Below are 114,006 nucleotides of genomic sequence, written 5' to 3' on the forward strand. Positions count from 1 at the left end.
GCCAAGGCACGCTCCTGATCGGCCTGGTACAGCGCCTCGGGGCTGCCCGGCACCATGACGGGCTCGTTCTCGGGCCAGCCATCGAGGCTGAAGCGAACGTGTCCGTACTTGTCGCGCTGATCAAGTTCCGAGTCGAGCAGCCATGAGGTGCCCTTGCGGTTGACCGACGCACGCAGCACGGGCTCGGTGAGCACGATGCTCTGACCGCGCTTCAGGTTCGCGGTCTTCGGGTAGGCGTACGTGTCGTCATCGAGTGCTTCGACAACGACGACAAGTCCGCCCGGCGCCAGCACCGTGAGCGTCTCGCCTTCGAGGGCGAGCAGTTCGGGATCGAGTTCTGCGGTCATGCTGCGTGCTCCTTGACGGTCGTGGGCGTGATCAACAGGTCGTGCGCAGCGCGCATCTCCTTCGCCATGCGGGCATCGGTGTCCTGGACGGCATCGGCCAGCAGCAGCGCCACATCGGGCTTCTGCCGCATCACTCGACGCATGCCCTGCCACGCCGTTTCGAGGTCGCGGAGCCAAAGCGCCGTGCCCGTGGAGTCGAGACCGAGGTCGGAGAACAAAATTTTCGAGATGGCGCGGGCCTCGGTCGTGGCCTTCACCGCCACCGACGAGCGCCCGTGCTGAAGGGCATCGTTCGTCACCCGGTCCAGGTCCATCAGCCGGTCGGCCATGCCGATCAACACGTCCGCGGCGGACCGATCCTCGTCAATGCGCTCGGGGGCGCGAACGGACCGGTCGAGATGGTTCAGCCGGTGCCTGGTCAACGAAGCCGTCGGCAGCCCACCGAACTTGGCGGATACCGCTTGGATCGTGTCTCCGGCCAGCAGAGCGCGATCAACACGTCGCTGCTCGGCATAACCAAGCGAGCAAATTTTGCACCGTGACGGCATCGGGGCCTCCGGTGCCTACCATCGGCACGACCGCACGCGATAAACGCTCGTCAATTCAGGCGAAGAACGCGATTGAGCGCATGTTGGAACTCGAGTTCGGCCTCTCAGGCGATGCCCATCTGTCAGTGCCGGAGAGTCGAGCATCGGCATCGGACGGCGCTCGTTACCGTCGAGTCATGGCAGTGTCGATCAGCCTCACCCCTGTGCCCGAGGAACCCGGTGAGCCCGCGGACGACCGGAGCCCGGCCCGCGGGAAGGCTGCATTCAACTGCCCCGTCTGCGGCGCCTTCGCTCACCAGGTCTGGCATGAACTCATGCTCGACACCGGGACGCCGACGGATGACGGCATCGAGCCCCCTGTCCCCGGCATGCCCTTCCCCACGGTGTCCAGATGGCGCCAGGCGCAGTGCACCTCGTGCGGCAAGTTCAGCACCTGGCGTCGCGACCGGCTGGTGTACCCGGTGTCCAACACACTGCCTCTGGCGCACACAGACATGCCTGCGCCCGTCGTTCTGCTCTACAACGAGGCACGTGATGTGGCGCCGGTATCCAAACGGGCGGGTGCTGCTCTGGCTCGGGCGACCATGGAGGCGCTGCTTCGGCACCTGCTCGAGAACGACACCGACCAGTTGATCGACCTCATCGACCAGGTGGAGCCGCTGGTGAGCCGGAGCCTGGCGGACCTGCTGATGTTCGTGCGGCACGTCGGGAACTCGGCACTCCACGTGAAGGGTGAGCCGAACGACTCGATGGTGCTGGTGCTGGACGAGGAGACGACCGAAGCATTCAACGCGTTGTTCGTGATCGTGAACCGGCTTGTGGAGGAACTGATCACCGAACCCGCTCGGACCGCGCGGCTCGTCGGGACTGTGCCAGAGACCGTGAAGGCCAAGGTCGAGCAGTTGCGGGCGAAGCGGCAGGAGGCAGGCGGCTAGTTCTCGTTCTGAATGCGAGCAGCCAGGTTCCAGTCTTCCCCGAGCCTCTACGGTGCGGGAATGACCAGCGGCGGCCCCAGCCCTTCCACCGCCCGGGTGGTGCAGGGCATCGCGCTCATCGTGGTGGGGGTGGCCGCGGTGATCCTCGAGGTGTGGGGGTGGTCCGCGAACCGGCACCTCGGTGCATTCGACACGTCGAAGGAGCCCGTCATCGTGGGTCTCGGGATCCTCGCCATCATTGGCGGCGTCGGGCGGATGCTCGGCAAGATCGGACACTGACCTCGGGCGGTCAGTGTCACCTCACGCCGGGTCCCATCTCGGCGGCAATGGCTCCTACCAGTTCCGCAATGTCGATGCGGGAATGGTTCTCGCAGTTGAGGTTGGAGCAGAAGATCGCCGGTTCGGTGACAACGAGGTCATCCACGGTAACGGTGACGTTGATGGTGGTCCTAGCGCACCCGCAACAGGGACAAATGTTATTCATGCGCCGATTCTCTGGACTCAATCCCTGACCGTTCGGCAGTAGCCGCATTGGCTGCTAACGAGCAAGTGCGCACGCACCCGTACGAGTTCACCGAGCCCCGCCGTGTCTTGGCTTCCGCGGATCGTTCGCGTCCACGACGCCCTCCGTGATCAGTTCCCGCCACCACCGGCGCATCTGATCCCGGCTTACGGCAACGTTCTTGTTCTCCGCCAACCACGTGACCGCGTTCATGTAGTTCATGCCCGTCGGCGGCAACTCCAGCAGCACGAGCCGCCGCTGCTCCTTCGCCGCCTTCGACTTCTCGGCGCTGCGCGCACCGCGCCACTGGTTGTACTTCCGCAGATGCTCCGGGTCATGCAGCGGCGCGTACAAGCCCGTCTGCGGGCTTGGCACCATGTCCTGGGTCGCTGGCTTGCCCAGTGCATCAACGGCCTCCAGCGCGGCGCTCAGAGCCTTGGAGGGCTTCTTGACGAACTCCGGGTTCACCCGTCGCACCCGCGCCTCCGCCGCATCGTGCATCGCCTGGAGCCGAGCCGCCTTCTTGTAGACCAACGCATCCGACCGGCGTAGGAACTGCTGCGGCGCCGACGCCCCGACGCACAGGTTCCGGGCGATCTTCTCCGCCCGCTGCTCCAAGAACTCGAACTCGATCTGCACGTACTCGTGCTCCCGGTGCGTGCCCCCGCCGTCGGAGTCACCCCCACCCCGCTCCCCCAGGTCGTGCGAGCACCACAGGGCTGCTCTCGCCCCGTACGACGCCTGAACCACCAAGTAGTTGGTCAACGCCTCCACGTCAGCGTCCGAGGTGAACCACAGGCGCCCCGTCGCAGCCGTCTGCTCGTTCAGGTACCCGTGCCCCTTGGCCGTCAGGTACGAGGTCAGCCGACTCCGGCACTCATCCCGCCACACCACTTGCAGGGCAGGCGTGAAGGGGTATGAAGGCCAGCCGAGGCCGGGTGCACGATGCCTGCGCTGCGGATGCTTGCGGTGACGTACACGAACTCCACCAGCCTGCTCGGCACCCTGGCCCTCCGGGCCTACATGCCCAAGATCGTGATGGTCGTGCTCATGCGCAGGAGTGCTCGACAGGGATGCACGAGGGAATCCCCGTACAGGTGCTTGCGCACTTGCTCCGACTGAACCCCGTGGAGTCTCATGCTCGTGCGCACTTGTTCCTGCCTGCGCACTTGCTCCCACGACCATGTTCGAGGTGGTGGTCAGCACCTCGATGTCGGGGACCACCACGGCATGCTGAGGAAGCCCAGCAGCATCCATCGCATCAGCCCAGACCGCACGCTCACACAGCGCGATACCGTCGAACAGCAGCCCGTTCTCCAACTCCCACTGACAGTTGGGGCAGATGGGTGGCTCGATGTCCGGGCGAACGTCCGCACCGGGAAACTTCGGGCTGGAGTTCGACGGGCGGAAGTACTTGGCGGACTGATCGCGAGCCGCGTAGAACGCATCAACTTGTGCGCGTGTCGCAATCTGCTGTGGGTGGCTGTTGTCTGCGAGTACAGGTACGCTGACCACGGATCATCTCCCGGTGGGCGCTGCTTGTCGTAGGGACAGCGCCCACCATTACTCTTGCAGGCGAATTTGGTATTCAGCGTCTATTGCCGCGCGAATACACCGAATGCCTGATCGCAGCGGCGATTCGCTCCGACGCATTCTTTTGACGCTTGTCTCAACCGGCCCCGCGGAGGCTAGTTCTCGTTCTGAGAATCGCTGACAATCGTCAAGTCGTGTTCTTCGAGCCGGTCGGACTACGTGTAGACCTTCGGGATCACCGCGATGAGGTCATCCAGGATTCGCTCCGGGTCACTGCCCTCGCGCTCGAAGATCAAGCCCATGATCTGTCGAGCCGTGTCGGGACCAAAGGCCGCGGACTCCTTGATGAACCACTGCACGCTCGGCGGTTGCGGCGGGATGCCCGCCTCCGCCAGGTACCAGATCGCTACGTCCTCGACCTTCTGCCGGTCCTCGGCGGTGAACGGTCGGCTCTGCCAGTGCTGAGCACCATCGGGCTGTTCGTCATAGAACTCGACAACACGACCGGTGTCGTCAACGGGTCTGTACCCGAGGCAACCAGTCGGCACCGCCCACGCGATTGCTGAGTCGAACCCGGTCTCCTCCATCGGCACCCAGCCACGCACGTCATCGAGCAGCACCGCCTCCGACCACGACGTGCGCTGAATCTCGTACATGCCGCGAGGTTATGGCCCTGAAACTCGTCAAATCGTGTTCTTCGAGTCGGTCAATGCGTCACAGCCAGGAAGATCGCGAGCCCGATGCAGAACAGCATCATCACGGTCAGCGCAATGGGGTCCAGGATGCGGTGCAGCGGCGACGGCGTGTAACGAGGGTCTTGCCTGGCGACGATGTACAGCAGCACGACGAGCGCGGGCAGCACCACGATCACCGCGATGGCGAACGGGTGGTGCACGCGATCACCTTGCCAGCCGTGCGCCACAGACCTCGGGGACGTGCCGGTCGAGCGGGACTCCTTGCGCGCCATCTTCGAGCGTCAGCGTGGGCGCTGAGGGCCGACAACGACCAATTCGTACCGGGCGGTTCAGTCGTTCACCCTGTGCCGCAGTGAGGGTCCGCCACTTGCGCGGGTGCCCCACCGCATCGGCGCAAGCTACCCGGAACCCAGGGCACGGCGGCACCACTTATCCACAGATCCGCGGGATCGCTGGACGGGGCGTCAGACCATTTGCTTGGGTATGGCCACCCGCCTCCCCCGGGCGGATCGCGAAGCCACCCCATTCGCATCGGAGTTCCCATGAGCGCCGTTCCACCGACCCCGCCCGCGCGCCGGCACCTGTCCGCGGTGCGGACGGACGAGTACTTCGACCGCCAGGCCACGCACCGGTCGCAGCTGCCGGACCCGACCGTGCTCGTCGAGAACCTCGCGACCGGCGTCATCGAGGTGCTGGGTGGTGTGCGCGACCTCGAGCAGCTCGGCCGCTGGCTGTCGGAGGGCGTCTACCGGCACCTTCTGCGCCGGTCCGTGCTCGCGGCACGCGGCCGCTCGCTCCGCGGCCAGACGCCGGCCAGGCCGATCGCGACGATCGCCGCGACCCGAATCACGTACCCCGCGGGGAACGTCGTCGAGGCGACGGTCCTGCTGCACGGCGTCGCCCGCACCCGCGCGGTGGCGATCCGGCTCGAGGGCATGGACTCCCGCTGGCGCGCGACGGCCCTCGCCGTCCTCTAGGACTCGGTCAGCGTTCACGGATACGGAGATCCGGCCCGCCGGATCTCCGTATCCGTGAACGACGACGGGGCTACTGGCCGCGCTCGGCGGCGCGGCGCTGCTGACGGTTCTGGGCCTGCGCCTGGCCGGCGCCCTGCTGCTGGCCGAACGCGCCGCGCTGGCCCGGTGCGACGGGACGCTGCGGCGCACGGCCCGGGCCGCCGCGCTGCGGGCCGCCCTGGCCGCGGCCGGACTGGACGTCGTCCAGCTCCGGCAGCTCGCCGCCGAACGCCGTCGCCTGCTGCGCGGCAGCGAGCTGCGCCTTCGCGGTCGCCGCGCGCTCGAGGAGCCCGCGCTGGTTGCGCACCTCGACGGAGCCGTCGTCCGACGGGGCGGTGAAGCGGAGCGTCTCGTTCGGCTGCCCGGCCTCGAGCCCGCGCGCGTTGACGCCGCCCGGCTGCACCTCGACCTCGAGGTTGTAGAGGAACCCGACGGACTCCTCGCGGATCGCGCCCATCATCGTCTGGAACATCGAGTAGCCCTCGCGCTGGTACTCGACCAGCGGGTCGCGCTGCGCCATGGCGCGGAGGCCGATGCCGTCCTTCAGGTAGTCCATCTCGTAGAGGTGGTCGCGCCACCGGCGGTCGATCACCGAGAGCACGACGCGGCGCTCGAGCTCGCGCATCGCCTCCTCGCCGAGCTGCGCCTCGCGGTTCGCGTACGCGATCTTCGCGTCCGACAGCACCTCGCGCTTCACGAAGTCCCGGTTCACCCGCCCGCGGCTGCCCGCCTCGGCGAGCACCTCCTCGATCGTGATCGAGATCGGGTACAGGGTCTTCAGCTCCGCCCAGAGCGCGTCGAAGTCCCAGTCGTCGCCGCTGCCGCCGTCGCCCGTGTGGGAGTCGATGACGTCGGAGATCACGGCCTCCAGGAAGCCCTGGACCCGGACGTGGATGTCGTCGCCCTCGAGGATGTGCCGGCGGTCGCCGTAGATCGCCTCGCGCTGCCGGTTGAGGACGTCGTCGTACTTGAGGACGTTCTTGCGGATCTCCGCGTTCCGCGCCTCGACCTGGGACTGCGCGCTGCGGATGGCGCGGGACACGACCTTCGACTCGATCGCGAGGTCGTCCGGCACGCCGGAGCGGCCCATCAGCGCCTCGGCGGCGCCGGCGTTGAACAGCCGCATCAGGTCGTCGGTGAGCGAGAGGTAGAAGCGGGACTCCCCCGGGTCGCCCTGGCGCCCCGACCGACCGCGCAGCTGGTTGTCGATGCGGCGCGACTCGTGGCGCTCGGTGCCGAGCACGTACAGGCCGCCGGCGGCGACGACGCGCTCCGCCTCCTGATCGACCTCCGCCTTGACCGCGGAGAACACCGCGTCCCACTGCGCCTCGTACTCGTCGGGCGTCTCGGAGGGCGACAGGCCCCGGGCCGTCATCGCGGACACCGCGAGGAACTCCGCGTTGCCGCCGAGCATGATGTCAGTGCCGCGGCCGGCCATGTTCGTGGCGACGGTCACGGAGCCGTATCGGCCCGCCTGCGCGACGATCGCGGCCTCGCGCGCGTGGTTCTTCGCGTTCAGCACCTCGTGCTTCACGCCCTTGCGGGCGAGGAGCTTCGACAGGTACTCGCTCTTCTCGACGCTCGTCGTGCCGACGAGGACCGGCTGGCCCTTCCGGCTGCGCTCGGCGATGTCCTCGACGACCTGCGCGAACTTCGACTGCTCGTTCTTGTAGATCAGGTCGGACTGGTCGATGCGCTGCATCGGCCGGTTCGTCGGGATCGGGACGACGCCGAGCTTGTACGTCGACATGAACTCGGCGGCCTCGGTCTCGGCCGTGCCGGTCATGCCGGACAGCTTCTTGTAGAGGCGGAAGTAGTTCTGCAGCGTGACGGTCGCGTAGGTCTGGTTCTCCGCCTTGACCTGCACGTTCTCCTTGGCCTCGATGGCCTGGTGGATGCCCTCGTTGTAGCGGCGGCCCACGAGGATGCGGCCCGTGTGCTCATCGACGATGAGCACCTCGCCGTTCATGACGACGTAATCCTTGTCGCGCTTGAACAGCGCCTTCGCCTTGATCGCGTTGTTGAGGAACGAGATCAGCGGGGTGTTCGCGGACTCGTAGAGGTTGTCGATGCCGAGGTAGTCCTCGACCTTCTCGATGCCGGGCTCGAGCACGCCGACGGTGCGCTTCTTCTCGTCGACCTCGAAGTCCGTGCCGGGCTTCAGCTGCTTCGCGAGCTGCGCGAACTCGGCGAACCAGCGGTTGGCCTCGCCGCTCGCGGCGCCGGAGATGATGAGCGGCGTGCGGGCCTCGTCGATGAGGATGGAGTCGACCTCGTCGACGATCGCGAAGTAGTGGCCGCGCTGGACGAGCTCGCCCGGCTCCCAGGCCATGTTGTCGCGGAGGTAGTCGAAGCCGAACTCGTTGTTCGTGCCGTAGGTGATGTCGGCCTGGTACTGGACGCGGCGCTCCTCCGGCGTCTGGCCGGAGAGGATCACGCCGGTCGTCATGCCGAGCGCGCGGAACACGCGGCCCATGAGCTCCGACTGGTACGAGGCGAGGAAGTCGTTGACCGTGACGACGTGCACGCCGCGCGACGCGATCGCGTTCAGGTAGGCGGGCATCGTCGCGACGAGGGTCTTGCCCTCGCCGGTCTTCATCTCGGCGATGTTGCCGAGGTGCAGCGCGGCGCCGCCCATGACCTGGACGTCGAACGGCCGCAGGCCGATGGTCCGGGAGGCGGCTTCGCGGACGGCGGCGAACGCCTCCGGCAGCAGGTCGTCGAGCGATTCGCCGGCCGCGTACCGCTCGCGCAGCTCGACGGTCTCCGCCCGCAGCTCGTCGTCGGAGAGGTGCCGGAAGTCCTCCTCCAGGTGGTTCACCTGGCCGACGATGCGCGACAGCTTCCGGAGCACGCGCCCCTCGCCCATGCGCAGGGCCTTCTCGAGCACATTCGCCACGTGGGCTCTCCCTCCGCCCGGCGCGAGAAGCCGGAACGATCAGCGTGCGAATCTACCGCAGCCCCCTCGTCCGGGGGCGCGAGGCGCGAGGTCCTGCCGCATCTCGGAACCGACTCCGGGCCCGCTCGGAGGCGTCGCGACCGCACCCCCGCTCGCTGCGCGTCCGCCCCCGCCGCATCCGAGACCGCTGGACGCGACTCCTTCTCCCGGTCCCCGCCGCTTGGATGAGCGGCTGCACCGAACGAAGGAACCGCATGTCAGTCACCCGCCGCACCCTGCTCGCCGGCGCGGGCGCCGCCTCGCTCACCACCCTGCTCGCGTCCTGCGCGGGCTTCACCGGCCAGCCGTCCGGCGGCTCGTCGAAGGGCTCGCGCACCCTCACCTTCACGACCTGGGCCTCCGACACCGAGAAGGCCGCCTACACGAAGCTCATCGCCGGCTTCGAGAAGGCGAACACGGGCGTGACGGTGAAGCCGAACTTCGTGCCGTACGCCCAGATGTTCACGAACATCGACGCCCAGCTCTCCGCCGGCAACGCGCCCGACGTCTTCCGCGCCGGCTACGGCCAGATCGGCGGCTACGCGAAGCAGGGCCAGCTGCTCGACCTCTCCTCGTCGCTGGGCGGCGAGAAGAGCCGGTTCATCCCGGCGTTCTGGGAGGCCGTCAGCTACGACGGCAGGGCCTACGGCGTCCCGCAGCAGACGGACACGTCCGCGATCGTCTACAACACATCGCTGATGCGGTCCGCGGGCATCTCCTCGTTCCCCGACTCGCTCGACAGCGCGTGGTCGTTCGACGAGTTCGCCGCCGCGATGCGGAAGCTGCGCTCGAGCCTCCCCGCCTCGAAGTTCCCGTTCGCCGACAACTGGCAGCTCGCCGGGTCGCCCCGGTGGCTGACCTGGCTGTTCGCCGCCGGCGGCCGCCTGCTGGACGAGGACCTGACGAAGTCGGCGATCGTCTCCTCCGCCGGCACGAAGGCGCTCGACTACACGAAGGCGTTCTTCGACGAGCAGTGGGTGCCGCAGAACTCGAGCACGAAGTCGAACACCTACGCCGACACGACGTGGCTGGCCGGCACGACGGCGATGGTCTCGGCGGGCAACTTCCTGCTGCCGGAGTTCACGGGCGCGAAGTTCGACTGGGGCGTCACCTATCTGCCGAAGGACGTGCGCGGCGCGGACGACCTCGGCGGCAACGCCCTCGTCGCGACGAAGGGCGGCGACGAGGAGCTCGCGACCGAGTTCCTGAAGTACATGGTGACGGACGACGCGATGAGCACGTTCTGCGGCGAGGCGCTCGAGCTGCCGACGCTGACGAGCCTCGTCGGGAAGGACCTCGGCTGGGACGCGCCGAAGGGCGTCATGCCGGTCTTCGTCGACCAGGCCACGACGATCACCGCGGCGGACGTCGCGCAGCTGACCGTGCCGGCGTCCGCGCAGATCACCACGGTGCTCACGGACGAGCTGGAGGCCGCGTTCCGGCAGGGCCAGTCGACCGCCACCACCCTGCGGAACATCGCCGCCGGCGTCGAGAAGGCCGTCGCGTGATTCGACCGGAGGCCATGCTGTGACGGGCGTCACCGCCGGCGCGGTCGCCGCGGCCACCGCACGTCCTCCGGGATCGCGGCGGACGTCGCGCCGCCGCGCGCGCCTCAGCGAGACCCTGGTCGGGTACTCCTTCGCCGCACCGAACCTGGTGCTGCTCGGCGTCTTCCTCCTCTACCCGCTCGGGCTGGCCGCCGTGCTGTCGTTCTCCCGCTACAGCGGCTTCGGCACGCCGGAGTGGATCGGGATCGGCAACTACGCGGACCTGCTGTCGGACGCGGTGTTCTGGCGCGCGCTCGCGAACACCACGGTGTTCACGATCGCGACGCTCGTGCTGTCGCTCGGGCTCGGCCTCGCGCTCGCGGTGCTGCTCGACAAGCCCCTGCCGGGCCGGCCGGTCTTCCGCACGATCGTCTACGCGCCGATCGTCGTGTCCGGCGTCGCGTCCGGCCTGATCGGCGTCCTGATCTTCGACGAGAACACCGGCGTCGTCGACAAGGCCCTGATCGCGGCGGGCCTGCCCGCGGTGCCGTGGCAGTCGAACGGCACGGCGGCGATGGTCGCCGTGATCCTCATGACGGTCTGGGGCCGCACCGGCTTCAACATGGTGATCTACCTCGCGGGCCTGCAGGGCATCGGGCCCGAGCTGTACGAGGCGGCGGAGCTCGAGGGCGCGGGCGCCTGGCAGCGCTTCCGCTCGATCACGTTCCCGCTGCTCGGGCCGTCGACGTTCTTCCTCCTGATCATGAACGTCATCTACTCGTTCCAGGTGTTCGACCTGGTCTTCGTGCTCACGGGCGGCGGCCCGGGGAACGCCACGACGATGCTCACGACGTTCGCGTACTCGGAGGCGTTCACCACGCGCATGCAGGGCTACGCCGCCGCGATCGGCATGGTGCTGCTCGTGCTCATGCTCGCCTTCGCCGGCGTCCAGTGGCGGCTCAACCGCGGCCGGGACGTGACCGAATGACCGCGGCGACCGAGCAGCGCGTCCGCACCCGGGCCGCCGCGCCCGCGCGGGCGGGGCACGTCCACTCGCGCCGTCGTCGGCAGCGGGCGACGACGATCGTCCGCTTCGTGATCGCCGTCGTGGTCTGCGTCGTGATGGCGTTCCCGTTCTACTGGATGGTCGTCGTCGCGCTCTCGCCGAAGGACGACCTGTTCAGCACCGTCTTCAAGTTGTGGCCGTCGCGGCTCACGCTGGACAACTTCACCGGCCTCTTCGCCTCGTACGACATCGGCACGTGGTTCGGGAACTCGATCGTCGTCACCGTGTTCGTCACGGTGCTCGGCGTCGTCGTGAACCTGCTCGCCGGGTACGCGTTCGCCAAGCTGCGGTTCCTCGGGCGCAGCGCGCTGTTCTTCGCCGCGCTGGCGACGCTCGTGCTGCCGGTGCAGGTCACGATGGTCGCGCAGTTCCGCCTGGTCACCGACCTCGGCATCTACGGCACCTATTGGGCGGTCATCCTGCCGACCGCGGCGACGGCGACGGGCGTCTTCCTCGCGCGGCAGTTCATCCTCGGCATCCCCGACGAGCTGCTGGAGGCCGCCAAGCTCGACGGCGCCGGCTCGTTCCGCCTCTTCCGGTCGATCGTCCTGCCGCTCTGCCGACCCCTGATCGCGGTGCTCGTCGTCCTGATCGCGATGGCGACGTGGAACGACTTCGCGTGGCCGCTCATCGCGCTGAAGCAGGACTTCCTCTTCACGCTGCCGATCGGGCTGCTCTACCTGCAGGGGCAGACGACGCCGGACTTCACGCAGATCATGGCGCTGGCGCTCATCGCGCTGCTGCCGATGATCGTGCTGTTCCTCGTCCTGCAGCGCTACTTCGTGCAGGGCATCGCGCGCAGCGGCATCCGCTGACCTTGCTCACGCTTCTTGCCGCCGGAACCGCGATCCGGCGGCAAGAAGCGTGAGCAAAGTTTGGTCAGGCGGTGGCGCCGGACGTCGCGAGGATCCGCTCGGCGACCGCCTCACGGCCCTCGAGGGCGATCACGCCGTAGTTCCACCCGACGCGACGGTAGACGACGGAGGGCTCTCCCGTCGCCACGTCGATGAAGAGGAAGAAGTCGTGGCCGACGAGCTCCATCCGGTCCACGGCCTCCTCGACCGTCAGCGCCTCCGCCGGGAACTGCTTCCGGCGGATGACGACGGGGCTCGGGTGCTCCTCCTCCGGTGCCAGGCTCGCCTCCTGCGCGCCGCCCTCCGCGACGGGCCGGAGCAGCTCCGCGGGCGCCGGCACGACGCCGTGGGTCGCGAACTCCTTCGCGCTCGCGTCGCGCAGGCTCTCCACGCGGCCGCCGTGGCCGCGATGGACCTTCTTCCTGTCCTTCGCGCGTCTCACGCGTTCCATCAGCTTGTTCAGGGCGACGTCGAACGCCGCGAACTTGTCGATCCCGGAGGCCTCGGCCCGGATCACCGGCCCCGGCCCGATGAGGGTCATCTCCACCCGATCGTCGCCCGCCGTGCCGTTCGTCTCGTGGTGCCGGCAGAGCCGGACCTCGAGCGCGAGCGCACGGTCCGCGAGGTGCTCCACCCGCTCCGCCTTCTCCTCCACATAGGAGCGGAAGCGATCGGTGATGCCCACGTTGCGACCGATGAGCGTGATGTCCATCGGGACCTCCCTCGTGTCGCGGCGCGCCGCCCCGGTCGGACCTCCTGGTCGCCTGGCGGCGGCCCCGTGGAGGGCCGGGCGGTCTTCTTCGACGCCGTTACCGAACGCTAGACCGCTCCCCTGGGCGGCGTCACTACCCCTTCACCGGGTTCTTGGGATCCGTTGCGCGCCTTCACCGGAGCGGCGTGGACGCGAGGGTCGCCGCACCCACCACGAACCCGCCCGCCGCGGCCACGCAGCGGGCCGCCTCGGTCAGGGTCGCCCCGGTCGTCACGACGTCGTCGACCAGGAGGACGCGCCGTCCGGCCAGCGGCACGCGGGCGCTCATGCCGCCCCGGAGGTTCGCGAACCGCTCCTCGCGGCCGAGCCGCAGCTGGTCCTGCGGGCGTCGGACGAGCCGCAGCGCATCCGTCCTCGGCAGCCCGGCCCGCCGCAGCAGGAGGCGGACCGGGTCGTACCCGCGCTCGACGGCGGAGCGCCGCGTCCGCGCCATCGGCACGAGCAGGAGGCCGTCACCGTCCACCCCCGCGACGGCGGCGGAGACGGCGGCTCGCAGCGCCGACGCGAGCGGCGGCGCCAGCCCCGTCCTCCCCTCGTTCTTGAACGCGACGACGACGGGCTGCACCGCGCCGGCGTACGGCAGCGCGCTCACGACGGCCAGTGCGCCGACCTCCCGGACCGACGGCTCGGGGCGCAGCCGCAGCCGGCACGCCGGGCAGAGCGCCGGACCGGCCGTGCCGCACCCCGCGCAGTCGATCGGCAGCACGAGTTCCTGGAGGAACCCGGCGACCCGGGCAGCGGCTGGCTGCACCGGACCAGCGTGGCGCGGGTCGAGGGGCGCCGCCCTGTGGAGGGAGGGAGCGCCGGCCGACGGATCGAGCCGCGGCTCAGCGCTGGACGGCGAGCACCGAGATCTCGGACGTGGGATCGGACTGCTGCTGCCAGTTCGAGCCGTTCCAGAAGTAGACGGCACCGGACTGGACGAGGATCCGCAGATCCGCCGTGCTCGTCGTCCCCACGATGTCGGTGACGTTCGCGAACTGGCCGAGCGTGCCGCCGATGCCGCCGAGCTGCTGCGTGGTCACCTGATCGCTGTCGTTCCCGCTCGCGAGGAAGGCCACGTCGGCGTCGTCGATCCAAGTCGCCCCGTTGATGCTCGACGAGGCGCCGCCGAGCTCGATGCGGTTCTGCGCGCCGACGGGCGTGAGCCCGGTCGGCGCACCGGACGCGTTCCGGAGGATGCCTGCCACGACCGCCTGCGGGCCGGTCGGCGTGTCGAGCAGGACGAGGAGGCGCGTCCCGTCCGGCGACGCCTGGATCGCGCTCACCGTGGCGTCGCCGAAGTCGGCGGTGAGGCGCCGCGTGTCCTTCCCGTTCATCGCGAGGAGATCACCGGACGGCGGGGTCGAGTAGACCCAGCCGCGCTGATCGAGCGTCGGGGCCAGCAGGCCCGAGCGCGAGTCGACGGTCCTCGGCGCCCCCGTCGAGGTCACGATGGCGACGTCGCCCGCCGCGTTCAGCACGGCAGCGAGCCGCTGCCGCAGCGACACCGTGATGCTCGTCGGCTTCGCCGCGGCGATCCTCGCGCCGAGGGTCCGGTCCTCGGTGAACGCACCCGTCGGCGAGAGCGAGCCGAAACGGGATCCGATGAGGACGTACGCCTCCGTGCTCAGCTGGTCCGTCAGCGGCTGCGCCTGAGGGATCACGAGGTCGTCGACGACGAGACGGATCGGCGGCGCCGTCGGCCCCAACGACTGCACGAGCTGCTGCTGCATCCGCCCGGTGACGGTCGCGTCGGCCCGTCTGCCCGGGGTGGTGAGCGTCACCGTCGTGACGCCGGCCGTGGTCGGCGAGATCCCCACGAGCTTCGCGCCCTGCAGCGCGTTCGCCGCGACGCCGTTCGACAGCGGCCCCTCGGGGCCGCCGATGAGGGCGTTCACGATCGGGCGCACGCCGGCGCTCGGGTCGTCGGCCGTCCTCGGCACCGGGAACCACCGCCGGTCCGAGACCAGGCGGGTCCACGAGCCGTCGTAGAACTGGAGCAGGCGCGGCTGGTACGTGGTCTGGAACACCGGGACCGTGAGCACGATGCCGTTCGGTGCCGAGTCGATCCGCCACTGTCCGCGCTGCTGCACCAGGTGGAACGACAGCGGCACGGTGCGCGACTCCGGCGTGTACAGGCCGTTCGCGTCGACGCTGGCACTGACCGGGATCTCCGCACGGACCTCGTCGCCGTCCGTGCTCAGCTTCGCGAGCGACTCCTGCACCAGCACCCGGGTCGTCGGTCGCCACTGCTTCGCGAAGCCGTCGGTGAGGTACTTCTTCGCGACGGTGAACGGCGCGCGACCGCTCGCGGCGGTGAGGAATCCGCTGACGATCTCGGCCTGGCCCGCACCCGCCACCGGGTCGTTCGGGATGTAGACGAGCTGCGTGCCGTTCGGGGCCTCCGTGGTCCCCGGCTTCACCGTGCCGGAGGTCGGGATGACGGAGCAGCCGGCGAGGAGCAGCACCGCGGCGGCGACGAGGACGATCGCGGGGCGTCTCACGAGCCGATCCTCAGCGGTCGGCGGTGAGGGCGCTGCGGGCGCGCCTCCTCGGGCGCCGCGTCCCACGGCACGAGCGGCACGGGGGCGTCGACCGCGACGTCCTCCTGCCCCCAGGGCAGCGTGAGCACGAAGTTCGTGCCCTCGCCGCGCCGGCTCCACACCTCGAGCCGGCCACCGTGCAGAGTCGCGTCCTCGAGGCTGATCGCGAGTCCGAGCCCGGTGCCGCCGATCCGGCGCTGCCGCGACGGGTCCGCGCGCCAGAACCGGTCGAACACCCGCTCGGCGTCCTGCGCCGACATGCCGATGCCGTGGTCCCGGACGCCGACCGCGACCGCGGTCTCCGAGCTGTCCACGGTCACGTCGATCGGCCGGCCCTCACCGTGCTCGAGCGCGTTCGCGAGCAGGTTCCGGATGATCCGCGCGATGCGACGCGCGTCCACGTCGACCGGCGCGTGGCCGCCGGGCGTGTGGAGGCGGATCTCGGTCCGCGTCTCCTCGGCGAGGCCCCCGAGCGCGTCGATGCCCTCCCGGACCAGGTCGACGAGGTTCGTCGGTTCGCCGCTGACGTCGGCGGCGTGCGCGTCCATGCGGCTGATCTCGAGCAGGTCGGCGAGCAGCACCTCGAAGCGCTCGACCTGCGTCTTGAGCAGCTCCGCGGAGCGCGCCGACGGGGCGTCGAACCGGTCGCGCGCGTCGTAGATGACGTCGGAGGCGAGCCGGATCGTCGTGAGGGGTGTGCGCAGCTCGTGGGAGACGTCCGACACGAACCGCTGCTGGACGCGGGACAGGTTCGCCAGCTGCGTGATCTGGCGCTGCAGGTTCTCGGCCATCCGGTTGAAGGAGCGCGCGAGCGTCGCGACGACGTCCTCACCGTGCTCCGGGATGCGCCGCTCGAGGTGCCCGTCCGCGAGGAGCTCGCTGGTCGCCGCCGCCTGCTTCAGCGGCGCGACGACGAGGTTCGACACGACGGTCGCGACCCCGCCGATGAGCACGAGGAGGGCGAGGAAGCCGATGAGCAGCGAGCGCTGCACGACGATGAGCGTCTCCTGCACGTCGTGGATGTCGTAGATCAGGTACAGCTCGGTGGTACCGCCGTTGAAGCGCAGGGTGTCGCCGACCACGATCGCCGGGTGCGTCTGCCGGTCGTCGGTCTGCACCGCGACGGACTGCCAGTGCTGGCCGGATCCGTTCTTCAACGACGCCTGCAGCTGCGAGCTGACCACGTTCTGGATGCCCGCGGGGCTCTCCGCCGTGAGCACGGTCGGGCGCCCCGGCACCGTGTCGTTCAGCCAGTAGTACCCGGTCGGGTTCGCCACCTGCTTGACGGTGTTGATGGCCTGCAGCTGCACCGCGTCGGGCAGGTCGGCCGAGCCGCCGCTCGTGACCGCCTGGGCGGCGTCGTGCGCCTGCAGCGACAGCGACTCCACCTGCTGCAGGCGGTCCTGGAACAGCCCCTGCGCGATCGTGTACGAGACGACGGTGCCGACCGCGAGCAGGGCGACGGAGGACAGCAGCAGCGTGATCGCGACCGTGCGGACGCGCAGCGAGCGGCGCCACAGCCGGACCGGGGCGACGAGGGCGCGGCGCGCGCGGTCCGCGGCGACGGCGGCGCGGAGCGACGCCGGCGGTCGCGGCTGCTCCGCGCTCATGGGCTCAGACGGCCGCGCCGGCGCGGTAGCCGACGCCGCGGACCGTCGTGACGATCCGCGGGTTCTCCGGGTCCAGCTCGACCTTGGCGCGCAGCCGCTGGACGTGGACGTTCACGAGGCGGGTGTCCGCCTTGTAGTGGTAGCCCCACACCTGCTCGAGGAGCATCTCGCGGGTGAAGACCTGGTGCGGCTTCGAGGCGAGGGTGTGCAGCAGGTCGAACTCGAGGGGCGTCAGCGGGATCGGCGCGCCGGCGCGCATCACCTCGTGGCCCGCCGCGTCGACGGTGAGGTCGCCGATGCGGAGCCGGTTCCCCGGCACCGCGGCCGCCGGCCGCAGGCGGGTGCGGATCCGGGCGACGAGCTCCTTCGGGTCGAACGGCTTGACGATGTAGTCGTCGGCGCCCGACTCGAGGCCGTCGACGACGTCCGAGGTGTCCGACTTCGCCGTGAGCATGATGATCGGGACGCCGCTCTCGCCGCGGATCGAGCGGCAGACCTCGATGCCGTCCATGCCGGGCAGCATCAGGTCGAGCAGCACGAGATCCGGGTCGGACGAGCGGAACCGGGCGAGCGCCTCCGCGCCGTCCGCGCAGAAGACCGGCTCCCACCCCTCGCTGGAGAGCACGATGCCGATCATCTCCGCCAGCGCGATGTCGTCGTCGACGACCAGGATGCGACCGCTCATGCCACCTTCCACGTGCGTGCAGCGCTCGGCGCCATCGCCGGGCAGATCGGGTGGAGGCCAGCGTAATCGAAGCACGCCCGGGCGCGGCGTCCCGACGGCGACGCTGTGCGGCCCCGGACCGCGGACCTCCGCCCGCAAGAAACGAGGCGGCCCACCAGCGGGGCACAGACCGCAGCGACCGTTGCGTGAAAGCATGCACGCATGGCTGATCAGGGCGGCGACTGGACCTCGCCGGGCGGAGGGCCGGGCCGCGACGCCGACCCGCCCCGGTACGGCGAGCGCATCCCCGGGTACACCCCGCCGCCCGCACCCGCGCCGGTGGTGCCGCGGGCCTACACGCCGCCGCCCAAGCCGGGCCTCATCCCGCTCCACCCGCTGTCCTTCGGGCAGATCCTCGGCGGCGCGTTCCAGGTGATCCGCTACAACCCGCGCGCCACCGTCGGACCGGCGCTGATCATCAGCCTCGTCCAGAACGCGCTGACCGTCGCGGTCACCTACGGCATCGGCATCGCGACCGTCGACCGCATCCAGCGCGCGGCGACGGACGCGGACCGGCAGACGATCGCGATCGGCGCGGCCGGCATCGGCGGCGCGAGCCTCCTCGCGGTCCTCGTCGTCAGCGTCGTGGCGACCGCGCTGCTGCAGGGCCTGATCACCCGGGTCGTGGCGGAGGGCGCCCTCGGGAAGCGGCCGACCATGGGCGAGGCGCTGCGCGGCGCGGGCCGCCGCTTCTGGCCCCTCGTCGGCTTCGCCGTCGTGATCGGCGTCATCCAGCTCGTCCTGGTGCTGGCGCTGGCCGCGTCCGTCACCGCGCTGATCGTCGCCTTCTCGGGCGTCGCGAACAACATCGGCATCGTGTACGCGATCCTGCTCGCGCTGCCGATCGGCGTCGCCCTGCTCGTCGTGTACTTCTTCTTCTACATCAAGTTCGCGCTGACGCCCTCGATCATCGTGCTCGAAGGCCGCCCGGTCTTCGCCGCGATCGGCCGCTCCTGGGGCATCACGCGGAAGGCGTTCTGGCGCACCTTCGGCGTCGTCGCGCTCGTCTCGCTGCTCGTCGGCGCCGCGGCCCAGATCGTGTCCATCCCGTTCAGCGTCATCGGCGGCGCCCTCGCCGGCGTGCTCGCGCCGAACGCGGGCAGCGACATCCAGGGCCAGCTCGTCACGAGCCTCGTCGCGAGCGCCCCGGCGCTCGTCGTCACCGTGATCGTCGCCGGCGTCGGGCAGATCGCGCAGGTGTCCGCGCTGGTGCTCGTCTACCTCGACCGTCGGATGCGCACGGAGGGCCTCGACCTCGAGCTGCGCCGCCAGGTCGAGCAGGGCGGCTTCGACGGCCGCGACCCGTTCGAGCGCGTCGGATGATCGCGTCACCGGCCGCCGTGCCGGTGCAGCCCGACGCGGGCACCGCTCGGAACTGGCTGCTGGACGAGCTGGCGAAGCCGTCCTACGCCGCCGCGCAGCCGAGCCCCTTCGACCGGGCCGTGCAGGCGTTCCTCCAGTGGTTCTCGAGCCTGTTCGACCCGAAGCACTCCGATACCCCGCCGATCGCGCTCGTGATCGCCCTCCTCGTCGTGCTCGCGGTGGTGGTCGTCGCCCTGCTGCTGTTCGGGCTGCCTCGGCGGAACCGGCGGAGCGCCGCCGGCACCCTGTTCGGCGCCGACGACCGGCGCTCCGCCGCGGAGATGCGCCGTGCCGCCGACGCGGCGATGGCGGCCGGCGACTGGTCGCTCGCCGTGCTCGAGCGGTTCCGCGCGCTGGCGCGCGGGCTCGACGAGCGGACCCTCGTCGCCGTCTTCCCGGGCACCACCGCGACCGGCTTCGCCGTCGCCGCGGCGCGCGCCTTCCCGGCCGAGCTCGGCGAGCTGCAGGACGCGGCGGAGCTCTTCGACGGCGTCCGCTACGCGGACGAGGCGGCGACGCGGGAGGACGCGCTGTCGGTGGTCGCCCTCGACGACCGGCTCGCCGCGGCCCGGCCGCAGGCGCTGGAGACCGCGTGACCGCGGCCCCGGCGCAGGAGGCGGTCACCCCGACCCTCGGCGCGACGTTCCGCCGCGCGCGCTTCTGGATCGTCGCGGCGATCGTCGCCGTCGTCATCGCGCTCGGGAGCGCGATCGTGCAGTCGACGACGCATGCGAGCGGCACCTTCGCGCCGGACAACCCGGGACCGGCGGGCGCGAAGGCACTCGTCGCGGTCCTCCAGCAGCAGGGCGTGCAGGTGACGACCTCCGGGACCGTCGCCGACGCGGCCTCCCACCCCGGCACGCTGTTCGTCGACGCGACCGACGCCACCATCCCGGCGGCGTCGTGGACGCAGCTGCTCGCCGGCCGCACGCGCGTCGTCGTGGTCGGACCGAACCGGACGGACCTCGAGGCGCTGCTGCCCGACGTGCGGGCCGGGGGCAGCCCCAAGGGCCCGACGGCGGCCGCCTCGTGCGACCTGCCGCTCGCCCGCCGGGCGGGCGCGATGGACCTCCGTGGCGTGGGGACGAGCCTCCGCAGCACCGACTCCACCGCCTGCTTCGTGAGCGCATCGGGTGACGCTCAGCTCGTCTCCGGCACCCGCGACGGCGTCCGCGTGCTGCTGCTCGCCGACCGCCTGGCGTTCACGAACGAGCACATCACCGGTTCCGGCAACGCAGCGGTCGCGCTCGGCGCCCTCGGGCAGACGCGCGACCTCGTGTGGTTCCAGCAGACGGCCCTCGACCCGGCCGCGACGGGCGGCGCGAAGACGCTGCAGGACCTGACGCCGCCCTGGGTCACGCCGCTCGCCGTCCTCCTGCTGCTCACCGGCCTGGCCGCCGCGCTCTGGAAGGGCCGCCGGCTCGGGCCGATCGTCGTCGAGGCGCTGCCCGTCGTCGTCCGCTCCCGCGAGACCGTCGAGGGCCGGGCGCGCCTCTACAACCGCGGCGCCGCGCGCCTGCACGCCGCCGACGCGCTCCGCCTCGGGGCGATCCGGCGGATGGTGCCGAACCTCGGTCTCGCCCGCACCGCCTCCGTCGACGAGGTCGTGTCCGCCGCGGCACGGCTCCTCGACCGGCCGAAGGAGCGGATCGCCGCGATCCTGCTCACCGACGAGCCCCGCGGCGACGCGGACCTCGTGCGCATCTCCGACGACCTCGCCCGGCTGGAGGCGGCCGTCCGGGCCGCCGTCGTGCCCGGCACCCCCTCCACCCCTTCCACCACCCGATCGACGGAGACCTCATGACCGACGACCTTCGTGAACGCCTCGCCGCCGTCCGTTCGGAGGTGGGCAAGGCCGTGGTCGGGCAGGAGGCGGCGGTCAGCGGACTGATCGTCGCGCTGCTCGCCCGCGGCCACGTGCTGCTCGAGGGCGTGCCCGGCGTCGCGAAGACTCTGCTCGTGCGGTCGCTGTCCGCCTCGCTCGCCCTCGAGACGAAGCGCGTGCAGTTCACGCCCGACCTCATGCCCGGCGACGTGAGCGGCTCGACCGTGTTCGACGCGGGTACCGGGAAGTTCGACTTCCGGCCCGGCCCGGTGTTCACGAACCTCCTGCTCGCCGACGAGATCAACCGCACGCCGCCGAAGACGCAGAGCGCCCTGCTCGAGGCGATGGAGGAGCGGCAGGTGACCGTCGACGGCGTCTCCCGCCCGCTGCCCGACCCGTTCCTCGTCGCCGCGACGCAGAACCCCGTCGAGTACGAGGGCACCTACACGCTGCCGGAGGCGCAGCTCGACCGGTTCCTGATGAAGATCGTGCTCGACCTGCCCGCCCGGGAGCAGGAGGTCGAGGTCCTCGTCCGGCACGCCGGCGGCTTCGACCCGCGCGACCTCTCCGCGCTGCGGCCGCAGCTGACGCCCGAGCAGCTGCGCGCTGCGCGCGCGTCGGTACGGGAGGTCCGCGCCTCCGACGACGTGCTCGGCTACGTCGTCGACCTCGTGCGCGGCACGCGTTCCGCGCCCTCGGTGCAGCTCGGGGTGTCCCCGCGCGGCGCGGCCGCGCTGCTCGCGGCGTCGCGCGCGTGGGCGTGGCTGCGGGGCGCGACGGCGCTGACCCCGGACCACGTGCAGGACATGGCCCTCCCCGTCCTCCGGCACCGCATCCGGCTGCGCCCCGAGGCCGAGCTCGAGGGCGTGTCGGTCGACGCGGTCCTCCGAAGCATCATCGCGACGGTCCAGGTCCCCCTGTGACCCGTCTCCTCGTCGCCCCCGCGCACCGCCCGCGCCCCGGAGGCCTGAGGTTGCCACTTCGGACACGTTCCGGGGCCGAAAACGTGTCCGATCCGGCAACCCCCTCCATCGCTCGCACGGGGTTGCCACTTCGGACACGTTCCGGGGCCCAAAACGTGTCCGAACCGGCAACCCCGTCCGGAACGCGCGGGGCGTCGGCGTGGTGATCACCGGCCGGGTGCCGCTCCTCCTGCTCATCGGCGGCGTGCCGCTCGTGCTGCTCGGCTCGTCCGGCGCCGGCTGGGCGATCGGTGTGCTGCTCGCGTGGCTCGGCCTCGTGGTCCTCCTGGTCGTGATCGACGTCGCCGCCGCGGCCAGCCCGCGGCAGGTGCGCCTGCAGCGGGAGCTGCCGAACGCGGTGCGACTCGGCGAGCCGACGGAGGCGACCCTCCTCGTCACCAACCCGGGCACCCGGCGCATCCGCGGCCTGCTGCGCGACGCGTGGCAGCCGTCCGCCGGTGCGACGCCGACCCGCTGGCCGCTCGACCTGCCCGGCGGCGAGCGGCGGGCGTTCCGCGCCGCGCTCGTCCCGGTCCGCCGCGGCGAGCGCCGCGCGGAGCAGGTGACGGTCCGGTCCCTCGGGCCGCTCGGCGTCGCCGGGCGCCAGGCCACGCTCCGCGCGCCGGGCGCGATCCGGGTGCTGCCGCCGTTCCGCTCGCGCCGGCACCTCCCGAGCCGCCTGGCACGCCTCCGCGAGCTCGACGGCCGCACCCTGCTGCAGGTACGCGGGCAGGGGACGGAGTTCGACTCCCTCCGCGAGTACGTGCGCGGCGACGACGTGCGCTCGATCGATTGGCGCGCGACCGCCCGGAACCCCGCCCTGCCCGGCGCCGGCCAGCGGCTCATGGTCCGCACCTGGCGGCCGGAGCGCGACCGACGGGTCGTGGTCGTCGTCGATTCCGGCCGCACCGCCGCCGCCCGCATCGCGGACGAGCCGCGCCTCGACACCGCCTTCGAGTCGACGCTGCTGCTCACCGCGCTCGCGACGCGCGGCGGCGACCGCGTCGACCTGCTGATCTGGGACCGGAGGGTCCGCGCCCGCGTCCACGCCGCTGCCCCCGCCGACGTCCTGCACCGGATGGTCGACGCGATGGCGCCCATCGATCCCGAGCTGCTCGAGACCGACTGGTCCGGCGTCCCGGCGCAGGTCCGCGCGCTCACCTCGCAGCGGGCGCTCGTCGTCATCGTCACGTCGCTGGAGGGCGCCGGCTCGGCCCGCGGCCTGCTGACGATGCTGCCGCAGCTCACGAGCCGGCACCTGGTGGTGATCGCCTCGGTCACGGATCCCGCCGTCGCGGCCATGACGACGGAGCGGCACGACCTCGACGAGACCTACCTCGCCGCCGCGGCGGAGCGCACCCTGCTCGACACCGACCGGATCGGCGCCGCGGCCGCCCGCCTCGGGGCGCAGGTCGTGACCGCTCCCCCGGCCGATCTGCCGCCCGCGCTCGCGGACCGGTACCTGGCGCTCAAGGCGGCGGGGCGGCTCTAGCGCGCCCACGCTCTTCCGGGAACCCTTTGACCGGAGTCCCAGGTCGTGGTACCCGCCTCCTCAGATTCATCCCCCACCGTGGAAGCACTTGATCCGAGGGGGACCATGATCACCACCGATGTCATCGACAGCATGATCGGCGCCGACGCGCTCGACCGCCAGGACGACCGCATCGGCGAGGTCGGCCAGGTGTACGTCGACGAGGCGACCGAGCGGCCGACCTGGGTCAGCGTGCGCCTCGCGCTGCTGAGCGGCGACGAGGTGCTCGTGCCGCTCGAGGACGCGGAGTGGGACGAGCGCTCCCTCCACGTCGTCGTCGACCGGCAGGCCGTGCGCGAGGCGCCGAGGAAGGCGATGGACGAGCCCCTCACCGTCGGTGAGGAGGAGCGCCTCTACACGTACTACGGCATCCCGACGGAGCGGCACCCGCGCGAGGAGAACGAGCTGCTGGCGGACGACGTCGACGACGTCTGCTACGCCGTCCACGATGCGGCGATCGAGGACGCGGCGACGTCGCACTCCGAGCGGTCGGAGCTCAGCCGGGCCTCGTGAGCGCCGTCCGCTCGGCGACGACGAGGACGCGCTGCGGCGGTGTGCTCGCGCTCACCGCACCGGCCACGCCGATCCAGGGCCCGCCCGCGAACCGGTACTGCGCCGAGTAGACCACCGACGCGGTCGCCCGGACGTCACCGCGGCTCCGGTAGACGTGCCCGGCCGCCGTGTCGGTGAGCTCCATTTGGCCGAGCGCGGCCCACGAGGCGCCGGGCGTGCCGCTCGACCTCGCGCTCCCGTCCCCGTAGGCGAAGCGGTACGCCTGCGGGGTGAAGCGCACCTCGGCGGCGTCGCCGAGCAGCGCCGCGCGCACCGTGATCGCCCGGACGTCGACCCAGAAGTTCGCGGGGACGCCGATCACGGCCCAGCCGTCCGGCTCAGCATGCAGCGAACCGGACGCCGGCAGGAACCGCGCGAGGTCCGAGATCGTGATCGCCGTCGCGGGTTGGGCCCCTCCGCCGGCCGCCGGGTCGCCCTGCACCAGCAACGGATTCAGTGCGGAGGCGGCGCGGAGGTCGCAGTGGCTGTCGCCGACGCAGATCGCGTCGAGGAGCTCGAGCAGCTCGGCGTCCGTCAGCGCGCGTCCAGGTCCCTTCGAACCTGGCGCTGCATCGTCACGGCCGGGCCGACCTTCATGGACGGTCCCGACCACATCGACGCCCGTCCCGTCTGAGGAACCGGAGGTGCAAGTACCGAGACGCAGTTCGCTGATGCTGCAACCCGAGTCGGCGTAAGCGTTGCTCGCAGGGATGAAAGCGAGAAACGCAATCACAGCGGTCGGCACTAACAGATGGAGGACCCGGACCAAGTGCCGTTCTCCTCAAGCAATAGATGACCACCGCTCCAAACGAAGGTCGGTTTAAGAGTTTGAAGACTCGGACGACTCGCAGGCGTGACGTCTTTGCCGTCCTCGTCCTCTACTTTCACGTCCGACAGATCGATGCACGCATATGCCTCCACGCGGCCGCTCTTCAGATCCGCCCGCTGCAGTTGGAACTTGCGCAGTTCCGTCATACCGAAGGTTCGTACCTTGCTCCTGCGAAGCTCCTCCGCCCCCTTCCGCTCGGCATCCAAGGCCGATTTCGTCAAGAACGGAGCGAACCGGTCAACGTCGTTCCCTCCACTTTCCGATACCACCTCCCCGATGCGCAGGTACTTCTCATAGACCGCCTTTGCGGCCGCGGCGGCTTGCTTGGAACTTGAGAACACCGCGGAAGATTGTGGGCTGGACGCAGGCCCAGGCCCTTCAACAACCGGCGTGCAACCTGCCAGGACGGAACCCAAGGTGATGGCGATAGCACCGTAGGCGCCGAGCACCGCCCTCCGAATCACACGGTCACCGTAGGCCAACCGCGTGCTGCAGCGGGAGGGTTCTCCACAGGCCTCAGTCGGCGATGATCCTGCGCGCGCCGGCGGCGAAGGGGTCGAGGTCGCCGGTCTCCCCCGCGCGGACCGCTCGGCCGCCGACGAAGAGCATGTAGAAGAGGAACGTCGCGAGCGCGAGGGCGCCGAGGCCGAGCTTCACCGGCCAGGGCAGCGGCGAGGGGGTGACGAAGCCCTCGAGGATGCCGGACACGAAGAGCGACATCGTCAGCCCGACGGCGATGATGAAGAGCGCGCGACCGTCCTCCGCGAGCGCCTGGCCGCGTGTCCGGGCCCCGGGCGCGATCCAGGCCCAGAACACGCGCATCCCGGCGGCTCCGGCGATGAACACGCTCGTGAGCTCGAGCATCCCGTGCGGGGCGATGTAGAGGAAGAACGTGTCCGCGTGGCCGTACGCGACGAGGATCCCGCCGGTCAGCCCCACGTTCATCGCGTTCTGCAGCAGCACGTAGGGCACGTAGACGCCGACGATGCCGAACGCGATGCACTGCGCGGCGATGAAGGCGTTGTTCGTCCAGACCTGGCTGGTGAACGACGCCGCCGGGTTGTCGCTGTAGTACGCGGTGAAGTCGTGGTCGACGAGGCGCTGCAGGTCCGTGTTCCGGCCGAGCGCCTGCAGCACGGCCGGGTCGTTCGCGGCCCACGTCCCGTACGCGAGGGCGACGACGGCGCTCGCGACCGTCACCCTCAGCGTCCACCACCGCACCCGGTACAGCGCGGCGGGCAGCTGCAGCGCGAAGAACGCGGGCAGCTGGCTCAGGACGTTCCGACCCGTCCCGGTGAAGCGCATCCGCGCACGGGACAGGGACACGGAGAGCCGGTCGCCGAGCGGCACCGATCCGGCGGTCGTCGTGATCTCCGACAGGTCCGACGCGGCGTCCTGGTAGCGGAGGATCAGCTCGTCGCTCCCCTTGCCGTCGAGCCGGCGGTCGCGCGCGAGCTCGTCCAGGCGCGTCCACTCGGCCGTTCGAGCCGAGCGGAGCGCGTCCAGATCCACGTCGCGAGCCTACGGGCTGCCTCCTGCGCCCTGGAGGCCGCGGCCGCCCCAGAATCGGGGCCCTCCCCGCGCAGGCGGCGCCGGTAGGTTCGAGAGGTGCCCGACCTCGCGCCCGACGATCTCGGCATCGTCACGGGCGAGGCGGTCGCGCTCGAGGTGCGGTCGACGAGCTTCCCGCTCCGCGCCCTGGGCGCCCTGATCGACTTCATCTGCGAGCTCGCCCTGTTCCTCGGGCTGATGTTCGGCGTGATCGCGCTCGGCCTGCTGACCGGAGACCAGGCGCTGTCGCGCGCGCTGCTCATCATCGACCTGGTGCTGTCGTTCGTCATCGCCCCGACGGTGCTCGAGACGGCGACCCGCGGGAGGTCGGTCGGCCGCTTCGCGGTCGGTGCGCGGATCGTCCGGGACGACGGCGGCGGCATCGCCATGCGGCACGCCTTCATCCGTGCGCTCAGCGGCGTCGTCGAGATCGTCTTCACCCTCGGCGGCCTGGCGGCGCTCGTCGGCCTGCTGAACCGCCGCTCGAAGCGGATCGGCGACCTGCTCGCCGGCACGGTCAGCCAGCACGAGCGGGTGCCGAAGCCGGTCTCCAACGCCGTCGGGGTGCCGGAGGCGCTGGCCGAGTGGGCGGAGATCGCGGACGTCGCCCGTCTCCCCGACCCCCTCGCGCGCCGCATCGCCTCGTTCCTCGCGCAGGCGCCCCGCATGGCGCCGGCGAGCCGGGAGCGGCTCGCCACGTCGCTGGCCGCGGAGGCCGCACCCTACGTGGCGCCGGCCGTCGACACGAGCCCGGAGCTGCTGCTCGCCGCCGTCGCCGCGATCCGCCGCGACCGCGAGTTCACCGCACTGATGCTCGAGCGGCAGCGGTTCGAGGACCTCGCCGCCACGCTCGGCGCGACCCCGCACGGGTTCCCCGACCGCTGATCACGGCACGGGCAGCTCGGCCTGCTCCTCGTCGCCGTTCAGCATCCAGGTGATGCGCACGGAGACGTCGCGGCCCTCGACCCGCAGCACGGAGAAGGCGAGCGAGCCGCCGGCGACGACCGGCTTCGGCCGCGCCTCGACCGGGCGGACGAGGTGGTTGTCGTCGCCCGCGCCCTCGAGGGACGCCTGCTCGGCGGTCGCGCCGCCGACGTTGACGGCCTCGTACCGCTGGCGGCCGACAGCGCGGATCTCGAACCGGGCCGGCCCGACCGGCTGCCCCTTCGCCTTCGACGGCGCCGAGTAGGTGCCCCGGGACCGGGCGGGCAGCGGGATCGCGCCCGTGCGGAGGGCCTCCGCCCAATCGAGCGGAGGAGGCGCTTGACCGCCTGCGGTGACCTGGCCGGTGGAGGACCGCTGGGGCGACTCCACCTCGACCACCTCTGACTCCGCGGCCGGAGGCGTGGAGCGCGCCGGACCGTCATCCGGGCCGGCGGACGCGTCCGGGGTGGCGGTCGAGACCGCCTCGGCCGTGTCCGGTGCGACCGCGGGCTCCGCGGGCTCCGCTGCAGGCGTCGGCTCGGCGACCGCAGTCGCCTCGAGCGGCTCGGCGGCGCGGGCGGCCGGTGTCAGGCTGGCGAACGGCACCGGCCCCGTCGAACCGGGCGTCGCCGAGGAGCCCGGACCCGTCGGCGGCGGCTCCGGCGTGCCGTCGGTCGGCTCGGGACGCACCGCGGACCCGTCGGTCGGCTCGCCGGTCTCGTCGCTGCCGGCATCGACGGGCTCGGGCGCCGCCGCCGCTGCCGGGATCTCAGCGACAGCGGTCGTCGGACCGAGGCGATGAGGCAGCACGAGCGGACCGGTCGGCAGATCGGCGACGTCGCCGGGTCCACGGAGCCCGCTCAGCCGATCGAGGACGCTCTGCGCCGTTCGCGCCGCCTGCTCGGCCTGGTCCTTCGCCTGCAGCGCCGCCTCCTCGGCCGCGGCCGCGCGCTGGCGGATGAGCGTCGCGCGCCGCAGCGCCGCGCTGCCCTGCACGTATCCGGTCACGCCGCCGATCAGTCCGAGCGCGCCGAGGACCACGGCGATGACCGCCGCGATCAGCGCCCCCTGCGCCGTCGAGTCCACCCTGCAACGCTACCCACCGCTCCGCGGGGGTGGTGTCCCCCGTCGGGTCAGGAGGCCGACAACCTCCGCCGTGCGAACGTCCGGAGGTCGGACACGATCGCGAGGGGGCCGGTCACGAGCTGCGCGGTACCGGAGGACGGGACGTCCTGGCCGGTGGGACGGGCCGGCGGCGTCGGCGGCTGGCTCGGCTTGAGGAGCGCCCGACGGAACTTGGGGCAGGTCTCCGCACCGCAGATGGCGCAGTCGGTCCCGCGCCGGTAGTGCTCGTGGGCGTCATGCGCATGACCGCAGACGCACAGGTGATTCGCCACGCGAGGGATGCTGCCACAGCCGCTCCGCCGCGCGGCGTCCCACGCGACGCAGGAGCAGAACCCGTACGTACTGCTCAGCCCTTTCCGACTCCCGCGGACTCCAGCGCGGTGCCGACCGAGGCGGCGACCGCTCGCAGTGTCGCCGTCGCGCTCGCATCCGCGGGCGGCTCGATGTACTGCGCGCCGGCGATGGACGCGGCGGAGCGCAGCTCCACCTGCAGCTCCTCGACCTCGTCGGGGTCCGCGGACGGACCGGCGACCGGCCCGACGACGACGAGTCGCGCTCGGGGGGCGCGGGCGGCGGCCGCCGACAGTGCCGCGGTGGCCGCTCGCAGCACCTCGAGCCGGGATGCGCGCCCTTCCGCCGTCCCGGAGACGAACACCGCGGCAGCGCTGTCCGCGGGGATCCGCGACGCCCTGCCGGCCAGCGAGGTCGCGCGGGACGGCCGGAGGTAGCCGGTGCCCGTGGCGAGGTCGACCCGGGCACCGATCGACGACCCGATGCGCCACGGCCAGGACTCGGCTTCGGTCGCGCCGCCGAGGAGCCGGTCGGCGGCGATGACGGCCACGGTCGGCGCCGATCCCTGCCGCGTGCTCGCACCCGCGAGCGTCGCGACGGCGGTCGCGAGGTCGCAGGCGGCCGTGCCCTTCTCGCCGGGACGCTGCGCGGTGACGGCCGTCAGCACCCCGTCCACGGCGGGGAACCAGGCGGTGCAGTCCCGCTCCGACGCCGCCGTGAAGGCGTCGAAGCCCAGGGAGCGCAGATCGGCCGTCGTGTCGCCCCGCTCGATCGCGGCGACCCGCGCCGTCGCCGCGGTCGCCGCGGTCGTGGCGGGGTGCCGCACCTCGATCCTCGCCGCCGCCGTGCCCTCGTCCGCAGCGGTCGTGTACTCGCAGCCGTCCGCGCCGGCGTGCTCGGACGTGAACGGCGTCGCGGTGAGCGCTGCGACCTCCTCCGCGCTCGGGCAGGTGAACCGGATGGAGGCGGCGGGCTCGGCGTTCGGACCGGTGACGGGAGCGGCCCCGGGCCGAGCGGTGCAGCCGGTCAGCACCGCAGCGACGGCGAGCAGGACGGCCGCGGTCGTGAGCGGCCGGACGGAGCGGGTCATCGGATCTCCTCGGCGACCGCGTGCAGCTGCGCGATCAGCGGATCGTTCGTGGTGGTGAGCACGTCGTACCCGTCGGTGTTCCCGGTGGTGACGCTCCAGATGAGGTAGCCCGCCGCGCCGGCGTCGAAGGCGGAGTCCATCTTGGCGCGGAGGAGGCGGGCGCGGCGGTCGCGCTCGGCCGCGGTCGTCCCCTGCATCCCGGCCTCGCCGACGACGAGCGGCTTGTCCAGCGTCTCGGCCGCCGCGAACGAGCAGCCGATCGGCGCGTTCGCCACGGCGCACGCGAGCGAGGAGGCGCTCGGCGGCGTCCCGCCGCTGCCGCCGGGCATCGGCGCGGTGTCGGATCCCCAGGAGGCCCAGTCGTGCACCTCGGCGAAGTCGATCGACGGGAGGCTGTAGACGGCGCGGAAGTCGGGCCCGCTCGCGCCCGGCGCACCGTTGCTCTGCGTGCCGAGCGTGACGAGGTGGTTGGGGTCCGCGGCGTGGATCACTCCGGCGACGTCGGCGGCGAAGTCGACCAGCTGGGACCTGCCGGCGGCGTCGCGCTCGTTCGTCTCGGCCTCGTTCATCATCATCCAGCCGAGGATCACGGGGTCGTCGGCGTAGTGCGCCGCGACGCGGGCGACGTAGTCGCGGTACGAGAGCGTCGCGTTGCCGTACGGGACGCGGTACCCCTGCGAGAACCAGGTGTCGCCGCGGTAGTCGTCCTTCGCGACCGGGTCCGCCGTCGTCGTGCAGTTGCCGGGGCCGTCCTCGAGGACGGGGATGACGCGGAGGCCGGTCTGCCGTGCGGCGGCGAGCACACGATCGACGCCGTCCCAGTAGGTCGCCCCCTGCGTGTAGGTCTGGTACGCCCAGAAGCGGACGACGGTGGCGCCTGCCTCGTCGTGCAGGTACCGGAAGGTCGCGATGAGCTGCTCGTCGGACATCCGGCTCCCGGCGCGGCAGCTGTACCGATCGGAGGCGGCGGCGTCGTAGACGTTCGCACCCACGAACCGGAACGGTGCCCCGTCCACCTCGAACGAACGACCGGCCGTCGTCACGAACCCGGCGGCCGCCGCACTGCTCGCCGGCGCAGGGGAGCTCGGCAGCGTCGAGGTGCCGCCGCCGGCCGGGGCGGTCGCGGGCACCGGCGACGCCGAGCAGGCGTCCACCCCGGCGAGTGTCGCCGCCGTGAGGGCGGCGGCGAGGATCGTCCTCATCAGCCGCTTCACCGGCCTCGACCCGACAGCGCGTCGAGCGCGGGCGTCATGCGATCGGCGACGTGCGCCCACGTGAAGCGCTCCTCGACATCGCGGCGGGCGGCCGCGGCACGCTGCTCCGCCGCAACGGGGTCCCCCAGCGACTCGAGCAGTGCCCGGGCGAGCCGCTGCGGGTCGCCGGACGGCACCAGCAGGCCCGTCTCCCCCGGCGTGATCATCTCGGGCACACCGCACTGGTCGGTCGCGACCACGGGGACGCCGAACGCCATCGCCTCGAGCAGCACGAGGGGGTAGGGGTCGAAGAACGACGGCGTGCAGAACACGGTCGCGTCGCGGTAGAGCTCCGCGATGCGGGCGCGGTCGCGCACGCGGCCGAGGACCTCGACGCCGGGCTGCGACGCGATCGTCGGCCGGGTCCCGACGAGCACCAGTCGCGCGTCGGGGACGGCGCTCCGAACGGTCCGGAACGCGTCGAGCAGCACCTCGCCGCCCTTGCGGACGAAGTCGTTCCCGATGAACAGGACGGTCGGCGCGCCGGACGGACGCTTCCGCCGATGCGCCGGCAGCGACGGGAGGTTCGCGCCCGCCCCCGTCACGGTGACCTTCTCCGGTCGCTGGCCGTAGTTCTCGACGAGGCTGCGGCGGGTCGGCTCGGAGAACGCGAAGAGGTGGTCGGCCGCGTCGTAGGTCGCCTGCTCCCTGCGGTACCACTCCTCGAGCGCGCGCCCGCGCAGCGGGTTCCAGGCCGGCCAGTGCTCCGCCGACTGGTGGTGGGTGCAGTCGATGTACAGCACGGACGGGGCGAGCGTCTGCTCGAACAGGGCGTGGACCTGCACGACGACGTCGGGCTGCTCGGGGAGCCTCCGGAGCTGCTCGGCCGCATTGGCGGAGCGGAGGCGCGCGGCGATGCCGCTCTTGTAGAACCGTTCCGCCCACGCGCTGCGACCCGGGCGGACGGTCAGGGCGGCGACGCCGTACCGCTGGAGGGTCGTGAGCTCCGGCTCGACGCGGCCGACCACGGCGAAGCGGCGCGCGAGGGCGTCGAACAGGTACGGGGTGAGCGCATCGCCGCGCGACGCGAGCGCGATCCGAGCGGTGGTGGCGGTGGCGACGCCGCTCGTCCCCTCCATCAGGTCGGTCATCGCCTGCCCCGTCCGCGTCGGGCGCCGTCGTCGACGAGCCGGTCCAGCCGCGCGGTCGTCCGCACGATGTCGTACGCCTCGAGCACCTCCGCCGGGACGGGGAGGCGGCCGGGGACGGCCAGCGCGCGCTCGACCGCGGCGAGGACGGCGGTGGGCTCGTCCCGGTCGTCCGACGTCCCGATCGGGAATGCGCCGGGGACCGGCGCCGGCAGCGCGTCGAGCGCCGGGCACTGGGCGTGCACCACGGGCAGGCCGGCCCCGATGCCCTCGAGCACCGCCATCCCGAACGTCTCGTCCCGCGAGGCGCTGACGAGCACGTCCATCGCGGACAGCAGCGCGGGCACGTCCTGGCGGGGCCCGGTGAGGTGGACCGCGTCGGCGACCCCGAGCGACGCCGCCTCCGCGGCGAGCGCTGCGCGGAGCGGGCCGTCGCCGACGATCAGCAGCTCGCGGCGTCCGCGCTCCAGCGTCGGCGCGACGGCCGAGAGCAGCTGCCGCATCCGCTTGACGGGCTCGAGCCGGCCGACGGCGCCGACCACCTCGACGTCCGGCCGGATGTCCAGCGCCCGCCTCGTCTCGGCGCGCACCGCCTCGTCGAAGGCGAGCCGCGCGAAGTCGATGCCGTTGTCGATGACCGTGATCGACTCCGGTCGGACGCCCCAGCGGACGAGCCGATCGGCGGTGGCGGCGGAGACCGCGACGGTGCGGGTCGCGAGGCGGTTCAGCGCGAGATAGAGCCGGCGAAGCCACTCGGACAGCGGACGGTTCTCGATCGAGTCGTCCATCAGCGAGTGCTCCGTCGACAGCACGACCGGGACCCGCGCGAGGCGAGCGGCGGGGAGACCCCACAGCTGCCCGCTGAGGAGGTGCACCTGCACCGTGTCGGGTCGCAGCGCCTGAAGACGGCGGACGAGGACGGGGAGCGCGAGCAGCCGCCGCGGGCCGACGAGGTCGAGCACCTCGACCGAGTGGCCGGCCGCCTCCAGCGAGCGGGCGACCGTGCCGCCGCCGTAGAGCGCGATCACGTGCTGGCGGTGCCGGCTGTGATCGACGATCGACTCGACCTGCCGCTCCGCGCCACCGGTCGTGAGCGTGGTGATGATCTGCACGACGGAGGACCGCGGCGCGGCGCTGCCGAGCACCGAGCGGTAGACGTCGGCGATCGCCGCCGCGGCGCCCTCCCAGGTCGGGAGCTCGACGTCGGGCCCGCGGTGCGGCGTCCCGTCGTCCTGCCGCAGCCGCCGCAGCAGGGCCTCCGCGACGGTCGCGTCGTCGGCGTCGAGCGGCACGCCGGTGACGAGCCCCTCCTCGACCAGGTCACCGATGCCCGCGGTGTCGAACCCGACGACGGGCAGGCCGAGCGCGACCGCCTCCATCACCGCGACGGGGTGCGCCTCGTAGCTCGAGAGCGCGGCCATGACCGACGACCGGGACAGGACCGCGGCCATCTCGGCGCGCTCGGCGGGCAGGAGGTGCCGGAAGGTGACGGCCTCGGCGACGCCGCGCTCCTCGACGAGTCGGCGGAGCTCCGGCTCGTACGGGCCGCTGCCGAGCACCGTCACGGTCGCCTCCGGCATCACCGCGCGGATCAGCGGCAACGCGGCGATGACCCGGTGGTGCCCCTTGTACCGCTCGAGCCGTCCGCTCGTCACGATGCTGCCCCGCACGGGCGCGGCGCCGGTCGGGACGGGAGGCAGGGCGCCGCCGTTGCGGATCACCGTGAACCGCGACTCCGGCAGCCCCAGGATGCGGGCGAAGCGCGCGCGCTCGAAGCGGCTGACGGCGACGAGACGCGCGGCACGTCGCAGCAGCGGACGGTTGATCGCGTTCTGGACGCGGGTGATGGGGGCGTGCGCCGCCGAGGAGTGCCCGCCGCTGTGGAAGGTGAGCACGTACGGGATGCCGGCGCTGCGCGCGGCCAGCATCGCGAGGGTCGGGACGGTGGTCTGGCTCCCCTGCACGTGCACGAGGTCCCACCCGCCCCGGCGGATGACGCGGACGATGCCCGGTGCGAAGTACTCCTCGCCGCTGCGCCGGTAGGAGCGACGACGGATGACGCGGACCCCGCCGATGCGGTCCTCCCGGGGGAGCCGACCGGTGCGGTCGGTCGTCAGCACGGTGATCTCGACGTCCTCGGTGCCGGCGAGGCGACGGGTGACCTCGGCCACGTGCGTCTCCAGCCCGCCGAGCTCCGGCGCGAACCGCTGCACGACCTGCAGCACGCGGATGGGACGTCCGTTCACCGGTCCGACCCCTCGTCGAGGATGAGCTGCCGCAGCGGTGCGGTCGAGCCCTCCCGGACGACCTGCACCACGGCCCGGGAGCCCGGGTCGCTGATCCGCTCGGTCCAGGTCTCGCCCGCGTGCAGCCGGACGCCCCGCGCGATCGCGGTCCTGCCGTCGGCGGTGACGAGCTCGACGTCGAGCGGACCGACCGCGGCGCCCGACATGATCGACAGCGTCACGCCCTCGCCGCTCGGCTGCGCGGCGACCGCGAGCGGACGCACGTGAGTCCCGTCGAAGGACGCGGTGGAGTAGACGATCGCGCCGACCAGCACGAGGCCCGCGGCGGTCCCCCACGCGATCCCGGCGATCGGGAGGCGGCGCCGGACGGTCGAGCGCTCCGCGGGCGCGCGAACAACTGCGAGGAGCGCGAGGACCACCAGCTCGAGCACGCCGACCGCGACCGCCCAGCTGACCGGGTCGAGACCGGTCGGGAGCAGGTTCAGCAGCAGGCCGAGCACCACGAGGGCGACGAGACCGCCGCCCGCGAGCACGAGGACGCCCTCCAGCAGCCCGCGGCGGCCGACGCGACGGAGGAAGAAGGTGCCGACCCCGACCGCGGCGGCGGCGCTGAGCGGAAGCCGCGCCCAGGCCGGCGCCTCGAGCGCGACGACGGCGGCGGCGATCAGCACGAGCGCGGCGCGCCAACCGGCGGCGACGAGCACCGCACGCCCTGGACGGGCGCCGGTGGCCGGCCCGCTCATCGCAGCCCACGCAGGTCGTAGATCACGAGACTCCCGTTGTCGTAGACGCGTGTGACGCCGGGCACCGCCGCGAACTTCGCCAGCGCGGCCGCGCTCACGGGCACGCGTCGATCGTCGCCGCCGTACTCGCCGCTCTCGATGTAGAACTGCTGGTGCGGCAGGCCCGTGGAGAGGCGCTCGTCGACGATGAGGTACTCCAGGTCCGCCTTCTTGATCAGGGCGATGTCCTCCGTCGTGAAGGTGGGGGCGAGCAGCAGCCGTGACACGTCCAGGCCGGTCGAGACGTGCAGCACCGTCCGCTGGCCGCCGTCCGCAGCGGCCAGGAGGCCGGAGACGCGGTCGCCGTAGACGACGCTGTCGGCGGGCAGTCCGACGGCCTCCCACTCGGCGGCGGCGATGTTGGCCGAGTCGACGCTGCGAGCGTCGGCGGAGACCTGGTAGGGCCCGGGCAGCTGTCCGGAGGCCGGACCGGAGCCGAGCACGACGCTGCCGAGGAACGTGACCGTGATCGCGGCGCCGAAGGCGACGGTCGTCCGCCGACGCCGTTCCCGCAGCCACCACCAGGTGCCGAGGGCCGCGGCGAGGCCGACGAAGACGAAGCCGGAGGCGCGATCGCCGACCTCGGCGGTCGCGCTGGTGAGGTGTCCGCCGGGGACGACGGGGTAGAGCAGGCCGACGATTCCGAGCGCGAGTGCCAGCGGCCGCGCGCCGCGCCACTGCAGGCGGATGAACCCGAGCACCACGAGCAGCGAGACGAGGGTGAGGAGGACGGAGGCGATCAGCAGCACCTGCTCGCCCGGCAGCGGACCGGTGCCGGCGCTGTCCGAGAACAGCGCCTTCGGCCGCTGCCCCTCGGAGAGCCCGATGAGCTGGGAGGAGGAGCTGCCGAAGATCGCCTCGAGGTACGACGCGAGCGGATTGCCGGGGTTCAGCACGCTGATCCCGAGCGCGACGACGCCCCACGCCGTGAGCAGGGCGAGCGCACCACGATCCCGGTCGAGCGACACCAGCCGGCCGGCCGCGCCGTCCGGATCCGCGGCCCTGCGTACGCGCCCGCGGGCGGCGAGCACCGCGACCAGCCACAGCGCGTACGCCGCGACGAGCAGCACCGCCGTGAGGTGATGCGTCAGCACCACCGCCGCGGTGGCCGCGATCGGGAGCACCAGGGCCCCGCGGCCTCCCCGGCGCCGCGTCGCGACGAGGTACAGGCAGAGGACCGCCAGCGGCAGCGCGAGCGTCTGGTACGAGTACTGCGAGTTGAAGAAGAGCAGCTGCGGGTTCGCGAGGTAGACGAGCGCGCCCACTGCTCCGGCTCGCCGCGAGCCCCCGATGGCGCCGATCAGCCCGATGATCGCGAGCATCATGACGAGCCGCGCGACGAGGAGCGTCACGACCGCTGCCGCGTACACGGGGAGCCCGGTCAGCGATCGCACGGCGTCGGTGGCGATCTCGAGCCCCGGGTAGTACGCGGAGACCGGCAGCAGCGTGTTGAACGAGAAGAGGTGGCCCGAGGTCTCGATCTGCCGCAGCGTGTCCGCGTGGATGAACTCGTCGTGGAAGACGAACATCGTCGGGTTCAGCACGAGCCGGCTGACCTGCAGCACCAGTCCCAGTGCGACGACGGCGACGATCCGCTCGACGTGCGGCGTCGCCCTGGCGACGATCCGGAGGGAGGCGGGCAGGAACACCACGACGAGCCCCGCGTACCAGAGCAGCTGCGCGCCGACGCCGGTGTTCCCGAGCCGCCCGAGGTCCGCCGCGACCGCCATGACGAACACGCCCGCGGCCATGACCACGAGCAGCGGTCCGAGGAGGTTCCGGGAGATCCGGCTCCGCTGCCGGGTCGCGCGAACGGCGCGCGCGGGCTCGTCCGGCGCCGCGACGGCCGGCTCGGACGCCGGAGCCGGGGCGGGCTCGACGACCGTCGCCGGAACAGCGACGGCCCCGGCAGCGTCGAGCGCGCCGTTCCGGTCGTGCCGGTAGGCGCGGACCAGCGGCACCGCGAGGACCAGCGCCTCCACCACGAGCACGGCCAACCAGCCGACGACCAGCCCTTCTGCCCCGCCGCTCAGGGCACCGGTCGTCGCCGCGGCGAGCTCCGCGGCCAGGAACACGACCGTGACGACGAGCGCCTGCGTCGTTCGGCCCTGGACGCGCCGGAGGGAGATGAAGTGGTCCTTGATCACGAACGGGATGCCGGCCAGGACGATGAGCCGCAGCAGGACGGTCCCGTCCTCCGCGTACTGCGGCCCGAAGACGTGCAGCAGCGGGCCCGCGAGCGGGAACAGGACGATGCTCGCGGCAGCGCTGACGGCGAGTCCGAAGGGGATGGTCAGGCGCATGCGGCGCACGACCTCGGTCGGCTCGCCGCGCGCTGCGGCGAACAGCCCGACGCTGACGGCGTACGGCAGCGCGAAGACGAAGCCCGAGAGCATGATCGCCGAGTTGAAGGCCGCATTCGCCCTCGCGGAGACCAGCACGGTGACGAGCACCGGCAGCAGCTGGAGGGCGGCCTGGATGCTGACGTTCAGCGCGTGGTGCGACACCGCGAGCCGACCGATGCCGCGGACGAGCGACGGCTCGACGATGCGGCGATGCGCGCCCGCAGCGCGACCGCCCCGCGTCCGCCAGGAGACGAGCGGCAGCGACAGCAGGTTGCCGATCGTCCAGGCCAGGAGGATGGTCATGCCGCCGTGCACGCCGGCGAGGCCGAGCGCGAGCAGCGCGACGACCTTCACGCCGCTGGCGGTCACGTTCCGCTCCAGCTGGAGCGTGCCCAGACCGATCGTGAGGACGGCCTGATCGAGCACGATGACCACGGCGGTCAGACCGGTCGCGGCGGCGAGACCGAGCAGCGGCCACACCGAGCCCGCGATCGGGGCGAGGTTCTCGGCCCCGAACCCGTGGACGAGCACGACCGGCACGACGAGACCGAGCAGGACGCCGCCCGCTGCGGCCGCCGCCAGGCACGTCCGGACGAGCACGCGCCGTTCCCCCGGATCGACCTTCGGCAGCCGCGCGATGAGGACGGTGCCGAGCCCGAGCGAACCGAGGGTGCCGAGCAGCATCATCATCGCGACCGCCGCCCCCGCGACGCCGACGTCCGTGGCCGCGAACTGCCGGGCGGCGATCGCCCAGAAGAGCAGGCCCAGCACGCTCGTGAGGGCCTGGGTGCCGACGAGCGACGCGCTGATGCCGGCGATGCGGCCGAAGCCCGAGGCGACGAGGCGGGCGATCGGGCCGCCGCGCGCGGAGGTCGCCGGCGTCGGCGAGGCGTCACCGCCTCCCCGCGCGCCGCTCAGCAGGTGCGTCATCCGGACCTCAGGCGCCGCGGCGCTCGGGGGCGGGCGTGGTGGTCTCGCCCGACAGCCCGGGCACGCCGATCCGCTCGAGCAGCTCGCCGTACGCCTCGACGGTGTGGGACCAGCTGTGCGGGTCGTCGAAGCGCTCGCCGCGGGAGGCCGGCAGCAGGGCCATCGCGGCGGCGAGGGCGTCGGGGTCCTGCGACGGCACGAACCGGGCGCCCGCGTAGTCACCGGCGGCCTCGACGAGTCCTCCGACGTGCGCGACGACGACGGGGAGCCCGGAGCTCATCGCGATGTGCAGCGGTCCCGAGGAGGACGAGCGCCGGTACGGCAGGACGACGGCGTCGGCGTCGGCGAAGTGCGCAGCCACCTCCGCGTCGTCCACGTACCGGTCGACGACCGTGATGCGGTCCTTCACCGGGCTCGCCGCGACCGCTTCGAGGGGGGCCGTCCAGCCCTCCCAGGTCTCGCCGACGATCACGAGCCGGGACGAGTCCCGCACGGCGCGCGGCAGCCGCTCGAACGCGGCGACGAGGTCCTCCACGCCCTTGTAGGGCCGGATGACGCCGAAGTAGAGGAACACGAAGTCGCCCGAGCGGTCCGCCGTCGCTGCGTCGGTGCGCTCGTAGTGGTTGTAGGGCCCGTGCGGCGCGAGGACCACCCGCTCGTCGGGGAGCGCGTAGGTGCCGCGGAGCAGATCGAGGTCGTACCGCGAGTGGACGACGTGCCCGTCCACCCGCTTGAGCAGCTGCCGCATCGCGGCGGTCACGTACCGGGTGACGCCCGGGATGCGGGCCTCCCCCGTGTCCTGCACCTCGTGCCACTCGATGACGACTCGGCCGCCGTAGCGGTGCACCGTGTGCGCGAGCCGGAGGTAGGAGTGCAGCACCGCTCCGGTCCACCACTGCAGCACGAGCACGTCCGGCCGCTCCGCCGTGACGAAGCGGACCGCGTCCCGCATGCTGCGGCCCCACGACCAGTCGACGCCGTCGTACACGTGCACGGTCGGGTCGTACTCGAGCGCGTGGACCTGCTGGCCGACCCGGGCACGGCCGGGGTAGAGCCGCGTGGGGACCAGCTGCCGCATGAGCAGCGCGCTCGTGTTCGTCGCAGCGGCGAACGCGTTGGTGAGCCGGCAGGTGTAGTAGCTGATGCCGGACGTGAAGCGCCATCCCGCGCCCACCACCATCACGCGGGGTCGTCGGGCGTCGGTCGGGCGCATCGGGGAGACGATGGCGTTCATGGGTGAGCCGATCGGGTGGTCGGTGGAGCGGGGCGGGCGTCGAGCGGGCTCGCGCCGGCTCACGCCGCCTTCCGCGCCGCGCGGTGGTCGATCCGGGCGCCGGCCGGCGTCTCCTCGATCACGGCGCGCCGGGCGGTGGACCGAGCGTGGGCGCGCTCGGCGAGGATCGTGCGGAGCACGCGCAGCCCGTCGCGGATCGCGTTGAGGTTGCTCTCGCCGAAGATGCGGCTCTTCTCGACGCTCGGGACCTCGACGATGCGGTGACCGCCGAGGAAGAACCGGCAGTTGAGGACGGTCTCGATCTCGAACCCGTCGCCCCAGATCATCGCGTCGCTCGCCTTGACGGTGTGGTCCGGCAGGTGCAGGCCGGGGACGAGCCGACGCCAGAAGGCGTTGTAGCCGTAGCAGAGGTCCGTGTAGCGGCTGCCGAGCAGCAGGTTGGTCGCCGTGTTGAGGAACAGGTTGCCGAGCGACCGGAAGCGCGTGATGTCCTCGCTGCCGCCGCCGCGGGTGTACCGCGACCCCTTCGCGACGTCGGCGCCTTCCACGAGGGTGCGCACGAACGCGGGGATCTCGTCCGCGTCGGCCGAGCCGTCCGCGTCGAACATCACGATGATGTCGCCCGTCGCCGCGGCGAAACCGCAGGCGAGCGCGTTCCCCTTGCCCTTGCGCGTCTGCTGGACCACGTCGATCTCCGGCAGGATCCGCCGAGCCGTCTCGATCGTGCCGTCGACGGAGTGGCCGTCGACGAGCAGGACCTGGTGGACGGCCGGGAGCTTCGGGAGCACGACCTCGAGGTTCCGGGCCTCGTTCCGAGCCGGGATCACGATGCTGACGGTGGGGGCGCTGGAGGGCACAGATGTCCTTCGGGTGTCACGCACGGGGATGCGCTGGGGGGAAGAGACTCAACCCTCGGCCTCGGGGGCAGCGATGGGGAGAATCGCCGACGAAATTCGGGGTTTCGCCGTTGACTCGGCAACCGTAACCGATGGACTGCGCGAATCGAAGTTCTCGGATGAATTCATCATGTCCATCCGGCGTGTCGCGAGAAACAGGGCTCTGACCAGGAATCCTATCGGCCTGGCGGAATCCCCGCGGAATGCGGCCGATGTTCGTTATTCGACCCGCGGCACGTTATCCGGCCCGCAGCGTGCCGATTCCCATCCGATCGACCGACCGCTTCGAATGCTTCGTCTTGTTCTGCATCGAACACGCGAGATCGACATTCCGACAATCACCTGTGAATGAGCGATCGATCGCATCAGAGCGTGGTCGCCCCTCGCATGGGGAACGGCGACCGTCTTCGCCGCGGCCGCGACGACCCGTCCGCGCGTCGGAGTTGCGCCCAGAACCTGCGCGCGCGACCGCCCGATCGAGGAGATCGGGCGGTCGCGCGCGCTCGGGGGATCAGTAGCGGTAGGCGTCCGGCTTGAACGGGCCGTCGCGGTCCACGCCGAGGTACTTCGCCTGCTTCTTCGACAGGCGCGTCAGCCGCACGCCGAGGGCGTCGAGGTGGAGGCGCGCCACCTCCTCGTCGAGGACGCGGGGCAGCGTCGCGACGGCGACCGGGTAGGCCTCCGGCGTCACCCACAGCTCGAGCTGCGCGAGCACCTGGTTCGTGAAGCTCATCGACATGACGAACGAGGGGTGCCCCGTCGCGTTGCCGAGGTTCAGCAGCCGGCCCTCGGAGAGGACGATGATGCTGCGGCCGTTCGGCAGCTGCCACTCGTCGACCTGCGGCTTGATGCGGACGCGCTCCGCGCCGTCGAGCTGCTCGAGCCCCGCGATGTCGATCTCGGTGTCGAAGTGCCCGATGTTGCCGACGATCGCCAGGTGCTTCAGCGACAGGAGGTCGTCGACCGTCACGACCTTCTCGTTGCCGGTCGTGGTGATGAGGATGTCGACCTGCGAGGCGACCTCCTCCAGCGGGACGACCTGGTGCCCGTCCATCGCGGCCTGGAGCGCCGTGATGGGGTCGATCTCGCCGACGATGACGCGGGCGCCCTGGCCCTTCAGCGCGTCGACCGCGCCCTTGCCGACGTCCCCGTAGCCGACGACGTAGGCGGTCTTGCCGCCGATGAGCACGTCGGTCGCCCGGTTGATGCCGTCCACGAGCGAGTGGCGGATGCCGTAGCGGTTGTCGAACTTGCTCTTCGTGACCGAGTCGTTGACCGAGATCGCGGGGAACAGCAGCTCGCCGTCGCGGTCCCACTCGTGCAGGCGGTGGACGCCGGTCGTCGTCTCCTCGGAGACGCCGCGGATGTCCTGCGCGATGCGCGTCCAGCGCTGCGGATCGCGGTCGAGGGAGCGGCGGAGGACGTTGAGGAGCGCGCGCATCTCGGCGCCGTCCTCGTCCTTCGTCTCCGGCACGCGGCCGGCGCGCTCGAACTGCACGCCCTTGTGGACGAGCAGGGAGGCGTCGCCGCCGTCGTCGAGGATCATCGTCGGGCCGATGTAGTCGCCGCCCTCGGCGACCGCCTCGCCGGACCAGTCGAAGATGCGGTCGGCGAGGTCCCAGTACTCCTCGACCGTCTCGCCCTTCCAGGCGAAGACCGGCACGCCGCGCGGGTCGTCGGGCGTGCCCTCCGGCCCCACGACGACGGCCGCAGCGGCCTCGTCTTGGGTGGAGAAGATGTTGCAGCTCGCCCACCGCACCTGCGCGCCGAGCGCGACCAGGGTCTCGATCAGCACCGCCGTCTGCACGGTCATGTGCAGCGAGCCGGCGACTCGGGCGCCGGTGAGCGGCTTGGTCTCGGCGTACCGCTCCCGGAGCGCCATCAGCCCGGGCATCTCCTGCTCGGCGAGGCGGATCTGGTGCCGGCCGGCCGACGCGAGGTCGAGATCGGCGACCTGGTACTCGAGGGTCGGACTGGGGGGCTCCGTATCGCGGGACGTGTCCAGAAGACTCATCCGAGCATCATCCCAGACCATGGGCGGACCGTGGTCCGGCTGCGGGATCTCGCGGATTGCAACCGGCCCTGCTCATGTCGGTCTCGGCGTCGAAGCATCCGAAAGGGCGAAGTAGGAGGTCAAGGTCCCGAGCGCCGGCCTCGCATCCAGCGATGCGACCGCCGCTGCACCGACGGCGCAGGCGACGGCGCAGGCGACGGCGAGCGCCGATGAGACCGACGAGCCGCTCGCGATGGCCAGGACGACCGCTGCGCAGAACGCGTCGCCCGCCCCGACCGAGGAGACGACCTCCGCGGGACGGCCGGATGCGCGGGCGATCTCGACGCCCCGCTCGAACGCGGCAGCCCCGTCCGCACCGAGGGTGACGACGACGAGGCGTGCATCGCGCAGCTCGGGCATCGCCGCGTACTCGGCCTCGTTCACGACGACGAGGTCGCAGTCGTCGATCAGCTCACGCGGGAGGGTCGTAGCGGGGGCCGCGTTCAGAGCGAAGAATCCGTCGGTGGCTCGTGCCGCCTCGATCGCTGCTCGCACGGGCACCTCGAGCTGGCAGAGCACCGGTCCGCGGAGAGTCGGCGGCACGACGACCGAGGCATTGGCGCCTGGCGCAACGACGATCGAGTTCTCTCCTGACGGATCGACGGAGATGTATGCCCGCCCGGTATCAATGCTGACCCTGCGCACGAGCGACACGTCGACGTGCGCAGAACGCAGCGCGTCGAGCATGCGGTCCCCGAACGCGTCCCGACCGACGGCTCCGATTAATCGCGAACGTCCGACGAGCGCTGCGGCAGCTGCCGCCTGATTGGCGCCCTTCCCGCCAGCGCTGCGACGCACTGATGTCGCCAGGACCGTCCCCCCCGGCGCGGGGAGCGCCGTCGAGAACATCGTCACGTCCTCGTTGACGCTCCCCACGACGGTGAGCAGGGCATTCGTCACGAGCCGCCGAGTCCGGACGCGGCGATGCCGTCGATGAACCGTCGCTGCAGGAGCAGGAACAGCACCAGCATCGGCAGGATCATGATCACGCCGGCTGCGCTGATGAGGTTGTAGTTCTGCGTGAACCCCTGCTGGAAGGTGAAGAAGGCGAGCGAGACGGGCTGCCGCTGCGGGTTCTGGATGAAGGTCACCGCGAACAGGAACTCGTTGTAGGCGGACAGTCCCGTCGTCAGCGCGATCGTCAGGAACCCGGGCCACGCGTTCGGCAGAACGATGCGGAACAGCAGCTGGAGCTCGTTCGCGCCGTCGACCCGGGCCGCCTCCTCGAACTCCTTGGGGATGCCGATCATGAACGATCTCAGGAGCAGCGTCGCGAAGGGCGAGAAGAGTCCGCAGTAGATGATGATCAGCCCGAGCTGCGTGTCGTAGAGCCCGAGCTTCGTCCACGTCGCGAACAGCGGGACGAGGAACATCTGCCCCGGCAGGGAACTGACGATCAGGACGTAGCTGATGAAGCCGTTCGCTCCATGGATCTCGAGCCGGGCGAGGGCGTAGGCAGCGCACCCCGCTACGAAGCAGGTCAGCACGACGGTGCCCACCACGATGATCAGGGAGTTCGCCAGCCCAGCGCCCATGTTCGCGGTCTGCCAGGCCTCGAGGAAGTTCCCCCATTGCCACGTGGTCGGCAGGCTCAGCGCACTGGTCGCGTACTCGTTCGTCGTCTTCAGCGCATTGAACAGGAAGAGCACGATGGGCCCGAGCGCGAAGATCGCGAGCATGGTGAGGACGACGTAGGTGAACGGGCCCGCGCTCCGCCGAGCGCCTCGTCCGGTCTGAGCACGGCTGCGGGTCTTGGCGACGGCCCGCGGGCGCGGCTCGGCTGAGACGGTCATATCTCCCACTTCCTCACCCGACGCAGCACGAGGTAACCGACAACGACGATCGCGCTGATCAACGCCATCACGACGCCGATCGCCGATGCGTAGCCGCCCTGAAGGTTGCTGAAGGCGTCGCGGTAGAGCACCGTCGACAGGAGGTCGGTCGAACCGGCCGGCCCGCCCTGCGTCAGCACGTAGACGTAGTCGAAGGCGAGGAACGACCAGATGATCGTCATCAGCCCGAGGAACGCGAAGGTCGGGCGGATCCCCGGCAATGTGATCGAGAAGAACTGCCGCACCGGGCCGGCGCCGTCCATCTCGGCGGCCTCGTAGAGCGACGGACTGATCCCGCTCATCGCCGCGAGGAAGACCACGACGAGGAAGCCCCACCACGCCCAGTTGTTCACGAACTCGACGGACCACAGCGCGAGCGACGGGTTGCCGAGCGGGTTGATGTGCAGCAGCGCGCCGATGCCCGACTGCGGGTCGAGGATGCTCCGCCAGATCGAGGCGTTGACGACGCTCGCGACGATGTACGGGATGAAGTAGAGCACCCGGAAGAGCAGCTGGAATCGCCGGATCCGCGTGAGTGCGTATGCGCCGAACAGACCCATCGCCATCGGGACGATCAGGAAGAAGATCGTCCAGAGGATGTTGTGCCACAGCCCGTTCAGGAACTCGCCGTCCTTCAGCAGCTGCGCGTAGTTCTGCAGCCCGATGAAGTTCGCACCGCCGATGCCGGACCAGTCGGTGAACGAGTAGTAGACCGACGACGCAGCAGGAACGAGCACGACGACGACGTTCACAGCGATCAACGGCAGCATGAACAGCCAGCCGGCGACCCTGCGATCGCGAACTCGGACGCCGAACGAGCGGCGGCGATGCATCTCCGCCGGCCTCCGGCCGATCGCGACGGTCACGAGGAGGCCACGCCGGTCGGCGCCGGAGCCGTCGGCACCTTGCCCGCCTTCAGCTCAGGGTCGAACTTCTGCTGGATCCCGGCGAGGTAGTCCTGGACCGACAGCTTGTCGGTGATGACGTTCTCGAAGTAGTTGATCATGTAGGTCTCGGTCTGCTGGGGGAAGAACGTCCAGGTCGTGTACCCGATCGACTTCGCCGCGGACAGCTGCGTGTAGAGCCGCACCGTTCGGGGATCCGCCTTCGAGCCGAAGTCCGCGGCGGACACCTGGATCGGGGGCAGCTGGAAGTCCTTCTCCACGACCGCATCGACGAGCACCTTCTTGTCGGTGGTCATGAAGTTCAGGAAGGACGCCGCGTCCTTCACGCTCTTCGAGTGGGCGTTGACGCCGGCCGACTGCCCGATCGCGAGGTCGAACACGTCGTTCTTCGTCGTGCTGCCGAGCGACGGGATGGTGGTCCAATCCCAGTCGGCGGAGTTGCCCGCGGCCTTGCCGAAGTAGGGACCGAGGTTCGAGAACTCCCAGGTGCCCGAGATCATGCTCGCCGCCTGCCCGGACGCGAGCTGCTTGTACACGGTCGGGAAGTTGTTGGTGAAGTAGTTCTGGACGCCGCCGCCGTACCAGCCCTTCTTGAACCAGCCCGCGAGCTTGCTGATCGCGTCCACAAAGACCGGATCTGTCCACTTTGTCTCACCCTTTAGGGCGGAGTAGACGGCCTCAGGTCCTGCAGCGTGGTTGAGAGCGATGACGAGATGCCACTCGTTGGCCCCCTTCCAGTCAGCGTTGCCGGCCGCGATCGGGATCACGCCCTTCGCCTTCGCCTCGGCGTTGAAGGCCTCGAACTCCTCGAGCGTCGTCGGTGCGGTAAGGCCGAGCTTGGACAGCGTCGCCGGGTTGACGTAGTAGACCATCGACTCGTAGGACGTCGGCAGGGTCATGAGCTTGCCGCCGATGCGAGAGGCGTCGAGCGCCCACTTCGCGAACACGGTGTCCCACCCGTACTTCTTCGCGTACGGCTCGAGGTCCAGGAGGTAACCCGCCTTGGTGTACTCGGTCACGCCCGTCGACGGTCCCGGTGTGACGATCACGTCGGGCCCGGACCCCGCGGCAAGGGCCGTCTGGATGAGCCGGTCGATGGTGTTGGACGACTTGTTGCTGACCGTGACCGTCCCGGGCCCCGGGTAGGCCTGCGCGATGTGATCCGTGAAGTACTTGACCTGCGTCGCGTCGGAGAAGTTGTTCCAGAACTGGATCTGTCCGGCCTCTCCGCCCGAGCCGCCGGAGCAGGCGGACAGCAGAGCGGTCAGTCCGGCGGCGCCGGACCCCGCAAGCAGGGTCCGGCGGGTGAGCGTGGCACTCATTGGTGATCTCCTTCGATCGGTGCTGTGCGGTGCGAGGGTTGCGGCTCAGCCGCGGGAGGACTCGGCCAGCCGGACGGTGCGGTCGGCGAGGTCGGAGATGACGGAGTCGTCGAAGCCGAAGAGCGCGGAGCGCGTCCGGTTCCGGAGCGGGTCGATCAGGTGCGCGGGAAGTCCGGACATCCCGGCGAGCACACCGGCGACGGAGCCGACCGTGGCGCCGTTCGAGTCCGTGTCCCATCCCGACATGACGACTCGGCCGACGGCCGTCGTGAAGTCGCCCTCGGCCCAGATGAGCGCCGCGACGACGGCCGCTGCGTTGTTGATCGTGTGCACCCAGGAGTAGTGGCCGTAGGCCGCCCGGATGTCCGCGAGCGCCTCCTCCCACGACGCGCCGCTGTCATGCAGCGCGAGGACCCGATTGATCGCCTCGGCGAGGCGTGACCGCGGCGGAACCACGACGAGGGAGCGACGCACCGCCTCCTCCGCGTTCGCCGACACGAACGCAGCCGCGTTCAGCGCGGCCGACCACATCTCCCCGTAAACGCCGTTCGCGACATGCGAGAGCGCGGCGTCCTGGTAGGCGATCCGGGCCGCTGCCCACGGGTCGCCCGCGTGCACCCAGCCGAAGACGTCGGCCCGGATCTGCGCGCCGATCCACTCGCGGTAGGGGTTCCGCCGCGTCGCCGTGCGCGGCGATCGAAAGCCCTCCACGAGGTTGATGTAGGCGGCGCGCTCAGCGGTGTAGGTCTGCTCGATCGGGAGGAGCAGCTTCCATGCGCGCCCGACGTCATCGGGGCCGAGCGCTTCGCCATGCTGCTCCAGGAGGTGGAGGGAGAGGATCGCGTAATCGATGTCGTCGTCGCGCGCGGAACCGTTCACGTTGCCCCGAGTGGTCTGGGGCCAGTTGTCGCGCAGCTCGAAGTCGGCCGGCTGCGGGTCGAGCTTCACGAAGTAGTCCGTCAGCGGGTAGGAGTCGGTGAGACGGAGGTAGTCCGCGATGCGCTCCACCGTCCAGTAGTCGCCCCACTCGACCGGCTTGCCGAGATTGCAGCCGGCGATGCGACCCAGCCATGCGGCGTGGATCCGATCGGAGAGCTGTGCGGGGTCGACGGACTCCGCTGCGGGAGCAGGAGGGAGGACCGACCGGATGTCATCGAGCGGGGTCGGCTCCTCGAAGTCCCACGGCGCGGTCCGCTCGGCGTCCTCCATCGCGTCCACGAGATCGAGCACAGCCCGCCGATCCTTTGGATCGGTCTCGTTCGCCCTGACGACGATCGCGTCGACGTCGTAGCCCGTCTCCCGCCGCTGCAGCACCTCGTCGTGCAGCAGGTTCACCGGCTCGAGCGGGTCGTAGCCGTGCGCACTGAGGGCCGGGGCGAGCTCGACGGGGCGGGCGATCGTGTCGTCGGACATGAGGTCTCCGTTCGGTGGTGGTCGGTCGATCAGGCGGACGCGCGCAGCACGAGACGGGTGTGCAGCGTCGTCCGCTCGTACGGGGCATCCGGTCCGAGCTCGATGCGGCGCAGCAGCGCGCGGGCGCATGCGGCGCCGAGGTCCGCCGCAGGGTTCATCACGGTGGTGAGGCGAGGGCTCACCAGATCGGCGGTCTCGATGTCGTCGAATCCGACGACGGCCAGGTCCTCGGGCACCCGCAGCCGTGCGGCTCGCGCCGCATCAAGAACACCGATGGCGATGAGGTCGTTCGCGCAGAGCAGTGCTCGTGGGCGCTCGTCGAGCGCGAGCAGGGCGGCGCCCGCCGAGAACCCTCCGTCTCGCGTGAAGGTCGTGTGGACGATCCAGTCGTCCCGCACCGGGAGTCCGAGCGCGCTCGATGCGGCTTGAAACGCTGCCAGCCGGACCGGACCCGGTCCCGGCGCCTGCAGCTCCGGGCCGCTGATGAACCCGACGTCGCGGATCCCGGCTTCGGCGAGGTGTCGAACGGCCGCGCCGATCCCGACGGCGTCATCCGTCCCGACCGCGTCGGCGTACATCGTCTGATCGACTTCCGACACGACGACGAGCGGGAAGGACGGACCGACGATCGAGCGCAGCTCCGCCGGCTTGGACGACATCGGCTGAATGATCAACCCGTCGACGCCTCGAGCGAGCATCTCGCGGGCGAGCGACCGTTCCGCGTCGCCGTCTCCGTCAGTGTTGCCGATGAGGATCACGTATCCATCGGCGTTGACGACGTCGTGGACCCCACGCGCAACCGCCGGGTAGTAGGGGTTGGCGATGTCGGCGACGAGGAGCGCGATCGTGTGCGTGCGTTGCTTGCGGAGCCCGCTGGCGACGAGGTTGGGGCGGTAGTCGAGCTCCTCGATCGCCCGCATGATGCGCTCGCGGGTCGCCTCCGACACCGCGCGCTTGCCGCTGAGTGCGTGCGAGACGGTCGTCGGGCTGACGCCGGCCACGGCGGCCACGTCGGCGATCCGGCGTGCTCGAATCACGATCGCTCCCTTGCAAATCGATTTGCAGTAACCGCACGTCGATACTGCGGGCGATCCAGGTCGCAGGTCAATCGATCAGGGCGAGCAAACTCAATTTGGGTTTTGCATCACGATTTGCACTCACTCGCGCACAGCTCTTTGCGCTGGAGATCGCTGATCACCGCAGCGTGCGGATCCGGCGCCGGGGTCAGGCGCCGAAGAGGGGCGCCTCGTCCGCGGGCGCGCTGATCCGCAGCACGGACCAGCCCTGCGGCGCGGAGAGCCGATCGGCGTGCACCTCGCACAGGTCGTAGCTGTGCGGCTCCGGCGCCCCCGAGAGCGGGCCGAGCACCGCCATCGAGTCCGCGTAGACGTAGGTCAGCGTCGCCACCGCCGGTCGACGGCACGTCTGCCGCGAGCACGGGCGGAGTGTCGACACGCGCGCATGGTAAGCACACGGAACGGTCACGATCCCGCGCTGCGTCGGCGCGGCGCGTACCATCCCCGTCATGGCCCGCTCCCGTCGCGTGTCCCACGCGCCGTCGCCCAGGGGCGGCTTCCGGAACCGGCACGGCCGCGGACTGCGGTCGTCCGTCACCGGGCCGCACCTCCCGGTGCTGCGCACCCGCGCGGAGACGTTCGAGGGCACGGTCGCCGAGACCGCCGACTACCTGCGGGGGCTCTGGCCGGAGGACCTCGCGGACGTCTCCTTCGAGATCGCGGGCATCCCGCGCGCCGTCGGCCAGGCCGGCCTCGACCGCTGGTGGGTCGATCAGCACGCGAAGCGGATCGTGCTCTACCGCCTCCCGATCGAGCGCCTCTCGCACCTCCACGTCGACGACGAGTCGCACCAGCGCATGTACGTCGAGAGCTGCGTGTTCCGCGCGGTCGCCGAGCTGCTCGGCCGCGATCCGTGGGACCTCGCGCCGGACCGGTTCCGCCACTTCTGATCATCCGCTGAGCAGCGCCCGCTCCGGCCGATCCGATCGGCCGAGGCCTCCGAACGACCGCGATACGGCCGACCCTGACCCGGGGCCGTCCGCCGCCCCGATCGGAACGGCCGCAGCCATGATCAGATCCCGAATCCGCTCCCTGCTCGCCGCGACGGCGGTCGCCGCCGCCCTCGTCGCCGTGCCGTCCGCCGCGCACGCGGCACCGTCCACGGGGTGGGTCCGCGTCGCCCACCTCTCCCCCGACACGAAGGCCATGGACGTCCGGCTCGCGCAGCTGAGCGGGGACAGCAGCGTCTTCTCGATCGCCGACCTCTCGTACGGCTCGGTCTCGAAGTACCTGACGCTCGCCGCCGGCCGGTACGCGGTCGCGATGCGTCCCGCCGGCAGCGCCGCGTCCAGCACGCCCGTGGTGTCGAGCTTCGTCGACGTCCGAGCGGGGAGCGCGACCACCGTCGCCGTGTTCGGCAGGAACGCCGACCTCATGACGAGAGCGATCAGCGACTCGCTCGAGCTGCCGAAGACGGGTGATGCCCGCGTCCGCGTCGTCCAGGCGTCGACGTCCTCGACCCCCGTCACCGTGACCGCGTCGCCGTCGAGGACGATCGTGTCCGACGCCGCATCCACCACCGTCTCCCCCTACGCGGACGTCCGCGCGGGGTCGTGGACGCTGACGGCGACCTCCGGCTCCAGGACCGCGACCACGGCGATCGACCTGCGCGCCGGACAGATCGCGAGCGTCTTCGTGCTCGATGACGCGAACGGCGGGATCGCGCTGCGACGCGTCCTCGATTCGGCGAGCGTCGGCGGGGTGCCGAGCGGCTACCTCGCGACCGGTGGCGGCTACCTCGCCCACGAGGCCGAGCAGCAGCGGACCCTCGGCGCACTGACGGCGGGCGGACTCGCCCTGCTCGCCGCAGCGGGGCTCGCGGGGGCCGCCGTGCGTCGACGGCGCGCTCGTGCGTGAGCGCCGGGCGCTCCTCGCAGGGCTCGCGGTGGTCGCCGCGCTCGCGCTGACGGGCTGCTCGACGACCGCCCCGGTCCGCGCGGCCGCTCCGACCCCGACGGCGTCCCCCACCGTCCGCCCCGCGGCGGCGAAGGCCGCCGGGTTCCAGGACCCCGCCGCCGACGCCACGACGACGTCCGGCGCGACGCGCCCCGTGCGCATCGAGATCCCGGCGATCGGCGTGGACGCGGGCCTGATCGACCTCGCCCGGGGCGCGGACGGCGTGCTCGCTGCGCCGCCGTCGACGGTGCTCGACGAGGCCGGCTGGTACGCGAAGGGCACGGTCCCCGGACGGATCGGTCCGGCCGTCATCGCCGGGCACGTCGACTGGGTCGACCGGATCGCGGTCTTCCACCGCCTCGCGGAGCTCCGCGCGGGCGATGCGATCACCGTGGTCATGAACGACGGCTCGAAGGTCCGGTTCACGGTCGACGGCGTGCGGGAGGTGTCGAAGTTCCACTTCCCCACCGCGGCCGTGTACGGCCCCACGCCCGATCCGCAGCTCCGCGTCATCACCTGCGGCGGACCGTGGGACGACGCCCGCGACATCTACAGCGAGAACGTGATCGTCTCCGCCTCCGAGACCGACTGATCCGACTCCCGCACCGCTTCATGAACGGGTGACCTCGGCCTGCCGCGTCGGCCGCCTCCGGCGTGGGACGATGCCCACCGCACCCCGCGGCGTGCCGCTCACTCGACGGGGAGGAAGGGGTCCGGAGGATGACGTCCGCACTGGTGGTGATCCCCACCTATGACGAACGCGAGAACATCCCGATCGTCGTCGCGCGGGCCCTCGCCGCGACGCCGCCCGAGGTCCACCTCCTGGTCGTCGACGACGCCTCCCCCGACGGCACCGGCGAGATCGCCGACCGCCTGGCGGCCGAGCACGACCGCGTGCACGTCCTGCACCGTGCCGGCAAGGAGGGCCTCGGTCGCGCCTACCTCGCCGGCTTCGCCTGGGGGCTCGAGAACGGGTTCGACGCCCTCGTCGAGATGGACGCCGACGGCTCCCACCACCCGGAGGACGTGCCCCGGCTGCTCGCCCAGCTGGCGGACCACGACCTCGCCCTCGGATCTCGCTGGGTCCCCGGCGGGACCGTCGAGAACTGGCCGCGGCGCCGGCTGCTGCTGAGCCGCGGCGGGAACTGGTACGCGCGGGTCGCGCTCGGCATCGACGTCCGGGACGTGACCGGCGGCTTCCGCGCCTTCCGTGCCGAGGCGCTGGAGCGGATCCGCCTCGCGGACGTCGCGTCGCACGGGTACTGCTTCCAGGTCGACCTCGCGTGGCGCGCCCTGCAGGCCGGCCTGCGGGTCGTCGAGATCCCGATCGTGTTCACCGAGCGCGTCCACGGCGTCTCGAAGATGAACCAGTCGATCGTGGTCGAGTCGCTGCGCAAGGTCACCTGGTGGGGCCTCCGCCGCCGGGTGCACGCCGCGTTCGAGCTGCTCGTCCACCACCGTCGGCTCGGCTCGGTCCGCTCGAACAGCTCGCGCGCCGCCTGACCTCCGGCCGGCGAGGCGGTCAGACCGTGCGGTCGGATCGCACGTAGCGCTCGACCGCGCGCGAGGCGCCGCGCTTCGCCGAGCGCGCGACCTTGTGCAGCGGCTTCTCGACGACGCGGAAGAAGCCCCAGCCGGTCAGCACCGCGAGCGGGATGCCGACGGCTGCGGCGATCGGCCAGTTCCAGTCGCCGACGATCCAGGTGATCGTCGCGAGCACCGGCAGGTGCACGAGGTAGAGGCTGAAGGAGATCCGCCCGAGGAACTGCGGCACGCGGCCCTCCAGGAACCGGCGGAACCCCGTCGCCGCTCCCGCGACGACCACGACGCCGGCGCCGCCGAGCGCCTCCAGGCCGATCAGCGCGTGGCTGCCGTCGCTGCCCTCCGGCACGACGGGCGCGAGGAGGAACTCGATGACGAGCAGGAGCAGGCTCGCGGGGAGGATCACGGCGAGCAGCCGCTTCGCGCGGCGCGACTCGCTCCAGCCCTCGATCGCCCGAAGCCGGACCGCGATCAGCGTGCCGAGGAAGAAGACGGGCAGGTACTCGAGCGCCTCGATGCCGCCGACCGTGCCCGCGACGCCGAGCCCCACGGCGAGCAGCCCGGTCGGGAGCCACCAGCGGTGCAGCAGCACCGCGACGACCAGGAACCCGGGCAGCAGGAGGGAGAAGAGGAACTCCCACTTCAGCGTCCAAAGCACGTTGTTGTACGGGACGCTGTTGCCCATCAGCGAGAACTCGACGACGAGGCGCTGCCAGCTCCAGTCCGACTGCACCTGCCCCGCGAGCCAGCTGCCGCCCGTCACCTGCTGCGGCACGCGCGGCACCAGGAGCAGCAGCGCGGTCGCGAACACGATCGCCGCCCATGCGGGCAGCATCAGCCGCACGACGCGGCTCACGACGAGACCGGGCCAGGAGAAGTCGACGCGGCGGAGCGCCGGCAGCACGACCACGACGCCGGAGAGCACGAAGAACACGATGACGGCCTCGTGCCCGGCCGTGAGGAGCTTGAGCGGCGTGCGCTCGAGCCACCACCAGCCGCTCAGCACCGCGGGCTCCCCCGGCGGCTGCGACACCGGCTGGGCGATGAGCAGCACGTGGTGCAGCACGACGAGGAAGGCGGCGACGCCGCGCAGCCCGTCGAGCGCGTGGAGGCGCTCCCGGTTCCGCCGACGGGTGACGACGGGCGAGGCGGCGACCGCGTCCGGATCGCGCACGGCGACGGCCCGTTCGACCTCGACCGTCATCCGGCTGCGCCCGGCCGCGGAGTCGTCACGTGCGGCGGCATGCCGGAACCGTACCGGCTGCCGCCCCCTCGGGAGCGGTCCTGCGGGGCTCAGGACCTGAGCGTCCGCTGACGATCCGGTCAGCGGCTGATGCGGACCGGATGCGCCTGCTGATCGGCCGCGGCCGCCGGGTAGCCCGCGAGCGCGTCGTCCCCGGCGTAGCTCACCGCCGCGCGGAGGCCCGCCGCTCCGGACAGCACGACGACGCCGCGCGTCACCGGGACGGCGACCGAGCCCTTCGCCGGGACCCGCACGGTGCGGCTGACCGGCCCGGACAGCCGGACGGTCCTCGCCGCACCCGGGTTCGCGATCGACAGGATCGGCGACGGCGCGTCGACCACCGCGATCGCCGCGCTGCCCGACAGCTCGGGGGCGGCCGCGAACCAGGCGAAGTCGATGCCGCGGGCGGTCGACGTGGCGGACGTGTCCGCGGTCGAGGAGGTCTGGGCTCCGGAGGCGTCGACCGGGCCGTCGCCGCCGACCAGACCGGCGTCGGAGCCGACGGCCGCGCCGCCCGAGGTCGAGTCGGAGGCGGGCGGCTGGTCCGTCGGCGTGACGGAGCCGCTCGCGTCGCCGACGACGGCGGTGCGCACCCCGGCGACGAGCGCACGCTTGCCGGTGACGCGGACCGTGTAGGTGCCGTCGGGGAGGCCGGTGACCGGGAAGTCGGTGACGACGCCGCCCGCGACCCGCCGCCCGAGCGTGACCGGCTGCCCGCCACCGTCAGGCGTGGCGGTGATGGAGACGTCGGTCGCCGCGGACCCGGGCACGAGCACCCGGACGACCGTCTGCAGATCGGCGTAGTCGTCCGCGCGCTGCGCGGACGCGACCGCGGCGGCGTCCAGCACCCGGACGCCGGGTACGACCTGCTCGAGCGCCGGCGCCGTGGTCGGCCCCGTCATGTCGAGACCGCCGGACTCGAGCCCGCGCACGGTCCGCTGCTCGAGCGCCGCGCCGACCCGGCCGCCGGTGGAGGTGACGCGCACCACGGTGCCGCCCGCCGACGGCGCGACGCCCGCGAGGGAGACCGCCGTGCGGCCCTTCGCCGGCACGACCAGCTCGCTGAACGAGGCGGCGTCGACGGGGCCGTTCTCCGTCCACACCCGCACGCCCACCTGGGCGGCGACCGGGGACGGGTTCGCGAGGGTCAGCACGGTGGTGCGGCCGGTCGTGGTCGCGCCGGCGGCGAACCACACGTCGCTCGCCGGGGCGGTGCAGGACGCCGCGGCGAGCCCGGCTGCGTCGCCGAGGGTCACCTGCTCGACCTGCGCGCCCGCGAGCACGCCGGTCCGGTCGGAGGCGGCGGCGCTGAGCGCTCGCGGGGCCGCGCCGCCGCTGACCTCGCCGCGCCCGAGCACGACCGTCTTCGGCTTCGCGCCCTTCGCGGTCCCGGCGACGCGGGCGGGCTTGCCGGTGGCGCTCAGCGCGTTCGCGTCGGCGGGATCGGCGCCCACCGCGATGGCCGGCCCGGGGCAGAGCAGCGACTGCGGCGCGGACGACGGCGTGACCGTCATGGTCTGGTCGGCGCTCCCGAACGCCGGCAGCTGGCCGACGATCGCCGCCGCTGCGACGCCGGCTGCGACCAGCGCGCTCGCCCCGATGGCCCGTCCGTTCAGCGCCATGAGCCGACCTCCTCGGGCTCGCGGGCGGCGGAGGCCGTCTGCAGCTCGCGGGCCATCGCCTGCTCCGGGGTGCGCACGACGGTCTGGACCGCGGGCGCGCCGATGGTGCGGACGTCCGCCTTCGGCGCGCGGAGCGCCGGGACGGGTCGGAAGCGCTGCGTGATCTTCGACGTCGGCAGCGCGAGGAGCGCGAAGACGCCGAAGAGGATCGCCTGGATCAGGAGGACGGCGACGCCGATCGGGCTGCCCGTGTTCGACGGGCCGCGCAGGAGGGTGATCGGCCCGGTCGTCCGCAGGTCGTCGTAGCGGTACAGGGTGCCGGCCGACGTCGTGGAGACCTCGGACAGCAGCGGGTTCGCGCCGAGGGCGCCGCGCGCGGCGGAGAGCCCGTCGCTCGATGCGCCGTGCTGCAGGAGCACGTAGCCGATCCGGTAGTCGTTCAGGCTCGTCGCCAGGTCGTCACCGGTCGGCTGGACGAGCCCCGCGGCGAGCCGGGCGAGCCCGGGCGAGTCGCCGAAGCCGGCCGTCGACTGCAGCGTGCTGAGCGACTCGAGCGTGCGCCCCTCCCCGCGCGTGAGCAGGCTGCGGTAGCTGCCGTTCCGCTCCGGCGTGAGGGTGAGCATGCCGAGGTCGGGCGTGCTCCTGCCCTCGGCGGCGACAAGCGCGGGCACGGTCGCGGCGGAGCCCGCCCGGACCTGCGCGGAGCCGAGCAGGACACCGACGAGCACCGGTGAGACCGCGGCGAGCATCGCGAGGACGGCGGTGCAGCCCACGACCGCCGCGCTGGCGGCACGGATCTTCGCCGCGCCGAGCCCGTGGGCGCGGAGGGGCAGCTGCAGGGCGGCGGCCAGCCGGTCGAGCCCGCAGACCGCGGCCTCGAGCACCGCGAGCCAGGCGAGGCTGAGGCCGGCGCCGGGCCACGCCGCGATCGGGGTGCCGCCGTTGGACACGACCTCGAGGCGCGTTGCGAGGACGGCCATGACGAGACCGCCGACGCCGAACATGCCGATGCGGATCGGCACGCTGTGCTTCGGCCAGAACAGCCCGATCAGGGCGAGCAGCAGCAGCGGGACGCCGAGCGCCCACACGAAGGCCGCGGCGAGCCCCGACCCGAGGCCGAGCGGCGCGGTGAGGCCCTCCCAGGCGTCGATCGCCCAGGTCGGCCAGCCGGCGGCGAGCTGCAGCACGGTCGAGAGCTGGGCGGGCAGCCCGAGCAGGTGCGCCTCGGCGCCGGGCGACGCGACGGGTCCCGGATCGGCGAGCACGCCGATGAGCCGGCCGTGCAGCGCCTGCTCGGCGACCAGGGGCAGGAAGAGCACCGCGGTCGGGAGGGGCAGCGGCAGGATCCGGACGATGCGGCTCCGCTCGCCCTGTCGGACGGCGACGCCGAGCGCGACCGCGGCGGCCCACGCGATGAAGAGGAGGGGCAGCAGGCTGGGCGAGCTCGCGGCGATCAGCGCGCCGAGGAGACCGAGCCAGGCCGAGGCGGTCCAGGACGACCGCACCTTGAATGCCGCGAGGAGCATGAACGGCGCCGCGAGGTGCACGAGCACCCCGCCGATCCGCCCGGTGTCGAGCGCGACGACCAGCGTCGGCGCCGCAGCCCAGAGCAGGCCGCCGATGACGCGCAGCGGTCGCCGCCGGGTGAAGCGGGCCGTGGCGAGCCAGCCGCCCGCCGCGGCGATCGGCAGGGCGAGGATCCAGAGCGCGACGATCGCGCTCGACGGATGCCAGAACGTGATCGTGCCGAGCACCGCGAGCACGGCCGCGAACGGGTCGGCCGGCCCGACGAAGCCGCTGCCGAGCGGGTGCACGCCCCAGCCGACGCTGCGCCACAGGGAGTCGAACGTGCCGAGGGGCAGCAGCTGCCCGCCGACGAGCGCCTCCGCCCCGACCAGCGGTTGGAACAGCACGACGGAGACGACGAGCATCGTGAGCACGGTCGCGAGGCCGCCGCTCGAGAAGAAGTGGAGCGACTCCTCCCGGTTCGGCTGCCTGCCGTTGTCCCGGGCGAGTGCTCGGCGGTGCCGCACCTCCCGCCACGGCTGCCGCAACGGCGCGATCGACGCCCAGCCGGCCGACCGCTCCTTCGCGATCCGGGACCGCGAGCGGGCGATCGCGGCGAAGCGGGTGCCGAAGACGACGAGGCCGGCGAGCAGCTCGGCCGGCGCGGAGCCGGGCGCCTTGCGGAGGATCTGCCCGATCGCGCGGAACACGGCGACCGGCAGGATCGAGAGCCAGTGCAGCGGAACGAGCGGCAGGGGCGCGTAGACGAGGCGCCGGTGCAGCTGGGCCTCCCGCCGCAGCCGCACGCGGCGGGGCTCCGAGGTGGAGGCGCCGAGCAGCCGCGTCCCCGGCGCGTCGACGCCGCCGGAGCGGACGCGGGCCGTGGGCTCGAGCTGCACGCGGTACCCGGCGAGCCGGGCGCGCACGCAGAAGTCGAGCGCGTCGTCCACGGCGGGCAGCGCCCGATCGAAGCCGCCGAGCTGCTTCCAGACGGACGCGCGGACGAGCATGCCGCCGGCGGCGACCGCGAGGACGTCGCTGTGCCGGTCGTACTGGGCCTGGTCGAGCTCGGGCTCGGCCATCTCCACGGCCGTGCCCCACGGCGTCAGCGTCTCGCCGAAGGAGTGGATGTACGCGGGCGCGTCCCACTGCATCTGCTTGGGCCCTGCGACCGCGACGGAGGGCTGCCCCTCCACGGAGTTGAGGAGGCGCTCGAGCGCCACGGGCTCGGGGGCGTTGTCGGTCGCGAGCAGCCACAGCCACTCGCTGTCGAGCGCTTCGATGCCGGCGGCCCGGAAGCCGTTCTCCACCGCGAGCCCGAAGCCGGCCCGCGCGCCGGCCCGGGCGTGCACGGTCGGCTCGACCCCGTCGATGATCGTGCTGGTGACCGGGCTGTTCCCCAGTTGCACGACGACGAGGCGGTCGGGCAACCGCGTCTGCATCGTGATCGCATCGAGGGTGTCACGCAGATAGTCGGCCCCGTCCGCCGCGATGAGGATCGCGGTGACAGATCTCGGCACCCGAGCACGGTAGGCGAGCCGTCGGCGCGCCCCCGCGCCGCCGCGCCGTCGACCACGGTTTCCTCCGGGCGACGTCCCGCTCCGCCGTGTCCCGCCGCCGAGCGGCAGATCCGCCCGCCCGCGCAGGCGGATCTGCCGCTCGGCGGCGGATCAGCGGAGGAGACAGCGGAGGGGCCGCGGACCCCAGTGGTCCGCGGCCCCTCCGCGACGTGTGTCCGCCGTGCTCAGGCGGTCTTGCGCAGCTTGCGGCGCTCGCGCTCGGAGAGGCCGCCCCAGATGCCGAAGCGCTCGTCGTTCTGCAGCGCGTACTCGAGGCACTGCGACTTGACCTCGCACGACGAGCAGATCCGCTTCGCCTCGCGCGTCGATCCGCCCTTCTCCGGGAAGAACGCCTCAGGATCGGTCTGCGCGCACAGCGAGTCCGCCTGCCAGCTCAGCTGGTCGGTCTCGTCCTCGGCGACGCGGCGGACCTTCGGCACACCCAGAGCAACAGGGTCGACGAACCAGTCGGTCGGAACGGACGCCTGATAGGGGGAAACGGTCATTGTTGATCGTCCTCTCGATGCTTTCAGAGCCCCGCGCTCTGAAAGCGTGGACGTAATTACACACAGGTGATTCCGGAGCCGCAAGGCCGAATGTGTGCACTCCCGTCGAGGTGCTGCACGGGTTGTCGCGCGGGGACACGCCCGATCCGCGCGCCGATTTGACGAGCCGCCGGACCTTGAAGCGGGCTGGGACCCGCCGTTCTGACCAGGGGTTTCATGCGGATGCCCCGTCCGGAACACTCAGGCCGCTATCAACCCTCAACAGGGGGTCGAATGCTTGCGACACGCCGATAACGACAGTCGCTTCGTAACATGACCGTTACAAACGGCATCCGGCGCGGCGCAGCCGCTTCGAACTCATCTTCGAGTCATTCCGAATTCGGCACGATTTCCGCCCCCCGTTCAGGGGGCCCTCCTCCGAATTCGGCCGTTATCACAGCCGAATAACGGCTGTCGAATCCGACACGCCGGTCAGGCTCCGCGCCGCGCGCTCCACGCCGACTCGACCATCTCGGTCAGCGAGTGCCGCATCGACCAGTCCAGGTCGCGGGCGGCGAGCTCGCCCGAGGCGACGATGCGCGCCGGGTCCCCGGGACGCCGGGGGGCGATCTCCGGCGTGAACGCGATCCCGGTCACCGCCGCCATGGTCGACATGATCTGCCCGACGCTGACCCCGTCGCCGGAACCCAGGTTGTAGACGGGCTCGATCGTGTCGCCGGCCATCAGCCGGCGGGCCGCCGCGACGTGCGAGACGGCGAGGTCGGCGACGTGGATGTAGTCCCGCACGCACGTGCCGTCGGGCGTCGGGTAGTCGTTCCCGTTGATGCGGGGCGTCCGCCCGTCGAGCAGCGCCTCGAACACGAGCGGGAAGAGGTTGTGCGGGCTGGTGTCGTGGACCTCCGGCGTCCCGGATCCGACGACGTTGAAGTAGCGGAGCGACGTGTGCGCGAGGCCGGCCGCTCGCCCCTGGTCCGCGAGGAGCCACTCGCCGATGAGCTTCGACTCCCCGTAGGGCGACTCGGGGTGCTTCGGGGTGGCCTCCGTCACCAGGTCGGTGTCGGGCGTCCCGTACACGGCCGCCGAGGACGAGAAGACGATGCGCGAGACGCCCGAGTCCGCCATCGTCGCGAGGAGCGTCTGCGTGCCCGTCACGTTCTGCGTGTAGGTGTGCAGCGGCTGCTGCACCGAGACCCCCGCGTACTTGAACCCGGCCACGTGGATGACGCCGTCGACGTCGTGCTCCTGGAACGTCCGCTCGAGCAGCTCGCCGTCGAGGATCGACCCGCGCACGAAGGTGACGCCCTCCGGCACGAAGTCGCGGTGCCCGCTCGACAGGTCGTCCACCACGAGCGGCTCGATGCCCGCGGCGCGCAGCGCTCGGACGACGTGCGCCCCGATGTACCCGGCCCCACCGGTGACCAACCACGTCATGCCCGGGACCCTATCCACGACCCCGGACGCGATCCGGTCGGCCATGCCGTGGTGTCGCGCACGATTTCCGTCGTCCGGAATCAGGCGAGCAGGGAGGTGAGCGCCCAGCCCGATGCGGATGCGACCGCGGCGAGCCCGAGTGCCGCCAGCGCGACGATCGGTGTCGCCGCGTCTGCTCCGGTCGGGACCGGCCGGGCCTGCGGGTCGGCGACCGCCGCCTGCGCCTCGCGGAGGCTGCGGAACGCGCCGATCGGCTCGCCGTCCGGACCGGCCGCGGTCCAGCGCCGCCCGCGCTCCACCGAGCCGAGGTGCCGGCCGGAGCGGCGCGCGACCCAGAGACCGCTCTCGAGCGCCCGCCAGGAGACGGCGGGGTCCGCGGGCGGGCCGGGTGGCGTCATCGCGATGGTCATCACCGCTCCTTCCTCCTCCCGGACCGTATCCACGGGCACCGACGTGCATGTGAACAGGGGATGAAGGGAGGATCGGGGGATGTGCGGGCGCTACGTCGTGACGAAGGCCGTGACCGATCTGCTGCCGGACCTGCTCGGAGGCCTCGGCGGACTGCCGGACGACTACAACGTCGCCCCGACCGCGATGGTGCCGGTGGTGCGGGACCGCCACGGCGAGCGGGTGCTCCCCGAGGTGAAGTGGGGCTTCCTCCCCTCCTACGCGAAGGACCCGAAGCAGCGGCCGCAGCCGATCAACGCGCGGATCGAGACCGTCGCGACCTCCGGCATGTTCAAGCGGTCGTTCGCCCGGTCCCGCTGCATCGTGCCGGCGCTCGGCTACTACGAGTGGGTCGTGACGCCGACCGGGAAGCAGCCGCACTACATCCACGCCCCGGAGGCGGGCCTCGCGATGGCGGGCGTGCTGTCGGCGTGGGCGGACCCGTCGAAGGACCGCGACGACCCGGAGCGGTGGCTGATCTCGATGGCGATCATCACGCGGGACGCGCACGTGGCGCCGGGCGAGGTGCACGACCGGATGCCGGCCTGCCTCTCCCCCGAGGGCTACGACCGGTGGCTGCAGGAGGACGCCTCCTCGGCCGACCTCCTGGACCTCCTCGAGGACGAATCGCTTGCGGTCGCCCGGACGCTGGAGCACTACGAGGTGAGCCGCGACGCGAACAGCGTCCGCAACAACGGCCCGGGCCTGATCCGGCCCCTCCCGCCGGCCTCCTGACCCCGCCCCTCCTCCTCCCGTCCGCCCCCAGCGCAGACTTGCCTCCAGACGCCCTGCCAGCGGCCCCGGGAGGGCGTCAAGCGGCAAGTCCACGCTGGACCAGGGCACGCCGCACGCGCTCGACGGTCTGCGTCGAACGCATCCGCATGTCGTCCTTGGTGACCCTGATCACGCGCCAGCCGAGATCCTGCAGCCGCTCGTACTTCTCGATGTCGTCGAGCGTCGCCTGCTCGTCGAAGTGCTGGCTTCCCTCGTACTCGACGACGACCTTCTGCACCGGGTAGACGAGGTCGCACTCACCGACCCGACGCCCGGCGGCGTCGAAGATCTCCTGATTGATGAGCGGCTCCGGCAGCCCGGCCGCGACGAGCAGACGACGGAGTCGCGTCTCCATCGCCGAACGGACGCCCTCCCGCAGCAACGGCAGCGCGGCGTTGAGGAGCGCCTGACGCGGACGATCGCCGGCGCGCACGGCGGCCTCGAGCTCCCACACGCGCCGCGGGCGTCGGCGGTTCTTCGCGAGCAACGACTCACCGGCGACGACGAGGTCCTCGAGTCCGAGGATCTGCGCGAGCTGGCACCACGTCTCGATCTCGTCAGCCACTCGCAGACCGAGATGCAGCGTCACCTGACCCGCGCGCGGCACCAGGTGATGCCCCTTCACGAGCCGGTCGCGAGGCGCGCGGACGGTCGGTGGGACGGACACGTGCAGGAGCTCGCTGCGCTCGAGCACGAGCGGCAGCCAGATGCCCCGGAGCACGGCCGCGGTGACGTGGGAGAAGAAGGCCTCCGGGCGCATCTTCTGCGCGTAGGCACGAGCCCGGTCGAGCACCGTGGCCAGCGGGCCGGAGGTCCGGACCCCGCGGTAGGGCTGCGCGAACCTCCGCGACCGCATCTGCTTCTCGGTGAGCCCTCGTCGAGCTCCGTCTCGCACATGGAACGGGGAGTCATCGGTCATCCGGCGAGGCTGACGCCGAGAGGCCGCCGCTGACCGGCGGACCTCCGCCCGAACGCCGATCAGGGGGCTGTGGAGGGAGGAAACGCCTGCCGACGCGTCGATTCTGCGCGGCCTTGCCACTCGACGCCCTCGGGAGCTGCAGTGAAGGGCGGCAAGTGGCAAGTCCGCGCCCCGAAGCGCGGCGGAGGCGCCCCGGGAGGAAGGGGGCGGGTCAGCGGGCCGTGATCGCGTCGATCACGTCGACCGTGTCCTCCCAGCCCTCGACCGCGACGGTCGGGACGCCGAGCGCCTTCACCGGGTAGTCGTTGCCGTCGGGGTCGAGGCGGTCGCCGACGAAGAGGGTGTCCTCGAACGGGACGCCGGTCAGCTCGGCGAGCCGCGTCATCCCGTAGGCCTTGTCGATCCCCTGCCGGGTGATGTCGACGGAGGTCGAGCCGCCGCTGCGGACCTCCAGGTCCGGCACCCGCTCCTGCACCGCCGCCCGCAGCCGGTTCTTCTTCTCCCCGGTCGGGTCCCACGCCTTCTTCGCGTCGAGGGGCGCCTGCTGCCCGAGCGCGGAGAACGTGATCTGCGACCCGCGGTCCTCGAGCGCCGGCCCCCACGTCTCGTCCGCCCAGAGGCCGAGGCGCTTCGCCTCCTCCTCCACGGCGCGCATCGCGCGCGACTTCTCGTCCTCGGTCAGGTCCTCCGCGTACACGCAGGTGAGGCCGTCGGCGGTCAGCCGCCAGTACTGCGTGCCGCAGGTCGGCATGAGGTGGAGCCGGGTCGCGAGCGCGTCCGGGAGGGACCCGAGCCGCGCGACCACCTGCGTGCGGAACTGCTCGACCTGGCCGCCGGAGATGACGCACACCTCCGACACCTCGAGCAGGCGCAGCAGCGCGTCGCGGACGGGGTCCGGCAACGGCGCCTTCGACGGCGCGAGCGTGTCGTCGAGGTCGAAGGCGGTCATGCGGGGACGGAAGGGAACGGGGTGCGCCACACCTTCACGCTAGGGCACGACACGCCGAGCGGAACTGGGGTCTGGTCCCCCTCGAAGCCCCGTGTTACGGGGAACGACACGAATGTAACGAACTGATAACGGCGCGCCCGTGCGCACCTCTGCGTGGTTGCGCCGCCCCCCGTTCGGGGGAAACCATGGAGGCGTCCTGAGCCCACGGTAACGATGCCCGAGCTCACCGCCTTCGCCACGCCGCCCTCCCAAGCGGCCCCATGTGACAGAGGATTCATGGAATCAGGAGCACTTGGCGACGCCTTGCCCGACGGCAGGTTGAGCTCGCGCACGAGCGCCTTCGGAGCGTCCGCGTTCGCGACGCCCGACCTCGTCGCGCCGGTGCAGCGCATCGGCTGGCGCACCGGGTACCGCCTCGCGCTCGCGGTCACGGACCTCGCCGCCATCGCCGTGGCGATCCTCTTCGCGCAGTCGGTCCGCTTCGACCAGGCCCCCTGGCACATCCTCCGCACCCTCGACGGCTACACGGCGATCGGCGTCGCGCTCGGTCTCGTCTGGATGGCGATGCTCGCCGCGAACCGGTCCCGCGAGATCCGCATCCTCGGCGCCGGCACCAGCGAGTACCAGCGCGTCGCGAAGGCCACCGGCTACGCGTTCGGGATCTTCGCCGTGATCATCGTGCTGCTCAAGCCGGACGTGGCCCGCGGCTACCTGCTCATCGCCCTGCCCGTGGGCCTGCTCCTCCTGCTCGCGGAACGGTTCTTCTGGCGCTCCTGGCTCATCGCGCGCCGCCGGGAGGGCCTCTGCCTCGTCGGCGCGGTGGTGGTGGGCAACCACCAGGATGCGACGCGCGTCACGAACGACCTCATCAAGCACCACCACGCGGGCTACAAGCCGCTCGGCGTCGCCTACACGGACGGCACCGGGGGCGCGCAGTTCGCGGCCGCGGACGGCCGCAACGTGCCGCTCGTCCCCTTCGCCTCCCTGGCGGACACGGTCCGCGCGACGCACACCCGCGCGGTCATCGTGGCGGGCGAGCTGCCCGGCGGTCGCGAGGCGATCCAGGACCTCGGCTGGCAGCTGGAGAACTCGAAGACCGAGCTGATCCTCACGTCCCGCCTGACGGACGTCGCCGGGCCCCGCATCCACATGCGCCCGGTCGACGGCCTGCCGATGCTGCACGTCGACCTGCCGCAGTACGCCGGCTTGAACCACACGATCAAGCGCGGGATCGACCTCGTCCTCGCCGGAACGGCCGTGCTGCTGCTCTCGCCGGTCCTCGCGGCGGTGGCGCTCGCGGTGTGGTTCGAGGACCGCGGCCCGGTGCTCTTCCGGCAGGAGCGCGTCGGCGTCGCCGGCGGCTCGTTCACCATGTTCAAGTTCCGCAGCATGGTCGTGGACGCGGAGGCGCGCCTCGCGCAGCTCGCGAGGCAGAACGAGGGCGCCGGGCTCCTCTTCAAGATGAAGGACGACCCGCGCATCACGCGGGTCGGCGCGTTCATCCGCCGCTACTCGCTCGACGAGCTGCCGCAGCTCTTCAACGTGCTGAACGGCTCCATGAGCCTCATCGGGCCGCGACCGCCGCTCCCCCGCGAGGTGGCCGCCTACGAGGGCCGTGTGAACCGCCGCCTGCTCATCAAGCCGGGCATCACCGGGCTCTGGCAGGTCAGCGGCCGCTCGAACCTGTCGTGGGAGGAGAGCGTGAAGCTCGACCTCTACTACGTCGAGAACTGGTCGGTCACGACCGACTTCATGATCCTGCTGAAGACGGTCAAGGCGGTCGTCGCGCGCGACGGCGCGTACTGACGCCGCAAGGCCGCGCTGCTGACGGCGCGGACTTGCCACCAAGCGCCCTCCCGGCGCCCCCAGGAGGGCGTCACGTGGCAAGGCCGCGCTCTCGCGGGCCGCTACCGGTCCGCGTGCTCCGCGGAGTCGCCCTCCGCCGAGCGCCACGCCTCCGGGTGGTCGAGGTCGATGCGCGGCTTCTCGATCCGGTAGGCGATCCCCGCGACCGCGAGCGCGAGCAGCCCGACGACGAGGGCCGCCCACGGGTGGACGAAGTGCCACGCGAGCAGGCTCAGCACCGAGCCGCTGCCCAGCGCCCACAGCACCACGCGGTCCCGAAGTGCCACCGCATCCCCCTGCAGCGCATCGACGCGACGGGAGAGCGTTCCGCGCATCGACGCGACAACCCCGTGCGTCGATGGTCCACCTTCCGCCGGGCGGATGGAAGCGTTACTCCGGGGTCGATCGCGCGGACGGCGTGTCGGCGGCGCGTTCGGGATGGGCGAACCATTGATCGGCGCACCGCCGACTTCCGCTCGTTCCGCAACGATCCGGCATCGAACGCTCGTTCGTTGCGCCCGGTGAGGAGGAAGCGGCGACCTTCCGTCCGGAGGCCCCGCTACCCTGGCGATCGGCGCGCCCCAGGGGTGCGAGACCGACAGGAGGCGAACCGAACCATGCCCTCGCCCGCCATCGCACCGCTCCGGGTCGGCCTCGTCGACGATCACGAGGTCATCGCCGCCGCCGTGCACGCCGCCCTCCGGCAGACCAGAGAGCTCGAGCTCGTCGCGTCGGCGGCGACCGTCGACGGCCTCTTCGCCCGCGCCGCGGGTCGGCTGCACCTCGTCGTGCTCGACCTGCGCCTCGCCGACGGCTCCTCCCCCGCGAACAACGTCGAGCGCCTCGTCGCGGCGGGCTGCAACGTCATCGCCTTCACGAGCGGCGAGAGCCCCTACCTGCTCCGCGCGGTCGCCCGCACGCCCGTGCTCGGCATCGTGCGCAAGAGCGAGCCGCTCCACGCGCTGACGAACGCGCTCCTCCGCGCGGCGTACGGGCAGCCGGTCGTCACGGCGGAGTGGGCCTCCACATTGGAGAACGACCCGATCATCACGGACGCCCGGCTCTCGCGGCAGGAGCAGCGGATGCTCGCGCTCTTCGCGGACGGCAACACGGCGCAGACGGTCGCGGACGAGGCCGGGATCGCGGTCTCGACGATCGAGGACTACGTGCGCCGCATCCGCGCCAAGTACGCGCGCGCCGGCCGACCGGCCGTGACGAAGGTGGACCTGTACAAGCGCGCCGTCGAGGACGGCTTCCTCCCCGCTCCGAACGAGCAGTGACCGGCTCCGGCGTCGACCCGCGCATCCCGCGGTCGATGCCGGAGGCCGTGACCGCCCCGATGACCTCGCCCCTGCTCCGACGCGTCGCCGGCGCGCGCGCGGAGGAGCGCGTCTACCGGGTCCTCGCGTTCGCGTTCCTGCCCGCGGCGATCCTCTTCGGCCTGCTCGGCTTCCCCGGCGCGATCGCGCAGCAACCGCTCTGGCCCGAGTGGTGGACGATCTGCGCCTTCGTCATCGGCATCGGCCCGTCGATCGCGATGGGGGTGAGCGCCTTCTTCGCGCCCCTCGCCGTGATCCGGACATTCGCCCGCATCAATATCCTGGGCACGCTCGTCGTCCTCGCGTCCATCCCCCTCGTCGTCATGCCGACGCCCGGGCTGACGATGCCGATCTGGTTCTCGGAGATCTGCGGCCTCGGGCTCGTCGCGGTCGCGCTCGCGGCCGGGCCGTGGGGCGCGATCGCCGGCGCGGTCGCGGGAGCGGTGCTCACCTTCATCGACCGGATCGCCTTCGCCGGCGGATCCGCCCTCGTCGACGGCGTGCAGAGCGCGCTGTACATCCTGCTGTTCTCGCTCACCTTCATCGCGCTCGGCGTCTCCAGCCTGGCCGCCGCGAGGGCGGCGGACATCGAGGAGCAGGCCGCGGAGGCCGCCACCATCGGCGCGGCCGCGGACGCCGCCCGCGAGCGCGAGCGCGCCCGGATCAACGAGCTCGTGCACGACCGGGTGCTGGCCACCCTCCTCACCGCCGCGCGGCAGCTCCCCGACAGCGGCGGGCTCGAGCGCCGCGACGCCCAGCGCGCGCTCGACGGTCTCCAGGCACTCCTGCGCGACGACCTCGTCGCCGCCGACCTCCCGGGCGAGGACCTGGTGTGGAAGGTGCAGGCGATCACCACCGGCGTGCTGCCGGAGGCGCTCTTCAACTACGAGCTGGAGGAGGGTGACGACGTCCCCGGCGAGGTCGTGGAGGCGCTCACCGACGCGGCCGAGGAGGCGATGCGCAACGTCCGCCGGCACGCGGGCCCGGCGAACAGCACCGTGCACGTCCGCGTCGGCGCCGGCGTCGTGGCCGTCGACGTGCTCGACGACGGCGTCGGCTTCGACCGGGCAGCGGTCCCCGCGGGTCGGCTCGGCCTCACGGACAGCATCGAGGGGCGGATGCGGGCGCTCCCCGGCGGATCGGCGAGCATCGTCTCGCAGCCGGGTGTCGGCACGCGCGTGACCCTCGGCTGGAGCGCGGCGTGACGACCGAGCCCGTGCCGATCGCGCAGCGGCTCCTCCGCTCCGTCCTCGGCGGCGGATTCGTCTACCTCGGGCTCTGGATCGTCGTCCACGGGACGCTCGCGCTCACGTCGCGGGGCGCGAACGGCTGGGACCTGCTCTCCCTCGCGCTCGTCGTCGCGCCGCAGTACGTCCTCGTCCGGCAGAGCCGGCTCGACGTGCCGCTCCGCACCGCGGTCGCGCTCGCCGTCCTCACGGTGGCCGGCGGGCTCGCCGGGCTCATGTCCATCGCCGGCATCGCGCAGCCGGACGGCTACGACGCCTGGTTCCTCGGCGCCGTCGCGTTCGACCTGCTCGCCCTCACCGTCGTCGGGCGCTTCGGCACGGCGTGGATCACCATGGTGCTCGTCGTCGCGGCGTGCCTCGGCTGGGCTGCGCTCGGCGATCGCCCGATCGGGATCGGCGCGGGGATCATCGTCCGCCATGTCGCGACGCTCGCGGTCGGCACGGCGCTCGCCGCCAGCCTGCGCCGCTCGAACGCGGCGTCGGCGGCGTTCCGTGAGGTGCAGCGGCGCCGCCGGACGGAGGAGGACGTCGCCCGCGCCCGCGCCAGCGCCCGCCGCAGCGCCGTGGAGCAGGTGCTCGAGCAGGCGGGCCCCATGCTCCGCGCCATCGCGGAGGGCCGCCGCATGACGGCGGAGGACCGCCGCCAGATGATCGTCATCGAGGGGGCGCTGCGCGACCAGATCCGCACGCCGCGTCTGAACGAGTCCGACCTGCGCGGCGTGATCGACGCCGCCCGGCGCCGCGGGGTGAACGTGCTCCTGCTCGACGAGGCGGAGGAGGCCGGGACCGATGCCCGCCGGAAGGCCGCGCGCTGGCTCGCGGAACGGCTCGAGCAGACGGCGGAGGGCGGGTTCATCGGTCGCCTGCGAGACCTCGAGGGCGGGGGCGTGCGCGCCTCCGCCGTCCGCGGCGACCAGAGCGAGGCGGAGGTCTTCCAGTAGCGCCGTGGTTTCGGCACGGGCGCAGGGCGCCCGGCTCGACCACCGCGGGGTCAGCGGGGAGTGCGGAGCACCGGGAGCGGGGTGATCGGGCGGGGGCCCGAGAAACCGCCGTAGGGAGCGTCCCGGTGGTCGCGGGCGTGGATCACGCCGCCGGCCAGGAACGCGAACAGGACGGCCAGCAGCGCCCACGCGCTGGCGACCGCCAGGACGATGAGCACGACGGTGAGCATGCGGCCAGTCAGACAGCCTCACCTGGGCGATCCCTCAAAAAGCCGTGTCATTACCGACCGAATCGTCCTCGACTCGTCAGTGGGTCTTCACGTGCAGGACGATCGGGCCCACGTCGGTCGTCGCGTTGTCGCTGAGGCTGAAGGTGCCCGTGGGCGGCTGGTAGTACCACGGGCCGTCGACCGTGGGGGCGCTGCCGCGGAACGAGTCGGGGTCGTACGTGTAGGTCCCGGGCGTGAGCTCGCCGATCGTGACGTGGCCGCCGTCCGTGTCCGGGCCGAAGACGACCTGGTCGCCGTACTCGTCGGTCGCGGTCCCGGTGATGGTGGGGACGCCGGCGCCGCTGTTGATGAACCAGCCCTTGAAGGTCGCGGGCTGCGGGCCCGGCTGCAGATCGACCACCTGCTGCGTGCCGCTGACCACGACCCCGATCGCCCTCGACGGCACCCGACCCGCGGTCGTGATGACGACCGGGAACGCGCCGGGCACGAGGCCCTGCAGGACGTAGGCGCCGGACTCGTCGATGGTCGCGGTGCGCTGCAGAAGCGATGCGTCGCCGATGGTCACCCGGCCGCTCGCCGCGTTCGCGACGGTTCCGCTCAGCGAGAGCGCCGGCCGGTCGACCACGACGTCGGCCGTTCCCGCGGACGTCCCGGCGGTCGCGGTCGTGGACCCCATCTCGCTGAGGGTGGCGTCCTCCGGCTCCGTCACCGCGAAGACGCGGTACCGGGTCCCCGGCTGGAGGCCACCGAGGCTGTACCGCCCGTCCGAGCCCACCGACGCGGTGCGCACGACGCGCTCGGTCCTCTCCTCCTCCACGACGACCCGCGCGGTCGCGGCTGCGGTGCCGGCCGGTGGCGCGGGCACCGTCACGGTGCCGCTCAGCCGCCCGGCCGCCTGCACGGCCGTGTTCACGCTGACCTCCCCCAGCACCTCGGGGACGTTCACGGTGAACTGCTGCGGCAGCACCGCGTCGCTCGTGCGCTGGACGGACTCGACGGCCGCGGCCTGCGGCGTCGTCGCGATCGGGGTGTCGGTCGGCGTCGCCGTGGGGGCGGTCACCGTCGGCGACGGACTCGCGCCGGGGATCTGGACGTCGACGGAGGACGCGGAGGCGGACACGGCGTCCGGCTCGTCGTAGCGGCCGACCTCGACCGTGTAGTCCCCGCCGGCGACCCCCGCGAAGGACCAGTCGCCGGTCGAGGAGGTCGTCGTGCTCGCCAGCACCGCGTCGTCCTGCTCGAGGAGGACGGGCACGCCCGAGCCGACGGCCTTGCCGCCCGCGCGGACGGTGCCGAGCACGGTCGCACCCGTCACCGGCTCGTCGAGGGCGACGGTCGTCGTCGCGCCGCTGCGCACGATCGCGTCGCCCACGACGGGCAGCCCGGGCGACTTGGGCACGAGCACGACGCCGTACTGCCCCGGCGTCAGCAGCATCGACTGGAACCGTCCACGGCCGTCGAGCCGCATCGTCTGGATCACCGAGTTGTCGGCCCGCCGCACCTGGATCGCCCGCACCCGGCTCGCGGGGATCGGGCTGGTGCCGCTGATCCTCCCCGCCTCCTGCAGCGCGAAGCGGACCTCCTTCGCCCCGCCGAACAGCGCCTTCGCGGTCGAGGTGGGGCGCCCCTGGTAGATCGGCGAGACGGTCCTCGCCGTGTTCATGACGCCCCGCACGACCTGCTTGCCGTCGATCGACATGATCGCCCGGGTCGAGTCCGGGACGGTGCCGGCGTACGCGTAGCCGTCGACGGTGTCGGAGACGTCGAAGGTGAAGCCGCCGTTCGCGTCCGTCGTCGTCGGACTGACGGGGCCGTCGGCGGTGGTCCAGAACCCGACGGGGAAGAAGGGCAGCGGCTGCCCGTCCAGGGTGACCGTGCCGCGGACCGTCACGGTGCCGCCGGAGTTCGCCGTCACGGCCGGCAGCAGGCCCGCGGCGACGATGACGAGGCCGATCGCGAGCATCGCGAGCAGGTCGTACCCCCTGCCGCGGCGCGGACGCACCGGCGGGCCCGCGACCTCGCTCATCGTGCCCCCGTCCGACGCGCGTCCCCCGCTGCGCACCGTCCAGCAGTCAACCAGTCGGGACCGACGGCCGGGACCTCCGCCCTGGACGCACCCAGGGGGCGCCACGAGAGGATGGGAGGGATGACGGTCTGGGAGGGGACGATCGCGACCCGCAGGACGACGGCACGGCTCTGCACGATCCTCGGCGCGGTGATGCTCGCCGCGGCGCTCGTGCTCGCGCTCGTCCCCGGCAGCCCGGCCGTCTGCGGCTCGCTCCTCGCGCCGATGTACCCGCCGGACCGGGGCGTGCTGTGCGCGTCGGCACAGGTCGGCTGGCTGCCGGCGGTGCTCGGCGCCGTCGTGGTGGGGCTGCTCCTGCTCGGGGCCGGGGCCGCCCTCGCACCAGCCCGCCGCTCGCGCCGACGGCGCTGAGACGCGGCCGTGTCGCACCCCCGTCCGGGGGACGCGATCCGATAGAAAGTCCGCATGTGGATCGCGGTCGTCGTGGGGATCGTCGCCGGGTGGGTCGTCCTGGCCGCCCTCGTCGCGCTGGCGATCGGCCGCGCGGTCCACGTGGCCGAGCGGCGCCGGCCGCGGGTGCGGCGCCCGGCGCGGACCGCGTTCGGCCGCGCCGTGCAGACGATGACCGGCCAGATCCCGGTGATCGGCGTCCGCACGCTGAAGGCCGTGACGGGCGCGATCCCGATCATCCGGCCGCGGAACGGCTGAGCCGTCACGTCGGCTCCACGCTGACCCGGACGCGCACCCCGCGACCGAGCTCGAGCACCGCCGTGCCGCGGATCGGTGCCGGCCCGTCGAGCACCGCGCCGTCGAGCTTCGTGCCGCCCTGCGTCGCGCCGGGCACCGCCCACCAGCCGTCGTCGCGCACCTCGAGCACGAGGTGGTCGCGGACGATGCCCGGCCGCTCGAGCACGAGGTCGTTGTGCGCGCCGCGCCCGATGCGCAGCACCCCGTCGGCCGGCGTCACCGTCCGCACGTCGGTGCCGTGCACGACGACGAGGTCGCCCAGCAGCAGGCCCGCGGGGTAGACCGCGGTCGTCGTGGCGTCCGGGTCCCCGCCGCGCGGGAGGACGTCGGTGGGCGCGTCGTCGCTCGGCCGCGGCGCCTGCCGCGAGGCGGCCGGCGCACGCGCGGCGGCGGGCGCGGCGGCCGCCGCGGTCCCGGCGGGCGCCGCGCGGGTCGTGGTCCGGACGAACACCTGGCGCGGGCGGAGGCTGATGTCGCGCACGATGCGGACCTGCGGCTCCGCGCCGACGAGCCACTTCCCCCGCGCGGCGTGCCCGCGGTAGAACTCGGCGAGGTCGGTCTCGGCGGTCTCGATCCCGAGCGCCGACGTGATCGTCTCGTGGTCCTCCGGGCTCACGTGCACGAGCAGCTCCTCGGCGGCGACACGACGGCCCGAGGCGGTCCGCTCCCCCGCCCGCTTCAAGCGGCGCGCGAGCGCCCGCTGCGCGGCGACGCCCTCCCGTCGGCGTCCGGGCGTGAGCCCGTCGACGACGAGCCGCCAGATGCTCCGCCGGTCCGTGCCGGTCAGCCGCCCGACGGCGCGCAGGACGAGCGCGACGGCCGCTGCGCCGACGAGCAGCCCGATCAGCAGACCGAGCCAGAGCCATCCCATGGGCGGACAGTATGCGGGGCGTCGATAAGCAGGCGGCAGGGGTTCCGCAGGCGGACCACCGGCTGCGTCGTCGCTGCGCGCCGATGGTCCGCGGTGCCGGGCTGGGCGACCCGCGGCACGAAGCGGATCATGGCCCTCCCCGGGCGGCGGGGGAAGGGTGCTGCCCGGTACTCTGGGGGCAACGGGCGTGCTGCCGCGCATCGCGTCCGGAGTCGGCCGTCGCCCGTGCCGGGAGGGCCGTGACGACCGAGACGACGACGCGTCCGACTGCGCTGCGGAGGCTGCGCATCGGCGGCTTCGCCGCGCTCGGCGGGCTGCTCGTCTGGATCCTGCTCGGCCTCCCCTTCTTCGTCTTCCCCGCGACGGATCCGGCGCCGCGGCACGCCGACGTCGTGCTCGTCCTCGGACCGCCGGTGCCGGACCGGGTCGCGGTCGCCGAGCGGCTCCTCGCGGAGCGCCGCGTCGACACCGCCCTGGTCTCCGTGCCGGGCCCGCAGTCGCAGTGGGACGTCACCGGACTCTGCGCGCGGTCGGACGTCGTCTGCTTCCGGCCGGACCCGAGCACCACGCGCGGCGAGGCGCGCGAGCTCCGCGCTGAGGCCGCCGCGCACGGGTGGACGAGCGCCGTCGTGACGACGATGCCGGCGCACATCCCGCGCGCCCGGACGATCGTCGGGCGCTGCTTCGGCGGGAGGCTGTCGATGGTCGCGGACGCCGAGGGACCGTACGGCGGCATCGCGTACCAGTACCTGTACCAGACCGCGGCGACCGTGAAGAGCTGGCTCCTCCAGGGCTGCTGACCGGCATCGCGGCGGTTCCCCGCGCATCTTCCTGAATCGGATCGCAGCGGACCGCCCCATCGACCGACCGGTCGCCTCCCCGGGGTGCACCATCGGCGACGCTCGGACGAGCGACGGCTCCGATCACGGACGCGTCGTCCGCGATCCGGGAGGCGCGCTGATGAAGGTGTCCGTGGTCGTCCCCGTCTTCAACACCGGCCCCGGGATCGCGGCGCTCATCGACTCGCTGCGGGCGCAGACCCTGCCCGCGTCGCAGTGGGAGGCCGTCTTCGTGGACGACGGCTCGACCGACGACACCGCCGACCGCGTCGAGCGCCTCATCGCCGACGTCCCGAACATGCGGCTGCTCCGGGAGGCGCCGTCGGGCTGGCCGGGCCGCCCGCGCAACGTCGGCATGGACGCCGCGCACGGCGAGTACGTCTTCTTCAGCGACGACGACGACACCCTCGGCTCGGAGGCGCTCGAGCGGCTGGCGGCGTTCGCCGACGCGCACGGATCGGACGTCGTGGTCCCGAAGACCGTCGGGCGGAACCGGGGCGTCCCCTCCATCCCCCGCACCGTGGTCGACGCGCAGGCGGACCCGGCGCTCCTCATGGGCACCCTCGCCCCGCAGAAGCTGTTCCGCCTCGCGTTCCTCCGGGACCGCGGGATCCGGTTCCAGGAGGGGCACTTCCGTCTCGAGGACCACCTCTTCGTCGTGACGGCGTACCTCCGGGCGCGGCGGGTGAGCGTCTACGCGGACTACCCCTGCTACTACCTGGCGTACGAGACGGGGCGTGCGCACATCTCGCAGCAGCAGCCCGAGTGGCACGGGTACTTCGGGAGCATCCGCGCCTGCCTCGACCGCGTCGACGAGGAGGCCGTGGATACGGAGCAGCGCCGGATCATGCGCAGCCGCTGGCTGCGGGTGGAGGTGATCGCGCGGCTCCGCGGCGACGGCTGGGCGAAGCTCGGCTCGCCGGAGCTGCTGCACGAGGCGCACCGCCTGCTCGTCGAGCGCTACGACGACGCCGACTTCCACCGGCTGCGGACGCTCGACCGCCTGACGGCCGAGCTGGTGCTCGCGGGCCGCGACGACGACATCGCGGCCGTGGCGCGGTGGGAGACCGGCCTGCAGGTGAGCACGGTCGCGACCGACGTGCGGGTCGAGGCCGACGGCGGGGTGCGGATCGAGCTCCGCTCCGAACTGGTGACGACGGCGCCGCTGCCGGACCTCGCCGATCCCGCGGGGCGGCTGCCGTCGGCCGAGGCCGTGCTGCAGCAGGTCGCGGCGTTCACCCGCATCGGCGTCGAGCTGCAGCACACCGGCACGCTCGTGCGTCGAACGCTGCGGGTCGAGCAGCGCGGCGACGGCGTGGCGGTCGCGACGCCCAAGCCGGGCGATCCGCCGGTCGAGGACGGCACCTGGGCCGTGATCGCCCTCGCCGGCGAGCACCGCTCCCGGCGCCGCCGGCCGGTCGCCGCCGCGCGGGGCCTCCGGGTCGCCGACGCCCGCCGCACCGTCGGCACGAGGACGGTGCAGTTCATCAAGCGGCCGCAGGTCGCCCTGCAGGCGCGCCCCGTCGGCACACCGAACCCGATGGGCCTCGTCCCGCGCGTCGCGCGACGGCTGCGCCGCACCGTCGCCCGGGTCCTCCGGTCCCGGCGCCGGGCTTCCGCCGGCTGACGCGACAGGCCTACTCGAGGAGGCGGCGCTTCGCGCCCTCGAACTCCGCGGGGCTCAGGGCGCCCGAGTCGCGGAGGCGCACCAGCCGCTCGAGCTCGTCTGCGACCGACGCGTCCGTCGCGGCGGTGGTCGGCAGCAGCGCGGCGAACCGCTCCAGGTCCTTCGGCTTCCCGATGAACGCCTCCGGCGCCCCGAGCACCTGCAGCTCGAGCCCCGCCGGCGTCACGCGCACGCCGGACACGATCGTCAGCGGCCACGCCTCCTGCGACTGGGACACGAACCCGAGCCCGCTGAACAGCAGCCGTCGGTCGGTCAGCAGGAGCGCGCCGGCGTGGCTGCGCTCCGACCGCTCGGCGCGGATCCAGAGCCGCTCCGTCTCCCCCGGCTGCAGGGCGGAGCGGAGCACGGCGAGGTGCCGCTGGACCGAAACCATAGGTCCAGCATGGCGGCACGTCGGTGGTGCTTCCTACGCTGGCGGCTTCCCGGCAGCGAGGAGCGCCCACCCATGCACTGCACCCTGGTCCCGCCGTACATCCTCCAGGCGCTCGCGCGCCACCAGGATCCCGTCGTCCGTGACGCCGCCATCGCGACCCTCGGCTACGACAAGACGTTCGCCGTCAGCCGGCTCATCGGCGATCGGGACATCCGCGCCGCCGTCGTGACGGGACGGGCACCGCGCCTCCACCGCCTGATCCACGATGCGCAGCACGAGGAGGACCTCCCCGGCGCGCTCGTGCGCAGCGAGGGCGAGGCCCCGAGCACCGACGTCGCCGTGAACGAGGCGTACGACGGGCTCGGCGACACATGGAAGCTGTACGAGGACGTGTTCCAGCGGAACTCGATCGACGACGCCGGGATGGACCTGTCCGGCACCGTCCACTTCTCCCAGCAGTACGACAACGCGTACTGGGACGGGCAGCAGATGGTGTTCGGCGACGGGGACGGCGTCCTCTTCAACCGCTTCACGATCTCGGTCGACGTCATCGGCCACGAGCTCACGCACGGCGTGACCGGCGCGACCGCCGACCTCGCCTACAAGAACCAGTCGGGGGCGCTGAACGAGTCGATCTCCGACGTGTTCGGCTCGCTCGTGAAGCAGTACGCGCTCGGTCAGAGCGCGGAGGAGGCGGATTGGTTGATCGGCGCCGGCCTGCTCGCCGAGGACGTGCACGGCGTCGCGCTCCGCTCGATGAAGGCACCCGGCACGGCGTACGACGACGACCGGCTCGGCGGCAAGGACCCGCAGCCGGCGCACATCCGCGACTACCTCCGCACCACGAGTGACAACGGGGGCGTCCACACGAACTCGGGCATCCCGAACCACGCCTTCTACCTGGCGGCCGTCGGCCTGGGCGGCAACGCGTGGGAGCAGGCGGGCCACGTCTGGTACGACGCCCTCACCGGCGGCGAGCTGCAGCCGACGGCCACGTTCCCGCAGTTCGCGCAGCTCACCGTCGCGACCGCCGACCGCCTCTACGGCGCCGCGGCGAAGAAGGCGGTGGCGGAGGCCTGGACGGGCGTGGGTATCGTGACGTCGTGAGCGTCCTTCGCGTCGTCGTCACCCGCAGCGGCGGCTTCGCGGGACTCACCGCCACGACCGAGGTCGACGATCCGGACGAGGCGGAGCGGATCACGGAGGCGGTCCACCGTGCGGCCGGCAGCCCCGCGGGGAACCGCCGCGACGACTTCGTCTACGAGTTCACGATCGTGACGACGACCGAGACCGAGCACGTCGAGTTGACGGGCGCGCAGGTGCCTGCGGAGGTGCGCGCGCGGCTGCGGTAGCGCCGCGCCACCGGACGCGAGGGCCGTCGACCCACGCGGCCGGGCGCAGCCCGCCCCCGGCTCACCTGCTGAGGATCCACGCCGCCGCGTAGGCCTTCGAGTTCGCCGAGTCGATCTGCGCCGCCGGGAGAGCGGCGAGCCGGCGGAGCGCCGCCGACTTCGACCCGCCCGCGAGGACCTCGTCCATCAGGAGGTAGTCGGCGAACAGGCCGGTGCGGGCGGATCGCGCCTCGGCGAGATCGGCACGCATCGCCGACGGCGAGGTGCGGAGGTACCCCGCGACCGGACTCATCGGGATCAGCTGGATGCCGAGCTTCGCGGCGGGATCCGCGCTGAACCACGTCGCGCTGTCCCGCTTCCCGCCCCAGACCAGCGAGACGAAGGAGTGGCGGAACGCCGGGAACGCGCTGAGGTCCGGGTCGAGCCAGAACGCCTTCGCCGCGGCCGCCTCGTTCGCCAGCAGCCACGTCGCGGTCGACCGGAGGTCGGACCGGCCCCGCACCCCGGCCCAGAGCGCGAGCCCGTTCCACGCGTTGACCGCTTCGGACGTGGACTCCTGGTTGTTGCCGTCCGCGAACGGCGCGTAGCCGCTCGCCCAGGAGTGGCCGGCCCACGGGTCGTACATCCGCAGGGCGGGGATGCCCGCGGCGGAGGTCGGCGACGCGACGTCGGCGGCGAGGAGGTCGATGACCGGACCGATCCGCTTCGCGAGCGCGGGCCGATCGGCCACGGCGACCGCCGCGGCGTAGAGGAAGTACCCGTAGTGGAAGTCGTGGTCGTTGAACTCGTCGCTGCCGTAGGAGGCCTGCAGGCCCACGACGCCGCCGATGCGGGCGTCGTGGACGAAGCAGTGGGTGGTCCTCGTCCGGCAGCCGCCGGGCTCCGTCCACTCGACCAGCGCGGCGTCGAGGCGCTTCCGCGCGTCCGCCGCGGCCGCGGTCGCACCGGCGGCCTTCGCGACCGTCACAAGGTTCGCGAGGCGGTAGAGCCATTTGCCGCCGCCGTAGGTGTCGGCGGGCTCCGCCGGCGTCGCGCGGAGGTCCCGGGTCAGCTGGGCCCGGATCGCCGCGAGCCGGGCGTCCGAGACGCCCTGCAGGCTGATCGACGCGGTCGGGCGAACGACTGCGACCCGCGAGGTGAGCGCGCGCCCGGTGCAGAGCGACAGCGTCCCGAGCGAGGAGAGCACCGAGCCGGCACGGCAGCCGGCGCCGCCGGCCTGCTGCACGGCGTTCGCGGCGAGGACGGTCGACCGGTTCCCCGCCGTGCGGTACTGCAGGCGGGTCGTCGCCCAGTTCCCGGACACGCCGTGCGTGACCGCGGACCCGGTGACGACGCCGTCCGCGCCGGTCGCGAGCGTGCTCGCGGGGACCCCGTCGGGGACCGCCCAGAGCACGGCCCGCTGCCCGGCGGCGAGGCGCAGGGTCGTGCCGGACACCGCACCGTCCGGCGCCTTCACCGCGTAGACGGTGCCGCCGACCTCCGCCCGCAGCGTGCCGTCCGAGCCGGCCCGCACCGGGGCGGTGAAGGAGGCGGTCAGCGCCCGCCGAGCCGTCACGGCGACGTAGGGCCACCCCTCGGCGGAGAGCACGTCCGCGTCGCCGAAGCGGCTCGTGACGGTCAGCGCGTCGTACCGCACGACCCGCATCGGCGCGCCGCCGAACCGCAGCCCGAGGCCGGCGACCGCGGAACCGAAGATCGTGTCCGCGGTCGCGACCGGCTTCGGGAGCCCGATCGAGAAGCCGTGCGCCGCGGCGCTCAGCGAGAGCGGCATGGGGAAGACGGGCTGCGGGGCCGCGCCGAACACGAGCCCCGAGAACCAGCGATTGGTCGGCACCGGGAGGCCGGCGGTCAGCCGGGCCGGCCGCCGCTGCGCGCTGCGGTCCGGCAGCGAGTCGAGCGCGCCGGTGAGCGCGGCCGCCGGCGCGGCGGTCGCCGCAGCGGTCGGCGCCGCGTGGTGGACCTCCGTGGTGCAGCCCGCGAGCAGGGAGCCCACGACGACGAGCGCCGCAGCGGCCGCCCACCGGCGGCCGGACCTCACAGCCCGACCTTGCGCAGCAGGGCGGTGCCCGCGTCGACGACCCCGGCGAGCGGGCCGTCGTCCCGCAGGTGCACGATCGCCGTGACCGGGGTACCCGCCTGGATGAGCCCGCCGTCGGCGTCGTCCCGCAGCCGGAAGCTGACGACGTCGATCTGGGCGACCGCCCGGCTGTTCGCGGTGGAGACCGAGACCTCGTCCACCCGCCCCGGGATCGTGGTCTGATCCGGGAGGACGAGGTCGACGCTCGCCCCCTTCGCCAGACGCCCGTAGTCCGTCGGGGTGAGGGAGAGCCGCGCCGAGACCGAGAGCGATCCCGTCTTCGCCACGGTCAGGAGCGTGCTGCCGGCCGGCACGAACATGCCGGTCTGGACGTCCAGCCCGTGCACGGTGCCGTCCACGGCGGACTCGAACCGGATGATCCCCGTCGACGACACGCTGTACCCGACCGACTGCGCGGTGACGACGCCCTGCCGGAGGTCGTGGAGGAGGCTCGCGCTGCGGACCGAGATGAGCGGATCGCCCTTCCGGACCTGCTCCCCCTCGGTGACGAGGACGTCCGTGACCGTGCCGGAGTAGGTCGACCCGACGGGGTAGTCCACCGCGGTGATGGTCGCCGTCTCGCTCGTCGCGCTGTGCTGGCGCTGGTTGAAGACGATCGTGAGCGCCGCGACGAGCACCAGGACGCCGATCGAGCCGAAGAACAGGCGCGCGCGGTTGCCCCAGGTCATGCGACACCCGCCATCCGGTCGTCCTGCTGCAGGGCGAGCGCCGGGACCGGCGACACGTGGTCGACCGGCGCGGTCGGCACGCGGGTGAGGCGCCGGGCGACCCGCGCCTCCCGCTTCATCTGCGCGTGCTCACGCGCCGCGAAACCGATGAAGAGCGCGATGATCAGCGAGTTCGTGATGTTCCACGCCGACGCCAGCGTGAAGACCCCGTTGTCCATGTCCCGCCAGACGCCGACGACGCTCGTGAGCGCGAGGAACAGGAACGTGAGCATCTGGGGAACGATGTAGTTGAACGGCGACGAGGACTTCCCCTTCGCCCCGGTGACGCTCCACGTGGTCTTCCGGCCCGTGATGACGTTCGAGATCGCCTTGAGGTAGATCGGGAACGAGCAGGCGGAGAGCAGCAGCGTCTCGATGCGGAACGAGCCGACCGCGTAGAACGCGAGCCCGATCTGCAAGCCGTAGAACCCCGCGTAGTAGAGCGCCCAGGTCAGCGGCGTGATGCCGAGGGTCATCGGCCGCAGGTCGAGGAAGATCTCGAGCGGCGGCACGAGCAGCAGGAGCGCCGTGGCGATCCCGGTCAGGTAGTGCGTCGCCGTCGCGAAGTACTGGAGCCGCTGGTCGAGCGTGAGGCGCCGGCGGAAGCCGAAGGGGTTGTGCGTCAGCAGGATCTCGAACCCGCCGGTCGCCCAGCGCAGCTGCTGCTTCGCGTACGCCGCGATCGTCTCCGGCGCGTCGCCGATCGCGAGGATCTCCGGCAGGAACACGCTCCGCCAGCCGCGCTCATGCAGCTCCAGCGAGGTCCACACGTCCTCCGACGCGGACTTCGTGTACATGCCGCCGATGTCCTCGATCGCCGATCGACGGAACATCACGTTCGTCCCCACGCAGAACGCCGCGTTGAAGCGGTTCCGGCCGGGCTGGATCAGCTTGTAGAACACCGTCTGCATGTAGGCGGCTCCACGGCTGATGAAGTTCGTGAGGTTGCCGTACGCCTGCGGGGTCTGCACGAAGGCGACGGTCCGGCGCGAGAAGAAGGGCAGGGTCTCGACCAGGAACCGCTCCGAGGCGACGAAGTCCGCGTCGAGGATCACGAAGAACTGGCCGGTCGTCCTCGCGAGTGCGGCGTTCACGTTGCCCGCCTTCGCGTGATCGCGCGAGGGTCGGCGGAAGTAGTGCGCGCCGCTCGCGCGCGCGATGCGCCGCACGTCGTCGGACAGACCGTCGTCGAGCACGTAGGTGCGGTGCCTGCCGTGCATCCCGACCGCGGCCTGGACGGTGCGGCGGATGACGGCGAGGTCCTCGCCGTAGGTGGTGATGAAGACGTCGACGTCGACCGGCTCCCCCGCGACGCGCAGCGGCCAGCGGGTCGGGTCCTGCTCGAGGGCGGCCTGCCGGATGAAGCGGCCGTCGAAGAGCAGCTCCTTGGCGCGGTGGTACGCGTAGTCCCGCGGGTCCTGGGCCCCGGCGAGGATCGTCCACATCGAGAGGAGGGCGGTCAGGACCAGCACCGACTCGGCGCCGATCACGAGCAGCCACGGCAGCAGGTCGCCGCGGTTCGCCGGGTTCAGCAGGAACGATCCGTACGCGACGATCCCGAGGACGCCGAGCAGGACGAACAGCACCATCGTCGGCGACTGCGCCGTGGCCGACTCGTTGGTGCGGCCGAGCACTCCGGCCGCATGTCGGTTGCTGGCGCGTCTGGCCATGTCGCGTCGTCTCCCTGGTGCATGGCGGAGGCGCACGACGAAAGCCGGTCCCCGCCGGCTCTGGCGATGCTCGCCCACCCCGAGGTGGACGCCCCCAGTGTGGGGGACAGCACGCGATTCACCACTGCGACACACGGATCGACGGCGTGTCGTTACCGCCGATCAGACCCGAGTCATGCGAGCAGGTTCCTGCCAGGTTCGTCGTGTAAGCCCGCCTGCACCTCCGCGGATCGCCGCAAGACGTGACCGGAGGGCGACTCGTGTCGCGCGTCCGATGTCGACCCGCGTGAGCACGAGCAGTCGGCGTCCGAGCCGCTGACCGCACGGCAGCGGACCAACTGCCTGTTCCCTTCGGACCGCGGACGAGCCACGATCGTCGCCAGGTGGCCTGTCGAGGACGACGGAGGCGCGATGTTCCGGTCAGCACTGCTCGCGGCCTCCGACGCGGCCCGAACCTGGAGTCCGGAGTGCGCCGCCTCCTGCGCCCCGGCGCGATGCTGCCGGCTCTGCCACGTGCAGTACCGAGCTCTGGTGCTCGACGGGCCGCTCCGCGACCTGCCGCACGTCGTCGCTCACGCCGCGGTCGTCGTCATCGACGCCACGATCGGCGCAAGGGTCGCCGCCGTCGAGGAGCAGTTCGATCGCGATCCTTGGAACGACCTGCTCGACGAGGCCGATCGGACGGAGGCCCTCGCGCGGCGTCGCCTCTCCGCCCGCGGCGGCCTCCTCCTCGCGGCTCTGGACGAGCTCGCCGAAGCGCATGAGGAGCTGTCGGAGCTCCGCCGCCGCTACACGGAGCCGGCACTGGTCGACTTCCTGGCCGGCGCCCGCCTCGACGGCGTCCCGGAGTCGTGGGGCTGACGCGCCAGTCCCTTCCGGGTGGTTTCGGCACGGGCGCAGAGCGCCCGGCTCAACCACCGTCGGTCCCCCGCCCCACCACCGATCGGAGGATTCTTCTCGCGCCACGCCGTGTCGTTCCGCGAGTGATACCACCTTCACCCTCATCCTGAGACATAAGACCCCTCGTTCGGGGGCCGGGCACCAACCGGGAGTGAACATGGGCACTGTGCTGATCGTCGATGGCAGCGATGTCTGCCGAGCCCCGATCATCGAGTTCGCGATCCAGAAGCAGTTCGCGGGCGAGGGCCCGCTCGCTGCGGAGACGGTGATCAGCCGCGGACTCGACACCCCGGGCCAGAACCTCATCTGCGACCTCGCGGCCGGTCGCCTCGGCGCTTCGATGCGCGCCGCGACGTTCTCGGTCAGCCACCGCAGCCGCGCCCTCACCGTCGAGGACACCGAGCAGGCCGACATCATCCTGACCGCGGACCGGCACCACCGCAGCGCCGTCGTGAACACGTCCGCGATCGCCCGCTCCCGCACCTTCACGCTGAAGGAGGCGCTCGTGCTGGTCTCCGTCCTGACGGACGAGGTGCGCACGGGCCGCTCCCCCAGGCCGACGACGATGCCGGAGACGGTCGCGCTGCTGGACGAGGTCCGCGGCTCCATCCCGCTGATCGAGCCGCCGATGCACACGAGCGTCTTCCACCGCGACCGCGCGCTCCCGTCCGCCGACCCGCTGGCGCTGGTCGACGGCCACGAGGACGCCGCGATCCACCGGCACGCGACGGACGAGGCGTACCAGGTCGCGCTCACGCTCGGCTCGCGCCTGGTGGACCTCACGGAGGACCGCATGGCGCGCATCGGCTCGTCCGCGAGCGACTGGTGGTGGCGCCAGCACGCCTGATCGGCGTCGCGCAGGAGGACGAGGCACGTGCCGTGCGCATCGACGTCGCGGTGGATCGTGACATCGACGTGATCTCGGCGGTCCATGCTGAGCGTCGCCGCGCTCGTGGGGCCGCAACGGCGCGGCTTCACGGCGCCGGTCCGAGTCCGCCCTGACGGACCGGCGGTCCTCAGGCCGTGCGGCGCTCCATCTCCGCGCGGAACGCCGCCGGGAAGGCGCCGACGTCGAACAGGCCGGTGTCATCCCACAGCGACACGGTCAATGCATCGCGGACCTGCGCGACGAAGACGAAGGTCCCGGCCGCTCCGCCGACCGTCGCGCAGGCGAGCACCGGTGCGTGCTCGACGCTGAGGCCGGTGAGCTCGATCGTGCCCATCAATGACACCGAGATCGTCGGGTGCCCGGTTCCTCCGTCGCGCGCAGGACGGAGGACGCGCCGCGCGATGGCCGCAGCAAGGGCGACAGCCCCGGTCGCACGCCTGGCGGCCAGCATGCGATTGATGCCGGCCGGCGACCAGTCCGTGCCTCGGAGGGTTCCGTACGCCTCCGCGGACACGAAGTTGCCGGCGACCCGGTGGCCGCCGACGAGCGCACGCAGGTCGGACGGCAGCACGACCCTCGCGTCCGTCGACTCCGCCGTGACGGCCCCGAGCGCGGCGAGGGCCACGCTCGCCGCGCGGGACATCACCGTCGCCCTGCCACCGGAGGACCTCGCGCGCCGCAGCTGGGCGACACCGAGCGCGTCCAGGGTGACGCGGTCGAACGCGCCCTCGGTCCGCGCGACCGGAGCACCGGGATCGGGCAGCGCGCGACGTTCCGCGCGCCCGAGCAGGTAGGACCGCAGCGCCGGCCGTCCGCCGGCCCGAAGAGCGCGCACGAGTGGCATCCGGAGCCCGGGCTCCGGCACACTGGGCGGCTCCCCTGCTGCGCCGCTGAGGAGCGCGGCGACGAGTCGTGTGCCCTCGACCCCGTCGGCGAGCTCGTGGGGCAGGTGCACGGCGATCCGGTCACCGGAAACGGCGATCCGGAGCGGCGCTCGCCCCGCACGTGCGGTCTCGATGAGCTCGACGTCGGGAGCACCCGTCGGCAGGGCGACGAGCGACTTCGCGCCCGTCCTGCGGAGAGTGATCCGCTCGCGACGCGCGATCTCCGCCACGACGCCGCCGAGGCGCTCGACGACACCCGGCGGCACTGATTGCACGAGATACACCGTGTCAAATCCTCGGAATCCGAGATCACGCCACACGGCGCCCCCAGATCGCGTCTGCAGGGGCCCTGAACACCACGTAATCGTTCCATTGCCGGGCCCCGGAATGGAACAATCGGCCAACGGCGGGTGACCCGATCCGCCGCATCGATTCCGGAGGCGGACATGGCTGTCGACGTGCGCGAACTGGTCGCGGAAATCCTCGAGGAGGAGGTCGGCTCGGTCGACCTGGACTCGGACCTGGAGGTCCTCGGATGGGACTCGCTGTCCGATCTGACCCTCATCTCGATCGCAGACGAGCGCTTCGGCGTGACCATCGACCCGAAGGCGCTCGCCGACGCCGAGACACCGGCGGACATCGCGGCGCTGCTCGCGCCCGCAGCCTGACGTGCCCGCTCGGATCGCGGGGATCGCCGGCTACCTGCCATCCGGCACCCTCACGAACGCGGACCTCGCAGCGCGCTTCCCCGAATGGAGCGTCGACAAGATCGCGGGCAAGACCGGCATCGACTCCCGTCATGTGGCGGCCCCCGATCAGACGACGTCGGACCTCGCGATCGCCGCGGGCCTGACGCTGCTCGCGCGGGACGGCATCGACCCGGCCTCGGTCGACCATCTGATCGTCTGCACGCAGACCGCCGACTACGTGATGCCGGCGACCTCGCTCCTCGTCCATCACGCGCTGGGTCTCCGCTCCTCCGCGGGTGCGACGGACATCACCCACGGCTGCTCCGGATACGTCTACGGACTCGGTCTCGCCGCCGCCCTGATCGACTCGGGGCAGGCGTCGACGGTGCTGCTCATCACGGCGGACACGTACACACGGCTGATCAACGACGCCGACAAGAGCGTTCGTACGCTGTTCGGCGACGGCGCGGCCGCGACCCTCGTCGTGGCTGCCGAGTCGCCGGGCATCCACTCGTTCGTGTACGGCAGCGACGGCTCGGGGGCGGAGTCCCTCGTCGTGCCGGGTGGTGGTCTCGGACCAGCCGGGAGGTTCCCCGCCGCGGATCCCGCGAGCCGCGGCCTCGACTCGAACGGCTACGACCTCTACATGGACGGGACCGCGGTGTTCAACTTCGCGATCCGCGTCGTGCCGGAGACCGCACAAGCGGTGCTTGCGAAAGCCGGCTGGCCCGGTGAACAGGTGGACAGCTGGGTGCTGCACCAGGCGAACGCCTTCATGCTCAACCATCTCAGGCGGAAGCTCGGCGTACCCGCGGACCGCTTCGTCGTCGAGCTCGGCGACACCGGCAACACGGTGTCGTCGAGCATCCCGCTCGCCATCGAGGCGGCGAGGGAGAAGGGCGTCGCGGCGCCCGGAACCAGGTCCGTGCTGATCGGATTCGGGGTCGGCCTCTCCTGGGCCGGCATGGCCGTCGACTGGTGAGCTGACGGCGCGTCAGCGTTCACCCGGCCCATCGCTCCGCGCGATCGGGGGGCGCCTCGAGGGTCGCCGGCGCCGAAGGCTCAGGCGGGGACCGACTGCGTCTCGCCCAGTCGCGCCCGGGCACGAAGCACAGGCAGCACGTAGGCGTAGTCGGCGGGGTCCAGCGCCGTGAGCAGTTGCCTGCGCCGCGTGGCGCGCGGCAGCGGGAGACGCAGATCCTCGAGCAGGACGTCGAGCTCGCCGAACGAACCGCTCGGCATCTGCGGAGCGCCAGCGGCAGCAGCCTGAGCGTGCGTCAGGCGGTAGACGGCGGCATCGCGACGCTGCGCGGCGACTGACGGCAGACGTACTCGGCCGAGTAGCAACCCGGCGAGCCAGAACGCCTGCACCTCCGCGGTGAGCGGACTCCGATAGGACTGGCTCCAGCCGATGAACGCGAGCCGGGGCACGGTGGTCGGAAGCACCTTGCGGTGGAGGAGCAGCGAGCCGTCGGGCTCGAGCAGGCGGGCCCGGGTCACCGGCGCGAGGAAGTCGAGGTCCTGCTCGTAGCCGGTGGCGGGCACCAGCACACGGGCGGGGAGGACGGCACCACTGCGGAGCCGGACGGACGGGACCCCGTCCACCGCCTCGAGATCGGCCACGCCCGCGTCTCGGACGACGTCGATGCGCCCGTCCCGGACCGCCTCGTAGAACCCCTCGGTGACGAGCGAGTTCGAGTCGGGGAACGTCACGCGCGGCAGCAGGCCGAGCTCGCTGAGCCCGAGCTGACGATCGACGACGCGCGCGAGGCCGAGCATCGCGAGCTTGCGCGGCACGCGGGTGAGCTGCGTCAGCAGCCGCCCCGGGAGCCCGCGCGACGGCGAGGCCACGGCGTGCTCACCGAGGCGCGTGAGCAGGAGGTGCCGGAAGGTGAGGCGCGACCCGATCCGCTTCGGGTACTTCCAGCGCAGCTCCCGTGCGACGAGCGTCGCGGTCCGCGCGCGATCGGCTGCGACCACGGCGACGTCGCACGCGGTCTTGCCCCAGCCGAGCACGACCACGTCGCGGCCGTCGAGCAGTGCGCCGTCGCCGATCGAGGAGGGCGGCACCACGAGCCCGCCTGCCGCCTCGAACGCTGCCCGTCCTGGCCAGTCCGGGATGTGCGGCGTCGAGTAGGTGCCGTGCGCAGCGACGAGATGATCGAACGAGCGTCGAGTGGTGCCGGAGTCGTCCCGCACCTCGAGCTCCCACCGGCTGTCGTCGTCGACGAGCTCGGCGGTCAGCACCTCGGTCCGCAAATGGATGTCGGCCAGCAGCCCGTGGTCCTCGGCGTACCTCTGCAGATATGCCTGGACCATCGGTCCACTCGGGTGTTCAGGGAAGTCCCTCGGCATCGGGGAGTCGGAGAACGAGTAGGTCACGCGGTCGTCCTGCGTCGACACACCCGGGTAGCGGCGGGATGAGCTCCAGACGCCGCCGATGTCGTCGCACCGCTCGAACACCGTCACCTGATGACCGGTCTCGCGCAGCACGGCAGCCGCGACGAGACCGGAAACGCCGGCGCCGAGAATTGCGATTCGCATTTGCAGAACTCTACCGAGGGAATTGCTTTATGCAGAGCGACGGGATCCCACTGAACGGACCCCAGTAGAGGGGCTCGAAAAACAAGACGATCAAGGGTCGAATGCATCAGTTACCGACACGAACGAACGGGGTATGAGTGTCGACCATCTCGACCATCGACGACCGGGATTACGAGTTCCTCGAATCCCAGGTCAACGGCTTTCTCGACCAGTACGAAGCAGCGCAGTCCGGCATCGCCTATCTGCTGCGCCGTCCGCGGTCGACGGCGGCCGCGTTCGCGAGCGCCCGCCGGCTGCCGACCCTCCGGGTGTCCTCGAGCGAGACCGTCGAGGGACGCGCTGTCCGTCGTGAGCTCTCGCGCGGCGCACGCCGCCTGCGCACGCCGCTGCACAACGTGTCCGGAGCGATCACCATCCCCGTCGCGTTCGACGAGTACGAGGCGGGACCCTCGAAGCAGACCCTGCGCCGCAAGGTCCGCGCGGCTCAGAAGCGCGGCGTCACGTACGAGGTCGTCACCGACCCGGCCCTTCGGCGGGAGCTGGTCGACATCGCCGACGCCTACGAGCGGGCGAATCCGCGGGAGCGGTACCGCGCGGACAGTCCGAGCAACGCCGATCTGCTCGACTACGACCTCTGGCTCCTTGCCCGTACCGCCGCCGGCACGCCGCTGCTGCTCTCCGTCACGCCGATCGACGACGGCGTCGCTGCGCTGCGCTACTTCCGGACGCTGAGCGCGAGCCCGGAGGCCTCGGACGCGCGCTACCTCATGACCTGGGCTCTCGTGCGCGAGCTCACCGGGCGACACGTGCACCATCTCGTGGACACCACGATCTCGATGCACCTCTCGCACGGCCTGCGCCACTTCCAGCGGATGGTGGGCTTCCGGCTCCTGCGCCTCGAGGTCGTCGAGGACTGACCTGCCGCGTGCGCGACGAAGGGCCTGGACCGGGCGGTCCGGGCCCTTCGCGCGGTCAGGCCGTCAACGCACCTCGAACTCGGCGAGGCCGACGTTCTTGGTCGTGGACGAGACGGCCGTGACGTTCAGGCGGATCGACGTCGTGGAACGTGAGGAGAACGTGATCGTCACGGCGCCGCCGGCGTTGTCCAGCGCCGGGACGGTGACCGTCGTGCCGTCCGAGAACGTCAGGGTCCCACCGGTGATCTGGTCGTCGGTGTTCGGCCGGTCGTAGAGGGTCACCGAGCTCACCTTCTGCGCCGCGGACCACGTCAGCGTGATGAAGCTTCCGGTCCGGCCACCGGACGTCGCCCACTCGGCCGTGTAGTCGGTCGGGTAGCCGGAGATCTTGCCGTCGATCGCCTTCGCGGCGGTCTGGCCGGTGGCGCTGGAGGAGGCCGTGGCGGTCGCGGTCAGCGCGAGGTTCGGGCCGGCCCCCGGGGTCGGCGTCCCGGTCGGGGTGGGACTCGGGGCCGGAGTGGCCGTCGGCGTCGGCGTCGGCGTCGGCGTCGGCGTCGGCGTCGGCGTCGGCGTCAGCGTCGGCGTTGCGGTCGGCGTCGGAGTCGGAGTCGGCGTGGGCGTCGCGGTCGGCGTCGGCGTGCCGCTGGAGGAGGTGTTCGTCCAGGCCTGGAACTCCGCGAGGCCGACGTTCGCGGTGGTCGCGCTGACCGTGTCGATCAGCAGGCGGACGCTCGTGACGCTGCGGGCCGAGAAGTCGATCGTGGTCGCGGTCCCGTCGTTGTTCAGCGAGCCGACGTTGACGATCGAGCCGTCGGAGAACTGCAGCCGACCGCTCGTGATCTGGTCGTTCGTGTTCGGCCGGTCGAACAGCACGACGCGGGTGAGCGTCTGCGCCGACGGCCACGTCAGCTGGATCCAGCTGCCCGCCCGTCCACCCGCGGTCGCCCACTCCTTGGTGTAGTCCCCGGGGTAGCCGGCGGCGGTGCCGTCGATCGCCGATGCGGCGCCCTGACCGTCGGCGGTGTTCTGGGAGCTCGCCGTCGCCGTCGCGGCGCTCGCGACGTTCGTGGGCGTGCCGGCGGGTGGGTCCGTCGGCGTCGTGGTGCTGCTCGCCGTCCATGCCTGGAACTCGGCGAGGCCGACGTTCACGGTCGTGGCACTGGTGCTCGTCACGGTGAGCTTGATGCTCGTCGTCGACCGGGCCGCGAATGCGATGTTCGTGCCCGTGCCGTCGTCGACCAGGGATGGCACCGCGACGGTGCTGCCGTCGGAGAACGTGAGCGTGCCGCCGGTGATCCGGTCGTCGAGGTTCGGCCGGTCGTACAGCGTGACGTGGTCGAGCGTCTGCGCGGTCGGCCATGTCAGGGTCAGCGTGGCGCCGGCCTTCTGCCCGTCCGATGACCACTCGGCGGCGTCGGCCGTCGGGTAGCCGCCGATCACGCCGTCGATCGCGGCGGACGCGGGCTGACCGGGCGCAGCCGAGCTGGCGGTGGCGATCGCGTTCGGGGCGACGTTCGTGCCCGACGTCGGATTGGTCGGCGTGGACGTGCCACCGCCGTCGTCCGTGCTCGACACGTACTGGCGCTGCAGCCAGGCCCCCTCCGGCTGCCCCGCGCACGCGGCGCTGCTCGGGCAGATCTGGGTGTCGTAGGGCGCGTACGCGTCGAACGTCCGCTGCTTCGCGCCGATCTGCGCCGTGGTGAGGTTGACGGGCATGTTCTGCGTCGCGTAGTCGACGTAGCCGGTGATGGTGTGCGGCGTCTCGTAGTCCTCGGACGCCTCGCGGGTCATGACCGCGACCGCGTGGTGGTCGTAATGGTCGCCGTCACCGTAGGACCCGACGTAGTCCTGGGTGTTCACCTGCGTCGCCTGGTACGTCGTCATCAGGCCGAGGATCGAGGAGACCAGCTGCGCCCTGGTGAAGGAGTTGGAGCCGTTCACGGCGCTGATGCTGGGGATGTACCCCTGCTCGAGCTTGGGCAGGCTCTGCGAGCCCGTGGCCCCGAAGCCCGCACCCGTGAGGCCGCCGTCGGGGAGTCGGAAGAAGACGAGCGTCACGATCGGCTTCGCCGTGAGCGTCGCCGCGACGACCGTCTTCCCGCCGACCGTGACGGAACCGGTGGTCCAGGTGTTCGCGACGCCGGCCATCTGCGCGTACGCGGCCTTTACACCGTTCTCGCGCCCGGTCCAGTAGGTCGAGGAGAGCCCGGCGTCACCGGCGGTGATGTAGGCGGTGGTGACGCACTTGCCCGCGCTGACCGCGTTCTGGATCGCGGGATTCTGGAAGAAGAGGTCGTCGTCCTCATGGGCGACCACGTCGAGCACGGAACCGCTGGAGCAGTCCGTCGCCGCGGCGGCCGGGAGCGCGGGGGCGATGGTTGCGGCCAGGAGACCGGCAGCGGCAGCGATGACGACGAGGAAGCGTCGCCGGCGGACGGGGTTCACGGGCATGCGGGTTCTCCAGGACGCCGACGGCGCACGTGTGGAGCTGCATCCGCGGAGTCGAACGGGCTGGGGAGGCCCGTCGGTTCGGGGGCACGGCCGGGTCAGCCGCAAACGAATCCTGACGGCACCGTGGTCGCGAGTCAACGGGTTGCGTACTCTCTTGGCCGATCGTGACCCGAATCCCCCGTGAACTGGGGGCCTGCGCAGCGAACGTCAGCGGTCGCGACTCCATGCGGCGACCCAGTCGATGAGGATGTCACCCTCCGCGGCGGGATCGGGCGCCGCGTCCTGGATGTCCGTCTCGGCCTGCAGCGTCCACCGCATCGGCACCGTGGGGAGGCCGGCCTTCGCCGTCGTCGTCCACGATTCCCCGTCGAGGACGAAGGTGAGCCGGCCCGGTTCCCAATCGATCGTCGCGGTGTGCCAGCCGCCGAGCGGCTGCGCCGTGTCGAAGTAGTACGCGAAATCCGACGGGTCGCCGTCGTTGCGGTGGGTGCTGCCCGTGATCGTGCTGTCCAACGATGCCTCGGGGAAGTCGACCTCGCCCCTGGTCCAGTCGTCGGAGTCCGGCCAGAGCAGCCAGGCGATCTTGTAGCCGGGCACCCGGTCCGCCTTGAACCGCACCGAGTAGCGGCCGTACAGCTGCCCGTGCCAGATCGAGCCGTCCGGCGTGGGCGTGATCGCGCAGACCTGGGGCTGCCGACCCTTGGTCCAGAGGTGGCAGTCGAGCATCCCGTTGCGAACGCTCGTCGTCGTCGCGGATCGCCAGACGCCGACCTGCGAGCGCGGCCGGGCGGTCTCCCTCGACGTCTCGGTCATGCCGTCGTACCAGGACCAGGCGGGGTAGACGTCGGCGAAGGCACCGAGGGCGGCAGGGCGATCGAAACCCTCCTGGATCAGCGGCTTCCAGCCCGGCGGGGTGGACGGCCTGATCGGACCCGCGGAGGTGCGCTGCCCGTTCGGGATCGCGGACAGCTCGACCGGGGCGCCGACGACGTGCTCGCTCCCCCGCAGCACGACCGGCGCGACGTCGACGATGTACCGGGTCGCTCGATCGAGGCCGGGCAGCACGAGCGACCCGGTGGCCGCGATGGCATCGTCCGTCCGGTCGGGAGCGCCGGCGCCCTGCGGCCGCAGGGACACCCGCACCGACGTCACGGCCTCCCCGCCGGCGCTCAGCACCCAGTCGACTCGAAGACGTCCGTCGCCCGGAACGATCGTCGCCGCGATCCGGGCGGGCGCGTCCGCGCGCGCGGAGAGCTCCGTCGAGACGGCGGCGCCGGCGCGCCGGGCCGCTGCAGCGGACAGGCCCCGGTGGTTCGAGAGCAGCCGCGTGACGACGGCGGACGACGGCGTGCCGGTGATCGTGCGGACCGAGACGCGAAGATCGCGGCACTCACCGGCGGCGCCGCGCGTGCAGGGCGGAGCGATGTCGGCGCTCGGCTTCACGCCATCGGTGCGCACGAGGATCCGGTCCGCCCCGTCCGGGACTCCGGAGAGCTGCAGGACCTTCGTCCGCCGTCGGTCGAGCAGCACCCCACCCGTGGTCGTCGTCCTGGCGAGGACGCGCACCGTGCCGCGAGCCGTGACGTCCAGGTAGGCCACCACGCCCGCGGCGACGTCACCGCCCGTCGCGCCCGGCTGCACACGAAGACGACCCCGGGCATCGATCGGCAGCAGCGCCCAGCGCGGTGCGGCAGCGGCCGAGACGCGCAGATCGACGCAGGCGGTGCCGTCGACCGCGCACAGCCGCGGGAGGTCGGACGCGTGCGTCCCGATCCCGGCCGCGCGGACGCCGACCACCGCGCCCGCGACCACCACGACGACGACGAGCGCCGTGGCGATGAGGGCACTCCGATGACGGCCGCCGGGGCGCCTCGGGCGCCCGGTCGCGGCCGGAGTCGCGCGATCGACCGCCACGGCGGCACTGTAATGGCGGATCACCTGATCGCAGTGCGCTTCGCGGGATCAGACCCCGAACGGGGGTCTCGCCGAGCCGCGCCCCACGTCGAACGGGGAGGACCGCGGCCCGGCGCCCGGAGGCGCCGAGCCGCGGTCGACGAGGACGGCTCAGCCGCGCTTGTACTGCGCGACCCAGTCGATGTACACCGACCCGTCGGCTCCCGACGACGGCTTCGTGCCATCGGTGGACGTCTCGTTCTGCAACGCCCAGCGCATCGGCGAGGTCGGCAGGTAGGTGGCCGACGTGATCACCTTGACGGTCTGACCGTCGAGGTCGAAGGTGACCTTGCCGGGCTCCCATGTGGTGGTCGCGGTGTGCCAGCTGCCGTCGCCCATCTTCGTGCCGGCGGAGCCCCACTGCTGGTCGGACGGGATGCCGGTCACGTTGTGTGCGGCGTAGTTGACGGTGCCGTCGAGGTTCGCCTCGGGGAAGTCGATCTCGCCCTGGTTCCAGTCGTTCGAGGTCGGCCAGAGCAACCAGGCCACCTTGAAGCCGCGGACGCTGTCCGCCTTGAACCGCACGACGTACTTCCCGTACACCTGGCCCATCGCGTGCCACGGCGTACCCGAGGTGACCGGGGTGAGCGCGCCGGCCTGGGCCTTGCCGTTCGACACCCAGTTCCGCATGCGCAGCACCGAGTCGGAGACGGACATCGTCGTCGACGAGTTCCAGGTCGTGCCGGACGCACCCGAGGTGTTGCCGTCGTAGCCGGCCCACCCGGAGTACTTCGAGGCGAAGGAGCCGACGCCCGCATCCGCGTCGAAGTCCTGGCCGATGACCCGCGTCCACCCCGGATACGCGTCCGCGCCGGGGAGGCCGGTGCCGGAGGACCCGCCCGAACCACCGGCGGGAGGCGTCGAGTCGGACGGCGACGGGGAGGGCGACGCCGACGCCGATGCCGATGGGCTCGGCGACGCCGACGGGCTCGTCGACGGCTTCGCCGACGACGTCGACCGGCCGAAGGCGCTCGCGGTCATCGAGATCGGGGACCCGGCCGTGCCGTCGATGACGGTCGCGATGGTCACGGTGTACATCGAACCGGCAGTGAGCCCCTTCAGGGTGACCGATCCGTTGCCGGCCGGCTTGTCGACGGTCGTGCCGCCGTTCGTGGCGCCGTTCGCGCCGCTCCGCGTGATCCGGACGGCGTCGACGTGCTGGGACCCCTGGTCGAGACGCCACGAGACGGTCATGCTGCCGACCCCGGGGGCGATCGCCGCTGCGAGGGTGGCCGGGTCGGCGACGCTCTGCGCGATGTCGGTGGCGGCCTGAGCGGTCGGCAGCGCGGTGGCGGTGCGCTTCGCCCACGCGCGCAGGGCCTGCAGGACCTGTCCGCGCGTGACCTTGTCGTGCCGGCCGGAGAAGGTGACCTGCGCCCACCCGCAGTCCACGGGCGTGGCGACCGGATCCGCATCGGTGGTCCGGTCGGAGACGGCTTTCGCGGACGCGCTCCCGGTCGTCGCACACGCGGCTCGGCTCTTCTGCCACGAGGACCGGGCGTAGCTGCTGCCGACCTGCACGATCACGGCACGCGCCGTCGCGGGCACGCCTGTCAGCCGGACGTGGCGGCGCTGGTCCTGCTCCACCCGCACGGTCGCGGAGGTCGACGGCCCGGCGGCGGTCACCGCGGAGGCGGAGGGGTCCGTCGACGTGAGGTACCCGACCACGCCGACCTCCGTCTGCCCCGCCGCTCCGGTGTTCGAGACGGTCAGGGTGTCGTCGCCGGCTTTGGCGAGCGGCAGGATCGCGACGGAGGCGCTGGTCGAGGAGGCGGTGTCGATGCACGATCCGCCGGACGAGTCGCAGACGGCGAGTGCAGGGGTCGCACCCACTCCGATCACGGCGCCCCCCACGGCGATGACGGTGGCGAGCGCCGCTGAGCCCGCCGTCGCGAGGACCCACGGTCGACGACGTCGGCCCTGCCGCGCGGCCTGTCTGCTCCCACCGCGGAGCCCCAACTCCTTCGGATCGCCGTCACCGGCCACCCAGCTGCTCCGCATCCTGTGTCTCGACATCCCTGCTCCCGTTCGTGTCCCGCCGCACATCCCGCATGCACGGCGTCGCTCATCCCGGACCGCGTGTCGATGTCGCCGCGCTGCCGGAACGGGGGGAAGGTATGGACGCGGACACGCCGGTTCCGGGAGGCGACGCGCGTGTCCCGCCGAGTTTCCAGTCCCCGAAATGCGCCCAGCGCGTTTCGCGCAGACGTGCTATGGGACGCTGCTCAGCCGCGCACGAAGTGCTGCAGCACCGACTCGACGCGCTCGAGGTGCTGCGCGTACGGGAACCGCTCCTCGACCCACGCACTGCACCGGGCGCCGAGCTCGGGCTCGGCGTCGCGCCAGTCGATGACCGCCTCGATCGCCACGAGCAGCGCGTCCGCGTCCTGCTTCGGGACGAGCAGCCGCTCCATGCCGCCTTCGAGCAGCTCCGGCACGGCGCCGACGCGTGCTCCGATGACGGGACGGCCGGTCGACATGCCCTCGACGATCGTGCGCCCGAACGCCTCGTCGACCCAGGACGGGGTGACGACGACGTCGGCGGCGTGGAGGAAGGGGATGACGTCCGACTCCGGACCGACGACCGTGACGCGCGCGGGGTCGAGGGACTCGACGGCGCGACGGACCTCCGACGTGTCGACCTGGGGCGGGTAGAAGCCGGCGAGGAGCAGGTGCACGTCGTCCCGCTCGATGCGCCGGAACGCCTCGAGCACCGTCGGGAGCCCCTTCTCCTCGGAGAACCGCCCGTAGAAGGTGATGACCCGGCCGGTCGTCGGCAGGCCGAGGCTCGCGCGGGCCGCCCGCTGCTCCTCCTCACCGCCGACCGGGTAGCGGCCGGGCGGCAGGGCGTTGTGCACGACCTCGATGCGGTCGCCGGGCACTCCCGCCGCGATCCACTGCTGTCGCGTGAACTCGGAGACGGCGAGGAACCGGGCGACGCCCTTCGTCAGCCACCGCGTGCGGGGCGAGCTCGGCGCGTGGTGCAGGTGCGTGACGAGCTCGACGCCGGCCGCGAAGGCCAGCAGTCGGGCCCACACGACGTGCTCCGCGCGGCTGAGCCAGATCACGTCGGGCTTCAGCCGGCGCACCGTCCGGATCGCCGGGAGGAAGCCGAGGAGGTCCCGGATGGGCGTGCGCCGAGTCAGCTTGAAGGAGACGGGCCCGTGCAGCCCGACACCGGCCTGCTCGAACAGGCGGCGCTGCTCGCCCTCCAACCCGAAGAAGAGGTCGACGCGGTGTCCCCTCGCGGCGAGCGCAGCGGTGTCCTCCAGGGTGCAGATCTCGATCCCGCCGACCGGCAGGAGGTAGGCGACATCCCCGACAACCCGCATGCACGGAACCTTAACGATCGCTCGGAACCATTCCCGGAGGCGCGGCCGGAAGACCGGAATCGATCCCCGATCTGGGGACGTGTGCGATGACACGCCCTCACGTACCCTCGGAGTCGCTGTCGAACCCGGGGCAGCACGTCCTTGACCCAGAGGTCCCACAACCCATGGCTGATGCCCGCCGCATCGCGCGCGGCGCGATCTGGAACTACTCGGCACAGATCGCGACCGCGCTGGCGCAGCTCGCCTACGCCGCGGTCACGTCCCGACTGCTCGTGCCTCACGACTTCGGCGTCTTCGCCGCCGCCACGGCGAGTGTGGCGCTGATCAACCTCGTCTCCCTCGCCGGTCTGCCGCAGGTCGTCGGCCGCATGACCGACCTCCACGCGGACCGGCTCGTCGGCCTGCTCGCCTACGCGGGCGTCATCGGGATCCTGGCGGCGGCCGCGACCTTCGTCGGTGCGCCGCTCTGGGCAGCGATCTGGGGCCAGCCGGAGTCCATCTCCGTGCTGCAGGTGCTCGCCCTCACCTCGCTGATCACACCGTTCGTCGCGCTCGGCAACGGGCTGTCCCTGCGCCTGGGCCTGTTCAAGCGGCTCGCCGGCGCGACCGTCGTCGCGAACGTCGGCAGCATGGTCGTCGGCACGGTCTTCGTGTTCCTGCTCCGCGACGCGGAGTCGCTTGCGGTCGCGCAGGTGCTCGCCCTCCTGGGCGTCGCGAGCATCATGCTCGTGCAGCTGCGCTCCTACTTCCGGGGCCGCTTCCACCTGCGCATGACGCTGAAGGACGTGTCCTACAGCACCAAGACCCTCGTGTCCGCGCTCCTCACGTACAGCGCGTCGACCGTGGGCAAGGTGAGCGTCAGCCACAGCGTCGGGTCCGTCGCCCTCGGCAACTGGAACCGCGCCGACGCGATCACCACCAATCCCTTCTACCTGCTCGGCGCGGCGATCAGCCAAGCCGTCTACCCCGAGTTCCGGCACGACATCGAGGACCGCAGCCGGACGCGCCGACTGTGGTCCGACCTGCTCGGCGTGCTCGGCTGGGTGTGCGTGCCCCTCGGGGTGCTCGTCGCGGTGCTGGCGCCGATCGCCGTCAACCTGCTGCTCGGCGACGGCTACGAGCTCGCCGCCCAGTACGCGCCGATGCTCGCGATCATCGGCGCCCTGCAGCCGGTCGTGTTCCTGCTCGTCAGCGGCTTCGAGGCGCTCGGCCGGTTCCGCTGGGTCTGGTCCGGCTACATCATCTCGCTGGTCGTGAACACCGGGGCGGCCGGCGTCGCGATCGCCCTGCACAGCGTGTGGCCCGTCTTCATCGGCTTCCTCGTCTCGTTCGCGATCATGCACCCGCTCCACCTCGCCCTCGCGAGCCGGGCGCAGCTGGTCGACCTCCGGGTCGTGCTGCGGCACTACCTCGAGATCCTCGCCTTCTGCGTGGTCGGCGGCGGTGCGCTCTGGACCCTCGTCAACGCGCCTGCCGTGATCGCGTTCTCCCCGTTCGTGTTCGGCGGCGTGCTGCTCGTCGCGATCGTCGCCGCCGCGCTGGTCGTGAAGAACATCCGCCGGTTCCCGCCGCTCGTCCTGGCCAAGCGTTACGGCCTCCTCGGTGGTCGCGAGGTCGTGCCCCCGGTCGCCCTGGACGTCGAGCCCGAGACGGTGCAGCGCTGATGCCGCGGCTCCTCATCGTCGCCAGCAACCGCTGGGGCTACCTGTGGCAGCGACACCAGTCGCTCGCCGTCGCCGCGGCCGCGGACGGCTGGGAGGTCGACTACCTCCAGCCGCGCCCGCGCAACCTCGGTCAGATCGCTTCGTACCCGATGCGGATGATCCGCAAGACGCGTGTCGAGCAGGAGCACCCGGCGACCTACGACGGCGTCAGCGTCATCGGCCGCCGCGGATGGACCGGCTCGACCGGCCCGTACGACATGGCGATCGTCTACCTGCCGGACCTGCTCACGGAGTGGCTGCTCCGCCGGGTCGTCCGCGGACCGATCGTCTACGACGCCGTCCTCGACTGGGCGACCGTGCCGAAGGCGTGGTTCCCGCCCGTCGGCTGGCGCTCCTCCGAACGGCGCATCGCGCGGATGCCGCGGGCGACGGTGTCGACCGACGCCCCGGGCATGGCCGCGCTGCTCGCCACCCGGGGCATGACCGCCGCGGTCGTCCCTCCCGCGGCGGACGACGCGTTCCTCGCCGCCGCCCACCCCGCGTGGGAGGACCGCTCCCGGCATGCGCTGTACTTCGGCGCCGTGCGGGCCGAGGTGGACGTGACCGTGTTCGAGCGCCTCGTCGCCGCCGGCGTGCCCGTCGACGTGGTCGGCGTGATCGACGACGACGCCGTGCGCGAGCGACTGCTCGCCGCGGGCGTCTCGATCGAGCCGCCGATCGGGGTCGAGGCGATCGCCGCGCGCGCCGCGCGGCACCGCGTCATCCTCCTGCCGTACCGCGGCGCCCGCGGCGCGACCCTCGCGCCCGCGAAGCTGTTCAACGCCGTCGCGAGCGGGGCCTGGGTGCTCGCTTCCGGGATCGACACCGCCGTCGCCGCCGCGCCGGGCCTCGTCAGTCTCGACGAGGGCGAGGACCCCGCGGAGGCGGTCGTCCGGCTCGCGGAGCGCGCGCCCGCTTCGCCCCAGTCGCTGCCGACCTGGGCCTCGCGCTGGACGCAGCTGCGGCAGGTCGCCGGCCTCCCCGGGAAGGTGCTCTCGTGAACATCGTGCTCATCGTCGGGCTCGGCCTGGTCGGCCTCGCGGTCCTCGTGTGGCTCTACGCCGCCAAGTCGTACAAGCCGACGCTGTGGGCGCTCGGCGTGCTCCTGTCGATCTCCCCGCTGTCCGTGGCGACGATCGCACCGGCCGCCGGCAACGACACCGTCTTCAAGGCCGGAATCCTGGCGATGATCGTGCTGCTCTGGCTGCGGTTCGGCATCCGTCTGCGCTGGCCGGTGGGGCTCATGCTCGCCGCGTTCCTGTTCGCGCTCGCCGTGTCGATGTCGGGACTCGTCCCGTCCATCTCCGTGTCGGCCGGATTCGCCGCCAAGGCGTTCTCCGGCTACTTCCTCACGATGGCCGCCGCGATGATCCGCTGGCGGAGGGAGCATCTGCCCTCCGTGCTCCAGGTGCTGGTCGCCGCCCCGGTCGTGTCGCTCGTCCTCGGCGTCGGGTTCCAGGCCTCCGGCCGCGGTTGGGCGATCATCGGCGACGGCCGCCTCGGCGGTGCGCTGATCGGCCCCACCCTGGCCCTCTTGACGACCGCGGCAGCGTTCGCGGCGGTGACCGGGATCATGGTCCTGGGGCAGCGGAAGTGGACCGTCTGGCTGCTGATCGACTGCGGCCTCGCGTTCCTCACCCTGACCCGCGGCGCCCTGATCTCGTGCGGCATCGTCATCCTGGCGCTCGGGATCTGGACCTTCCGCGCCCGACGCACGACCTCGTCCAAGACCGTCAACGCGGCTCGGCTCGTCTTCTTCAGCTCCTTGGCCGTCGCTGCCGCGGCACTGCCCGAGATCCTCGCGCGCAACGTCGGCAACGCCTACGAGGGCTCGTTCAACACCTCCGGGCGCGACCAGGCCTGGCCGTTCTACCTCTCACTGTCGGAGCACTCGCCGGCACTCGGCCGCGGGCTCGGCTTCGCGAACATCGCGAACGCCCTGCTGCACCCCGTCGGTGTCCAGTCGGCCTTCGAGTCGCCGCACAACGAGTACATCCACTTCTACGTCGACGGCGGCCTCGCGCTGGCGATCCCGTTCTTCGTCGGCCTGATCGCCCTGGTGGTCCTGGTCGGCCGCATCCAGCACCGGAGGATGCTGGCGCTCGGGATCCTCGGGGCGACCCTCTTCTACTGCTACGTCGACAACAACTTCTCGACCCCGCAGTTCGACGTCGTGTTCGGCCTGCTCATGGGCGCGCTGCTCGCCGGCCGCCCGGACCCGGATCAGCAGACGGAGCGGACCCGAGCGCTCGAGCGGACCGTCATGGTGCCCTCGACCCCGCGCGTCGAGCCGTCGTCGACCGACAGCACGGAGCCCGTGCTCAGGTAGTCGCCCGAGCCCGCTCCTGCTGGGGGCGGTGGTCCGCGGCGGTTCCGGCAGCATCGGTCGGTTCCGGCAGCGGGATCACGTCGGGATCGCTGCCGGAAGCCACGCGGAGCTGCCGAATCCGACGGTCGCGAGGACCTCGACGCCGTCGTCGACACCGGGCACACGCTTCAGCGGCGCTCGCCGGCGCGCCGCGGCTCAGTGCGAGCGGAGGCGGTGCAGCGCCTGCTGCGGCCAGCACACCGCGGCGCCGGCGAGCGCGAGCGCCGCACGGGCGCGGTGGCCCGACGCCTTCGCCTGGAGCGCGGTCCGGTACAGCGTCAGCGACCGCGTCTGCATCGTCACGCCGAACCGGCCGACCGGCCCGATCGCGCGCCACATCGCGTCCGGCGTCAGCTCGGGCTCCCCCGCGACGCGGCGCCGGTGGTTCTCGACGGCGAGGCGGATGTTCCTCCGCACCTTCCCCATCGAGCTCGCGTTGATGCCGCTGTCGTGGAAGCGGTAGCGCAGCACGACGCGGTCCACGTTCGCGAGCCGGCCGTGCTCGGCGAGGCGCAGGAACAGGTCCCAGTCCTCCGAGACGCCGTGCTCCCAGTACCCGCCGACCGTCGTGATCGCATCGGCGCGGATCATGACCGACGGGTGCGTGACGACGTGCCGACCGGCGACGAGACCGGCGACGATCTCCTCGTGGGACGCGGGGAATCGCGACTCCGACTCCGTGCGGCCGTCGACCAGGCGCTCGATCTGGCCGCCCACCAGCACCACGTCGGGATGCTCGTCGAGGAACGCGGCCTGCGTCCCGAAGCGTCCCGGCACGACCTGGTCGTCGCCGTCCATGCGCGCGAGGTAGCGCCCGCGCGCCTCCTCGAAGCCGCGGTTGAGGGTCGCGGCGAGACCGCGGTTCGCGTGCCGCACGACGACGAGCCGCGGGTCGTCGACAGCGGCGAGCAGCGCGTCGACGGAGCCGTCGATGCTGCCGTCGTCGTAGACGCGCAGCTCGAGGTCGTCGAAGCCGTCCGACAGCACGCTGCGGACGGCGGGGATCAGGTACTCCCCCGCGTTGTACGCGGGGAGGATCACGGAGACGATGGGCTCGGTCATGCGTCGCTTCCTGCGGCTGAACGGTCCTGGACGCCGTCCGCCCGCCCGCTGCGGCAGCAGCGGCGGGCGGACGGGCGGCGGTCAGACCTCGCGGGCCTTGAGGCTCGAGGACTTCTTCGCGCCCTTGCGCCCCACGGGCTTGCGCGGCGTGTACTCGTACTTCACGTAGGAGGAGGCGTCGGCGCCGGTGACCGGCAGCTTCGTCAGCACCACGCCGAGCACGCGACCGCCGACCCGCTGGACCTTGTCGACCGCGTCGGCGAGCTGCCCCTTGGTCGTGTGCTTGGCCGCGCAGACCATGATCGTGCCGGAGGCGCGGTGCGACAGGATCGCCGCGTCGCTCACCGGGAGCAGCGGCGGCGCGTCGAGCACGATGGTGCTGAAGCGGCCCTGCAGCCGCTCGAGCAGCTGCTCCATCGCCTCGGACTGCAGCAGCTCGCTCGGGTTCGGCGGGATGGCGCCGGCCGGGAGGACGGTCACATGCCCGTCGCCCCACGACTGGAGGGCGTCGTCGAGGCGCACGCGGTCGATCAGCACGTCGGTGAGGCCGACACCGCCGTCGATGCGCAGCACGTCGGCGAGGCGCGGGCGCCGGAGGTCGGCGTCGATGATGAGCACGTCGGAGCCGGCGTCCGCCATCGCGAGCGCCAGGTTCACCGCGGTGGTCGTCTTGCCCTCGCCCTCGGTGGACGAGCTGATGACCATGGTGCGCGTCGAGCGGTCGACGTCGAGGAACTGGAGGTTCGTCCGCAGCGTGCGGAACTCCTCCGCCAGACGGCCGTTCGGGTCGCTCCGCACGACGAGCGGGTTCTTCCTCACGGCGCTCGAGCGCGCGATGCCGCCGAGGACCGGGCGGTCCGTCACGGCGTGCGCGTCCTCGGGACGGCGGATGCGGGTGTCGAGGACGTTGCGGAGGATCGTGATGATCAGCGCGAGCGCGAGGCCGCCGACGAAGCCGATGGCGAGCATCAGGGGGATGTTCGGAGTGCTCGGGGTCTTCGCGACCTCGGCAGGGCTCGAGACCGAGAGCTTGACGGGCGCCGCGCCCTTCTTGGCGGGCGAGATGTCGTCGACGCTCTTCGCGAGCTGTGCGGCGACGGTGTCCGCGATGCGTGCGGCGCGCTTCGGCGACGGGTCCTCGACGGAGATGCCGATCAGCTGCGAGGTGTTGCTCGCGGTGATGGTCATCTCCTTCGCCAGCTGGTCGTTGGTCATCGTGTCGGTGAGGCCGAGGGTCTTGCGCACCGGCGTGAGCACGAGCGGCTGATCCGCGACGTCCGCGTAAGTGGTGACGACGGACTGGATGTACGACTGACCGGTGAGGGCATCGTTGATCGAGCCCGAGGCGTTCAAGGTGAGGACGACGGTGGTGTCCGACGTGTAGAGCGGCGTCTGCCGGAACGCGTACAGACCGGCGGCGCCGGTGCCGACGAGGGCTGCGACGAGGAGCAGCACCCAGGATCGGCGGAGCACACGGATGTAGTCGGAGAATTCCACGGGAGTTCAGTCCTCGGTTCGGGCGGTCCGGGTTCAGTGGAGCGACGCCGTCGGGTTCACGGGTCACTGGACCGTTCGCACCATTGTGCGGTGATCCGGTCGAACGCCGCGCCCCCAGAACGCGGCGCATGATCATGCCCAGGTCGGCCTCGCCGCGTCAACCGGAACCGTTCCACCGCCCCGATTCGGCGGAGGACTCAGGCGGCGGACGCGGCTCCGGCGCGCAGCGCGACGAGCACGGCAGCGATTCCTGCGGCGGCTGCCCGGGCCTGCTCGAGCGCCCACCCGTGAGCGGCGCCGTCCAGGTGATGCGCCTCGGGCAGGTCGTCGAGCCCCAGCTCGACCACCGGACGGAGGAGGACTCCACGCCTCGGGACGGGGATGCGCTTCGGCTTCGGGAGGCCGCGATCGCGGTGCAGGCGCTCCGCGACGGCGGCGACCGCATCGAGTCTCCCCCATCGGTCACCGGCCTGAGCGATCGTCGACGCCTCGCGGAGCGCGAACACCTTCGTCTGGAAGCCGGGAGCCATCCGGTTCACGAGGCTGCGTTCCTCGCCGTCGATGGTGAGGACCAGGTCGGCCTTTCTGATCCGCTCCGCGGTCACCGGCTCGGACCGGTGGTCGCGGAGGTCGGCGCCCGCGGAGGCCGCCTCGATGGCGTGATCGCAGGCCGGCTGACCGACGACGCCGTCGAGGCCGGCGCTGGCGACCCGCACGTCGTCCCGGCCGGCCAATCGAGTGCGCAGCAGTGCTGCCACGAAGGGCGCGGTGCAGATGTCGTCGTCGCCGACCACGAGGATCCGCTGGGGAGGGTTCGTCACGGGTGAGGCCTCTTCGTCCGCGGCGCAGGCGTCGACGCCGGATCCGATGGGGAGTCGGGGCGATGCGTCGATGCGGTGTCGCGCCGACGGGTACCGGCGCTGCTGCCGCCTGCGATGCTACTGGGCGGCGGCTGCGGGCACGATGCGGACCTCCTGCGTGATCCCGTCCTCCACCGCCACCGCGCTGAAGCTGTGGCGCCACCCCTGGCAAAACCATAAGCGATGCCCCCAATACATGGGTGATCAGTGGATTCGACGCGTCGACACGCCGTACATTCCTTGGTGCGACTTCGTGCTGCGCCGGCGCGACTCCGCATACCCACTTACCCATCCGGCGCTGGTACAGCTGCGACCACCCATCGCAGGTGAAGGCCTCCTCCCCATGCCCGAACGCGCTTTCCGCACCGCCGAAGTCGGCGGTGTGCCCTTCCAGGTCTCCGACCTCGACGCCGCCGTCGACTGGACGATGCGGCGCGCCGCATCGTCGGACGCTCCTGGTGTCCCGGTCCGGCTCGCCAACGCCTTCTGCGTCACCATGGCGAACCACCGCCCCGACTACCTCGCCACGCTGCGCGACCGCGGCGTGAACTTCCCCGACGGCGCACCCGTCGCGTGGGCCATGCGCCGCGTCGGTGAGGAGGCGGGCCGTGTCCGTGGACCGTCCTTCTTCACGACGACACTCGAGCGCAGCCAGAACACCGGCCTCCGCCACTACTTCTTCGGCACGGACGAGGCGGTGCTCGCCGAGCTCATCGACCGCGTGCACGAGCTGTACCCGGGTGCGATCGTGGTCGGCGCGTCCGCTCCCGACTTCCGCAGCGACCCGGCTGAGCTCGCCGCACAGCTGCCGGCCGGCATCACCAAGCAGGAGGTCGACATCGTGTGGGTGGGCCTCGGCTCCCCCAAGCAGGACTTCGTCGCGGACGTGATCGCGGCCGAGCGGGGTGTCGTCGCCGCCGGCGTCGGCGCGGCATTCGACTTCGTGGCCGGCAGCGTCCGAGAGGCGCCGCGGTTCATGCAGAACTCCGGCACGGAGTGGCTGTTCCGGCTGGCCTCCGAGCCCCGCCGCCTCTGGCGGCGCTACCTGATCGGCAACGTGCAGTTCCTCCGCGTCGCGCTCCCCGGCATCCGCAGCGCGCGGAAGGCGGCGAAGGCCGGGCAGCCGCTGGTGCGTCCAGTCGAGGAGGACCCGGAGGCGGCCGCGTCCCACTCTCCCCAGGTGCTGCACGAGATGCAGTAGTCCTCGAATGCGGAAGGCCCCGACTCGCTCGACGAGTCGGGGCCTTCCGCCTGTCCGGCCTCGTCCACGGAGCACTCGAGCGGCAGGCCCGAGACGTACGAGGAGGGGCCCGGCGGATCGCCGGGCCCCTCCTCCTTCCCCTGGACGCGTCGGCTACTCGACGGTGACGGACTTCGCCAGGTTGCGCGGCTGGTCGACGTCCAGGCCCTTCGCCGCGGCGAGCTCGAGCGCGAACAGCTGCAGCGGCACGACCGCGAGCAGCGGCTCCATGAGCGGGGAGGCGAGCGGGATGCGGATGACGTCGTCGGCGTACGGCAGCACGGCGACGTCCCCCGCCTCGGCGATCGCGATCACGTGCGCGCCACGGGCGCGGATCTCCTGGATGTTCGAGACGACCTTCGCGTGCAGCTCCTCGGCGTACCGGGGGCTGGGGACGATCACGAAGACGCGCTGACCCGGTTCGATCAGCGCGATCGGGCCGTGCTTCAGCTCGCCCGCGGCGAAGCCCTCCGCGTGGATGTAGGCGAGCTCCTTCAGCTTGAGTGCGCCCTCCAGGGCGATCGGGTAGCCGACGTGCCGACCGAGGAACAGGACGCTGCGGGTGTCCGTCATGCTCTGCGCCAGCGTCCGCACCTCGTCGGCCGACTCGAGCACCTCGGTCAGCTTCTCGGGCACTGCCGCGAGCTCGTCGAGCTGCTCCCCGATCTGCTCCGGCGGCATCGTCCGCCGCGCCTGCGCGATGGCGAGGCCGAGCAGGTAGAGCGCGGTGATCTGGGCGACGAACGCCTTCGTCGACGCGACGGCGACCTCGGGACCGGCGTGCGTGTAGAGCACGCCGTCGGACTCGCGGGCGATGGTCGCGCCCTGGGTGTTGCAGATCGACAGCGTGGTCGCGCCGCGCTCGTGCGCGTACCGGACGGCCATGAGCGTGTCCATCGTCTCGCCCGACTGGCTGATCGACACGACGAGCGTGCTCGGCGACAGGAACGGGTGGCGGTAGCGGAACTCGTGGGCGAGCTCGACCTCGACGGGCAGGCCGCCCCACATCTCCATCGCGTACTTGCCGAGCGTGCCGGCGTAGGCGGCCGTGCCGCAGGCGATCACGAGCACGCGGTCGATCGCGGCGAGGTCGATGCCCTCGATCTCCGGGATCGTCACCGTGCCGTCCTGGACGCGTCCGCGGATGGTGTTCGCGACGGCCTCCGGCTCCTCGCTGATCTCCTTCGCCATGAAGCTGTCCCAGCCGCCCTTCTCGGCGGCCGAGGCGTCCCACGCGACCTCGAAGGGCGTCGCCTCGACGGGCGTGCCGTCGAAGTCGAACACCTCCACGGTGTCCGCGGTGATGGCGACCATCTGGTCCTGGCCGATCGCGAGCGCGTTCCGCGTGTACTCGACGAACGCGGCGACGTCGGAGCCGAGGAAGTTCTCGTGCTCCCCCAGCCCGATCACGAGCGGGGAGTTCCGCCGCGCGCCGACGACGAGGCCCGGCTGGTCGGCGTGGACCGCGAGCAGCGTGAAGGCGCCGTGCAGGTGCGCGACGGTCGCGAGCATCGCGGCGCGCAGCTCGCGGGTGCGCTGGAACTCGCGGCCGAGGAGCACGGCGGCGACCTCGGTGTCGGTCTCGCTCTGGAAGACGAATCCCTGCGAGACGAGCTCCGCCTTCAGCGCAGCGAAGTTCTCGATGATCCCGTTGTGGATCAGCGCGAGCTTGCCGTCGTCACCGAGGTGCGGATGCGCGTTCCCGTCCGTCGGACCGCCGTGCGTCGCCCAGCGGGTGTGGCCGATGCCGGTCCGTCCCTCGGGCAGCGAGTCCTCGGCGAGGTCCGTCGCCAGCACCTGGAGGCGACCGGCGCGCTTGCGGGAGCGGACCGACCCCTCGTCGTCCACCACCGCGACGCCCGCGGAGTCGTAGCCCCGGTACTCGAGGCGGCGCAGGCCGTTGACGAGGACATCGACGCTGGACCGGGATCCGACGTAGCCGACGATTCCGCACATGATTCGATTCGTTCCTTTCGGGAGAACGGTCCGGTCAGGAGACCGGTGGGCCGGCGACGGCAGGGTGGGCAGCGCCGGTGAAGTGGGCAGCACGACGGCGTCGTGGCGAGCAGGGGCTCGTCAGCGCGACGGCGACATGGAGGACGGGCTGCACAGGGCGTCCGTTCAGCCCTGTGGGTGCAGGGCGGCGGGTTGGGTTCGGGGGCCTCTCAGGATAGGAGCAGGCGCCCTCCACCGACAGCCCCCGTCGTGGGGTGCGGCCCGGCGCTAGTCGCGACGCCGCAAGATGGATCGCAGCGACGTCGGGTCGGCGTAGCGGACGACGCGCGCCGGCGCGCCGACGACGGTCGCTCCGGCCGGAACGGAGGCGAGCACGACCGAGTTGGCGCCGATGACGGCCCCGTCTCCCACGGTGATGTCGCCGAGCAGGGCTGCCCCCGCGCCGATCGAGACGTGGTCGCCGACGATCGGGCTGCCGCCCACCGCGCCCTCCACGATCGACCGGACGCCGAGCGTCACCCCCTGCTAGATGGCGACGCCGTCGCCGACGCGCGCAGCGTGGTGGATGACGATCCCTCGCGGGTGCCGGATGCGCAGGCCGGAGCCGATGGTCGCGCCGACCTCCACGTCCATCCCGTAGGCGCGGACGTTGTGGAGCCGCAGCCAGAGCGCGGCGATCTTGACGCCGTGGCGTGCGCACCAGAGCTGCGCGGCGAGGATCATCGTGGCGCGGAACCCGGGGTCGAGGAGCGCTCGGGCGAGGCTGCGACCGGTCAGCGGTTCCCCGAAGGTCGCGACGAAGGACCGGCGGGCCCGGCGCAGGAGCGGTTCCGACCGATCTTCGTCGGCAAGCAGCCCGGTCACGGGCGCCGGATCCGGATGACGGGAAGACGAGTCAGGCGCAAAGGGCGTCCTCAGGAGGGTGGCGCCGGCGTTCAGCGGCAGTCGCAGGCTCGATGGGTGTCGGGTCTGCGCGGCCACGCCGAAGCGATGGTCGGGGTGCCGCGAGCATAGGGCAGCGAACTGCGGACCGGGAGTCCCCCGTTCGCGGCCCCCGTTCGGGTGACATCCGGCCGTAGAACGGCGATGATCAGGCATTCTGCGCAGTCGCCGCACGCCCGCCCCCGTACCATCGGCGGCATGCGCCCATCCGGTTCCCGCAGGCGCGTGCGCCTGGCTATCAGGTCCCTCGTCCTCGCGCCGGCCCTGACGACGGCCCTGCTGCTCGCCGGCTGCACGACCGGGGCGAGCGCCCCGACCCCGACCCCGACGCGGACCCCTGCGGTCGAGGTCGCCCACGATCTCGACTTCGCCTCCCCCGGCGGCACCCCGCTGAAGCTCGACGCCTGCACGCCGAAGGGCGTCGCCGGCCCGCTGCCCGCCGTCGTCATCGTGCACTCCGGGTCCTTCATCGAGGGCGCGCACGGCGACCTCGACTGGCTGTGCGAGGAGGGCGCCCGGCACGGCTTCGCGGCGTTCACCGTCGACTACCGCCTGCTGCCCGCCGCGCACTTCCCGGGCCAGCTCGACGACGTCGCGTCCGCGGTCGACTGGATCAGCGCCGCCGCGCAGGCGAAGCGCTTCCGCGTCGACCCGAAGCGGGTGGCCCTCCTCGGCACCTCCGCCGGCGCGATCATCTCGTCCGGTCTGCTCACCGGCGTGCCCGGCTCCCCTGTGAAGCCGAGCCGCTTCGTCGGCGGGGCGCTGCTGTCGGCCGCCTACGACCTGCCCGCCGCCGCCACGCAGGCGGGCACGACGCAGGAGGAGGTGAAGGTCGCCCTCGAGTACGCGGGCTGCTCGACCACCGACTGCCCGGCGCTGAAGACGATCTCGGCGATCAACTCGGTCGACCGCTCCGACCCGCCGATCTTCCTGGCGAACTCGACGAACGAGCTGGTCCCGCTCCCCCAGGCCACGGCGATGGACGCGGCGCTCAAGGCCGCCGGTGTGCAGCACGAGTTCCACATCGCCCAGGGCACCGACCACGCCGAGTTCATCGTGCAGAACCACCCGGACATCGACGCGGCGATGTGGGCGTTCCTCACGAAGATCGCGCGCTGATCGCCGTACCGGTCGGCCGGGTGGACCGGGTCAATACCGCTCGATCCGGAGCAGATCGGGGCGCGGCTTCCCGCCGACGATGAGCGTGATGCCGCTCGCCTTCTGCAGGTTCGGGCGACCGTTGTAGCGGTAGGGCAGCGTCACGACGAAGTGCCCGTCGGTGAGCGGCGGGTCCACGATGCGGAACGTCCCGGTCCCCAGGTCGTTGGAGATCCGGACGCCGTACGCGTTGCCGATGGCGACCGGCCGCACCAGCTCGTTGCTGCCCGTGACCCGCTCGAAGTTGAAGCCCGCTCGCCCGTTGCCGATCGCCCGGCAGTCGATGCAGCGGACGCCGCTCGACTGCCAGAACGCGAACCCCATCCCGTACCGGTTCTGCTTCGAGAGCGTGCTGCAGATCGTGATGTCGGTGGAGTTGTTCACCCCGAACCCGGAGGCGCCCACCCCGGCGCCGTCGACGACGACGTCCGACCACTGCGATCCCGCGGTCCGGTAGTCGTTGATACCGAACGTCTCCCCCGGCGGCGACGCCGCGTCGCCCGGGATCGCGGCGACGCGGATCTGCGAGGCCCGCAGGCCGCTGCCGTGGTCGACGCGCAGCCCGTTGTAGAGGTGCCCCTGGTCGGTGCCCTGCACGGCGAACCCGCGGAGCACCGTGCGGTCGCCATCGACCTTCAGCACGCTGAGCTGGTTCGTGTTCGGGAAGCCGGTCGGGATGTCCCCCGCCCGCGTGGAGGTGCCGGGCGCGACCTCGAAGACCGTCCTGCCGACGCCCGCGCCGACGATCCCGCGTGCGCTCGCCAAGACGACTCCGCCGTCGAGCGTCCCGTTCGCCGGCGTGAAGTCGTCGAAGGCGATCGTCCGCGCCGGCAGTCGCACGACCCGCCGCCCGGCGTTCGCAACGGCCCGCCGGAAGCCGTCGTCGGCCGGAACCGTCCGGCCGACCGTGCCGGTCGCGCACTGCCCGGGAACGGGCGTGGGCAGCGGCACAGTGGCCAGCGGGGAACTCGGCTGCGCAGCGGGGCTCGTGCAGCCGCTCAGCACCAGGACGACGAGGACACACAGACCATTGCGCACGACGGAGCTCCGGCGGCGAACCATGGCTCTCCTCGATCGGGGAACAACATGCTAGAGGCGACCGAGAGCGCGCCCAGCGCGGACCCGCCGCCGCGCCCCGCCCTCCGCTCTCCGCTCTCCGCTCCCGCTGGTTGAGGTGCGAGCGAAGCGAGATGCTCCTATGTCATGTCAAGGAGGAGTGCGCGGTAGATCGGGCGGGCGAGGTGGCGTTTGAGGACGCGGATGGCTTCGCGTTTGCTGTCGCCGGCGGCGACGCGTTTCGCGATGAACGTTTTCGTTTGCTCGTCGTGAGCGATGCGGGTGATCGCGATGCGCCAGATCGCGTTGTTCCCTTGCCGGTCACCGCCGCGGTTGAGGCGGTGCCGGTTCGTCTTGCCCGAGGAAGCCGGGATCGGGCTGACCCCGCAGAGCGCGGCGAACGCGGCGTCGGAGTGCAGCCTGTGCGGGTTCTGTCCCGCCGTGACGAGCAGCTGGCCGGCGACCTCGGTCCCGACGCCGGTCAATGCGAGCAGGTTCGGGGCGAGGCGTTCGACCAGCGGTGTCGTCACGGCCGTGATCGCGCGGATCTCGTCGCGAGCGTTCAGCCAGGTCCGGGCCAGGCTTGCCAGCGCGGTCTTCACCGCTGCGGTGACGTCCCCGGTCGCGGCGGCGGCGAGGTCGGGACGGAACCCGGCCGCCCTGCGGGCCAGGGCCAGCATGGTCAGTCCGGTCAGCTGTCGCTGCAGCTGTTCGGGTGCGGTGATCAGCAGGCTCCTGATCCGACGCGCGGCATCACCCTGCTGCTTGACCGCGTGACGGCGGGCGACCCGCAGGTTCCGTAACCCCTCGACAGCGCCGGTAGTGTCCTTCGGCGTCGCCTCCGCGGTCCCGGACAGCACTGCCCGGGCCGCGGACTCCGCGTCGATCGGATCGGACTTGCCGACCCGGCGACGGGTCGGCAAGTCCGGGCGGTTCACCTCGACGACCTGCAGCCCGGCGGCTTGCAGGTGCCGGGTGACCCCGGCCCCGTAGGAGCCGGTCCCCTCGACCCCGACCTTGACCACCTGCCCGTGCCCGGCCAGCCACGCGGCCGCCTGCCCGTACCCGGACCGGTTCGCGGGGAACGTCGCCGATCCGAGCATCGCGCCGGCCGTCGTGACCGCCGCGACGGTATGCGTCTGGGAATGGGTATCGATCCCGCCGATCACCATCACCGGCGGAGCAGGGTGTGTCATCGTGGCCATCAGCCGTCCTCTCGTCCTGGGGATGGCACGCGCTCGACAACGATGCGGACAGGACAGTGATGGGGACCTCTGGACCAGGCTCCTATGAGGTCACGACGCCATCGAGACGAGTGCACAGTGATTCCGCACCGACCGGGCCGACAGATCTAGCTGAAGACACAACGGTCGGCCTCGAAACGGGTCAGACCCGGCCGGTGCGGAACCACCACCAGTCTCACTGCCTCGAAACCACAGCGCCGATTTCGCGGCCCTCGCGACCACACTCCCCCACCCCGCCCCGACCCGCTGGTTGAGGTGCGAGCGAAGCGACCCTCAAAATCAGAGCTCCGAAGCAACACCCCGTCGGAGAAGCCCCTCAACCCCGACGAGTCGACATCCACGCCAGCGGGAACGAAGCCCGCCGCATCCCGCGCTTCAGCACGACCTCGGAAACCCCGGCCCGGCGCAGCTCCTCGACGTGCTCCCGCGTGAACTGCAGCCGGTGCCGCAGCTTCCACCAGTCCTGCCCGGGCTGGCGCGCCGCGATGATCCGCGTCCGCCCGTCGAGGCGCGCGACCGTGCGCACGGACTTCACTGACGAGTCCGGAATCGCAGCGGAGAACGGCCGGCGCTCGTCGAGATGCGGGTGCGGCTCCTCGGTCGAGCGCTCAGCCTTGCTCGCGGCAGGCGCCGCCCGCTCCGACGCTCTCCGTACTGACTCCGCATGTGTCATCGACGATCCCCCTCAAGCGACGTGCGACCACGCCGTCGTGGAGAAAGCAGGACGCCCGCACATCCGTTCGACGACCGTACTCAGCAGCGGTCCCCGCGCCGCATCCAGTCGGCTTCCTCGAAGTCAGGTTCCGTTCATCTCCCGCTCAGCGGAAGTCGCCGCCCCGAACGACCGGGGCCGCGTCAGTCGTCGAACGGCACGGCTCGCAGGTGCTTCTTCACCCATGCGACCGTCGCGGCCGATGCGCGCATCGCCTCCTCGAGGCGGGCCAGGAAATCGCTCGGCTCGACAGGGCCGCGGGCCGGCAGAGGCATCGTGGCGAGCGGGTCCACCTCAGCCGACAGACGATCGAGATCGGGCGCTTCGGCTCGCTGGAGCGACGGCCCGAGCGCGCCGCTCACCAGCACATTCCGCAGTCGCAATCCCAGCCGGTCGCGTGCTGACGCGGTTCGGGGGCAGGCTCGATCGTCGGATCGGGATTCATCGGGTACTCCGTGCGCGTCGGGCGGGTTGGGTGACCCGCCAGGGTTCGACGCGCGGCCGCAGGCTATCGATTCCAACGCCCGACCGGCCAGTCCCCCCTTTCAGGACCGCTGGACGTGCTGGACGCGCCGTGTCGGCCTGTCGGAAGTCTGCGGAGGGCGCGGTCGGTGCGATCAGTACCGCACGATGCGGAGCAGGTCGGGCCGCGGCTTCCCATGGACGATCAGGCTGATGTCGCTCGCCCGCTGCCGGTTCGTCGTCCCGTACCAGCGCTTCGGCAGGGTGACGGTCCAGCGTCCGTGGTTCAGTTTCGGGTCGACGATCCGGAAATGCGCGCTGGACCGGTCCGATGCGATCCGCATCCCGTACCGATTGCCGCTCGCGGCCGGCCGAACCAGGACGACGGCGCCGGTCGTCCGCTCGAAGTTGAAGCCCGAGAACCCGTTGTCGACCGCGCGGCTGTCGACGAGCCGGATCCCGCTCGACTGCCAGAACGCGAAGCCCATGCCGGTCGGGTTGTTCCGCGAGACCGCGTCGCAGATGGTGATGCTGCGCGAGCTGTTGACCCCGAACCCGCTCGCGCCGACGCCCTTGCCGTCGACGACGATGTGCGACCACTGCGAGCCGACCGTCCGGTAGTCGTTGATCCCGAACGTCTCCCCCGGGGGCGCACTGTCGTTCCCGGGGATGTGCGTGATGCGGAGACGCGACGCTCGCAACCCCCGCACGCGGTCGATACGGAGCCCGTTGTAGAGGTGCCCCTGCTTCGTCCCGTTCACGGTGAAGCCGCGGAGCACCGCCGATCTCCCGCTGACGCGCAGCACGGACAGCTGGTTCGTGTTCGGGAAGGTCCGCGGGATGTCCTTCGCGTGCGTCGAGCTGTACTGCTTCACCTGCAGCGTCGTCCGCGACGCCCCGGAGCCGACCAGACCGCCGACCGTCGGGCCGGCGACCGCGCCGTCGAGGGTCCCGTCCGCCCGAGTGAAGTTCGTGAACGAGAATCGCCCGGAACCCAGCTGGATCACGCGACCGTCAGCCGCAGCGACGCGCTTCGTGAACGAAGAGGCCGCCGGCAGCTTCGAGTACGCGAGTCGCGCCGTCGCGACGGCGGCACCGTCCCCGGCGCATCGCACGGCGTGCTTCGCAGCAGCGCCGGGCGCGGCCGTGGCAGCCGGCGCGAGACCGCCGACAGCGAGGAGGGCGGCGACCGTCGCGGCGAGCGCGCTCGATCGGAGGTGAGGAGGTCGGTGCACAGTGATCCTGCCGGTGGGCGACGGCGCGACGCGTCCGAGTGGGTGCTCGGTCGGGACCTGCACGGTATCGGAGGCTCGCAGCCGCCGCTACCGCATACGCGTGATCGACGGCTCGGTTCTCCGTCCGCGGGGTTGTCCGCAATCCTTCGCCGTCAGAAGTCTTCCGGGCGGACTTCCTCGGCGACTGGAGCTACGGCCGCCCCATGCCGATGTACGTCCAGCCGGCCGAGCGCCACGCGTCAGGGTCGAGCACATTGCGCCCGTCGATGATGAGCGGCGTCCGGACGTGCGCCTTCAGCGCAACCGGGTCGAGTTCCCGGTACTCCTTCCACTCCGTCACGAGCACGACGCAATCCGAGCCGTAGAGCGCATCCCGCGTGTCCGTCGCGAAGCCGAGCTGGGGCTGGAGGCGGATCGAGTTCGGGATCGCTTCCGGGTCGGTCGCGATCACGTGCGCGCCGCGCCCGTTGAGCTGCACAGCGACGTCGAGTGCCGGGCTGTCACGGACGTCGTCGGAGTCCGGCTTGAATGCCAGCCCGAGCACGGTGACCTTCTTTTGGAAGACCTGGCCACCAAGCGCCTCGACGACGAGGTCGACCATTCGCTGACGGCGACGGAGGTTGATCGCATCGATCTC

General features: G+C 72.0%; 104 protein-coding genes and 1 pseudogene (1 of these 105 only partly in view). 40 read left to right on the forward strand and 65 right to left on the reverse strand.

Annotated features, from left to right (window positions below):
- Positions 1-347 (reverse strand): hypothetical protein (locus CLV52_RS16330; RefSeq protein WP_133767468.1); only part of this gene is annotated, 347 nt, incomplete at its 3' end.
- Entirely contained in the window at positions 344-895 is a 552-nt protein-coding gene (locus tag CLV52_RS16335; RefSeq protein ID WP_133767469.1) for a hypothetical protein, read from the reverse strand. The genes CLV52_RS16330 and CLV52_RS16335, both read right to left, overlap by 4 nt.
- Positions 896-1,071: 176 nt before the next feature.
- On the opposite strand from CLV52_RS16335, the gene CLV52_RS16340 reads away from it, so the two are divergent.
- Positions 1,072-1,830 carry a DUF4145 domain-containing protein gene (locus CLV52_RS16340; RefSeq protein ID WP_162850903.1) on the forward strand — a complete coding sequence of 253 codons (759 nt, stop codon included), beginning with the start codon at positions 1,072-1,074 and terminating at the stop codon, positions 1,828-1,830.
- A 60-nt stretch (positions 1,831-1,890) separates the two neighbouring features.
- Positions 1,891-2,109 carry a hypothetical protein gene (locus tag CLV52_RS16345; RefSeq protein WP_133767471.1) on the forward strand — a complete coding sequence of 73 codons (219 nt, stop codon included), beginning with the start codon at positions 1,891-1,893 and terminating at the stop codon, positions 2,107-2,109.
- A 292-nt stretch (positions 2,110-2,401) separates the two neighbouring features.
- Here CLV52_RS16345 and CLV52_RS16350 read toward each other — a convergent pair whose 3' ends face one another.
- The 3 genes from CLV52_RS16350 to CLV52_RS16360 form a co-directional block, all read right to left on the reverse strand.
- Entirely contained in the window at positions 2,402-2,971 is a 570-nt protein-coding gene (locus tag CLV52_RS16350) for a hypothetical protein (protein ID WP_133767472.1), read from the reverse strand.
- A 1,109-nt stretch (positions 2,972-4,080) separates the two neighbouring features.
- Complete coding sequence (locus CLV52_RS16355; RefSeq protein WP_133767473.1) at positions 4,081-4,521, reverse strand: DUF5956 family protein; 441 nt, start codon at positions 4,519-4,521, stop codon at positions 4,081-4,083.
- Between the two features lie 50 nt (positions 4,522-4,571).
- Positions 4,572-4,832 carry a hypothetical protein gene (locus tag CLV52_RS16360; RefSeq protein ID WP_133767474.1) on the reverse strand — a complete coding sequence of 87 codons (261 nt, stop codon included), beginning with the start codon at positions 4,830-4,832 and terminating at the stop codon, positions 4,572-4,574.
- Positions 4,833-5,102: 270 nt separating this feature from the next.
- On the opposite strand from CLV52_RS16360, the gene CLV52_RS16365 reads away from it, so the two are divergent.
- Positions 5,103-5,537, forward strand: coding sequence for an Rv3235 family protein (locus CLV52_RS16365; protein ID WP_133767475.1), 435 nt, complete (start codon positions 5,103-5,105; stop codon positions 5,535-5,537).
- Between the two features lie 70 nt (positions 5,538-5,607).
- Here CLV52_RS16365 and secA read toward each other — a convergent pair whose 3' ends face one another.
- Positions 5,608-8,475, reverse strand: coding sequence for a preprotein translocase subunit SecA (gene secA, locus CLV52_RS16370; protein ID WP_133767476.1), 2,868 nt, complete (start codon positions 8,473-8,475; stop codon positions 5,608-5,610).
- Positions 8,476-8,729: 254 nt separating this feature from the next.
- Between secA and CLV52_RS16375 the strand changes: the two genes are divergently transcribed.
- From CLV52_RS16375 to CLV52_RS16385, 3 genes are read left to right on the forward strand one after another with little or no spacing between them, the layout of a single operon-like run.
- On the forward strand, positions 8,730-10,022 hold the full coding sequence (locus CLV52_RS16375; protein ID WP_162850904.1) for an ABC transporter substrate-binding protein: 1,293 nt from the start codon (positions 8,730-8,732) through the stop codon (positions 10,020-10,022).
- 19 nt (positions 10,023-10,041) lie between these two features.
- Positions 10,042-10,989 carry a carbohydrate ABC transporter permease gene (locus tag CLV52_RS16380; RefSeq protein ID WP_246018195.1) on the forward strand — a complete coding sequence of 316 codons (948 nt, stop codon included), beginning with the start codon at positions 10,042-10,044 and terminating at the stop codon, positions 10,987-10,989.
- Positions 10,986-11,882: a carbohydrate ABC transporter permease gene (locus tag CLV52_RS16385; protein ID WP_133767478.1), complete on the forward strand. Its 897-nt coding sequence runs from the start codon at positions 10,986-10,988 to the stop codon at positions 11,880-11,882. Before CLV52_RS16380 ends, CLV52_RS16385 begins: the two co-directional genes overlap by 4 nt.
- Positions 11,883-11,946: 64 nt before the next feature.
- Here CLV52_RS16385 and hpf read toward each other — a convergent pair whose 3' ends face one another.
- From hpf to mtrA, 5 genes are all read right to left on the reverse strand, one after another.
- Positions 11,947-12,633 carry a ribosome hibernation-promoting factor, HPF/YfiA family gene (hpf, locus tag CLV52_RS16390; protein ID WP_133767479.1) on the reverse strand — a complete coding sequence of 229 codons (687 nt, stop codon included), beginning with the start codon at positions 12,631-12,633 and terminating at the stop codon, positions 11,947-11,949.
- A gap of 172 nt (positions 12,634-12,805) precedes the next feature.
- Positions 12,806-13,444 (reverse strand): ComF family protein, encoded by a 639-nt coding sequence (locus CLV52_RS16395; protein WP_133767480.1) that lies wholly within the window; start codon positions 13,442-13,444, stop codon positions 12,806-12,808.
- Between the two features lie 76 nt (positions 13,445-13,520).
- Positions 13,521-15,179: an LpqB family beta-propeller domain-containing protein gene (locus CLV52_RS16400; protein ID WP_133767481.1), complete on the reverse strand. Its 1,659-nt coding sequence runs from the start codon at positions 15,177-15,179 to the stop codon at positions 13,521-13,523.
- Positions 15,176-16,828, reverse strand: a complete 1,653-nt coding sequence (gene mtrB / locus CLV52_RS16405; protein WP_133767482.1) for an MtrAB system histidine kinase MtrB — start codon at positions 16,826-16,828, stop codon at positions 15,176-15,178. The genes CLV52_RS16400 and mtrB overlap by 4 nt, the downstream gene beginning before the upstream one ends.
- Positions 16,829-16,832: 4 nt before the next feature.
- Positions 16,833-17,513, reverse strand: coding sequence for an MtrAB system response regulator MtrA (gene mtrA, locus CLV52_RS16410; RefSeq protein ID WP_133767483.1), 681 nt, complete (start codon positions 17,511-17,513; stop codon positions 16,833-16,835).
- A gap of 201 nt (positions 17,514-17,714) precedes the next feature.
- Here mtrA and CLV52_RS16415 point away from each other — a divergent pair, with 201 nt between their 5' ends.
- The 6 genes from CLV52_RS16415 to CLV52_RS16440 all read left to right on the forward strand — a co-directional run bounded on the left by CLV52_RS16415 (position 17,715) and on the right by CLV52_RS16440 (position 23,745).
- Positions 17,715-18,875: a DUF7847 domain-containing protein gene (locus tag CLV52_RS16415; protein WP_133767484.1), complete on the forward strand. Its 1,161-nt coding sequence runs from the start codon at positions 17,715-17,717 to the stop codon at positions 18,873-18,875.
- On the forward strand, positions 18,872-19,510 hold the full coding sequence (locus tag CLV52_RS16420; protein ID WP_133767485.1) for a DUF4129 domain-containing protein: 639 nt from the start codon (positions 18,872-18,874) through the stop codon (positions 19,508-19,510). The genes CLV52_RS16415 and CLV52_RS16420 overlap by 4 nt, the downstream gene beginning before the upstream one ends.
- Positions 19,507-20,718 (forward strand): DUF4350 domain-containing protein, encoded by a 1,212-nt coding sequence (locus CLV52_RS16425; protein WP_133767486.1) that lies wholly within the window; start codon positions 19,507-19,509, stop codon positions 20,716-20,718. The genes CLV52_RS16420 and CLV52_RS16425 overlap by 4 nt, the downstream gene beginning before the upstream one ends.
- Positions 20,715-21,662, forward strand: coding sequence for an AAA family ATPase (locus CLV52_RS16430; RefSeq protein WP_133767487.1), 948 nt, complete (start codon positions 20,715-20,717; stop codon positions 21,660-21,662). The genes CLV52_RS16425 and CLV52_RS16430 overlap by 4 nt, the downstream gene beginning before the upstream one ends.
- 199 nt (positions 21,663-21,861) lie before the next feature.
- Positions 21,862-23,193, forward strand: a complete 1,332-nt coding sequence (locus CLV52_RS16435) for a DUF58 domain-containing protein (RefSeq protein ID WP_133767488.1) — start codon at positions 21,862-21,864, stop codon at positions 23,191-23,193.
- A gap of 105 nt (positions 23,194-23,298) precedes the next feature.
- Positions 23,299-23,745 carry a PRC-barrel domain-containing protein gene (locus CLV52_RS16440; RefSeq protein ID WP_133767489.1) on the forward strand — a complete coding sequence of 149 codons (447 nt, stop codon included), beginning with the start codon at positions 23,299-23,301 and terminating at the stop codon, positions 23,743-23,745.
- Here the strand turns inward: CLV52_RS16440 and CLV52_RS16445 are convergent.
- A complete protein-coding gene (locus CLV52_RS16445) occupies positions 23,729-24,226 on the reverse strand; it encodes a hypothetical protein (protein WP_133767490.1) in 498 nt (165 codons plus the stop codon). The genes CLV52_RS16440 and CLV52_RS16445 overlap by 17 nt on opposite strands.
- A 39-nt stretch (positions 24,227-24,265) precedes the next feature.
- On the opposite strand from CLV52_RS16445, the gene CLV52_RS18550 reads away from it, so the two are divergent.
- Complete coding sequence (locus CLV52_RS18550; protein WP_162850905.1) at positions 24,266-24,418, forward strand: hypothetical protein; 153 nt, start codon at positions 24,266-24,268, stop codon at positions 24,416-24,418.
- Positions 24,419-24,528: 110 nt separating this feature from the next.
- On the opposite strand, the gene CLV52_RS16450 is transcribed toward CLV52_RS18550, so the two are convergent.
- Both CLV52_RS16450 and CLV52_RS16455 read right to left on the reverse strand, forming a co-directional pair.
- Positions 24,529-25,062 (reverse strand): DUF896 domain-containing protein, encoded by a 534-nt coding sequence (locus CLV52_RS16450; RefSeq protein WP_133767491.1) that lies wholly within the window; start codon positions 25,060-25,062, stop codon positions 24,529-24,531.
- A 67-nt stretch (positions 25,063-25,129) separates the two neighbouring features.
- Positions 25,130-26,125 carry a stage II sporulation protein M gene (locus CLV52_RS16455; protein WP_133767492.1) on the reverse strand — a complete coding sequence of 332 codons (996 nt, stop codon included), beginning with the start codon at positions 26,123-26,125 and terminating at the stop codon, positions 25,130-25,132.
- Between the two features lie 96 nt (positions 26,126-26,221).
- Between CLV52_RS16455 and CLV52_RS16460 the strand changes: the two genes are divergently transcribed.
- Positions 26,222-27,049 (forward strand): RDD family protein, encoded by an 828-nt coding sequence (locus CLV52_RS16460; protein ID WP_133767493.1) that lies wholly within the window; start codon positions 26,222-26,224, stop codon positions 27,047-27,049.
- On the opposite strand, the gene CLV52_RS18555 is transcribed toward CLV52_RS16460, so the two are convergent.
- From CLV52_RS18555 to CLV52_RS16500, 9 genes are all read right to left on the reverse strand, one after another.
- Entirely contained in the window at positions 27,050-28,174 is a 1,125-nt protein-coding gene (locus CLV52_RS18555) for a hypothetical protein (protein ID WP_162850906.1), read from the reverse strand. It lies immediately after the preceding gene.
- Positions 28,175-28,559: 385 nt separating this feature from the next.
- Positions 28,560-29,594, reverse strand: coding sequence for a hypothetical protein (locus CLV52_RS16470; RefSeq protein WP_133767495.1), 1,035 nt, complete (start codon positions 29,592-29,594; stop codon positions 28,560-28,562).
- Positions 29,591-30,796 carry a cellulase family glycosylhydrolase gene (locus CLV52_RS16475; RefSeq protein WP_133767496.1) on the reverse strand — a complete coding sequence of 402 codons (1,206 nt, stop codon included), beginning with the start codon at positions 30,794-30,796 and terminating at the stop codon, positions 29,591-29,593. The genes CLV52_RS16470 and CLV52_RS16475 overlap by 4 nt, the downstream gene beginning before the upstream one ends.
- Positions 30,797-30,804: 8 nt before the next feature.
- Complete coding sequence (locus CLV52_RS16480; RefSeq protein ID WP_133767497.1) at positions 30,805-31,938, reverse strand: glycosyltransferase family 4 protein; 1,134 nt, start codon at positions 31,936-31,938, stop codon at positions 30,805-30,807.
- On the reverse strand, positions 31,935-34,181 hold the full coding sequence (locus CLV52_RS16485; protein ID WP_162850907.1) for a glycosyltransferase family 4 protein: 2,247 nt from the start codon (positions 34,179-34,181) through the stop codon (positions 31,935-31,937). The genes CLV52_RS16480 and CLV52_RS16485 overlap by 4 nt, the downstream gene beginning before the upstream one ends.
- On the reverse strand, positions 34,178-34,924 hold the full coding sequence (locus CLV52_RS18560; RefSeq protein ID WP_162850908.1) for a hypothetical protein: 747 nt from the start codon (positions 34,922-34,924) through the stop codon (positions 34,178-34,180). The genes CLV52_RS16485 and CLV52_RS18560 overlap by 4 nt, the downstream gene beginning before the upstream one ends.
- Entirely contained in the window at positions 34,921-38,238 is a 3,318-nt protein-coding gene (locus CLV52_RS16490) for a hypothetical protein (RefSeq protein WP_133767499.1), read from the reverse strand. Before CLV52_RS16490 ends, CLV52_RS18560 begins: the two co-directional genes overlap by 4 nt.
- A 7-nt stretch (positions 38,239-38,245) precedes the next feature.
- Positions 38,246-39,472: a glycosyltransferase gene (locus CLV52_RS16495; RefSeq protein WP_133767500.1), complete on the reverse strand. Its 1,227-nt coding sequence runs from the start codon at positions 39,470-39,472 to the stop codon at positions 38,246-38,248.
- A gap of 59 nt (positions 39,473-39,531) precedes the next feature.
- Complete coding sequence (locus tag CLV52_RS16500; protein ID WP_246018196.1) at positions 39,532-40,299, reverse strand: glycosyltransferase family 2 protein; 768 nt, start codon at positions 40,297-40,299, stop codon at positions 39,532-39,534.
- Position 40,300: 1 nt separating this feature from the next.
- Between CLV52_RS16500 and CLV52_RS16505 the strand changes: the two genes are divergently transcribed.
- Complete coding sequence (locus CLV52_RS16505; protein ID WP_162850902.1) at positions 40,301-40,720, forward strand: hypothetical protein; 420 nt, start codon at positions 40,301-40,303, stop codon at positions 40,718-40,720.
- 159 nt (positions 40,721-40,879) lie between these two features.
- Here CLV52_RS16505 and ahcY read toward each other — a convergent pair whose 3' ends face one another.
- From ahcY to CLV52_RS16545, 8 genes are all read right to left on the reverse strand, one after another.
- Complete coding sequence (gene ahcY / locus CLV52_RS16510; protein WP_133767502.1) at positions 40,880-42,382, reverse strand: adenosylhomocysteinase; 1,503 nt, start codon at positions 42,380-42,382, stop codon at positions 40,880-40,882.
- 72 nt (positions 42,383-42,454) lie between these two features.
- Positions 42,455-43,321 (reverse strand): PfkB family carbohydrate kinase, encoded by an 867-nt coding sequence (locus CLV52_RS16515; protein WP_133767503.1) that lies wholly within the window; start codon positions 43,319-43,321, stop codon positions 42,455-42,457.
- Positions 43,318-44,214 (reverse strand): carbohydrate ABC transporter permease, encoded by an 897-nt coding sequence (locus CLV52_RS16520; protein WP_133767504.1) that lies wholly within the window; start codon positions 44,212-44,214, stop codon positions 43,318-43,320. Before CLV52_RS16520 ends, CLV52_RS16515 begins: the two co-directional genes overlap by 4 nt.
- Positions 44,211-45,023, reverse strand: a complete 813-nt coding sequence (locus CLV52_RS16525) for a carbohydrate ABC transporter permease (protein ID WP_133767747.1) — start codon at positions 45,021-45,023, stop codon at positions 44,211-44,213. The genes CLV52_RS16520 and CLV52_RS16525 overlap by 4 nt, the downstream gene beginning before the upstream one ends.
- Positions 45,024-45,115: 92 nt before the next feature.
- Positions 45,116-46,480 (reverse strand): ABC transporter substrate-binding protein, encoded by a 1,365-nt coding sequence (locus tag CLV52_RS16530; protein WP_133767505.1) that lies wholly within the window; start codon positions 46,478-46,480, stop codon positions 45,116-45,118.
- Positions 46,481-46,525: 45 nt separating this feature from the next.
- Positions 46,526-47,893 carry an ADP-ribosylglycohydrolase family protein gene (locus CLV52_RS16535; RefSeq protein WP_211342739.1) on the reverse strand — a complete coding sequence of 456 codons (1,368 nt, stop codon included), beginning with the start codon at positions 47,891-47,893 and terminating at the stop codon, positions 46,526-46,528.
- A gap of 29 nt (positions 47,894-47,922) precedes the next feature.
- Positions 47,923-48,930: a LacI family DNA-binding transcriptional regulator gene (locus tag CLV52_RS16540; RefSeq protein WP_162850909.1), complete on the reverse strand. Its 1,008-nt coding sequence runs from the start codon at positions 48,928-48,930 to the stop codon at positions 47,923-47,925.
- Between the two features lie 187 nt (positions 48,931-49,117).
- Positions 49,118-49,348, reverse strand: coding sequence for a DUF3499 family protein (locus CLV52_RS16545; RefSeq protein ID WP_133767507.1), 231 nt, complete (start codon positions 49,346-49,348; stop codon positions 49,118-49,120).
- A 70-nt stretch (positions 49,349-49,418) separates the two neighbouring features.
- On the opposite strand from CLV52_RS16545, the gene CLV52_RS16550 reads away from it, so the two are divergent.
- The 4 genes from CLV52_RS16550 to CLV52_RS16565 all read left to right on the forward strand — a co-directional run bounded on the left by CLV52_RS16550 (position 49,419) and on the right by CLV52_RS16565 (position 52,368).
- Complete coding sequence (locus CLV52_RS16550; RefSeq protein ID WP_133767508.1) at positions 49,419-49,859, forward strand: metallopeptidase family protein; 441 nt, start codon at positions 49,419-49,421, stop codon at positions 49,857-49,859.
- A 118-nt stretch (positions 49,860-49,977) separates the two neighbouring features.
- A complete protein-coding gene (locus tag CLV52_RS16555) occupies positions 49,978-50,826 on the forward strand; it encodes a DUF4397 domain-containing protein (RefSeq protein WP_133767509.1) in 849 nt (282 codons plus the stop codon).
- Entirely contained in the window at positions 50,819-51,457 is a 639-nt protein-coding gene (locus CLV52_RS16560) for a class F sortase (protein ID WP_133767510.1), read from the forward strand. Before CLV52_RS16555 ends, CLV52_RS16560 begins: the two co-directional genes overlap by 8 nt.
- 128 nt (positions 51,458-51,585) lie before the next feature.
- Positions 51,586-52,368, forward strand: a complete 783-nt coding sequence (locus CLV52_RS16565) for a polyprenol monophosphomannose synthase (RefSeq protein WP_133767511.1) — start codon at positions 51,586-51,588, stop codon at positions 52,366-52,368.
- A 19-nt stretch (positions 52,369-52,387) separates the two neighbouring features.
- Here the strand turns inward: CLV52_RS16565 and CLV52_RS16570 are convergent, their stop codons facing one another.
- The 6 genes from CLV52_RS16570 to CLV52_RS16595 form a co-directional block, all read right to left on the reverse strand.
- Positions 52,388-53,611: an acyltransferase family protein gene (locus CLV52_RS16570; RefSeq protein WP_133767512.1), complete on the reverse strand. Its 1,224-nt coding sequence runs from the start codon at positions 53,609-53,611 to the stop codon at positions 52,388-52,390.
- 119 nt (positions 53,612-53,730) lie between these two features.
- Entirely contained in the window at positions 53,731-55,272 is a 1,542-nt protein-coding gene (locus CLV52_RS16575) for a DUF5719 family protein (RefSeq protein WP_133767513.1), read from the reverse strand.
- Positions 55,263-58,298: a glycosyltransferase gene (locus CLV52_RS16580; protein ID WP_133767514.1), complete on the reverse strand. Its 3,036-nt coding sequence runs from the start codon at positions 58,296-58,298 to the stop codon at positions 55,263-55,265. The genes CLV52_RS16575 and CLV52_RS16580 overlap by 10 nt, the downstream gene beginning before the upstream one ends.
- A gap of 224 nt (positions 58,299-58,522) precedes the next feature.
- On the reverse strand, positions 58,523-58,843 hold the full coding sequence (locus tag CLV52_RS16585; protein ID WP_133767515.1) for a WhiB family transcriptional regulator: 321 nt from the start codon (positions 58,841-58,843) through the stop codon (positions 58,523-58,525).
- Positions 58,844-59,314: 471 nt separating this feature from the next.
- A complete protein-coding gene (gene galE, locus CLV52_RS16590) occupies positions 59,315-60,274 on the reverse strand; it encodes a UDP-glucose 4-epimerase GalE (protein ID WP_133767516.1) in 960 nt (319 codons plus the stop codon).
- 80 nt (positions 60,275-60,354) lie between these two features.
- Positions 60,355-60,684, reverse strand: a complete 330-nt coding sequence (locus CLV52_RS16595) for a hypothetical protein (protein ID WP_133767517.1) — start codon at positions 60,682-60,684, stop codon at positions 60,355-60,357.
- A 79-nt stretch (positions 60,685-60,763) separates the two neighbouring features.
- Here CLV52_RS16595 and CLV52_RS16600 point away from each other — a divergent pair, with 79 nt between their 5' ends.
- A complete protein-coding gene (locus tag CLV52_RS16600; protein ID WP_133767518.1) occupies positions 60,764-61,456 on the forward strand; it encodes an SOS response-associated peptidase in 693 nt (230 codons plus the stop codon).
- 76 nt (positions 61,457-61,532) lie between these two features.
- Here the strand turns inward: CLV52_RS16600 and CLV52_RS16605 are convergent, their stop codons facing one another.
- A complete protein-coding gene (locus tag CLV52_RS16605; RefSeq protein ID WP_133767519.1) occupies positions 61,533-62,414 on the reverse strand; it encodes a DUF559 domain-containing protein in 882 nt (293 codons plus the stop codon).
- Between the two features lie 211 nt (positions 62,415-62,625).
- Positions 62,626-63,363 (reverse strand): HAD-IIB family hydrolase, encoded by a 738-nt coding sequence (locus tag CLV52_RS16610; protein WP_133767520.1) that lies wholly within the window; start codon positions 63,361-63,363, stop codon positions 62,626-62,628.
- 276 nt (positions 63,364-63,639) lie between these two features.
- Here CLV52_RS16610 and CLV52_RS16615 point away from each other — a divergent pair, with 276 nt between their 5' ends.
- Complete coding sequence (locus CLV52_RS16615) at positions 63,640-65,169, forward strand: sugar transferase (RefSeq protein WP_162850910.1); 1,530 nt, start codon at positions 63,640-63,642, stop codon at positions 65,167-65,169.
- Between the two features lie 101 nt (positions 65,170-65,270).
- Here the strand turns inward: CLV52_RS16615 and CLV52_RS16620 are convergent, their stop codons facing one another.
- Entirely contained in the window at positions 65,271-65,495 is a 225-nt protein-coding gene (locus CLV52_RS16620) for a hypothetical protein (RefSeq protein WP_133767522.1), read from the reverse strand.
- 330 nt (positions 65,496-65,825) lie between these two features.
- On the opposite strand from CLV52_RS16620, the gene CLV52_RS16625 reads away from it, so the two are divergent.
- Genes CLV52_RS16625 through CLV52_RS16635 form a run of 3 tightly spaced genes read left to right on the forward strand, consistent with a single transcriptional unit; the run spans position 65,826 to position 68,715 of the window.
- Positions 65,826-66,488 (forward strand): response regulator transcription factor, encoded by a 663-nt coding sequence (locus CLV52_RS16625; protein WP_133767523.1) that lies wholly within the window; start codon positions 65,826-65,828, stop codon positions 66,486-66,488.
- Positions 66,485-67,732, forward strand: coding sequence for a sensor histidine kinase (locus tag CLV52_RS16630; RefSeq protein WP_133767524.1), 1,248 nt, complete (start codon positions 66,485-66,487; stop codon positions 67,730-67,732). The genes CLV52_RS16625 and CLV52_RS16630 overlap by 4 nt, the downstream gene beginning before the upstream one ends.
- Positions 67,729-68,715, forward strand: coding sequence for a hypothetical protein (locus tag CLV52_RS16635; protein WP_133767525.1), 987 nt, complete (start codon positions 67,729-67,731; stop codon positions 68,713-68,715). Before CLV52_RS16630 ends, CLV52_RS16635 begins: the two co-directional genes overlap by 4 nt.
- A gap of 50 nt (positions 68,716-68,765) precedes the next feature.
- On the opposite strand, the gene CLV52_RS16640 is transcribed toward CLV52_RS16635, so the two are convergent.
- Positions 68,766-68,945: a hypothetical protein gene (locus CLV52_RS16640; protein WP_133767526.1), complete on the reverse strand. Its 180-nt coding sequence runs from the start codon at positions 68,943-68,945 to the stop codon at positions 68,766-68,768.
- A gap of 76 nt (positions 68,946-69,021) precedes the next feature.
- On the reverse strand, positions 69,022-70,971 hold the full coding sequence (locus tag CLV52_RS16645; protein WP_133767527.1) for a hypothetical protein: 1,950 nt from the start codon (positions 70,969-70,971) through the stop codon (positions 69,022-69,024).
- 120 nt (positions 70,972-71,091) lie between these two features.
- On the opposite strand from CLV52_RS16645, the gene CLV52_RS16650 reads away from it, so the two are divergent.
- Both CLV52_RS16650 and CLV52_RS16655 read left to right on the forward strand, forming a co-directional pair.
- The gene (locus tag CLV52_RS16650) at positions 71,092-71,382 is read left to right on the forward strand and encodes a hypothetical protein (RefSeq protein WP_133767528.1); all 291 of its coding nucleotides are present in this window, start codon (positions 71,092-71,094) and stop codon (positions 71,380-71,382) included.
- 54 nt (positions 71,383-71,436) lie between these two features.
- Positions 71,437-71,679 carry a hypothetical protein gene (locus tag CLV52_RS16655; protein ID WP_133767529.1) on the forward strand — a complete coding sequence of 81 codons (243 nt, stop codon included), beginning with the start codon at positions 71,437-71,439 and terminating at the stop codon, positions 71,677-71,679.
- A gap of 4 nt (positions 71,680-71,683) precedes the next feature.
- Here the strand turns inward: CLV52_RS16655 and CLV52_RS16660 are convergent, their stop codons facing one another.
- Positions 71,684-72,589 carry an FhaA domain-containing protein gene (locus CLV52_RS16660; protein WP_162850911.1) on the reverse strand — a complete coding sequence of 302 codons (906 nt, stop codon included), beginning with the start codon at positions 72,587-72,589 and terminating at the stop codon, positions 71,684-71,686.
- Positions 72,590-72,828: 239 nt separating this feature from the next.
- Here CLV52_RS16660 and CLV52_RS16665 point away from each other — a divergent pair, with 239 nt between their 5' ends.
- Together CLV52_RS16665 and CLV52_RS16670 are read left to right on the forward strand one after the other, a co-directional pair.
- The gene (locus CLV52_RS16665; RefSeq protein WP_133767531.1) at positions 72,829-73,389 is read left to right on the forward strand and encodes a YdcF family protein; all 561 of its coding nucleotides are present in this window, start codon (positions 72,829-72,831) and stop codon (positions 73,387-73,389) included.
- A 160-nt stretch (positions 73,390-73,549) separates the two neighbouring features.
- Positions 73,550-75,055, forward strand: coding sequence for a glycosyltransferase family 2 protein (locus CLV52_RS16670; protein ID WP_133767532.1), 1,506 nt, complete (start codon positions 73,550-73,552; stop codon positions 75,053-75,055).
- Between the two features lie 10 nt (positions 75,056-75,065).
- Here CLV52_RS16670 and CLV52_RS16675 read toward each other — a convergent pair whose 3' ends face one another.
- Entirely contained in the window at positions 75,066-75,488 is a 423-nt protein-coding gene (locus CLV52_RS16675; RefSeq protein ID WP_133767533.1) for an SHOCT domain-containing protein, read from the reverse strand.
- A gap of 72 nt (positions 75,489-75,560) precedes the next feature.
- Here CLV52_RS16675 and CLV52_RS16680 point away from each other — a divergent pair, with 72 nt between their 5' ends.
- Positions 75,561-76,595 carry a M4 family metallopeptidase gene (locus CLV52_RS16680; RefSeq protein WP_211342740.1) on the forward strand — a complete coding sequence of 345 codons (1,035 nt, stop codon included), beginning with the start codon at positions 75,561-75,563 and terminating at the stop codon, positions 76,593-76,595.
- Positions 76,592-76,840, forward strand: a complete 249-nt coding sequence (locus tag CLV52_RS16685; RefSeq protein ID WP_133767535.1) for a protealysin inhibitor emfourin — start codon at positions 76,592-76,594, stop codon at positions 76,838-76,840. Before CLV52_RS16680 ends, CLV52_RS16685 begins: the two co-directional genes overlap by 4 nt.
- Before the next feature lie 61 nt (positions 76,841-76,901).
- On the opposite strand, the gene CLV52_RS16690 is transcribed toward CLV52_RS16685, so the two are convergent.
- The 3 genes from CLV52_RS16690 to CLV52_RS16700 are packed head-to-tail and all read right to left on the reverse strand — an operon-like array spanning position 76,902 to position 81,315.
- Complete coding sequence (locus CLV52_RS16690) at positions 76,902-78,878, reverse strand: glycosyl hydrolase (protein WP_133767536.1); 1,977 nt, start codon at positions 78,876-78,878, stop codon at positions 76,902-76,904.
- Positions 78,875-79,606 carry an HlyD family secretion protein gene (locus CLV52_RS16695; RefSeq protein ID WP_133767537.1) on the reverse strand — a complete coding sequence of 244 codons (732 nt, stop codon included), beginning with the start codon at positions 79,604-79,606 and terminating at the stop codon, positions 78,875-78,877. The genes CLV52_RS16690 and CLV52_RS16695 overlap by 4 nt, the downstream gene beginning before the upstream one ends.
- Positions 79,603-81,315: a glycosyltransferase family 2 protein gene (locus CLV52_RS16700; protein WP_133767538.1), complete on the reverse strand. Its 1,713-nt coding sequence runs from the start codon at positions 81,313-81,315 to the stop codon at positions 79,603-79,605. Before CLV52_RS16700 ends, CLV52_RS16695 begins: the two co-directional genes overlap by 4 nt.
- 513 nt (positions 81,316-81,828) lie before the next feature.
- Here CLV52_RS16700 and CLV52_RS18565 point away from each other — a divergent pair.
- Together CLV52_RS18565 and CLV52_RS16710 are read left to right on the forward strand one after the other, a co-directional pair.
- Positions 81,829-82,176 carry a hypothetical protein gene (locus CLV52_RS18565; protein WP_162850912.1) on the forward strand — a complete coding sequence of 116 codons (348 nt, stop codon included), beginning with the start codon at positions 81,829-81,831 and terminating at the stop codon, positions 82,174-82,176.
- A gap of 196 nt (positions 82,177-82,372) precedes the next feature.
- Complete coding sequence (locus CLV52_RS16710) at positions 82,373-83,062, forward strand: low molecular weight phosphatase family protein (protein WP_133767540.1); 690 nt, start codon at positions 82,373-82,375, stop codon at positions 83,060-83,062.
- Between the two features lie 169 nt (positions 83,063-83,231).
- On the opposite strand, the gene CLV52_RS16715 is transcribed toward CLV52_RS16710, so the two are convergent.
- On the reverse strand, positions 83,232-84,272 hold the full coding sequence (locus CLV52_RS16715) for a hypothetical protein (protein WP_133767541.1): 1,041 nt from the start codon (positions 84,270-84,272) through the stop codon (positions 83,232-83,234).
- A 162-nt stretch (positions 84,273-84,434) separates the two neighbouring features.
- Between CLV52_RS16715 and CLV52_RS16720 the strand changes: the two genes are divergently transcribed.
- Positions 84,435-84,656, forward strand: coding sequence for an acyl carrier protein (locus CLV52_RS16720; RefSeq protein ID WP_133767542.1), 222 nt, complete (start codon positions 84,435-84,437; stop codon positions 84,654-84,656).
- 1 nt (position 84,657) lies between these two features.
- Positions 84,658-85,659, forward strand: a complete 1,002-nt coding sequence (locus tag CLV52_RS16725; RefSeq protein ID WP_133767543.1) for a 3-oxoacyl-ACP synthase III family protein — start codon at positions 84,658-84,660, stop codon at positions 85,657-85,659.
- 80 nt (positions 85,660-85,739) lie between these two features.
- On the opposite strand, the gene CLV52_RS16730 is transcribed toward CLV52_RS16725, so the two are convergent.
- Positions 85,740-87,221 carry a flavin-containing monooxygenase gene (locus tag CLV52_RS16730; protein WP_133767544.1) on the reverse strand — a complete coding sequence of 494 codons (1,482 nt, stop codon included), beginning with the start codon at positions 87,219-87,221 and terminating at the stop codon, positions 85,740-85,742.
- Between the two features lie 137 nt (positions 87,222-87,358).
- On the opposite strand from CLV52_RS16730, the gene CLV52_RS16735 reads away from it, so the two are divergent.
- A complete protein-coding gene (locus CLV52_RS16735; protein WP_133767545.1) occupies positions 87,359-88,138 on the forward strand; it encodes a hypothetical protein in 780 nt (259 codons plus the stop codon).
- A gap of 63 nt (positions 88,139-88,201) precedes the next feature.
- Here the strand turns inward: CLV52_RS16735 and CLV52_RS16740 are convergent, their stop codons facing one another.
- The 4 genes from CLV52_RS16740 to CLV52_RS16755 form a co-directional block, all read right to left on the reverse strand.
- A complete protein-coding gene (locus tag CLV52_RS16740; RefSeq protein ID WP_133767546.1) occupies positions 88,202-90,589 on the reverse strand; it encodes a DUF7402 domain-containing protein in 2,388 nt (795 codons plus the stop codon).
- Between the two features lie 207 nt (positions 90,590-90,796).
- Entirely contained in the window at positions 90,797-92,503 is a 1,707-nt protein-coding gene (locus CLV52_RS16745; RefSeq protein ID WP_133767547.1) for a glycoside hydrolase family 16 protein, read from the reverse strand.
- Between the two features lie 150 nt (positions 92,504-92,653).
- Positions 92,654-94,384, reverse strand: a complete 1,731-nt coding sequence (locus CLV52_RS16750; protein WP_162850913.1) for a family 16 glycosylhydrolase — start codon at positions 94,382-94,384, stop codon at positions 92,654-92,656.
- A gap of 383 nt (positions 94,385-94,767) precedes the next feature.
- A complete protein-coding gene (locus tag CLV52_RS16755) occupies positions 94,768-95,874 on the reverse strand; it encodes a glycosyltransferase family 4 protein (RefSeq protein ID WP_133767549.1) in 1,107 nt (368 codons plus the stop codon).
- Positions 95,875-96,038: 164 nt separating this feature from the next.
- Here CLV52_RS16755 and CLV52_RS16760 point away from each other — a divergent pair, with 164 nt between their 5' ends.
- From CLV52_RS16760 to CLV52_RS16770, 3 genes are read left to right on the forward strand one after another with little or no spacing between them, the layout of a single operon-like run.
- Positions 96,039-97,538, forward strand: coding sequence for an oligosaccharide flippase family protein (locus CLV52_RS16760; RefSeq protein WP_162850914.1), 1,500 nt, complete (start codon positions 96,039-96,041; stop codon positions 97,536-97,538).
- The gene (locus tag CLV52_RS16765) at positions 97,538-98,578 is read left to right on the forward strand and encodes a hypothetical protein (protein WP_133767551.1); all 1,041 of its coding nucleotides are present in this window, start codon (positions 97,538-97,540) and stop codon (positions 98,576-98,578) included. Before CLV52_RS16760 ends, CLV52_RS16765 begins: the two co-directional genes overlap by 1 nt.
- The gene (locus tag CLV52_RS16770) at positions 98,575-99,906 is read left to right on the forward strand and encodes an O-antigen ligase family protein (RefSeq protein WP_133767552.1); all 1,332 of its coding nucleotides are present in this window, start codon (positions 98,575-98,577) and stop codon (positions 99,904-99,906) included. The genes CLV52_RS16765 and CLV52_RS16770 overlap by 4 nt, the downstream gene beginning before the upstream one ends.
- Positions 99,907-100,101: 195 nt before the next feature.
- Here the strand turns inward: CLV52_RS16770 and CLV52_RS16775 are convergent, their stop codons facing one another.
- The 3 genes from CLV52_RS16775 to CLV52_RS16785 all read right to left on the reverse strand — a co-directional run bounded on the left by CLV52_RS16775 (position 100,102) and on the right by CLV52_RS16785 (position 103,325).
- Positions 100,102-101,007, reverse strand: a complete 906-nt coding sequence (locus CLV52_RS16775; RefSeq protein ID WP_133767553.1) for a glycosyltransferase family 2 protein — start codon at positions 101,005-101,007, stop codon at positions 100,102-100,104.
- Between the two features lie 81 nt (positions 101,008-101,088).
- On the reverse strand, positions 101,089-102,504 hold the full coding sequence (locus CLV52_RS16780) for a tyrosine-protein kinase domain-containing protein (RefSeq protein WP_133767554.1): 1,416 nt from the start codon (positions 102,502-102,504) through the stop codon (positions 101,089-101,091).
- Between the two features lie 197 nt (positions 102,505-102,701).
- Positions 102,702-103,325 (reverse strand): arsenate reductase/protein-tyrosine-phosphatase family protein, encoded by a 624-nt coding sequence (locus tag CLV52_RS16785; RefSeq protein ID WP_133767555.1) that lies wholly within the window; start codon positions 103,323-103,325, stop codon positions 102,702-102,704.
- Positions 103,326-103,707: 382 nt separating this feature from the next.
- Here CLV52_RS16785 and CLV52_RS16790 point away from each other — a divergent pair, with 382 nt between their 5' ends.
- Positions 103,708-104,565: a WecB/TagA/CpsF family glycosyltransferase gene (locus tag CLV52_RS16790; protein WP_133767556.1), complete on the forward strand. Its 858-nt coding sequence runs from the start codon at positions 103,708-103,710 to the stop codon at positions 104,563-104,565.
- Between the two features lie 153 nt (positions 104,566-104,718).
- On the opposite strand, the gene glmS is transcribed toward CLV52_RS16790, so the two are convergent.
- From glmS to CLV52_RS16805, 3 genes and pseudogenes are all read right to left on the reverse strand, one after another.
- A complete protein-coding gene (gene glmS / locus CLV52_RS16795; protein ID WP_133767557.1) occupies positions 104,719-106,560 on the reverse strand; it encodes a glutamine--fructose-6-phosphate transaminase (isomerizing) in 1,842 nt (613 codons plus the stop codon).
- A gap of 312 nt (positions 106,561-106,872) precedes the next feature.
- Positions 106,873-107,028, reverse strand: a pseudogene (locus CLV52_RS19160) (serine O-acetyltransferase); the annotation flags it as partial.
- 57 nt (positions 107,029-107,085) lie between these two features.
- Positions 107,086-107,424: a hypothetical protein gene (locus CLV52_RS16805; protein ID WP_133767559.1), complete on the reverse strand. Its 339-nt coding sequence runs from the start codon at positions 107,422-107,424 to the stop codon at positions 107,086-107,088.
- 276 nt (positions 107,425-107,700) lie between these two features.
- Between CLV52_RS16805 and CLV52_RS16810 the strand changes: the two genes are divergently transcribed.
- Entirely contained in the window at positions 107,701-108,621 is a 921-nt protein-coding gene (locus tag CLV52_RS16810; protein ID WP_162850915.1) for an alpha/beta hydrolase, read from the forward strand.
- Positions 108,622-108,651: 30 nt separating this feature from the next.
- Here CLV52_RS16810 and CLV52_RS16815 read toward each other — a convergent pair whose 3' ends face one another.
- The 6 genes from CLV52_RS16815 to CLV52_RS16840 form a co-directional block, all read right to left on the reverse strand.
- Positions 108,652-109,611 (reverse strand): hypothetical protein, encoded by a 960-nt coding sequence (locus CLV52_RS16815; protein WP_133767561.1) that lies wholly within the window; start codon positions 109,609-109,611, stop codon positions 108,652-108,654.
- A gap of 245 nt (positions 109,612-109,856) precedes the next feature.
- Positions 109,857-110,921 carry an IS110 family RNA-guided transposase gene (locus CLV52_RS16820; RefSeq protein ID WP_211342741.1) on the reverse strand — a complete coding sequence of 355 codons (1,065 nt, stop codon included), beginning with the start codon at positions 110,919-110,921 and terminating at the stop codon, positions 109,857-109,859.
- Between the two features lie 355 nt (positions 110,922-111,276).
- The gene (locus CLV52_RS16825) at positions 111,277-111,495 is read right to left on the reverse strand and encodes a hypothetical protein (protein ID WP_133767562.1); all 219 of its coding nucleotides are present in this window, start codon (positions 111,493-111,495) and stop codon (positions 111,277-111,279) included.
- Between the two features lie 320 nt (positions 111,496-111,815).
- Positions 111,816-112,034, reverse strand: coding sequence for a hypothetical protein (locus CLV52_RS16830; protein WP_133767563.1), 219 nt, complete (start codon positions 112,032-112,034; stop codon positions 111,816-111,818).
- Positions 112,035-112,289: 255 nt separating this feature from the next.
- A complete protein-coding gene (locus CLV52_RS16835; RefSeq protein ID WP_133767564.1) occupies positions 112,290-113,369 on the reverse strand; it encodes a hypothetical protein in 1,080 nt (359 codons plus the stop codon).
- 190 nt (positions 113,370-113,559) lie between these two features.
- A protein-coding gene (locus CLV52_RS16840; protein ID WP_133767565.1) for a UDP-glucose dehydrogenase family protein crosses the window boundary here: on the reverse strand, positions 113,560-114,006 show its 3' portion. It continues 870 nt past the right edge of the window; 447 of the gene's 1,317 nt are visible here — the last part of the coding sequence; its start codon lies beyond the right edge, outside the window; it ends in the stop codon at positions 113,560-113,562.

It is taken from the genome of Amnibacterium kyonggiense, assembly GCF_004364555.1.
GTDB lineage: Bacteria > Actinomycetota > Actinomycetes > Actinomycetales > Microbacteriaceae > Amnibacterium > Amnibacterium kyonggiense.

Excerpts from the sequence above, each read along its gene's own strand:
- CLV52_RS16790 (WP_133767556.1), top strand. The coding sequence starts at position 103,708 with ATGCCCGAACGCGCTTTCCGCACCGCCGAAGTCGGCGGTGTGCCCTTC.
- CLV52_RS16710 (WP_133767540.1), top strand. The coding sequence starts at position 82,373 with ATGGGCACTGTGCTGATCGTCGATGGCAGCGATGTCTGCCGAGCCCCG.
- CLV52_RS16810 (WP_162850915.1), top strand. The coding sequence starts at position 107,701 with ATGCGCCCATCCGGTTCCCGCAGGCGCGTGCGCCTGGCTATCAGGTCC.
- CLV52_RS16675 (WP_133767533.1), bottom strand. The coding sequence starts at position 75,488 with ATGGTTTCGGTCCAGCGGCACCTCGCCGTGCTCCGCTCCGCCCTGCAG.
- CLV52_RS16345 (WP_133767471.1), top strand. The coding sequence starts at position 1,891 with ATGACCAGCGGCGGCCCCAGCCCTTCCACCGCCCGGGTGGTGCAGGGC.
- CLV52_RS16720 (WP_133767542.1), top strand. The coding sequence starts at position 84,435 with ATGGCTGTCGACGTGCGCGAACTGGTCGCGGAAATCCTCGAGGAGGAG.
- CLV52_RS16765 (WP_133767551.1), top strand. The coding sequence starts at position 97,538 with ATGCCGCGGCTCCTCATCGTCGCCAGCAACCGCTGGGGCTACCTGTGG.
- CLV52_RS16760 (WP_162850914.1), top strand. The coding sequence starts at position 96,039 with ATGGCTGATGCCCGCCGCATCGCGCGCGGCGCGATCTGGAACTACTCG.
- CLV52_RS16625 (WP_133767523.1), top strand. The coding sequence starts at position 65,826 with ATGCCCTCGCCCGCCATCGCACCGCTCCGGGTCGGCCTCGTCGACGAT.
- ahcY (WP_133767502.1), bottom strand. The coding sequence starts at position 42,382 with ATGAGTCTTCTGGACACGTCCCGCGATACGGAGCCCCCCAGTCCGACC.
- CLV52_RS16420 (WP_133767485.1), top strand. The coding sequence starts at position 18,872 with ATGATCGCGTCACCGGCCGCCGTGCCGGTGCAGCCCGACGCGGGCACC.
- CLV52_RS16440 (WP_133767489.1), top strand. The coding sequence starts at position 23,299 with ATGATCACCACCGATGTCATCGACAGCATGATCGGCGCCGACGCGCTC.
- CLV52_RS16595 (WP_133767517.1), bottom strand. The coding sequence starts at position 60,684 with ATGACCATCGCGATGACGCCACCCGGCCCGCCCGCGGACCCCGCCGTC.
- CLV52_RS16375 (WP_162850904.1), top strand. The coding sequence starts at position 8,730 with ATGTCAGTCACCCGCCGCACCCTGCTCGCCGGCGCGGGCGCCGCCTCG.
- CLV52_RS16415 (WP_133767484.1), top strand. The coding sequence starts at position 17,715 with ATGGCTGATCAGGGCGGCGACTGGACCTCGCCGGGCGGAGGGCCGGGC.
- CLV52_RS16695 (WP_133767537.1), bottom strand. The coding sequence starts at position 79,606 with ATGACCTGGGGCAACCGCGCGCGCCTGTTCTTCGGCTCGATCGGCGTC.
- CLV52_RS16610 (WP_133767520.1), bottom strand. The coding sequence starts at position 63,363 with ATGACCGCCTTCGACCTCGACGACACGCTCGCGCCGTCGAAGGCGCCG.
- CLV52_RS16385 (WP_133767478.1), top strand. The coding sequence starts at position 10,986 with ATGACCGCGGCGACCGAGCAGCGCGTCCGCACCCGGGCCGCCGCGCCC.
- CLV52_RS16700 (WP_133767538.1), bottom strand. The coding sequence starts at position 81,315 with ATGGCCAGACGCGCCAGCAACCGACATGCGGCCGGAGTGCTCGGCCGC.
- CLV52_RS16430 (WP_133767487.1), top strand. The coding sequence starts at position 20,715 with ATGACCGACGACCTTCGTGAACGCCTCGCCGCCGTCCGTTCGGAGGTG.
- CLV52_RS16505 (WP_162850902.1), top strand. The coding sequence starts at position 40,301 with ATGCTGACGGTGGGGGCGCTGGAGGGCACAGATGTCCTTCGGGTGTCA.
- CLV52_RS16740 (WP_133767546.1), bottom strand. The coding sequence starts at position 90,589 with ATGCCCGTGAACCCCGTCCGCCGGCGACGCTTCCTCGTCGTCATCGCT.
- CLV52_RS16530 (WP_133767505.1), bottom strand. The coding sequence starts at position 46,480 with ATGAGTGCCACGCTCACCCGCCGGACCCTGCTTGCGGGGTCCGGCGCC.
- CLV52_RS16570 (WP_133767512.1), bottom strand. The coding sequence starts at position 53,611 with ATGACGGTCGAGGTCGAACGGGCCGTCGCCGTGCGCGATCCGGACGCG.
- hpf (WP_133767479.1), bottom strand. The coding sequence starts at position 12,633 with ATGGACATCACGCTCATCGGTCGCAACGTGGGCATCACCGATCGCTTC.
- CLV52_RS16520 (WP_133767504.1), bottom strand. The coding sequence starts at position 44,214 with ATGACCGTCTCAGCCGAGCCGCGCCCGCGGGCCGTCGCCAAGACCCGC.
- CLV52_RS18560 (WP_162850908.1), bottom strand. The coding sequence starts at position 34,924 with ATGAGCGGGCCGGCCACCGGCGCCCGTCCAGGGCGTGCGGTGCTCGTC.
- CLV52_RS16360 (WP_133767474.1), bottom strand. The coding sequence starts at position 4,832 with ATGGCGCGCAAGGAGTCCCGCTCGACCGGCACGTCCCCGAGGTCTGTG.
- CLV52_RS16335 (WP_133767469.1), bottom strand. The coding sequence starts at position 895 with ATGCCGTCACGGTGCAAAATTTGCTCGCTTGGTTATGCCGAGCAGCGA.
- CLV52_RS16535 (WP_211342739.1), bottom strand. The coding sequence starts at position 47,893 with ATGTCCGACGACACGATCGCCCGCCCCGTCGAGCTCGCCCCGGCCCTC.
- CLV52_RS16730 (WP_133767544.1), bottom strand. The coding sequence starts at position 87,221 with ATGCGAATCGCAATTCTCGGCGCCGGCGTTTCCGGTCTCGTCGCGGCT.
- CLV52_RS16600 (WP_133767518.1), top strand. The coding sequence starts at position 60,764 with ATGTGCGGGCGCTACGTCGTGACGAAGGCCGTGACCGATCTGCTGCCG.
- CLV52_RS16615 (WP_162850910.1), top strand. The coding sequence starts at position 63,640 with ATGGAATCAGGAGCACTTGGCGACGCCTTGCCCGACGGCAGGTTGAGC.
- mtrA (WP_133767483.1), bottom strand. The coding sequence starts at position 17,513 with ATGAGCGGTCGCATCCTGGTCGTCGACGACGACATCGCGCTGGCGGAG.
- galE (WP_133767516.1), bottom strand. The coding sequence starts at position 60,274 with ATGACGTGGTTGGTCACCGGTGGGGCCGGGTACATCGGGGCGCACGTC.
- CLV52_RS16680 (WP_211342740.1), top strand. The coding sequence starts at position 75,561 with ATGCACTGCACCCTGGTCCCGCCGTACATCCTCCAGGCGCTCGCGCGC.
- CLV52_RS16775 (WP_133767553.1), bottom strand. The coding sequence starts at position 101,007 with ATGACCGAGCCCATCGTCTCCGTGATCCTCCCCGCGTACAACGCGGGG.
- CLV52_RS16340 (WP_162850903.1), top strand. The coding sequence starts at position 1,072 with ATGGCAGTGTCGATCAGCCTCACCCCTGTGCCCGAGGAACCCGGTGAG.
- CLV52_RS16820 (WP_211342741.1), bottom strand. The coding sequence starts at position 110,921 with ATGGCCACGATGACACACCCTGCTCCGCCGGTGATGGTGATCGGCGGG.
- CLV52_RS16575 (WP_133767513.1), bottom strand. The coding sequence starts at position 55,272 with ATGGCGCTGAACGGACGGGCCATCGGGGCGAGCGCGCTGGTCGCAGCC.
- CLV52_RS16490 (WP_133767499.1), bottom strand. The coding sequence starts at position 38,238 with ATGACGCACCTGCTGAGCGGCGCGCGGGGAGGCGGTGACGCCTCGCCG.
- glmS (WP_133767557.1), bottom strand. The coding sequence starts at position 106,560 with ATGTGCGGAATCGTCGGCTACGTCGGATCCCGGTCCAGCGTCGATGTC.
- CLV52_RS16645 (WP_133767527.1), bottom strand. The coding sequence starts at position 70,971 with ATGAGCGAGGTCGCGGGCCCGCCGGTGCGTCCGCGCCGCGGCAGGGGG.
- CLV52_RS16660 (WP_162850911.1), bottom strand. The coding sequence starts at position 72,589 with ATGGGATGGCTCTGGCTCGGTCTGCTGATCGGGCTGCTCGTCGGCGCA.
- CLV52_RS16555 (WP_133767509.1), top strand. The coding sequence starts at position 49,978 with ATGATCAGATCCCGAATCCGCTCCCTGCTCGCCGCGACGGCGGTCGCC.
- CLV52_RS16550 (WP_133767508.1), top strand. The coding sequence starts at position 49,419 with ATGGCCCGCTCCCGTCGCGTGTCCCACGCGCCGTCGCCCAGGGGCGGC.
- CLV52_RS16470 (WP_133767495.1), bottom strand. The coding sequence starts at position 29,594 with ATGACCCGCTCCGTCCGGCCGCTCACGACCGCGGCCGTCCTGCTCGCC.
- CLV52_RS16355 (WP_133767473.1), bottom strand. The coding sequence starts at position 4,521 with ATGTACGAGATTCAGCGCACGTCGTGGTCGGAGGCGGTGCTGCTCGAT.
- CLV52_RS16475 (WP_133767496.1), bottom strand. The coding sequence starts at position 30,796 with ATGAGGACGATCCTCGCCGCCGCCCTCACGGCGGCGACACTCGCCGGG.
- CLV52_RS16565 (WP_133767511.1), top strand. The coding sequence starts at position 51,586 with ATGACGTCCGCACTGGTGGTGATCCCCACCTATGACGAACGCGAGAAC.
- mtrB (WP_133767482.1), bottom strand. The coding sequence starts at position 16,828 with ATGAGCGCGGAGCAGCCGCGACCGCCGGCGTCGCTCCGCGCCGCCGTC.
- CLV52_RS16650 (WP_133767528.1), top strand. The coding sequence starts at position 71,092 with ATGACGGTCTGGGAGGGGACGATCGCGACCCGCAGGACGACGGCACGG.
- CLV52_RS16640 (WP_133767526.1), bottom strand. The coding sequence starts at position 68,945 with ATGCTCACCGTCGTGCTCATCGTCCTGGCGGTCGCCAGCGCGTGGGCG.
- CLV52_RS16365 (WP_133767475.1), top strand. The coding sequence starts at position 5,103 with ATGAGCGCCGTTCCACCGACCCCGCCCGCGCGCCGGCACCTGTCCGCG.
- CLV52_RS16525 (WP_133767747.1), bottom strand. The coding sequence starts at position 45,023 with ATGCTGCCGTTGATCGCTGTGAACGTCGTCGTCGTGCTCGTTCCTGCT.
- CLV52_RS16585 (WP_133767515.1), bottom strand. The coding sequence starts at position 58,843 with ATGACCGTTTCCCCCTATCAGGCGTCCGTTCCGACCGACTGGTTCGTC.
- CLV52_RS16655 (WP_133767529.1), top strand. The coding sequence starts at position 71,437 with ATGTGGATCGCGGTCGTCGTGGGGATCGTCGCCGGGTGGGTCGTCCTG.
- CLV52_RS16605 (WP_133767519.1), bottom strand. The coding sequence starts at position 62,414 with ATGACCGATGACTCCCCGTTCCATGTGCGAGACGGAGCTCGACGAGGG.
- CLV52_RS16670 (WP_133767532.1), top strand. The coding sequence starts at position 73,550 with ATGAAGGTGTCCGTGGTCGTCCCCGTCTTCAACACCGGCCCCGGGATC.
- CLV52_RS16755 (WP_133767549.1), bottom strand. The coding sequence starts at position 95,874 with ATGCGGGTTGTCGGGGATGTCGCCTACCTCCTGCCGGTCGGCGGGATC.
- CLV52_RS16480 (WP_133767497.1), bottom strand. The coding sequence starts at position 31,938 with ATGACCGACCTGATGGAGGGGACGAGCGGCGTCGCCACCGCCACCACC.
- CLV52_RS16495 (WP_133767500.1), bottom strand. The coding sequence starts at position 39,472 with ATGAACGCCATCGTCTCCCCGATGCGCCCGACCGACGCCCGACGACCC.